We start from the raw sequence: 115,343 nt of genomic DNA, 5'->3' as shown, positions 1-115,343 counted from the left end.
ATCAAATCAATTAAGGATTTACGATGAAAAAGCTACTTATAATGATCACCGCATTTTTTACTCTTAACGTATCAGCTATTACGACTGCAGACGCAGCGGTAGGCTGTAAACGTGCTGGTGGCGTTCAATGTCAAGAGCATGGTCGTGTAGGTAAACCTGGCCAAGTTGTTAGAGCTCCAGCTAAAGTAATCAGAGCACCTAACTACCGAGCACCTATTTATCGTGGTCGACCTGTTGTTGTCGTAAATGGATACCAACGTCCATCTTGGTATCAAAATCCACTATTGATGGCAATTGGTGCAGCAATCATCATTGATGCTGTTAGTGGCGAGCCGAAAACTGAATCGGGCCAGAATGTAGTCATTCTTGGTGAAGGCGACGAACTATCAAAAGTATACGAAAAAGATGACACTGTTTATTTAGTGATGAAGTCATAGCCGTGGGATTAGCTATTTTGACTTAGATCGTTGAATCGAGCATAACCAGTTAACACAGGGTTTAGTCATCAATATAAAAGCCAGTCTACATATGTAGTACTGGCTTTTTAGTTTTTACTGCGTAATCGATTTGTTAGGCATAACTTAATTTGTCAGGCGTAAGTTAATTTGTACAGGAAAAATAAACCGCTTTATCACCAGCAGACCATTGCGGGTATTTATACATAATATCAGTAAATAATATTGAGCTTGTATGTCGGTTTAACCAAGCGCGTAATTTAGGGTAGGGGGCTTGCTCGAACCAGACTTTATCAACACTTGCAAATTGGCGGATGAAGGGAAAAATAGCAATGTCTGCGAGACTAATATCTTCATCAATAAGGTTATTATGTAATCTCAGTAGCAGTTCTAGCTGAGTCAGAAAATGGCTGCCTTGCTCGCGATATTGCGCTTCAGTAAATTCAGGGTGGCGGTCAGCGTATTTATACTTATCTAAAATAGCTTTGAATTCGTTATCATTCTCATCGATCAGTGAGCTGATCTGTTTTTGTAAATTGGACTGGTTTTGGCGGCACCAATCATTGCTGTCATTTTGTGCTAGCGCCCACTGCATAATGTCGCGGCTTTCATCAATGACCTTTTTATCTTGGGTGACTAAAACCGGTACAGTGCCTTTAGGTGAGTAAGCTAACAAGCTCGTTGGTTTATCTTTTAATACCACTTCTCTTAATTCAACTTCAACTTGGCTATAACAAACCGCGAGTCGTGCTCTCATTGCGTATGGGCAACGTCGAAACGAATAAAAAATAGCAGGGCGAATAGGTTGCATTAATAGACTCCAACATAAAACATTTAAGATATTGAGATTAAACTATCTAACGTTGTTTTACTGTATCAAATCATCGCGATATATACATTAAAATGATTATATTATTAGTCTTGTATATACCGCAGGTATGTTAGTATTCGCTCGAGTTAACTGAACAAGTTTAAGGTATTAGATTTTAATGAATGAAAAAATGGGCTTTTCATTACTGGAATTAACATTTGTTATTGTGGTTCTTTCCGTTCTAGCTATGTTTGCTATCCCCGAGTACACCAAAACACACCGTGAAGCGAAAGTCGCAGTGCTAACGGATCTGCGTGGCAAATTAACCAACGCGGTTGATACCTTGAAAACAGCCTCCAACATCGCATCGCGTAAGCAGATAATTAACGGTCAAACGTATGTCCAATATGACGTCAAACAGTACTATCTCGTTTCTGGGCAACTACTACATCCAACTGAAATCTGCCATATCCTCGGATTAACCTCTGGCCCCCTTGTTGAAGGCACCACTATTACTTCAAGTGATGGCATGTATACCTGTAAAAATGTAAGCCCGCAACAGAGTTGGATCAGAATGAATAAGCTGGAATCGACGGACTGCGCATTATCCTATACTGCGCATTATAATAATGAGTCTATCGCTAATGTTGAGATTAAATTGACAGGCGACTGTTTGGAGTGAATTGACACTTAATTTACGCTGTTTATTTATACACCTGTTAACATTTACTTAACCTTGTCTGCTTTCTAAACTTTCGATTATTTGTTTCATTCGAAAGTGATGTGCCGTTTGATTAGAAATACACTTTCAATCAAATACCTATTTGTGAGTATTTGGTGGATATATTGCTGAAACCATTTTAATTTTTGCTCATTTTGAGTGATAATGCCGCGCCTAGTCCGTTATCTATGCATCACGCAAACAGACTAGCGCCATATATTCTATATCTTTTCGATAAAATCTTTAGGAAATTAAACCATGGTAAAACCTGAGAATAACAGTATTGTCATTTTTGGTGCTTCGGGTGATTTAACAAAACGAAAGCTACTCCCCGCGCTTTTTCACCTTTATGTCAATGAGCTGTTACCTGAAGATTTTTCTATTTTGGGTGCGAGTAAAACTGCATTTACGGACGATTCATTCCGTGAAAAAGTAACTAATGATTTAATCCTAAGTGAAGGTATTACTCAGCAACAAGCTGAAGATTTCAGTAAGCATTTGTACTATATCTCAATGAATATGACAGATGCAGACAGTTATGTTGCTTTTAAAGAGCGCTTAGAAACGTTATCTGAAAAACATAATACGGTTGGTAATGCTATTTATTATATGGCTACACCACCCAGCTTATATGCAGCAATTTCTGCCAATTTAGCTAAACATAAATTAAACAAAGATCGTAATGGTTGGAAACGATTAATCGTTGAGAAACCGTTTGGTTATGATCTTGCTTCTGCAAACGAGTTAGATGAGCATCTACATACTTGTTTCCGCGAACGTCAGGTCTACCGTATTGATCATTACCTAGGTAAAGAAACAGTACAGAACTTATTGGTATATCGCTTCTCTAACGGCTTGTTTGAGCCGCTTTGGAACCGTAGTTTCATCGACTATGTTGAAATTACAGCGGCTGAAAGCTTAGGCGTTGAAGAACGTGGTGGTTATTACGACCATTCTGGCGCAGTACGCGATATGCTACAAAATCATTTACTTCAAGTGCTTGCTCTTGTAGCGATGGAGCCGCCTGCGGTAATCAACGCAGATGCGATGCGTAACGAAGTGGTTAAAGTGATCCAAAGCTTACGTCCACTTGAAGAACAAGATCTACGTGATAACCTAGTACTAGGCCAATACACCAAGAGTGTAGTAAACGGCAAAGAAATGCCTGGTTACCGTAGTGAAAAAGACGTTGATGAAGATTCACGTACTCCTACATATGTGGGTATGAAGATGATGATCGACAACTGGCGTTGGAACGGCGTACCTTTCTATGTTCGTACAGGTAAACGTATGCCAGAACGTTTGACTGAGATCGTGGTTCACTTTAAAAAGACACCACATCCAATCTTTGGTCAGAATGCGCCTGAAAATAAACTAATCTTGCGTATCCAACCAAACGAATCAATTCAAATGGATTTTGGTTTGAAAAAACCAGGTGCAGGTTTCACTGCTCAACAAGTATCAATGAGTTTTGACTATAATAGTTTAGAAGAAAATAACCTATTAACAGCTTATGAGCGTTTATTACTTGATTGTATGAAAGGCGACGCAACGTTATTTGCCCGTTCAGATGCAGTTAAAGCATGTTGGGAATTCGTGCAGCCAATCTTAGACTACAAAAAAGAAGCAAAATCTTTATTTGGTTATAAGTGTGGCAGTTGGGGTCCGAATAAAGCAGATGAAATGCTTGAGAAAGATGGCCGAGAATGGCGTTTTTCGAGTGAAGAAGTAATTAACTAATTCTTCACTAATTAACTCATAAACTAGGTTATTAACTTATAAATCAGGTTATTAACTTATAAATTAATAGTAGCGTGGGATCATGATGGATTATCGTACTTTTGAAACACCAGAACAAGTTGTTGAGTCACTAGCTTATTCACTTGTTGAATACAGCCAGCAAGATAAACCGGTACATATTTCGTTATCAGGTGGCAGTACGCCAAAGCTTTTATTTAAAGTTTTAGCACAAGCACCATTTGCAACGAGTATTAGCTGGGCTAATTTACATTTTTGGTGGGGCGACGAGCGTTGCGTAGCACCTGATGATGCTGAAAGTAATTTTGGTGAAGCTCAAACATTATTATTTTCTAAGGTAGCGCTACCGACAGAGAATATTCACCGTATTTTAGGTGAAAATACACCAGAACAAGAAGTCGTGCGTTTTGCCCAAGAGATGCAAGAGTGTATCCCTGCGCATAATGGTTTGCCTTGTTTTGATTGGATCTTACTTGGTATGGGTGGTGATGGTCATACAGCATCATTATTTCCTGGCCAAACTGATTACAATGATGAAAATATTGCCATCATTGCACAGCACCCAGAGTCTGGACAATACCGTATTTCTAAAACTGCACGTCTGTTAGCAAATGCAAAACGCATTAGCTATTTAGTGTTGGGCGAGAGCAAAGCTGAAGTAATTAAGCAGATCCATGATAATGCAGATGCTGCCCTTGCTTATCCAGCTGCACAAGTTAAAGCAAGCCAAGGAACCACTGAGTGGATCTTGGATGCAGCAGCGGCAAGATTAATTAATAACTAAGACATAGACCAAACGGTTTAATTCAATGTACTTAGCGTAAAAGACCTGTTAGTTAATACTAACAGGTCTTTTTTCGTTCACCTGCTTGTTTTTCATACGAGTTACAAATATTTAATTTCTCATAAAATAAACTTTAAAGCCCTATAAAGCGGTTATCATAAATTCAGCTAATATTAGTTTGAGTTACGCGCATAACTCTTCTTAAACGGCGTTTTAAGTACCTTCTCGACAGTGTTTTATTTACATTCTTTGTGTTTTTGTATTCAAGGAAGGTTTTTCAACTGGTTTAAAGCTGGGAATTAGCCATTTATGGTTATTTTGTAGCGCTGGATTTGAGATATATATGTGTGATTTCCTAATGTTATGTGTCATATTATGTCGAATGAAACGAAACGGTGGCAAAGCACCTTTAATAGCATTAAATATAATTATTGTTTAATTATTCTTTAATTTATAGTATTTGATAATACTGACATGTTTTCATTCTATAGTGGTGTAATGGATTAGCGTTGTTTTGTATTGAGCGACCATTTATAGATGAATATGTAAGTATAAGGACAAGCATGAACAACACACAAGATTCATTTTTATCTAGTTTCTTTAAACTAGAGTCAGCGGGTGGCATTACGTTAATGTTCTCTGCTGTATTGGCTATGATTTTAGCTAATAGCCCTGCACAAGGACTATATGCATTATTTTTAGATACACCAGTCGAGATTAAACTGGGTGGTTTAGAAATTGCGAAACCATTATTACTTTGGATTAATGATGGCTTAATGGCCGTCTTCTTCTTTTTAGTTGGACTAGAGCTAAAACGAGAGTTAGTCGAAGGTGAACTCTCTGATCCGCGTAATATTATCCTACCGGGTATTGGTGCTATCGGTGGTATGTTATTCCCTGCGCTTATTTATGTTTATTTCAACATCGATGATCCTGCAGCATTAAGTGGTTGGGCTATTCCTGCTGCAACAGATATTGCATTTGCATTAGGTATTTTGAGTTTGCTGGGCTCACGAGTACCAGTTAGTTTGAAAATATTCTTAACCTCACTCGCTATTTTTGATGATATCGGTGCGATTTTGATTATTGCTTTCTTCTATACATCGAAGATTTCAATAGCTGCACTTATCGTTGCGGCGCTTTGTATTCCTGTGCTAGCTTATTTAAATAAGCGTAATGTTGATTCGAAAGCACTGTATATCATCGTTGGTATTGTGATGTGGGTTGCCATGTTGAAATCTGGCGTACATGCAACATTGGCCGGTGTTATTCTTGCTTTGTTTATCCCAATGCAGTCAAAAGATAAATCATATTCACCGTTGAAGAAGATGGAACACGGACTACATTTTGTTGTTGCCTTTGTTATCTTACCTATCTTTGCGTTTGCAAACGCAGGTATTAACTTATCGGGTGTTGGTATAGAACAAATTTTACATCCAGTCCCTATGGGTATTGCGTTAGGCTTATTTATTGGTAAGCAAGTGGGTATCTTTGGTCTATGTTGGTTAGCAATTAAATGTAAAATTGCGCAAATGCCAAAAGGCATGGATTGGTGTTCTTTATATAGTACCGCCATCCTATGTGGTGTTGGTTTCACCATGAGCTTATTTGTTGGTTCACTCGCTTTCGAAGAGACTGGCACCAACTTATTATTTGATGAGCGCCTTGGTATTATCTTAGGTTCATTACTCTCTGGTGTGATTGGTTTCTTAATGCTGAGATCATGTCTATCTAAGCAAGAGAAATTAGCGAAATAATTTAACGCTAACATCATGATAAAAATATTAAAGCACCCTCGATTGGGTGCTTTCTTATATCTAACGTTTACAAGCTTATTCCCCCTATTATTTCACTCATAAGTCCAGTCGCTTATATCCAAAGATTACTTATTTATCAGTTGAATATCTTGATTAAACAAGCTACTTTAATAGTTCAAAATGTAGTTATCATAATTAGAGAGCGTAGTCTTGAGTACTATAAAATCGATATTTGAACGTAATCGCGCATGGTCAGAACAGATTAATGAACAGTTCCCAGACTTTTTTGAACAACTTTCCAAACAACAGTCTCCAGACTATTTGTGGATCGGTTGTTCCGATAGCCGCGTACCTGCAAATCAAATTATGGCCCTGCCCCCGGGGGAAGTATTTGTGCACAGAAATATTGCCAATGTTGTTGTACATACTGACTTAAATTGTTTGTCCGTGATCCAGTACGCCGTGGAAGTACTTAAAGTTAAACATATTATTGTCTGTGGTCACTATGGTTGTGGTGGCGTTAAAGCTGCTATGGAGGGCGGGCAGCATGGTCTGATTGATAACTGGCTTCGTCATATTAAAGACGTAGAACGCTTCCATATGGATGATTTAAAAGATGTACGTCCTGAAGATAAGATCGACCGTATGTGTGAATTAAATGTTGTTGAACAAGTTCGAAATGTTTGTAATACCACCGTCGTGAAGCGAGCTTGGCGTAAAGGTCGTGAGTTAACCGTGCATGGCTGGATCTTTAATATCAGTAACGGTGTATTGAAAAGCTTAACTGACAGCATTAACTCGAGAGAGAAGCAGCTAGAAGTGATCACCAAATAGTTAAGTAGCGTAGGTTAAGAGCCTTAGCTTAGGACCTTAGGTTAAGAACTTAATGTAGTATTAGGATAGGACTTTAGCGCTATAACACTATATAGTACGCATAAAAAAAGCCAATGAGATAACTCATTGGCTTTTTATTACCTAACTATAAATGCATCTAAGATGTCATAAATTTTAGGTAATAAAAAAGGTGAACTAAGTTCACCTTTTTTGATAACTGTTTAACCGATTAATAGTAAACTATTAAAGAGGTTTAACGTTCTCAGCTTGTGGACCTTTTTGGCCTTGGCCTACTGTGAACTCAACTTTTTGACCGTCAGTAAGTACTTTAAAGCCATCTACTAAGATAGAGCTGAAATGTACGAATACATCTGGGCCATTTTCTTGTTCGATGAAACCGAAGCCTTTAGCTTCGTTGAAGAATTTTACTTTACCGATTACTGTATTAGACATATTAAAAACCCTGTATATATATATTATTAAAAAAATTGTTAAAAAACCAGGGTGTAACTTATATAAACAATACAAAACAATAATCAATACAAGTATTAACTAAAGATTATTCTACCGATATAAACTAGCCTAATTTCTTAAGACGAATTATACATGGTTAAAGATTCATAGCAATACACTCGTACATTATTTTTGTAAAATTGTTGTTTTCATTAATAAAATCAACGTATCAAAGGCTTGTTTGCTGGCTTTTCAGCCGCCAAAACTGCTATTTTATTCAATCTTAGTTCATATAGCAGCCAATTCACATGATGATCTAGTTTTTGAATTTCGCTGAGTCTGTAATGATTGCTAAGTTAGCCTTTACTGTTAGTTTAGTGGTCTATTAACTATAGTAAGTAGATGTAAGGTTTTGATATTAAAGCTTTATGGTGGTGAATGGAATAAGTGTGATCGTACACTGGATGTAGTGTGTAGGGATATATAAGAGACATATTAAGGAACGATAATGAGTAAGAGTTTTCGTAGACAGTGGTTTTTCAACCAAAAAAAAGTAGTAAAGCATTTCATTAATAAATAATAGGCATGTAATTTAAAGTATATTTCTTATTGAGTAGACAGCGCCTTCCTAAATTGTCAGTAAATAGTACTATTTACTGACAACAGGTTACCGACAACAAGTCATTTAGCTAAATGCTTAAGCCGCATTTTCTTCTTCTACACGTGAAATGTATTTTTCCATCGCTTGATCTGAAGATAAGCCACGTAATTTATCCCATGCACTCCACTTAGCAAAACCAACCATATCAAAGATAGATGGCTTCTTCGCTGCTACATCACCTTCTGTTGCTTGCTTAAATAATGAATAAAACTCTAATTTTGTTTCTTGTGAAGGTTTTTTCTTTGCAGTGCCATTTTGAACTTGCTCTACTGTAGCGTCGAATTTAGCGCGTAGGTCTGTCATTGTATATTCCTTTATCTATCTAAATGGTTAAATCAAAAAGTACTTAAATATCATTACAACTAGCAATGTCGTAACGCACCTACTAATGAGTAGTTAAGCTAAAGTGAATCTTACCTTTATTTCCTGCTGAATACATCCTTTTATTTCAATTTTAGGTATGAATTTAAACAATAAAAACCCTTATTATTCAAACTAATAACTTTTAAATAAGTATGATTATTCTAAATTTACTCATCATCTCATCCGCGGATACTAAGGACCTTTATCTGAGTTAGATTGGCTTGTCACCCGAATGATTTTTGTGCCCAGTGCTTTGCTATCAATAATGTCGTGAACTAATAATAATTGATATGGCGCAGGAATAGTCGGAGTCTAGGATGAAAGTGGATAATTAAACTTGATATATACGTGAGAATATATATCATTACCCATTTGTAGTTACGACCTTTTGGGTGTTAATAACATGTATAGCGTTGACATCATCAATTCAGTAACACTAAACTCATTTTTCTAAGTAAGATATGATAGAACAACAATCGAAGAGACAAATATCATTATTCGAGGCCGTATTGAATAATTTTTCTATGCTACAACGCTGCTTGATGTTTATTTGCGTTATTTTAGTCGTAAGTGCATTAGTATTCACGGAACAAACAAACATCACCTCATTTTTGTTTTCTAATTTGCCGATGGGCATTGGGTTAACAAGCAACTTTATTGCCCCGTTAGTGGCGATTGTACTGCTAGCAATTTCTTGCTCTGCTTATTTTGGTATTGTTTGCACGGATAAGATGGCAGCATCATCGCGACAAGCGACAAACAGTGCTGGATTCTTATCGGAATTGCGACTAACGCTTGTATTCGGGGCTTGTTTCGGCTTATTGACGGCTATTTTATGTAGTTTAATTTTTGTTATTGCAGAACCGCATTTACCACAAGCGTTCCTTCAGTATCATCAAATATTTAACTCGTTAGACCTGATTCTAATTGGGTTGACAGCGGTGCTATCCAGTTCATTATATTTGTCAGTATTCATGTTACCGCTATCAAGTTTGTTATCAAAACTGATGATTTTTGAAAATAAGCCTTCAAAGTTTAAATTAACCACTAATACTATTGTTATTTCATCGATCATATTGTCATTGTTTATGGCTCTATCTGTGGCAGTGGTGACAGCTACTTTCTCAATAAATCTTATCATCTTTATTGTTGTTATATCTGCTATCACGTCCTCAACGCTAGGTTTGCTATATTGGTTTGTCGGGCTGGAAGCGAGTTTGATTGCAAACCTGGTTTATTGCTTACTGGTTTCTTACCTTGCACACATTTTCTTATAGTTGGGTTTGTTTCGACTTGAATAAATAGAAGTGAATAGCGCGATTTAGCGAGTCATCGCGCTAGTTTAATATCGTTATTTTGTGTGTGGGGTATTACATACCGAACAGGTCGGTAGTTTTGGTAATTTCATTGTTTGAAACGACAAGGTAAGTCCATCAACGAGCAACACTTTCCCCGTCATTGGCTGACCAAAATTGGCAACCACTTTAATCGCTTCCATAGCCTGCATCGCACCAATAATACCCACCATAGGTGCCATAATACCGGATTCTACACAGCTTAATGTTCCGCTGCCGAATAATTGGCTGAGGCATTGGTAGCAAGGTTCGTTATCAGCATAGGTAAATACACTAATTTGACCTTCCATTCGAATAGCTGCGCCGGATACTAAGGGTGTGCGTAACGCGAAACAAGCACGGTTTATCTGCTCTCTTGTATCGACGTTATCAGTACAATCAAGCACAATATCATGCAGATCTATCAGCTTAACCATCTCATCTTCAGACAGTTTTGTGGTAATAGCCTGTACTTCACAGTGTGGGTTTATCTGTTCTAGCTCATATTTCGCCGACAGTGATTTAAACTCACCAATGCGGCTATCACGGTGCAGTAATTGTCGTTGTAAGTTGGACAATTCAATATGGTCAAAATCGACTAATGTCATCTTACCGATACCGGCAGCGGCTAAGTACTGACTACTGGCACAACCTAGACCGCCTGCACCTATTATTAATACATTGGCTTGTTTTAAGGCTTCTTGGCCATCAAAATCAAAGTGGCGCAGCACTATTTGACGGTTATAGCGTAACTCTTCTTGCGAAGATAAAATATCTTCGCAAGCTAAGCTGCCATCAATAGATGGGTTTGGCATTAATTTAAGATCTCGTTAAATGGTTCAATAGTGACTGTTTCACCAATTTCTACGTTGCCGCGATCTTGCTCGATAATGGCATAACAATTCGAGTGGCTCAAGCTACTGAAAACGCCAGAACCTTGGCTGCCTGTTGATACCACTTCCAGTTGACCTTGCGCATTAACACTATAAATAGCGCGTTGAAAGTCCATGCGACCAGGTGCTTTTTTCAGTTTAGTTGCAGCAATGGCATTAAAACGTGGTGTCGGCGTATAAACTTGGTTGGTCATCTTCGCTAATGCGGGTACCACAAGTTGATGAAACGTCACTGTTGCAGAAACTGGGTTTCCGGGTAAACCAAAGAACTTGCTGTTTGGTAATGTACCGAACGCAAAGGGCTTACCTGGTTTAATTGCTAATTTCCAAAAACCAATTTCCCCTAGTTCTTCGAGTAATATTTTAGTGTAATCAGCTTCGCCAACAGATACGCCGCCTGATGTTATCACTGCATCTGCCACGGCATCGGCTTTGATAAACGTTTCGCGTAGTAGGTCTTCGTTATCAGGGACAATACCAAAATCAATAATATCTAAATTCAAACGAGATAACATGGCATTGATACTGTAACGGTTACTGTCGTAAATCTCACCATTGCCAAGTGGCTGACCTAAGCTTTTTAGCTCATCACCGGTTGAAAAAACAGCCACTTTCAGACGGCGGTAGACTGTTACTTTATCAATACCAATCGTTGCTAGCATGGGAATATCACGCGGGGTAAGGCGACGACCTTTGGTTAATACAGCTTGGCCGATAGCGATATCTTCAGCAGCATTACGAATGTTGTCATGCATTGGCGGTAAACTTTCGAAGGTAATAAGATCACCATCTACTTGTGTTCTTTCTTGCATGATAACGGCTTCGCAACCTGTTGGTACTGGTGCACCAGTCATAATACGGATACAAGTGCCGAGAGGCCATTCTCCATCAAACGGTTGGCCTGCAAAGGCTTTACCAGCAAGTGGTAGGGTCATTGATTGATTGAGGTCGGTGATGCGAACTGCATAACCATCCATTGCTGAGTTATCAAATGGCGGGACATTCATTGGCGAAGAAATGTCTTCAGCGAGAATATAATCGAGTGCTTCTGCTAAGTCTAATGTCAGTGTTTCTGTTACTGCATCAATATTGTCCAACATTTCTTGCATCGCTAAATCCAGTGGTTTTAGCCCTTGTACGTCACAACATCCCATCATATACCCTTGTGGTTATTTTTTAGTTATATCGTCAATTATGACAAACTCAACAGGTTGGTGAAAGGATCTATAACAATAAAATGCTTAATTATGGCTATTTAAGCTAATTTGTTTATCTTATCAATTGTTAGATGCTATTATGCGGCAATATTTTTAAGTCGATCCGTTTGTGGAGTAATTAATGACCTGCCTAAGTAAAGAAGCTTTATTAGTCCGTTCAGTCTTGGAAGAGCGAGGGTTAGAAACACCAATGATCGTAACTGGGCTATCAAGCGCAGAAAAAAAAGAACGCATTGAATCACATTTTACCGAAATTCTAAAATTATTAGAGCTTGATTTAAGTGATGATAGCTTAGCTGAAACGCCACACCGTATTGCCAAAATGTACGTGAATGAAATATTCTCAGGCTTGGATTATGCGTCGTTTCCTAAAATCACTTTAATTGATAATAAAATGCAAGTGGATGAAATGGTTAAGGTAAGTGATATTACCTTGACGAGTACTTGCGAACATCATTTTATTACTATCGATGGTAAAGCGACAATTGCGTATATTCCACGTAGTAAAGTGATCGGCTTATCAAAGATTAACCGTATTGTGCAATTCTTCTCACGCCGTCCGCAAGTACAAGAGCGCTTAACGCAACAAATCTTAGTTGCACTGCAAACCTTACTTGATTCGCAAGATGTTGCAGTGAGCATTACAGCGACACATTATTGTGTGAAAGCACGTGGTGTGATGGATGCGACAAGTGAAACAACCACGACATCGCTGGGTGGTATCTTTAAATCACGTCCAGAAACCAGAGCAGAGTTTTTACACTGTCGCTAGTTAATAGTTAGTACATGATTAAGTAAACCTAAACTGCAATTCTCGAGTGCGTCCACTCTGTAGTTTAGGTTTATTCATCTCTTCAATACCCAAACCTTTAATACCTAAAACCAAACCTTCAATATCTACATCATCTTTTTAAATGGCAAAATTAACCTCCACCCGCTCACGTAACTTATTTCGCATTGCCACATTTTGTCATAATTCATCTTTGTTCATCATTTTAGGGTAATTTAATCGCCACACTTGTTTGGTTTAATGGCTTCATTGATAACCAATGAGTAGCTGACATGAAGCCGATATTAAAACTAACCACACTATGGCGATTAAACTACCAGCACCAACAATTTGCCCAGCAGTTATTACTGTGTTTTTTTGCAGTTTGCTTAGTGGCAACAACCAGTTTTATCGTCACTAATGCCAATAGTAGTTACGCCCAAGATATGGCGTTATTGACTATTTATGATGACAACCCGACGCAAGGTTTAGTTAATGTGGATGGTATTTATGCTGACGCAATCAACATAGATCGTCAAGCGAGAGTGGATGTCGCATTGGTAAAAGAACAGCTCAAATATGAACAAACGTTAGCAGATTTAGGCTTTGTATTAGAACAATATCAAATGATGGAGTTACAAGCGTTTAAGTTTGTTATCGATGTACCAACACGAGAACAAGTCGCGACTGTGATGCTGATGCATTTACAAAAAATGTTGATTGAGTTTACCGCGTTAAATCCAGATATTAATGCTAGCTGGCGAATAGATCCAAATAATGCACTTAGACTAATTGTGCAATTACATACCGAGCGACAACGAAATTGGGGTAGGGCGGGGTTTATGATTTAACTAGGGCAAATGAACTTGCCCTAGTTAACGTACTATTAATAACGACGAATTAATGATTACTATTTATGCACAGTATTTGTCATTACTTTTTATTGTAAATCGTGATGCTGATTAACCGGCTATTTTTTCAACTGGTTTAGCAAGGATATTACGTTTTTCTTTGTTAACTTCAGCGATATTAACGTAGATAACGTCACCTAGGCTATATTCAACTTCATCTTTAATGCTGATTTGACCGGTTTCGACTAAGCATTTAACTTCTTTCTTATTATCATGTAATAAGCTAGCAGGGATAAATGCAACCGCACCATTTTCAAGTAAACGCACACGTAAACCACCACGGTTAACATCCATAATACTGGCTTCGAATGCTTGTTTGCTTTCTACTGCAGGTGTTAGGTAATCAACATATAACCAAGACGAGATATCACGTTCAGCCATTCTGTGCTGACGGCGACGTTCTGACATTAAGATAACTTCATCTTCTGTTGCAGAACGTGCAGTGCCTTTCGTTAATGTTGCTTTGATAAGACGGTGGTTAAGGATGTCACCATATTTACGAATTGGTGATGTCCATGTTGCATAACCCTCTAAGCCCATTGCGAAGTGACGTTCTGCACTTGCACTGATGATGCTGTAGCTTTGCATACGACGTAAACGGCTATCTAACGCTGGATTGGCTTTTTCAGCTAACGTACGTTGTAATTCAACATAACCAGGTAGAGATTGGATATGTTCTTTAGTGCATTCGATACCGTGTTCAGTCAGTAACTCAACAACCAAGTCAATCTTCTCTGGATCAAAACCAGCGTGGGTATTAAATACACCGACATCGCCATTTTGACGGAATAAACGTGCTGCGGTGATGTTCGCTGCAACCATCGTTTCTTCGATCATTTGGTTGGCAATACGGCGATGCTCAACGTGAATAGCAAGTACGTTGCCACTGTCGTCTAGCTCAAAGCTATAATCTGGTTGGTCAGGGAATACAATGGCATTGTTTTTACGCCATTGTTGACGATGACGAGCAAACGTAGCCAATGATTGTAATTGTTCAGCCAATTGCGCTTCAGGTTGCCATTCAGTTGATATTTCTTCAATCCAATCTGAGACTTGTGTGTAAGACAGTTTGTGCTGTGAGGTGATCCAGGCTGTAAAGAATTCAAATTCTTCTGCTAGTGCACCATCTTGGTTAATTGTATAAGTACAGCATAGTGTTGGGCGTTTTTCACCTGCAACTAATGAACAAACACTGTCACTTAATTCACGTGGCATCATCGGGATATTACGACCCGGTAGATACACAGTGAAAGCACGCTCTGCAGCAATCTTATTTAATTCTGAATCTGCTGGGATATATGATGTTGGATCGGCGATCGCAACCGTCACTTTTAAGTTACCCTCTGCTGTTTTTTCAACAAGCAGCGCATCGTCCATATCTTTAGTAGAAGCTGAATCGATTGTGAAGAATGCTTTATCGGTAAGATCAACACGCGCAGTGTCATCTTTAAATTCTACCGAATCAGGCATTGCAGGTACGTCTTTGGCTAGATCTTGGCGTGCTAATGTAACCCACCATGGTGCATTTGGATCGGTGTCAGTCGCAACGAAACTTGTTACTTCTGCTGCAAAGCTACCATCTTTTAGTGCGTGAGATTTAAGTTGTGCAACAACCCAATCACCATCACTCACTTTTTGCTCACCTAAACCAACTAATTTTGCTCTAATTGGCATGTTGATAACAGGGCTGTCAGCAACAATGGTTAGTTTGTTTTTAGCAATGCTAATACGCGCAATAAAACGCGTTAACTTAGCTTCAACTAAGGTATCTGGTTCTGCTGATGTTTTATCACCGTTGGTTTCGATATATGCTTTAATTCTATCGCCATGCATGATTTTTTTCATGTGCGGCGGAGCGATGAAATAGCTTTCGCCATCATCCGCTTCAAGGAAGCCAAAACCACGTTCAGTGCCTTTAACTGTGCCTTCTACACTCGGCGTGTTTTGGCGCATATTTTGTTTTAATTGAGATAGTAGTGGATTGTCGCGAAACATGTAAAGCCTTCCTATAATGAATTGCGCACACTATACGACAGAGGAGGGCGAAGTTCCACCCCTGATACGGGGGGATTGTTGTAAAAAACTACAAACTATTTGACTAAGTTATTGTTACTGCTAAATAGTTTGTATTATAACGATTGCTTTACAGCAGCTTCTCAATATCTTTTACCATGCCTTTTGGAGAGAGCGTAGGTGCAAAGCGATCGACTACATTACCGTCACGGTTAACCAAAAATTTAGTGAAGTTCCATTTAATGCCTTTACTGCCTAACAGACCTGTTGCTTCTGACTTGAGCCATTTATACAGGGGGTCGGCATTATCACCATTGACATCGATTTTGCTAAACATGTCAAAGGTAACACCAAAATTCAGCTGACAGAATGAGTTGATATCAGCATCTGAACCTTGTTCCTGCTGCTTAAACTGGTTGCAAGGGAAACCGAGAATAGCTAATCCTTTACTCGCATAGGTTTGCTGTAACTCTTCTAATTCGGCATATTGATTAGTGAAACCACATTTACTGGCGGTATTTACGATCAGTACTGCTTGGCCTTTATAATCACTGAGTTTTTTTTGTTCACCAGTGATTGTTGTTACTTCGAAATCATAAAGTTTCGTCATCGTAAGTCCCCTTTAAATAATAAATAAGTAGAAGTAAATAGCAGTGTAAATAAATACATTGTGCGCAATATAGTGATTGTTGTGATATTAATATGCAAGCATTTTCTAATTGAAAATGGCTTTTTTACATTGCTTTTTAAGTAGTTGCGTTTGCGCTCACAGATTAAAATTATTAGTTGCCCTTGAAAACACTGATAACAAACCCATCTATCTATTAACGAATAAATTCAGATAATTTGTAATCTGAATCACCCCATTAGAACAAAGGAACAAGTAATGACTGATACAGTTAATACTGAGACTCACGGCTTTCAAGCTGAAGTGAAACAACTGCTTAAATTAATGATCCATTCTTTATACTCAAATAAAGAAATCTTTTTACGTGAACTTGTCTCTAATGCGGCAGATGCAGCCGATAAATTACGTTTTAAAGCATTATCAGATAATAGCTTATATGAAGACGATGGCGAATTACGTGTACGTGTTACGCTTGATAAAACGGCCCGTACCATTACCATTGCTGATAACGGCATAGGTATGTCACGTGAAGATGTTATCTCGCACTTAGGTACGATTGCACGTTCTGGTACATCTGAATTCTTTAATAACCTATCTGGCGACCAAGCTAAAGATTCGCAATTGATCGGTCAGTTTGGTGTTGGTTTCTATTCTGGTTTCATCGTAGCAGATATGATGACAGTGAATACACGTGCAGCGGGCGCAGCAGCGGACCAAGCGGTACAGTGGGAATCTGAAGGTGAGGGCGACTACCGTCTAGCTGATATTACTAAAGAAAGCCGTGGTACTGAAATCATCTTGCACCTACGTGAAGGTGAAGATGACTTACTTGATGCATGGAAATTGCGTCAAATCGTTAACAAATATTCAGATCACATCAGCATTCCTGTTGAAATGTGGAAAGAAGAACAACCTGAATCAGATGGTCCTGACGGTGAAAAAACACCAGCAGTACCGGGTGAGTGGGAATCGATTACCCGTGCAAGCGCATTGTGGACATTATCGAAAAATGAACTAAAAGATGAAGAATATAATGAGTTCTATAAGCACATCGCTCACGATTTTGAAGATCCACTAACATGGAGCCATAACCGTGTAGAAGGTAAGCAAGAATATACCAGCCTACTTTATATCCCTGCACGTGCACCATTTGATATGTGGAACCGTGAAAAAGAACATGGCCTAAAACTGTATGTACGACGTGTATTCATTATGGATGACGCTGAACAGTTTATGCCAACTTACCTGCGTTTCGTGAAGGGTGTGTTAGATTCAAACGATTTGCCACTAAACGTCTCACGTGAAATATTACAAGATAATAAAATTACCACATCATTACGCACTGCTTGTACTAAGCGTGTATTGACTATGCTTGAACGTATGGCGAAGAATGATGATGAAAAGTACCTTAAATTCTGGAACGAATTTGGTCAAGCATTGAAAGAAGGCCCAGCTGAAGACATGGCGAATAAAGAGAAGATTGCTTCTTTATTACGTTTCTCTTCAACATCGGTTGGCGGTCCTGCACAAGAAGTTGGTTTCGGTAAATACATCGAAAACATGCCTGAAGGCCAAGATAAGATTTACTACATTACAGCAGATAACTACACCACGGCTGTAAACAGTGCTTACCTTGAAATTTTTAAGAAAAAAGGCATTGAAGTATTACTATTAACTGACCGTATTGATGAGTGGTTACTTTCACACTTAACAGACTTTGATGGCAAGCAACTTGTATCAGTAACTAAAGGTGATTTAGACCTTGGCGACCTTGATGATGAAGATGCAAAAAAAGCCAAAGAAGAAGCGACTGAAGAATTTGCAAGTTTCCTTGAGCGTGCAAAATCTACATTAGGCGACAAAGTAGCTGACGTACGTTTAACACATCGTCTTACTGCTACACCGTCTTGTGTGGTAACAAACGAAGATGGCATGAGCAGCCAAATGATCAAGTTGATGGAATCTGCTGGTCAAGCTGTACCACCACAGAAATACATTTTTGAGTTAAATCCAGAACATGAAATGATTAAACGTGTTGCTGATGAAGCGGATGAAACGGTATTTGCAGACTGGGTGCAACTGTTGTTAGAACAAGCACAATTGACTGAGCGTGGTAGCTTAGATGATCCTGCTGCATTCATTGCGCGTATGAATCGACTAATTAGTTAAGTACATTTAAACAAACTTAACAGTGTGAATACGTATCTTCATCGTATTACTCACAAAGTTGTATACAAACAGGTAACAATTAAGGGCCGTACTTGAACACATCGGATTTCCCGTGTAGTCTAGCGGTTCTGAAATTTAAGCAATTTACACAAGCTAAGTCAATTTAAGGGCAATTTATGCGTATTATTTTATTAGGTGCACCAGGTGCAGGTAAGGGAACTCAAGCACAGTTCATCATGGAAAACTATGGTGTTCCGCAAATCTCTACTGGTGATATGCTACGAGCTGCTATTAAAGAAGGTTCTGAGTTAGGTCAAAAAGTTAAAGCTGTTATGGATGGTGGCCTGCTAGTATCTGACGAACTAATCATCGAATTAGTTAAAGATCGTGTTAAGAAAGAAGATTGTGCGAAAGGTTTCCTACTAGACGGTTTCCCACGTACTATCCCACAAGCTGACGCGATGAAAGAAAACGGTATTGACGTTGATTTCGTATTTGAATTTGACGTGCCTGATGAAGAAATCGTTAAACGTATGAGCGGTCGTCGTGTTCACGCTGCTTCTGGCCGTGTTTACCATACTGTTTACAATCCGCCAAAAGTGGAAGGTAAAGATAACGAAACTGGTGAAGATCTATCAATCCGTGCGGATGATGTTGAAGCAACAGTGCGTAAACGTTTAGGTATCTACCACGATCAAACTGCACCACTTATTGCTTACTATGGCAAAGAAGCGGACGCTGGTAACAGCAAATATGTTACATTTGACGGCACACAAGCTGTTGACGCTGTTAGTAAGCAATTAGCTGAACTACTTGGTTAATTCTATAGATTAATAGAGAGGGGTAACCCTTCGATTAATCTTTATACGGCTATCAAACCTCGAGCGTGCTCGGGGTTTTTTTATAACTAAATCTCAACGAGTTATTGGATCCAAGTTACTTAATCGCATAGAATAGAGTCACTCGTTAAACGATATAGTGATTATGTGTAATATGACTAAGCAAAGTATTTTATTGGTTAACCTTGGTACGCCAGATTCAGCCACACCAGCCGGTGTTAAAGCCTTTTTAAGACCATTTCTGTCTGATCCCCGCGTTGTCAGTATTCCTCGATTATTTTGGTTACCGCTATTAAACGGTGTTATTTTACCTTTACGTTGTAAACGTGTAGCTAAAGCCTACCAGTCGATTTGGTTTGATGATGGCTCACCGCTATTACATTACAGTCTATTACAGCAAAAAGCGCTATCGGCGATATTTAACGATGCAGGGCAAGACGTACAGGTTGAGCTCGCTATGACGTATGGCGAACGCAGTATTAACAATGCGATAGCTAAGTTACAGCAAGCAGGTGCTGAACACATCGTGGTACTGCCGTTGTTTCCACAATACTCATCAACCACCACTGCACCCGTATTTGATCAAGTAGCTAACTATCTACAAGCAACTATCGATGTACCAAGCGTAAGCTTAGTAAAGCACTACCATAACAATGCTGCTTATATTGAAGCATTAGCGTTAAGCGTAGAACGCCATTGGGCTGACAAGGGCAGAGCTGAAAAACTACTACTGTCTTATCATGGTATTCCTAAGTTTCTGGTTGAAAAAGGCGATATCTATGCTGACCACTGCGTTGAAACAACCGCACTGCTATGTGCGCGTCTAGGATTAGCGGAAGATGAGGTTGTGCATTGCTATCAATCGCGTTTTGGTAAAGCTGAATGGCTACAACCGTATACTAATGAAACCTTAGTAAAGCTAGCTGCAAGTGGTACGAAATCACTCGATTTGATCGCGCCAGCGTTTGCAGTTGATTGTTTAGAAACACTCGAAGAAATGGCAATTGAAAACAAAGCTGTATTTGTCGACGCCGGTGGTGAAGATTACCGTTTCATTGCTTGTTTAAATGATGATGAAGCGCATGTACGTGCGCTACATGCTGTTGCGAGTGAATACTTACGTTAGTGGTTAGTGGTTAGTGGATAGCTAATAGTTGATGGCTAGTTAATAGCGAGTTGCTCGCTATTTAGCTCGGATCAAGCTGTGCTTAGCGTTCGCAAGTTTGATGCTAACTACTTCGGCACGCTTCATGTTATTTACATTTTCCAAATCAGTGACAGAATAGTGCCGCTTCAGCATCCAATCCATAGGTTGCTGAAAGTTGTCTTCATCAACGATAAATGATTGATTTTTTAGCCCGCCTTCATCTACTTGTACGATCCATAAGCGCTGTTTACTGTCTAGTTGCGCGAGTAACCGCTGACTGAAATGTTGAAATGCATGTTGTAAGACTCGTCGTAATGACATGTATTTGAACTCTTCCCAAGAATGAGGAGGGATTATAGCTCTAAATATTCGCTGTGTAGTAGTGGCTCGCGCACATTATGGCGAAGGTAAGTGTACCGAATTGTAACAGGCTGCTTTGTTTGTGGAAAAGAAAAGGCAGTAACAGATAGGTGATGCTCTGTGTTTCGGTTACTGCCAAATCTTATAAAGCCTTCATTAATATTTTTGAACGACGCTGCAAGTTATACAACTCTTGTTTTTCAACCGGTAATTGCTCAAGCTCCACCGGCTCGAAACCACGTTCTCTAAACCAATGAATACTGTGTGTTGTTAGTACAAACAAGTTATCCATGCCTTGTGACTTGGCTTGGCGTTCAATTTCCTTGACCAGTAAGTCACCGCGACTCAGGCGGCGATATTCAGGATGGGTGGCGACACTGGCCATTTCAGCAATATTGCCAGAAAAACAATACAGTGAGGCACAGCCAATAATGGTGCCATCACGTTCAACGACAGTGAAGTGCTCAATGTCTCGCACTAGCTGCTCCCTACTGCGCTGTACTAGCATTCCTTGGTCAACTAAAGGTTGCGTCAGTAACATGATCCCGGGTACATCTTCAATTTTAGCAGGGCGTGTTTGCTCGGCGCTTTGGCGTACTATTTGAGTACCGACACCATCACGTGAGAACAGCTCTTGTAACAATGAACCATCGGTTTTGTAACTGACTAAATGACAGCGGGGTACACCTGCTAAAGAAGCATTAATGGCAGCGCGTAAGTAAGACGCTGTGCCAGTATTTATGCCACCTTGTTCTTCAAGTTCGGCTAAGCGTTGCTGTGCTTGTTCAGGAAACATTTCAGAAATGAGGCTACCGTTATAATCCAATACACCTTGTGAAGAGCAAAAGTTGATGAGTTTATGGGCACTGAGTTTGATGGCTATCTTGGTGGCAACTTCCTCGGCACTGAGGTTAAAACTCTCACCGGTGACCGAATAGCCGAGTGGGGGAACTACGGTAATGGCATTTTGGGCGAGTTGATATTCCAATGCATCGGTATCAACACGGCGAACGCGGCCGGTATGACAAAAATCCACCCCCTCATCGACCCCAATTGGTTGCGCAGTAATGAAGTTACCACTGACGATATTGATTTTCACACCGTGCATTTGGGTATTGACCAAACTCATCGAGAATGCCGCGGTAATTTCATACTGCAGCTGACCAATAACTTGTTTAATGAACGGAAAGGCTTGCTCATCAGTGACGCGCTGGCATTTATGAAACTGACTCTCACAGTTATTATGCGCGAGTATGCTATTAATTTGTGGGCGCGCGCCAAAAACCAAGACAATGCGAATGCCGAGAATGTTTAATAAGGCAATGTCATTGACGATATTGATGAAATTAGTATGAGCTATGGCTTCACCGCTCAATGTCAGTACGATTGTTTTATCACGATGCGCATTGAGGTAAGGCGCTGATTGCCGAAACCAACGTACTAACTGGTTATCTTGTTGACTCAATTCCATCTCCTTGGATTTAACATCTTACTCTAAATACTTATTTTAAATAATAGCTCTAAAGCTAATATTCCTTAAATCGGAGATGAAATCAAGTCACAGTCTATTGATTATTCAGTTTTCCAAAGAATATGGATAAACTTATCGTTGGCTTTTTTCTTGACCAGTACGCGGCCAAAAATATCACTGAGTAAATCTTTGTCGTCAACGAGGCCGATGTGTAATTCACAATATTCATCGTCATTAACACCCATCGCCACACTTGCTGGCCAATCGCTACCAAGATCGACGATATCAACAGCACCAAGATCTTCGAATTGCATGGCAAATAAGATTTGATCTGCAGGTGATAATTGCGTTTGCGCATCCTCTAAAAAGGCGTCATAGGCGAAGTCAATTAATTCATCTTCAGTTTTTAATAGCATAGGATTTCCAAGTTTAGGGTATTTTCGCTGGATATTACCTTAATCTCGGTAAGATAAGAATATTTCTTACAATATCCACGGATTTTTTATGTGATTTATAATTGCTTCCGAGTGAAATAGACGTTACATTGAATGCGGACAATATCACATTAGAGTATGAATGCCTGAGGGCGAATAAAGGAATATTATTAGTATGCATTATCAAACAGACGACGTCAGAATCCGTGAAGTAAAAGAATTATTACCGCCAATTGCAGTGTTAGAAAAATACCCTGCTTCTGATGATGTGACTAAAACAGTATTTGAATCACGTAATAGTATTAGCCAAATTCTTAAACAAGAAGACGATCGCCTTTTAGTGATTGTTGGACCTTGTTCAATTCATGACACAGAAGCTGCGTTAGAATATGCAGAGCGACTAGTGGCATTACGTGAAAAATATAAAGATACTCTCGAAATTGTTATGCGTGTTTATTTTGAAAAACCACGTACAACTGTAGGTTGGAAAGGTTTAATCAATGACCCTTATCTTAACGACAGCTTCCAATTAAATGATGGTGTACGTATTGCACGTAAATTATTGCTTGATGTGAATGCGATGGGTCTACCAACTGCAGGTGAATTCCTTGATATGATCACACCACAATATGTTGGTGACCTAATGAGTTGGGGCGCAATTGGTGCACGTACTACAGAGTCACAAGTTCACCGTGAACTGGCTTCTGGTATGTCTTGCCCTGTTGGTTTCAAAAACGGCACCGACGGTACAATTAAAGTAGCGATTGATGCGATTGGTAGTGCTAACGCACCGCACCATTTCTTATCAGTAACTAAATTTGGTCACTCGGCAATAATCTCTACTGCAGGTAACCCTGATTGTCATATCATCCTACGTGGTGGTAATAAGTCGACCAACTATTCTGCTGATGATGTAGCGACAATTACAACTCAGTTAGAGTCTGCTAAGCAAGACGTTAACATCATGATTGATTTTAGCCACGCAAATAGTGAGAAGAAATTCCAGAAACAAATGGATGTTTCGACTGACGTTTCAGGCCAGATCAGCGCAGGTAATAGTGCAATCTTTGGTGTGATGGTGGAAAGTCATTTAGTTGAAGGTCGTCAAGATCTAATTGATGGTAAGGTAGAAACTTACGGTCAAAGTATCACAGATGCTTGCATCGGTTGGGCTGATACTGAAACTATGATGGCACAGCTATCTGATGCAGTTGCTACACGCCGCACCGTTAAATAAGCAAGCGGTCAGCTAACTTGCATTGCAACGCTGTTTAGGTATATAGTTCGAGATATTATATACTCAAGCTATAAAGCACAAACTTTGGTTTGTGCTTTTGTCATTAAAGAGCGGACAACAATGAAACGAATTATATTTTCTCTTGATGAAGTTTTGCCGATTGAAGCGGAAGCACTCGCTGCAAATACTTTTACCCCTACTTATGATGATCTTTGGGATGCAAGCAAGTTCAAAGGTTCTAAAGTTGTTGATGAACATGGCAACACTGAAGTTGAAGCATTAAGTAAGGGCCTTAACTTCTGGCCAGATGTTAATCAACTGAATCCTAAAAAGCTGACAGCGCAATTAACCTTGATGGCTGAGCACGGTGTGTTCATTATGAACAACGTCTCAAGTGATATCTCGCCAATTGAGCGTGGCACGTTGGCTTATGCTGTTGGTTGCCATCCAGAAAAAGATGCTGATTTTCAAATCAATCAAGACGAGATCTTTGACGGTGAAATGGGTTCTATAACTATTCCACTGGAATGGGTTAATCGTTCTGTAAAAGCAGATAAGCAACAATTCATTATTGAATTGGGCGATGACGATGATGTACGCTTAATTATTAAATAAATAGTTATTAAGTAAATAGTTATTAAATAATAATTAAGTAATCGTACTGCTGTGAATTGAAGATACAAAAAAGCCTCTGTTTCTGCACAGAGGCTTTTTACATTTAAACGGGATAGCAAATATAGGCGACAGTATTATATCGCCCAGATTGGATCAACGACGTCTTTTCTTTGGCTTACGCTTCTTAATCTTCTCGCCTTCAAGCGCTAATCGCTCGATAACAGCTTTTTTCTCTGCTTCAGCCATTGCTGGTGTTTCTAAGCTAAGACGGCAGATTTTAGCGGTACGTAATTCATTGATTAGAATCGCAGCTGCTTTGTTTAAATCAACAAAACCGCCTGGACCTAAACAACCACGACCACGGCCAATGTCTTCTAACAATTCGATGTCTGTCTTGTCTAGGTTATCTAGCTTGTAACGCTCACGCATTGCTTCTGGGTAAGTTTTACACATGTACTCAGCGGCATACATACCGATATCATCATATTCAATCGCAGTATCTTTAATTGCGCCTGTTGATGCTAAACGGTAGCCTGAAAGTGGATTTTGTACTTTCGGCCACAACATACCAGGGGTATCTGATAAGACGATACCGTTATCAAGTTTGATACGTTGCTGTTGCTTCGTTACCGCTGGCTCATTACCAGTCTTAGCAATAATACGGTTAGCAAGAATATTAATCGTGGTTGATTTACCCACGTTTGGAATACCCATGATCATCGCTTTAATTACTTTGTCGGCACCTTCTTTATTTGGTACTAATTTGCGTGCTAGGGCAGGGATCTTTTTGATCTCATGCACTTCTTGCGTAGTAAAGGCATAGGCTTTAACGCCTTCTTCTAATTCTAGATATTCTAACCATTGCGCAGTAACAATCGGGTCTGCAAGATCACTTTTATTGAGAATTTTAATACAAGGGGTATCACCACGTAGCTCTGAGATCATTGGATTCTCACTGCTGTAAGGAATACGCGCATCAAGCACTTCGATAATGAGGTCCATTTGCGGCATTACTTCCGCGATCTCTTTACGGGCTTTATGCATGTGCCCTGGGTACCACTGAATTGAACTTCTAGTCATTTGAAATATAAACCTTTTATTTTATCTTTCGGTCACATGAGGTACTTTGTGGGGTACTAAATGTGTTGGTCTGAAAGTTGGTTGCTAAAGCAGCGAGTAAACTTTTCCTGCGATAGTCTGATAATTGTCGCTAGTTTAACGTAATTAGTGATTTCGGTCACTAATGGTTGGTATATCTATGCAAGTAAATTTAACTAAGTGCTGTGAGTAAGGCGGATTTTAAGCTACGCCGTAATCTACAGTATGTACTTATAATGTAAAATGCCACCGGCCTTATCTTTTAATTTGGTAATAAGCAGTGCCTTTATTATAACTAAATAAACTCAAAGAGTTTTAAGGATATAGTGGGCATATTTATATCGAACTGGCATAATGCGCGAAATTAGATACCAATCACCAATGATTTAAATTTTCGTGTATATAACGTTATTGCTGAAAAAGACACACTGTATTTATTGCTATATATCAATATGAAATACAGTGTGATGTTGTGGTGTTTTAAATAGATAAAATGAATTATTAGAATTAATAAAGGTAATGATATGCGTTGTATTACGAGAAATTTATTGTGTTTGGCTATAGGCTCATTGCTAGCTGGTTGTGGTGGCGCTTCTGATTCCGATTCTAGCTCATCAGCTGGAGTCGCAACGACAATGTCAGGTAAGGTCATAGATGGCTACATCACAGGGGCGACTGTTTACCTTGACTTAAACTTTAATAATAAGCGTGATGAAAATGAACCTTTCACGGTGACCAAAAGTGAAGGTGATTTTGACTTAGCTGTACCTGCTAGCTACCAAAAATGTTCGCAATATGTTCCTGTCGTTGTTGATGTACCAGTTGGTGCGGTGGACAGTGATGCTCCCAACATCCCCATTGATGAAGCTTATTCGATGGTATTTCCACCGTCTTTTGCACTAAGTGCGGATAAAGATCTTCTCAACTTAACGCCATTAACAACAGTTTTGTGGAGTGAAGTTGAAAAAGAGTTATCAAAGTCACAATCATCAGCTTTAAGCTGTGAATCGATATTGGCCGATCAACAGCTTAGATATGATATTGGGCAGAAATTAACAGAGCAAAGCAAACGAGTGGCAAACCATTATAACGTCACTGTTGATGAACTATATAGTGACTATGTGGCTTCAGATGATGCTGCATTACATGTCTTTGCTAAAAAAATAGTCCCAGGTTTACAAAAATCATACGCTGAGACAGTCGAGTTAAATGAAGTTAATCCAAATGCCGAGCTTGCGTGGGTTGAGTACTATTTAGGTGAGTGGGATGTAACGTTAGAAGCGTATAACAAAAAATGGTATCGCCATCAAGTTATCCTGACCGCTGACGGTAGTTTAAACTCTAAAACTCATTTGGTTTCGGATGACTTACAAACCAAAGGTGCTTTAATTGCCCAAGGTGAAATGCTGACAACCGTTCGTTATGGTGTTGATATTACGAAAAGGACTAACTTATCGCTGAGCAGCGACAATGTTAAGTTCAAGTGTTATTTCGATGAAATATTAGCGACGCAGTCATCGGAAGTTATGAATTCCATTGATGTTGAGGTGGATAATTGGGATGAATGTAAAAATAAAATTATTGCTGGCACAGTTACACAAACGTTGAAGACAAAAGACTATCAAGACAATGTTTTGATTCGCGTTAGTGAATATCGTTATTTACCAGGAAATAATAGCAGTTTTAGTGATTTAATAGGCGTTGCTGACACTGTGACGAATGAGCAGATTAAAGAACGGATTAATGCTGTTCGTGATGTAATACTAGACACTGATTTTGATGGTAGCGAATTCTATGGGGCTGATGGATGGACGCATATTAAATATGCGATAGGCAATGCTCAAGATAAAAATGCACGAGTTGTAACCTATCGTCATAACTTAGATAATAAGTGGAAGTGGCAAAGAGTGACTTATTATGAAAATGGGAAGATTACTAATGAGTGTGGGGCTTCTGAAGCCGATATGTCCTTAGGTGGGTGCTCGTCGTAACAATCCGTTCTGCACGTTTCGTTACGAGAGTTGTGCTGTAACCTTCAGTCTAAGAACAAGGGGCAATATTAGATATATTATATAGCGAGCGTGTAAAGCGCTCTTATAAGCCAATGAACCATTTCTATTAACTGCTTTTTTCAGTGATTTTCCCAGATTTAATATCAGCTTTCCAATCTCCTCACAAATTTAATTCGGTTATGTTTATGCCCTGTTGGGCTTGTATTGTAGTGTTTAAAACTATCAACGTATTACTACGTTGCTGGCGTACAAAAAATTGTGTTGCGGAGCATTCGCTTCAACTATATCTGTTAGCTCAGTCTTGAGTTTACGAATATATTGCCCCCCTAGCATGACTTACCTTCATTAATCGCATTTCATTTTATTCTGATTGTTCACATTAACCGAATAGTGAATATTTATTTAACCCAATTATCAAATTAATACAAATGCTTATAATGGCGAAAAAAATAAGAGAGGGAATGGGCGATGAAACAGGAAAAAATAACTTACGTAATCATTGGCGGAACATTTTGATAATGATAGCAATATCGTTCACGTTGCAAGCCGTAAGACAGGGTTGGATATCAGTGATGAAAATGCGGTGCATAGCTACTTCGAATCTATCGGTACTATTGAGCATTTTGCTGACGAGATAAACGCACTAAACAAGTGAAAATCTATTCTTAACGAGTGAACAATTATGTCAAAAATAATTACTATTGGTGTAACCGATCTTTCTTTCCATCGTGTAACCGCTTCTTTGATTAGCCATGTATTAACAGATATGGGTTTTGAAGCGAAGCGTATTTACTCCCCACATCAAGAAAACTTCCAAAAACTTAAATCAGGTGAAGTCGATATACTCTCTTCTGCATGGCTACCATCAAGTCACGGTATCTATAAAGCTGATGTCGAAGAAGTAGCTCCATTGTTAGAGTTAGGCTTACACTATTCACCATATGCATTATGGGGCGTGCCAGATTATGTGCCAGAAGAAGCAGTTTCTCAAGTCGATGACTTACTCAAGCTTGATGTTATCGAACGTATGAATAAAGATATACAAGGTATTAACCCTGGTGCTGGTATTACTCGTTTCTCGATTGAAATGATGGAACAGTACCATTTGAGTGACGCAGGGTATCAATTCCACATAGGTACTGAAGAAGATTGTTTTACTGCTTATGAGCATGCGGTGGCGAATAACGAATGGCTAGTTGTGCCCCTGTGGAAACCACAGTTTTTGCACCACAAATTTACAATTCGAGAAATTATAGAACCAAAAGCTTTATTGGGGATCGTTGACCGAGCTGTACTTCTTCTTCGTCAAGATCGTGCTGAAAAATTCACGAGTGACCAACTTGCTCAATTAGATGAACTTCGTTTTTCAAATGAAATTATTGCTGAACTTGATTATAAAGTGTGTCGTGAAGGGCAAGCGTTAGATGTAGTCACCCGAAATTGGTTAGATAAGTAGAATTAAATTTGAGGTTGTCATTACTTTTATACGGTCGATTAAATGAACGCGTGACACCCAGGTGTCACGCGTTCCCTGCAGCTGAACGTATCATTAATGCGGGGGATTCTACTTGCGGAGTGATACTTTATCGTGTGGTTTTACGTTCTATAAAATGCGCAGGAAGCATGAGCTTAACTAAACTTGAATCTTTTTGGATAATTTGATCGACAATGATTTTTACTGATTCTCGTGCCAAACGCTTAAAATCCTGATTAAAGGTAGATAGTTGATAGTTTAACCATTCTGCTTGTGGGATATTATCAAATCCAATCACTTGTAAATCATCTGGAATTTTTAAACCAAACTCTAGACGAGCCACATCCATTAGCGCCATTGCAATATTATCGGTTGCACAAAATACGCCATCAGGTCTATTAACTTGGCTCAGCACTACTCTGATTGTATCTAGAGCCTCTGTGTAGTCAAAGCTGGCTTCAACAACATGTGCTTGTTTATTTGTCAGGCTTTCAAACTCACTACAAAAACCAGCCTTACGTTCATTATTAGTGAAAGTGGGTATATCACCCGTTAAGTAGATTGCTGATGTTACGCCATTTTTGTGAAAATGCTTTGCGGCTGTTTGGCCTGCTGCGTAGTTGTCACTCACCACATGACTACTTCTTGTACCTTCAACCACTCTTGCGAACTGAACAACAGGGATATTGAATTCGGCACATTCTTCATAAAGTGATTTGTTGAATGTCGCCGAAGCCGCGATCACACCATCGACTCGATACTGAAAAATATTGGGGATAGAGTGGAGTGCTTCATCGTCAACTTTCCATGGGATCAGTACCGCTGAATAACCTTCTTTTTGTAATTCGCTAGATATTAATTGCAGCGTTTTCATGTGTAAAGGGTAATCAGTATCTGGAAAAACTAAACCAATAAGTTTAGATTCATTGGTGGTTAGACTACGAGCAAAAGCATTGGGACGATAATTTAACGTTTTTGCAGCTGCAAATACTTTGTTTTTGGTTTTTTCACTGACAGAGCTGCCCGGCAAAAAAACACGAGATACCGTCGATTGAGATACGCCGGCTAATTTTGCAACATCTTTTGAAGTGGCGTTTGCTTTAGGTATATTCATGAGTGAGCTATTATTTTTAGTGAGGTGACTAAAACTAGAATAACATAATTAGGCAAGGTGTTCATAAGCCTGAGCTAATTTGCCCAGGCTTATTAACCCTAGAGAGTAGGGTTTACTATTTGTTGAGTACGTTCAAATACATCTAAGCCTTGCTGTTGTAACCAATAAGGTAGATCAATCAATACCCAGTTTTCAGACAATTTGTCACCGTCGCGATAATAAACATCGACTACTTGCATGTTTGCTTTCACTTCGCCACCTGGCATACCTAAAAAACCACCTGTCGGCGTATTTGAAAGGTTTGGCCAACCGAAGAAACAAGAGAAACTGCCTTCAGCAAAACGACAAACGTGACCATTAAATTTTTTGTCTTTTAAATTGTTACGGAACGGCAGTTGGTGCTGTTGTTGGTAACGAGGGATGGTATACGATGCGCCGATACCACAAGGCCCATACCATACCATGTCTTTTGACCAGCTTTTTGCAAGTACTTCTGGTGGACAGCCCATTGCACCGCTATCGTTAAGCGCTGATAGATCATCAACCATTTTGTTTACTAGCGCTAAGGTAGCAATGCCTTCGGCAGGATCTGCATCTTCAAATAGCAGACCATCGTGATTACGTGGACCTGGGTAGACAAAGTGCTTTCCGGTTGACGGGGGAAGTGGGTAGCAGCCTGCTTGATCCATCATACCGAGAAGGTCTAAGAACAAACCAGTCTTGGTGATTTTACCATTTTCTACGCAACTAAATTCAGCGTAGCGAACATTCATAATTTTGCCTGTTGGGCGCATACCAAGGAATTCAGCATCAAATAGCCCCATGAAATGTCCCATGCTCATTACCCAGGTTTCACCTGACGTTACTTCGTTTTCACCCGCGATGAAGATATCTTGACGACGTTGCATACGGGTCATCGATTTCATCATTGGTGACCAGAATATGTCAGCTGCTGCTTGTGCGCCTTGCTGTTCACGGAATGGGTACACACTACGCCATAGGTAATCTTCTGAAGTATGCGATTTTAGTACTTCTGCTACATTTTCGTGCGTGGCTTTTTCCATCGCATCGAAATAATTACGTACTATTTTTTTAGCTTCTTGATATTTAGACATTTTATCTCTCTTTTGCTGACGAGCCTGTTTCTAACGGGCTAGAAAAAATAAATCATATGACCGACAGGCGAAGTGCCTGCCGTTTAAATAAAGGTTGTTACTATGCGTTAGCTTGTTTCAGTGATTTTTCTTTGTAGAAAATACCGCCTTTCAATGTTTCAGGCAGAGAGAACCACAGTAGACCAGCAATGATCCAGATGATTGGAGAACCCCACATTGCCGTCTCTAGGTCTGAACGTTCTTGGATGTAAACCAATACCATTGGCGCCCACATGCCGATGATACGACCACCGTGGAATAAAGCCGCGCCAAAGTTACGCAGATGTGGAGGGAATAATTCTGAGAAATAACCACCCCATACTGCCGACGCAGATAAGCCAAAGTTGTATACAAGGCCGAGTATCGCTAACATATTTAAGCTACCAATCATGACGTCACTTGGTGCAACAAAGAATACTGAGGCCATGACACCAGCGATGATAAACCCTAGTGCGTTAATTTTACGGCCGTATTTGTCAGCAATAGCGCCCCATACCCATGCGCCGAATAATGAACCAAATGCAGATATAGAGAAAATGATACCGATGGTAGCCCCATCGAACTCTCGTACCTGTCTTAGATAGGTTGTTACGAACCCACTAAAGAATTGGTAACCATAGAAGTTAAGGCCAGCAAGTAATAGACATGAAAGCGTTAGCTTGCGGTAAGGTGCACTGAGCATTTCGCCCCAAGAACCTTTTTTCTTTTCTGCTCCAGCATTTTCTTGTTCAGCGGCCTCTTCTTCACCATATGCGATCACTTTTTTGTCGTTTGGTAAAAGGAAAATCATCAGCGCGGCTGCAACTAACGGTGGAATACCACCAACCCACATTAGGCTCTGCCAAGGTGCGTCAATGCTGGTGATAAATGCTGCGTAGGCACCCATAGCCATTAAGGCAACAGAGAACATACTTGATGCAAAAGCCGTTAATTTACCACGAACACTTGGGGTAAATAGGCCAATCATCATTGATACTGCGACGGTAAAGTAACCACCGAGTGAAATACCGATAATAAAGCGCATTAATGCCCACGTCGCGTAATCGGTAAACATCATATTGATAATGGTCGCACCACCATTTAGGGCGGTAATGACAATCAAGGTCGACTTTTTGCCAAAGTTAGATGCAACCCATGCACAACTTAATGCCCCTATAAGCGCACCAACCGACTGCCAAGTATAAAATTGAGCCGTATCCGCTAAGCTAATGCTGTCATATTCTTCAACAAGATATGGACGGACGTAATCAATAATTACAAAATTATAACAATAAAAAAAGTAACCCACCAAAATGGCAATGTACGCAGCAATACGCTGAATCATTGGCACTTCGCTCATATGTTTCCGTTCAATCATGACCGATAGACCTCTTTAATAGGGACAATTAATTATATTTAGGAAGAAAGTCGATGATCCGTTTTAACATCCACTTCTTTCGAATTCGGATGAATAATAGATTTTTAGGAAAAAAAGAACTGTGATCAACTTCAAAACTAAAATGATTACGTACCCATTTGTATTTTATTAGTCATTAATGATTTGTTTTAGTGATGAATATCGCAGTTATCCTGTGTTAATGTCCGTAAAACTCAAACTTTGTTAAGATGTAGTTACTGTTTATTGGCGTTGGTACTAAGAATATGGAAATGGTTACGTACTCAAGTCTTGCGATTGTGGTGTTTTATATTATTATTACCTTATTAATAAGTTACTTAGTTAACTTTCGTTATAATAAAGGTGATGATTTCGCTACAGGAGGGCAGCAATTTGGCTGGTTTACAGCTGGTGTTTCCATTTTGGCCACTTATATTAGTGCAATGACGTTTATTGGTATGCCAGGTTGGGTGTATAATTCGGGCATGGAAGCGATGAGTGTCCATTTAAACTATCCCATCGTCATATTCTTTACTGTTACTTTCTTTGTTCCGGTCTTTTACAAACTTAAATTAACATCAATTTATGAATATCTTGAACTGCGTTTTGGGATCTATGCTCGTACCATTAATTCGATCGTATTTCTTGTTGTTCAATGTATCTCTGCAGGCGTCATCTTATATGCGGTAGCACTCATACTTGTGCAAGTGATACCGATATCGATCTCTGAAGCCATTATTTATATCAGCTTATTTACAGCGCTATATACGTGTATTGGCGGCATATCGACGGTGATATGGACCGATATGCTGCAATCTATTGTGTTAGTGATCGGCAGTATTGCGATTTTTTGTATACTACTCATGGATATAAATACGAAGGAATACTTGTCGCCAGATAATCTGACTATTATCAATACCAGCTTTGATCTTGGAGTAGATACTACGTTATGGGCTGGCGTTGTTGCGGTGAGTTTCTTACATCTGAGTGTCTATGGTACTAACCAGTTAATTATACAAAGAACGTTAGCGACAAAAAACGTTGAACATGCGCAAAAATCAATGTTGTTGTGTGGCTATAGTGCTTTCTTTATATACCTATTTTTCTCTGTATTAGGTGTGTTGCTGAGTATTTATTATCAAAACCAACATTTTGATAATAGTAATGAAGTCATTCTTGATTTTGTTTTTAATCATACTAACCCAATTGTTATTGGGCTGGTTATTTCGGCATTAGCAGCGGCGGCAATGTCGACATTAGATTCAACTTATAATTCAATGGCAACTGTCGCTACCTTTGATATTTATAAACGCTTTGTGTGTAAAAATGGTTCACAGCGTCATTATGACTCTGTGGCAAGAAAAATGAGTCTCGTTGCCGCTGTGGCGGTTGTTGTCCCTGCATTATTCGCCATATCCAATGAATCGGTTCTGAAAACAATTGCAAGTTTGACGTCGATTTTTGTTGGTATTCGATTGGGTTCATTTGTTCTCGGGCTTTTCTTTCATAAGGCCAACGAAAAAGGGGTCATCGTCGGCAGTATTCTCAGTATCGTGGCAGTGCTCATTGCACGCTATGCCGATATATCGTGGCCATGGTTTGCCCCGATTGGCACCTTTGTATTCTTATTCTTTGGTGTGTTGACGAGTCGCTTCTATGGCTGTAATTCTATCGAGCAACAAGGTTTCATTAAAAATCAAACCGCACTTTTTTCTAAACCTAAAGCGAGTCATTATGGCCTATTTGTTTTTGGTGCAATGACCATCGTTGCCTGTATGTTTATACCCGATTGGCTCTTTGTTGTACTTTCATAGAATGAACAAAAATGTCTATAGCATGAACAAATGTCTATGGCATGTAGAAAGTGCCCTATGGTGTTAACTCAAATGCTGCATAGCATAATCGATAAATACTTTGAGCTTTGTAGGCATATATTTGGTTTGGGCATACTGTAGTGCAATGATCCCCTGATAATTACTCTTAACTGTCCAGCCGCAGAGAACTTCGGTCACATCGCCTTTGCGGATTGCTTCCTGCACGACGAAATCGGGGAAAATACCGATACCTAAGCCATTAATGACACCGTTTAAACGCATCTGAGAATGGTTGACTGCGTAACGGCCTGAGACGGTAACGGTATGGGATTCATCACCTTTGATTAAACCCCAGATGTGGTCGGTTTCATTCTCTGCTAAATAAAGGCAATCGTGTTGTGTTAATTGTTCGGGGTGAGAAGGGGTGCCTTTTTCTTTTAAATAATCTGGACTTGCACATAATACTAAGCAGGTTTTACCTATCTCTTTTAACACCAAGTTTTCATCTGGCTTATCCGTCAACAGAAAGGCGATATCGATACCGTGTGCAAAGATATCTATTGGCCCATCAATCGCCCGCAATTTAAGTTGGATCTGCGGATACTGCTTTAAAAACGGAATGACAAAAGGCTGTAACACCACATTCAAAAATGCCTCCGGTGCCGCAACCGTTATTGAACCTGCGGCTTGGGTATGTTCGACACTGGATATTTCTACCGCTTGCTTTGCCGCATTCACCATTGGAACACATTGATCGTAAATCTTCTGCCCCGCGTCGGTAATGATCAGCTTTCTGGTCGTGCGCTCAAATAGTTTAATCGATAAAGCTTGTTCAAGTCGGGTAATGGTTTTACTCAACGCTGAAGGCGTGACATTTATTTTTTTTGCCGCGGCCGTAAAACTGCCTTCTTGAACAACTAAAGTAAAACTCGCCAAGTCGGGTAATAAGGCGATTAATTTTTGAGATATCATCATTCTATTTGTGCCTGTGTTTCACTAATGTTTTTCCGTATAGAGGGATAATAGTCTTATCTGGGATCAATTAGAATAGTTTCATAGTATAAATTATTTCATGACTTGTTCGGCTTTTCTTAATAATAAGTAGCTAATAACAAGTTGTTTCAAATAAAGCTAAAAAGGAATATTTACATGACTTCTACATTCTACAATCAGATCAGTGAGCAAATCGAAGAAGTAAAAGCGGCAGGTCTGTATAAACAAGAACGCGTTATTACTTCAGCTCAAAAAGCGGCTGTGTCTATATCTACTGGTGAAGAAGTTTTAAACTTCTGTGCTAATAACTACTTAGGTTTAGCTAATCACCCTGCGCTTATTGAAGCTGCAAAATCGGGTATGGATACGCATGGCTTTGGTATGGCTTCTGTGCGTTTTATTTGTGGTACTCAAGATTCGCATAAAGAACTTGAGCAGAAGTTATCAACATTCTTAGGCATGGAAGACACGATCCTTTATACCTCATGTTTTGATGCTAATACCGGACTTTTTGAAACCATTCTTGGTAAAGAAGATGCGATTATTTCTGATGCATTAAACCATGCTTCAATTATTGATGGTGTGCGTCTTTGTAAAGCGATGCGCTTCCGTTATGCAAATAATAATATGCAAGAATTAGAAGCACAGCTGATCGCAGCGACTGAAGCAGGTGCCCGTCATAAGTTAATTGTTACTGATGGTGTGTTTTCAATGGATGGCGTTGTTGCCGATTTACCAGGTATTTGTGATTTAGCAGATAAATACGGTGCCTTGGTGATGGTAGATGATTCTCACGCTGTTGGCTTTATGGGCGCAAATGGCCGTGGTACCCATGAACATCATGATGTGATTGACCGTATCGATATCATTACCGGTACCTTGGGTAAAGCAATGGGCGGCGCTTCAGGTGGTTACACTGCGGGTAAAAAAGAAGTAATCGATTGGCTTCGTCAACGCTCTCGTCCTTATTTGTTCTCTAATTCAGTTGCGCCAGCTATTGTTTCTGCGTCTATTCGTGTGCTGGATTTGCTGGCAGAAAGTGATGGCTTGCGTGATACTTTATGGGCTAACTCGGCTCACTTCCGTCTACGTATGGAAGCCGCTGGTTTTACGATGGGCGGTGCTGATCACGCGATCATTCCAATCATGCTTGGCGATGCTAAAGTGGCGGCGGACTTTGCTGAACGCGCACTTGAAAAAGGCATTTATGTGGTTGGATTCTCTTTCCCAGTGGTACCAAACGGTAAAGCGAGAATTCGCACACAGATGTCTGCTGCACATAGCAGAGAAGAACTTGATAACGCGATAGATGTATTCATCCAAGTTGGCAAAGATATAGGTATTATATAATGAAAATTAAAGCGCTTGCTAAATTGAAACCAGAACAAGGCATTTGGATGACTGAGGTTGATAAACCTGAAGTCGGCCATAATGACATTCTGATTAAAATCAAAAAAACAGCTATTTGTGGTACCGACGTGCACATCTTTAATTGGGATGAATGGGCACAGAAAACGATCCCAGTACCTATGGTTGTTGGCCATGAGTATGTGGGTGAAATTGTTGGTATGGGTCAAGAAGTACGTGGCTTTGAAATCGGTGACCGAGTGTCTGGTGAAGGTCATATCACGTGTGGTCATTGTCGAAATTGCCGTGCTGGTCGTACTCATTTATGCCGTAATACCACAGGTGTTGGTGTTAACCGTGAAGGTGCATTTGCTGAATACTTAGTTATTCCTGCCTTCAATGCATTCAAATTACCGGATGATATTTCTGATGACATGGCGGCAATCTTTGACCCGTTTGGTAACGCTGTACACACCGCATTATCATTCGATGTTGTTGGTGAAGATGTATTAATCACCGGTGCTGGTCCAATTGGTATTATGGCCGCTGCTGTATGTAAGCACGTTGGTGCACGTAATGTTGTTATCACGGATGTTAACGAATACCGTCTCGACTTAGCGCGTCAAATGGGCGTAACACGTGCTGTTAACGTAGCAACTGAGTCACTTAAAGATGTGATGGACGAGCTTAAAATGACAGAAGGCTTCGATGTTGGTCTTGAAATGTCAGGCGTACCATCAGCATTTAGCGATATGCTAGACAAGATGAACCATGGTGGGAAAGTTGCGATGTTGGGTATTCCACCAAGTGACATGAGCATTGAGTGGGGTAATGTTATCTTTAAAGGTTTAGTCATTAAAGGTATCTATGGCCGTGAAATGTTTGAAACCTGGTACAAAATGGCTGCATTAATTCAGTCAGGCTTAGACCTAACGCCAATCATCACGCACCATTTCCCAATTGATCAATTCCAAGAAGGTTTTGATATTATGCGTTCAGGCATGTCAGGTAAAGTGATCCTTGATTGGGAATGCTAAAAAGATAAGATTTATTGAGGGGCGTTAGGCCCCTTTTTTGGTTGTCCAGCCTCCCTACGGTAATCAGATCATTTATTAACTTGATACACATCACATTTTTCTGCTATAAGTATACTTTTCTATACCAAAAACCATCTGATTAATATGGTTAATACAAATGATTATCGGATGATCTCAGGTAATTTAGAATATAAATTAACTCATTTTCTACTCTGCTATTAAGGTAGTGCTTACTTAGGATAAACATAATCATGAGCTGGATAGACGTCTTTGTCACTTACCTTTTTTCGCTAAAATATCTTGTTTATGGGCTCGCCATTATTCTATTAATAAGTGGCATTGATGACTTTTTTATCGATATTTGTCATTGGACTCGCCACTTTTATCGTAAATTTTTTGTTTATGACAAACATAAATTTCACGATTATGAAGGTTTGTATGACGCGCCGGAAAAACCGTTAGCCATTATGGTGCCAGCGTGGCAAGAGCATGGAGTTGTCGGCCCGATGGCTGAATTGGCCGCTAAAACATTAGATTATGAAAATTATCATATTTTTGTCGGTACTTATCCTAATGATCCGCAAACCCAAGAAGAAGTCGACCAAGTTTGTGCTCGCTTCCCTAATGTCCATAAAGTGGTCTGCGCGCGTCCGGGCCCAACGAGTAAAGCGGATTGTTTGAATAACATAGCAGCAGCTATATTCCTTTTTGAAGCGCAGGCTAAGTTTGAATTTGCTGGTTTCATTCTCCATGATTCTGAAGATGTCGTGAGTACCATGGAGTTGCGGCTTTATAACCACCTAGTGAACAGAAAAGATCTTATCCAGCTGCCAGTCTACCCATATACACGTAAATGGACCGACTTTACTAGTGGTCACTACATTGATGAATTTGCAGAGCTGCACGGCAAAGACGTTCCTGTTCGAGAAGCTATCGCCGGACAGGTACCAAGTGCAGGTGTCGGCACCTGTTTTAGCCGCAGAGCCATCAGTATGCTGCTCCGAGAAGGTGATGGTATTGCGTTTGATATTCAAAGCTTAACCGAAGATTACGATATTGGTATCCGTATTAAAGAGCACGGAATGGAAGAGATCTTTGTGCGTTACCCGGTTGTGACTCCTGAGCACGAAAAAGCGCATTCGGTCTGGTCAGGTAAAAACTTACGAGAAAGCAGTGTTATATGTATACGTGAGTATTTTCCTGATACTTTCAATACTGCAGTCAGACAAAAATCTCGCTGGATTGTCGGCATCGTATTCCAAGGCATGAAAAATCATGCCTTGAGTAAATCATGGTCGATGAACTATTTCTTATGTCGAGATCGTAAAGGTGGTATTACCAACTTGGTCGGCTTTATTGCTGTGCTGGTATTCACTCAGTTAGGAATCATCTGGTTAGTGCAAAGCCTTAGTGATGACCCCTACCATTTCCTTTCTATTTATGGCGATGAACCATGGCTAAGTATTCTGCTGAAAATTAATGCATTTTTCCTTATCAACAGGATTGTTCAACGCTTTATTTTTGTTAAAGCTTATTACGGTTGGATGCAGGGATTCTTATCAATGCCACGTATGGTATGGGGTAATATTGTTAACTTTTTTGCTAATATTCGCGCATTACGTCAAGTCATTGAGATGGGAGACGCACGTCGTGTCGCTTGGGATAAAACCACTCATGACTTTCCACATTTAGATGATGAACGTAGCGCGCGTAAAGCAATCGGCCAAATCTTAATTGATTTGGGCGCAATAACAGAAATACAGTTAGATAAAGCCTTAAAAGACAAACCACAAGGCCAGCGCCTAGGACGTTACTTGTTAAATAACCAACTTGTGACATCTGAGAGTCTAGTCAAAGCCGTAGCAGAGCAAGCAGAAGTTGATTATCAAAATATTGAACCTCTAAATATATCGGGTGGTCTTATTACGCTAATCAGCAAAGGTCTGGCGTGGCGTTACGGCATCGTGGCGATTAATTATAAGTCGGAACAAGGGGTCATGCTGGCAAGTGAAGAATACTTATCCCCCGTTAGCCTAGCAGCCATTAGTCGCCAATTAAAATGCCAAGTTAGCTATATCATTGCTTACCCGGGTCAGGTGCAAATAGCACTTAAAGCCTATTATAACGGTGAAAGGTTTGCCGATCCTACAGCCGGAGTGGAGCGCTTCGAGCAACTGGACAAAAATATGCAGCAACAAGTCTGGCATCAATATGTTGAAGGTCAGTGGTCGCTGTTAGAGATATTATCCGAGTATTGTAATATTTCACCCCAGGTGATGAATCAAATATTAATTGGCTATGAAAAAAGTGCTCTTACGTTAAATGATTACTTACTGGATAAAGAAGTCATCAGTATAGAACAACTGGATACGGCTATTGCCTTACAGGTAAAACGAGAACCAAATTTGGCACATCTGGTCACCGGAGCACTAAACGCATGAATTTTAAATGTTTGATTTTGTTATTATTAATTGTCTGTAGCCCTGCCCAGGCAAAAGACAGTTTTCCTGCAGGTGAAGGCTTATCTGACTACACACAATTTCGCTTATTTCCGCATGTAAATAAAGCGTATCGTCTGACAGAGCAAAGCAGATATACCGAAGCTGTACCTATTTGGAAAGATGCTCTAAACGTTTCTCCTTATAATAGCGTAGTTACAAAAGAGCTGGTCGCCGCTTACCTTGAACTAAAAGAGTTTCAAAACGCGGAGCGTTTAATCGAACAGTTTCTGACAATAAATAGTGCAGATGAAGAATTTCAGTCACTACAGATAGAGGTGTTAATCGAAGCTATTGAGCATGGAGATGGTGAGGCGTTAGAGCGGGCAATAGAAAAGCTTAAAGATGACCGAATTGATAAAAAACAACGATTGCATTTACTCTATGTGGTGAGTAATTATAACTATCAACATGGCCAAAAAGATGACGCCTTAAATTTAATTAAGACGCATTTATTTCTGGAAAATACAGACTTTGTGGTCCATGAAGCCTTTGCCAATATACTGTTAAAAGAGCAGCGATTAGAGGATGTTGAGCTGTTACTCAAAGATAACCAATTCTCTCATTCAAATGCCGGCAAACAAACAAGAGAAGCGCTGTTACAAGCTTATATTGGTAATGGTAATGGTAAAGAGACTCAGGCTTTACAGCAATTTTCTATTCTCAACGACCAGCACTCATTAACAAAGGGGGAAATTGATCAATGGACTGTGTTATTAATAAAACGAAATGAGATAACTAAAGCAGATCAGTTACTGGCACTGCAGACCGACAACTTTGATGCGCAATTAAAGCGGGCTTATATAAATCTAAAGGCCGGTAGAGATCAGCAAACAAAGGCCCCCCTCAATAACGCTATTAAGTTGATTAAAACGGCAGACCAGGAAAGACAGGTACTTACTTTAGCGGCAGAACTGGTTAGTAAGCAAAAGCAACTGTCACCTTATTATTATGAGCATAAAGTTAAATTCAGTGAGAATACCCAGCTGTGGCGCGCTAACGCGGTTAACATAGCAGAGCAACAAGACGATTATCTACAGGCAATAAAACTCCTGTCTGCTAAAAAAAATCGGACTAAACAAGATCGTCAAACAATAGCGGAATTGTATCAAAAGCAGGGTAATAGCAGCAAATCTAAACTTATATACCAGCAGCTTAACCAAGATTATCCAACGGACTGGAAAATACTCGCAAACTACAGTTACCTGTTGATAGAAAGCGGCCAGCAGAATGTTGCCTACGAGCATTTAATCAAAAGTTACCCTTTTAAAGGTGCGACTACCGTAGAAGCTGAAACATTAAAAAGTTATATGTTTGAACTGGCTTCAGGGCTTGATAATAATGAATTGGAAAGACAGTTACTGATACTTCCAAATACCAGCTTTAACAAAAGTGAGCGCCAACAGTTAGCCGTGCTTTGGCTTCAAGTTGGATATTGTGATAAAGCCCAGAACTTATACAGCAAACCCTATAGCCGTAAAAATATGTTGAATCTAGGACACTGCTTCAAACAAAGCGGTTCGGTTTATGCGTACGATTACTTTATCCAAGCAGACCAGCTTAGAAGCGGTTCAGATACGCAAATTGAACTGGCTTATATTGAAGCTGAATCAGGTCAGTCGCAGAAGGCTTTTAACCGCTGGTTGATGTTAACTACTGGCGCTTTAGACAATAAACATTACCTACAAGCCGCGCAAACAGCACTCTCAGTTGAGGACATCACTAAGGCCAAGCTTTGGCTTAATCAGTATGAAAATAATAACGGTGAGAAAAAATTAGCGTACTGGAATTTAAAAGCGCAGCTAAGCAAAAAAACAGGGGATAACAACAGTGCTTTAATGAGTCTGCAGCAGGCGCAAAATATAGAACCTACAGCACAGAGACTGATTCAGATAGCGGCTTTGCAGTCGCCGGAACAAGCGGCTATCTCTCGTAATCAAGCTGAGGTTTTACTACGTTCGGCGTTACGCGCAGATCCTGAAAACAGCCGTTTATCTCAAGAACTTGGTTATTTACTGCTGAGTCAGCAGAAACCACAGGAAGCCATTCTACATTTTGAAAACAGCCTTAAAGGTATGCCTGATAATTACCCTATGTATCAGCAGATATCTTATCTCTATCTGCAAAACAACGATAAGGCAATGGCGCGGGTCTGGTCAGATAAAGCCACTGACAATATGGACTATTACATCACCGAACCGGTTAACGGCGTCAGTGTAGAGCAGCTTAAATTTAATAAAAGACGCTATAACGAACAGTTAAACAGAGAGTACAATCTAAATTTTGATCTCTGGTATGGCAAAAATAGTGTGGCAGCTTACCTGCCCGTGGCCGCCGACAACAAAGAAGATAATTATGCTAACTACTGGCTGTTATCTCTAGAAAGTAACCCTGATAAATATCAAACAGCATTGGGCGACGTAGCTGTGTATGGACGTTTATTTGGACAAAACTCATCTAATCAACGTGTTGGTAGTCCGGGTGGGGTTGATATGTTCGGGCTTGGTGCTCGCTTAGCACCTTTTGAAAACCAAAGTTTTTATCTTTACCTTGAACCGCAATATCATTTGAATTTAGATCAGGCGGATCTTATGGTGAGGGCTACCGCGTCTTTCTTCTCAACTGGGAAATACTCCAGTGAGTGGCATAGTGACGGTAACGGCTGGACAGAGCAGGAGCTTTATGTTGATGCTGCTTACTGGAGTAAGGATGGCGATCATGCTGTCACATCTAAATACAGTATCGGTCATAACTTTAAATTATCGAGCTCTTTTGACCAGGCATGGACAATAAAACCTTATGCACTGCTACAGGCTTCTGGGAATGATTTAGGCGGGGTTTCTAGCGTTGGGGCAGGCCTTGAATTTAGTTTATGGAGTAACGGCAGTGAAACAATGGCCTACAGCAGAAAAAGTACGGTTAAATTAGAGTTTACTGAAGCGTTCAAGACTTATCTTGATGATGATCATGGTATTGGTTTAACAGTGAGGCTTGCATGGTAAAAGGTATTTTGAGCAGTCTACTGCTGCTTTTTTCTATTAATGCGGCGGCAGTCGTAAAAGACAGTTGGGTATTTTACCAGCCGCAACTTCGTGATAGCTCGGTAACGACTGCGCAATGGCAAGGATTGCTGTCTGAGCTTAAACAGTCTGGCGCTAAAGGTATTGTCTTACAATGGACTGCATACGGAGAGCGTGGTGATTTAAGTGTCAAGCAAAATAGGCAGCTTGAGCAAGTGTTTATATTAGCAGAGCAGATGCACCTAAAAGTTATTATCGGTTTATATTCAGATCCGGATTTTTTCTCCAGTATTAAACAACCAGCTGCATCGTTAAAATATTATCTGCATAAACAAAAGGTATTATCTTTAAAACAGGTCCAACAATGGCTTAAATACGTTAACTCGACAGCATTTTCAGGTTGGTATCTAACTGAAGAGATTGATGACTATCATTGGCAGGACGAAGATAAAAAATCATTGTTAATTAAACACCTGACATCGATAAAAGATGAGATATTAAAATTAACGCCAGAACAGCCTATTTATATTTCCGCCTATATAGGTGGTTATCAGTCTGCGAGCCATGTCAGTGATTTGTTTTCTGCCATTTCACTGCAGGGGCAGCTTAATGTTTTACTCCAAGACGGATTTGGTACACAGGCATTAACCGCGGAGCAAAAAAAATATTACTTTTCATCATTACTAAGCTGTGACAATTCCACCGTTTCTGGGACCGTCTTCGAATATTTCAGGCAACAGAAGGATACTGAGGTTTTCAAAGCAAATCCGCCTTCACAGGCGCAGTGGCAGCGGCAGTTAAACTCAATGAGTACTTATTGTCACGGTGAGAAAGTTATATTCTCATTACGTTATCTGCCTTATGCACAAGGGATCCTAGATTCAAAATCTGATTAACGGAACTAGCGACTTACAACACACTGAAAAATGTATTCAGTGTGTTGCTGGGTTACTGACTATTAGCTAATTGTTCAACGATTCGGCTGCAGGCTAAACCGTCACCGTAAGGATTATGTGATTTTGCCATTTTTTCATATAACTGTTGATCACAGAGCAGTGCTAAGGTGGCATCAGTAATTTTGTCAATATCAGTACCGACCAGCTTAACTGTTCCCGCTTCTACTGCTTCCGGGCGTTCCGTTGTATCACGCATGACTAAAACCGGTTTACCCAGCGACGGGGCCTCTTCTTGTACTCCGCCGGAATCGGTAATAATTAAATAACAACGGTTCATTAAATACACGAAAGGTAGGTAATCTTGCGGCTCAATTAGAAAGACGTTGTCCAGCCCAGATAAAATTCGATTTACCGGTTCGCGTACATTGGGGTTCATATGCATCGGGTATAATATTTGTACATCTGGTCGCGTTTTAGCAATCCTTGCCAGTGCTTCACAAATGCGTTCAAAACCGCCGCCAAAACTTTCTCGTCTATGCCCTGTGACTAAAATTAACTTTTTCTGATTATCTAAAAATGAAAATTTATTGTTAAGTTCAGCCGTTACCGGTAAATCACGCTGCAGTTTATCTTTAACCCATAAAAGTGCATCAATAACAGTATTGCCTGTTACCGTGATCCGCGAATCAGGCACTTGTTCCTTAATTAAGTTATCTTTCGATCCTTTAGTCGGCGCAAAGTGATGATGAGCTAGTACCCCGGTTAATTTTCTATTGGCTTCTTCAGGCCAGGGGGAATAAAGGTTCCCAGTTCGCAGTCCTGCTTCAACATGTGCTATTTTTATTTGTTTATAAAATGCGGCTAAAGAGGCTGAAAAAGTAGTCGTAGTATCACCATGTACTAGCACAATGTCTGGCTCAAAATCATCTAATACTTCTTTTAAACCAGCGAGGATATTACCGGTGACATCAAACAAGTCCTGCCCGGGTTGCATTATGTTTAAGTCATAATCGGGTGTGATTTCAAATAAATTTAATACCTGATCTAGCATCTCTCGGTGCTGCGCTGTTACGCAGACTCTGCTTATTAAATTATGTTGATCCGCTAACTTATGCACCAATGGCGCCATTTTAATGGCCTCAGGGCGAGTACCAAATACAGTTAAAACTTTTTTCATATATCCCCCAGAAAATTGATCTTAAATTTATAGAATATGTGTTTAATTTTAATGTTCAGAAATTAAAACATATAATACAAGTCATTACACTATCACAATAAATTTAAACAGCGGGGAAAACGTAAGTGTTCAGATACTCGCTAAGACTTTGTGTTTTTATTGAATACAAATCGTAATGCATTTCTAATCATGTAAAGCTACCAAGCTGGATATTTGTTCTGGATAAATAATGTTAATTGCATCTGTAACAGGACTTGGTCACTTTAGACTATCGAGTAAATCACAAATTTAAAAACGTGACCTGTGCCGTAGATCAAATTTAAGCAAACAAAATAGTCGAATAAGTAACTATTTTTGTAACATAGGTTTGCATTCATTAACAACTCAGCTTACACTTGTGCGCTATTATTAATGAAACTACTTCATCAGGCTTTAGAGATAGTATTATGAAAAAACCACCGATAATTTGGTTAAACGTGTTAATTTTTGCTTCAACCTTCCTTCTGGCTATAACTGCTGTGCCTTGGTATGGCTATGTTTATGGTTTTGAAACGTTCGAAGTCGTTGCTATGATCATTGGTATCTTCGTCTGCGGTTTATCTATTACAGGTGGTTACCACAGACTTTGGTCTCACCGCACTTACAAGGCCCATTGGTCAGTACGTCTGGTGTTTGCATTAGGCGGTGCGTTTGCATTACAAAACAGCATCATCCATTGGAGTTCCGATCACCGTCGTCATCACAAACATGTTGATCACGATGAAAAAGACCCTTACTCAGCAAGTCACGGTTTCTGGTATTCGCACATGGGTTGGATGTTACGTGAGTATCATGCAATGATTTATAGTGACTACAGCAATGTTCGCGACTTACAAAAAGATGGTATCGCGGTATGGCAACATAAGTACTACGCGGTACTAGCATTAGTAATGAACGTAGGCGTGCCTATTTTAGTTGGCCTGTTATACGGCGATGTGTGGGCGAGTATGTTATTGCTGGGTGTATTACGTTTAGTATTAAGCCATCACTTCACATTCTTCATCAATTCATGGGCGCACATGTGGGGTACACAGCCTTATACAGACCGTAATACCGCGCGTGATAATGCACTGTTAGCGATCTTTACCCATGGTGAAGGCTACCATAACTACCACCATATTTTTGAAACTGATTACCGTAACGGGATTAAATGGTATCAATACGATCCAACTAAATGGTTAATCAACATTTTAGCCTGGTGTAATCTAGCCAGTGATTTACGTACTGTACCAGAAGCCCGTATCGAGCAGGCTAAATTGAAAATGGAATTGAAACGCCGCCACGATAAAGTGCAGCATTTACCTAATGCTGACGAAGTTATCTTACGGTTGAATCAAGAATACGATGTGTTATGTGAGAAGCTTAACGCTTTTTATAAAGCCAAAATCGTATTATTTGAATCGAAGAAAAAGTCACTAAATGAAAAATTTGATAAAATTCAAATTGAGCAGCAAATTCGTGATACTAAATTGCAGCTAAACCAACTTAAAGAAGCGTTCCACGAGCAACGTAAGGTATGGAATAACATGCAGCTTAGTTTTGCTCACTAGGTTCGCTCGTTACTTAAATAGAAATAGTAAGTAAAGATAAAAAAGAGACTGTAATCTTAATACAGTCTCTTTAATGCCAAGGATGGCATAACATAATCAGGGAGGATATTTTGATAACACATAAAGATATGCGTAAGTATTTACTCGCACATGATTTACCCACCAATAATTTCGGTAACGCCACTTTTTTCGCCTTTGTTGAATATGTCAGTCCATTACGTAAATGTAATGTAGAGACACTCGTCAGCTTTGTGCTTGCTGGTTATTGCGAAGGCACTATTCGTCTTGATCCAAGTGATGACCTTAACCAAATCGATTATATGATGAACTTCACGTGTGCCTGGCATGAGTGCAGATTTGACTTTATAACCAGTCATTTTGTTATTAAAGGACGTGATCCGCATAAAATGGGTGGTGATTTTATCGTTAGGATCAGGCAGGCTTAAGCTTATTTTGCCATTTATTTTGATTAAATCTACGTGATCGACCAGAATATGGTTAATAATTGGATCATTAATTTGGTTTTGCTGGTATTTCAGAACTAGACTGGTAAAATCAGCCCCCTTTTATTCTCTCATGCTGGTTCAAATATGAAATTTCCCGGTCAACGTAAGTCTAAGCATTACTTTCCTGTTAATACAGGTAATGCATTTGTCAAACCAGCAAACATTGCAAATGTAGCTCAACCTGTATTATGCGGTATTGATCAGACACTCGTTGATATTGAAGCACATGTCGAAGATGCTTTTTTAACGCGTTTTGGGTTAAGAAAAGGTGAGTCACTGATGATCAGTGATGAGATCGCCGAACAAATTTATACTGAACTAAAGCAAAATAACCTTATCGTCAGCGAATTTGCTGGCGGTACAGTTGCTAATACCTTACATAATTACGCGATCTTGTCAGAATCACAGTCACTGCTATTTGGTACTATGTGTGACCAAATTAAAATTGGCAGTTATGCATACCAATATTTGTGTAATACCAGCAGTAAAGTAAACCTTAATTATCTGCAACCAGTAAATGGCCCAATTGGTCGTTGCTTTACCTTTATTTCTGCTGATGGTGATCGTAGTTTTGGTATTAATGCTGGCTTAATGAATAAATTAACCAAAGACCATTTACCCGTTGATCAGCTGCAGAAAAGCTCTGGTTTACTTATCTCTGCTTATTTATTACGTTGCGCAGATGATGATCCAATCAAAGAAGCGGCGATGCACATGGTTGAGCAGGCTAAGCTGCTTAACATTCCGATTATTCTTACGTTAGGCACGCGTTTCATTATTGAAGGTAATGAAAAGTGGTGGCAGAATTTTATTAACGAATATGTCACTGTTATTGCCATGAATGAAGATGAAGGTGAAGCGTTAACAGGCTTTAAAGATCCACTACTAGCCGCTGATGCAGCGTTAGAATGGTGTGACCTTGTACTTTGTACTGCGGGTGCTGAAGGCCTGTATATGGCTGGTTACACGGATGAGAAATATAAACGTGAAACAAGTGGCCAATTACTTCCGGGTGCGATCGCTGAATTTAACCGTTACGAATATAGCCGCCCAATGCGTTTAGTTGATGCAAATGAACCTGTAAAAATGTATTCACACATTGCACCGTACCTAGGCGGCCCAATGGAAATTAAAAATACCAATGGTGCCGGTGATGGCGCATTATCGGCAATCTTGCATGATATGTTAGCTAACTCTTATCACCGAGATATCGTGCCTAATTCGGATAAACACACTGCGAATTGCTTAGCTTACTCATCACTTTCACAGTTATGTAAATACGCAAACCGTGTTAGTTATGAAGTGTTGGCACAGCACTCTCCACGTTTGTTAAAAGGCTTGCCTGAGCGTGAAGATTCGTTGGATGAAGGTTATTGGTCTAGTTAATAACTTTATTAATCGACTCTAGCGTGATCCGTTCGGCTAATTAGCCTGCGGACTTATAAACTTATAAATAGTAAATGGCGAGCAACTAAACAGATAATAAGTTTAGTTGCTCGCCATTTTTTTAGTCGATGTTAATGCTTAGTCACAATAGTATTAAAAAATGCGGCCAGATATTGCGTTAACGGTGAGGCTTGTCTCGGTTTATCGGCATCGCGTGGTAGCGGGTTGTAACCACTAACCATGAGTACAAATGGCACTTTGTGGTTGTTCTGGGTTTTTACAATGCCAACCAGATTAGATAAACCTTTCAATGAGCCCGTTTTTGCGACAATGTTTCCAGTTAGCTGCTTACTCAACAATCCTCGACGATATTGTAATGTGCCATCCACACCAGCTATTGGCATAGTGGCTAATAGCTGTAATTTGTCATCATGTTTGATGGTATATTCAAGCACACTGAACATAGTTTCAGCTGATACTAAGTTATGGCGTGATAATCCTGAGCCATCAGCAATGACACTCGAGGTGAGTGAGATGCCTTTATCAGCCAGAATTTCACGCATCGCTTTCGCACCATTACGATAATTACCTGCTTGTTGAAAGTACTCCGCGCCAATGGTTTTAAATAAAATGTCGGCAATTAAGTTGTCAGACTCTTTCATCATTTCGGAAATAATCTCAGCCAGTTTCACGGATTGATGATTGATCACCATCGCTGGTTTTACTGGCTGTTGGTTTGCAACAATATTACCGGTAAATTTAATCTTGGCTTGGGTTAGCTCAGCCTTCAGTACTTCGGCAAAATAAGTTGCAGGCTCTGAAATGGCGAAGGACAAAGGCAGATTACGTTTAGAAGGGGTTATACAGCCGAATAACGTGTAATTATTACCTGGATGACGTGTTACCTCTAAATCACAGAACTGTGCCTGCTGCTGCTCTTTGGTCATGATATCAACTTGACTGATTAAGTTTAACGGCTCGTAATCGGGAATGTAGATAGTGGCTTTTTTAAGATCCGCAGAACGTTTTAAATTACCCAATACACAATTGCCGTTGATGACTAAGGCCGACGCTTGAGCTGCATAGCAAACTGCTTGGTCGTTCCAGACTTGGCCATTGCCCCAATTGTATCCATTAAAACGGCTTTGATTGAGACTGATATCACCACTGATGCGAGAGACTCCTTTGGCTTTAAGTTGTTTAAGCATGCGACGTAGATCATCTCTGGTAAAGGTCGGATCCCCAGTAAAATTGAATTCAGTATGACTAATGCTTTGTTTGTTTATATTGCCATGTAAACTGGTATTAAACGTATACTCATCGGTGAGATAAAGTTTAGCCGTCAATGCGGTAAGCAGTTTTTGCGTTGATGCTGGCGTTAATAATAACTCGGTATTCTGCTGGCTAATGACGTCATCGGTTATTTCGTTTGTTGCACTAAAAGGCTGACCAATCATATAAGCAACGTTGGTTCCTGAAGGCAGAAGTGCTTGTAAAGACGCTAGTTCATCGGCATGAACAGTCATGCTAATAAAGTAGAGAGTAAGGCTATAAAGGTAAATTCGTAACATATTATTTTTTAATCTTCAAAGCTATTTGGATGATTATTCTAGCGGACATTGTGCTCTAATAGAATGCGAATCATTAAATAACACTAAAATATTCGATATCAACACGGGTATGATGTACTTGTTCTGTTCTTATAAATAGTAATAGTAATAGTAATAGTAATAGTAATAGTAATAGTAATAGTGAGGTTGTGATGTGATTAAAGCAGAAGCGAGTTTATGGATTGTTTATCTTATTGAAACGGATGCGGGTTTATATTGCGGTATTACCACAGACATGGACAGGCGTTACAAACAGCATTGTAATGGTACAGGCGCTAAATTTTTCCGCCGTGCCAAGCCCATTCGTATCGCTTATACAGAAATTCAACCTGATAGAAGCAGGGCAAGTAAACGTGAGTACGCGATTAAACAGTTACCACGTAAACAAAAGCTCGCATTAATTAATTCAGCGAGCCTTTGTCTGTAGTTTTGTCTATATCATTCGCAGTGATTCACTATTGATCCACTGCGGACTCATCGATGATTAGTCGTGAGTCAGCACCCCGTTACACTGCTTTGGCTAAAATCTCTGGTACACCCGCCGTTTGCAGTGCTGAAGGATTTCCATCGAGCGCAGCTGAGAAATTGACCGGTTTAATCTTAGCGGCTTTGTCTGCATCAAATACTGGAATTTGTGCCATTGCATGTTCAGTCAACGCCAAGATAGTCAGTGATGGGTTCACGCCTAAGTTACCAGCGATAATAGAACCATCAAGAATACGCAGATTTTTATAACCATACGTTTGCCCTGAATCATCGAGTACTGCTGTTGCTGGATCTTTACCCATACGAGCACCACCCATCATATGCGCCGTAATAGGGGTGCCTGCGATAACCTCTAAAGCGAGATTACCTGCGTCACCGCCTGAATGTTTAATGTAATGTTCCGCCACTTTCTGCGCGATCGGGAAGTAATTTCTGAGCTTCTCGTCATCTTTGTGTTGTACTGGTAGCCATGTTGGAGTGAAAGGCGAGTGCCAAGCGCGTTTACTCTCAAGGTGGATATTATTTTGCGCCGTTTGCATGACTAACAAAATGATGGTGTCTTTGGCTTTACCAACCGGGTTTAGCATTTTTAGGGTTTTAATCGGTTGCTTGGCAATGTTCATCAGCATACTCACAGAGCGGGGGATACCGGACTGCTTTGATGTTAGTGGCACCGACATGCCGCCGGTGAAGGCCGCATCACTGCCTTTTGCATAACGAACAATCTCAACTTTGGTTTCATCATCAGGTGAGAAAATCGAGGTTATGGCCGTGCCGTTCCAAACTTCTTCTTTTTGTTCTTGCTGAGTTAAACGATTATGGGAAACGGTTAATAGTGTTTCCGAATTGGTTAATACATTCTGGCCAAGGTTTGGGCTTAAGTTGGGTAATGTCTTTTCGACATCGCGCATTCTCAGTAATAACGGCATGGTGCCAAAGACACCACCTGAAACAACCACTCCTCGTGTGGTTAGGGTATATTTTTTCTTATTAAACAGTCCCAGACCTTCAGTAATATGAATGGTATAACCTGCGCTACCATCTTTAACGCCATGCTCATCGGCAATCGGTTCAATCTTGGTTACATTTGATTCAGGGCGGATCTCCGCGCCATTACGCTCTGCAAAATACAGGTAGTTTTTATCCAGACTATTTTTAGCATTATGGCGGCAACCTGACATACAGTTACCACAATAGGTGCAACTATTACGCTTGGGGCCATCACCATTAAAATAGGGGTCGCCACGGTCTTCACCTAAGCGTTCTACATCGATATTTTGTGAAACTTTATCTTCACCTTTTGGATAGAGTAGGCCGCTGTATACAGTTTTAAATGTATCTTCACGTCCCATATCGGTTGCGACGTCTTTTAAAATAAGATCGGCAGGGCCAAAGTAACGATTTTTTTGTACGCCAATCATGCGTTGTGCTAATGCGTAATAAGGCGACAGACGTGTGTGCCAATCGTCGTGCATTCCAGTCCAAGACGGGTCGGAAAATGTATTAGCTTCTGGAATAAGATGGGTATTACCGTAAACGAGTGAACCACCGCCAACCGCACTGCCGTGAACAAGGCTGATTTTACGTGTCACAGTGAAGGTAAATGGCCCTGTTAAACCCAATTGTGGTAGCCACATAAAACGTTTTAAATTCCAACTGCTAGGCGAAAATTCTTTGGTGGTTATACGTTTGCCGCGTTCCAATACTAATACGCGAAATCCTTTTTCTGTTAAACGCAATGCGCTGGCTGAACCACCAAAACCAGATCCGATAATAATCTGGTCAAAATCAAAGTTAGTACTCGACATGTATTACCCCTACTGCTAATCCGTTATTTCACATCAAGACTGTGCTTCAAGCACTACATTTATTTTAGAGTATCAGTGATGTGTCCATTAGGTTAATTAATGCTAACGCCTTAAATATGTTATCAAAATGTTTCCGCGGTTGTATGTACCATACTCTAGGTATCTCGCGGAATATTTGTTTAATTATTTGTTAATTATCTATTAACCTTAAGTTAAATAATACTCGTAAAATTACTAGGCTGTTATGTTTAGCGAGGCTTTCATCAATTAAACCGCGTTGGCGTTGACTTATCCGAGTATTAACGTGAAGGCTATCGCAAAAATAAAATATTGTCGAATATGTCTAATGAGGTAGAAAATGCGAATACATAAAGAGATAGCAATGAATCATAAAGGTCAGGATTTCTTTGTGGGCGATATTCATGGTGAATATGATTTATTATTGGCTACATTAGCACAGTGTCAGTTTAATTTTGAGGGTGACCGTTTGTTTTCAGTCGGTGATCTGGTTGATCGCGGTTCGAACTCCATGGCATGCCTAGAATTATTACAAAAGCCTTGGTTTTTCGCCGTACGTGGTAATCATGAAGAGATGTTGTTTGCCGATGAAGATAGTGAATTGGCACGTATTCATCGCCATGCCGGTGGTGAGTGGTTTTTTCAGTGTTCGGTACAAGAGCAGGACAGAGCTAAGGCCTTGGTCGACGAGTATTGCTCTGTGGCGCTGACGGTCGCATCTAAATTTGGCCCTATTGGTGTTTGTCATGCCAATGCACCGCGTAATTGGTCTGAATTACAACATGCGGATCTTGATAGTGTTGAGTTAATAAAAGACTGTACTTGGTCAAAGGCGCAGTACCAAGAAGTGAAAAAAGGCAATATGTTTCACATTAACGAGGTTAAATTTGTCATTCATGGACATGTGAATTGTGCGCGGGTAACGACAAACTTAAATCAACTTTGGATAGATACATTAATGCGAACAAGACGATTAACTGTCTTGTCCGCACAGCAAGCCTATATGGTGATTGCTTGACGTTTAATTTTGAGTTTGTGCTGGCGCCGCTTTATAAAAATAATTTAATTCAGTCAGGATCTGATTAAACTTAGCTTCGTGCATGACGGTGCGTGAGGTCGATTTATAATCACTGCGGTTGCGTACATCATGATTGCCTTGGCGACTGAATAGACCTTGATAAGAGAACAAGGTAATCGTGTCTTGCTGCAGGATCACAAAGTTATTCTTATCACCGAGTAGCTGCCATGTTTTAAACTCACCAGCAAATAAATCAATCCCGTTACTGTAATCTGAAATCGGATTGTTGACTGCGTTTAGATTGGCCAAAATTGTCGGCACTATATCAGTATGATTGGTATCTTGTTCTATCACCTTTGGCGTTTTACCTGGCCAGACGATAAATAGGGGCACTTGAGTTTGATAGATTGAGTAATTACTACCATAACCCCACGAGTGATCTTCTGAATCATTAAACTCATTACCGTGATTAGCAGTAAAAACAATGACGGTATTAGCGTATTGTCCTGATTGTTTTAACTGATAAACAATTTTAGCTACGGCCTTATCAACATAACTAACACTGTTACGATAACTGTTAAATAGGGCAATTTGTCGATTGCTTGCTTGGCTATTTAAGTCTTGGATATTAGGGTAGAACATCGCTGGGAAACCAGCTGGCGTTTCCATGTTTTGTACTGACGTTAAGCTTACGTAGGCAAACCAAGGCGTTGAAGTATCTTGTTGTTTTATCCAGTTGCGTGTTTGTCTTACTGTATCAGTATCATTTTCCGTGCCTTCAACAATAGTCGTTTGTGGACGATGCAAATTGATGAAGGTCGTTTGCTGTTGTTTGTGTGTTGTTAACTCTTCGGTATTAAATATACCAAGATTATAGTCAGCTTGAACAAAGTAGTCGAGCATAACAGGGGGGGTTGCTGATGTTTCGATATCATCCCAATATTGCGGTGCAAGACCATACATGATGCCAAAATTACCTAACATGTCATTATTGCTGGTACTAAAATGCTGGTTAAATCGTTGGCCTTGACGCGATAATTTCGACATTTCAGGCATCACGCTTTCATTGAGCATATCAGCTCTAAGCGTACTGATATTAATCAACAATACATTTAGTTTTTGATTTTCTTCGTTCACGACCAAAGGATGTTTAGGGTAGTCGAGACGCGAATCTGATTGTGTTGATGTATCAGTAATACGTTTTTCAAATGCTTTTTTATCTAACCAACCGTATTTAACCAAGAAGGTTCTTGCTGTCATTGGGTATGCGAGTGGGAAATTAGCTTTTTGTGCAGTAATAGGACGGTATACCGCTGCATCTGCCCACATGTGGAGTAGATGACCCGTTAAGAAGCAACAGAAAAAGAAAATGGCGATAATAGGGCCAAGTTTAAAACGGCTTAACGGTCGTAGTCTATGCCATAACAAGCTGGAAATAAGTAACTCAAGTAAAAACAAAAACGGCACGAAAACAAAGAAGGAGTGCCAATCTGAGTTTAATGTTTGTTCATTTTCGCCAAGCAGTATCTCAAAGATAATCGGGTTGATATGTAAATTATAGAGCTTAAATATCTCTGTATCGATAATTAACAGCGATAAACCCACAGTGGCAAAGATAACGGTTAAAAATCGTAACGCCCGTGGAAAAGGTATTAGGAAACTAATAGGGAAGATCACCACCAGATACAATATAAAAATAATAAAGCTGAAGTGGCCTAGCAGACTTATAAGAGAATAAACTTGACCGAGCATAGTTTCAGGCCATTCGGCGATGAAAATATAACGTGATGCAAGTAAGATAGCCAGTAAGATGTTGGCTAAGCTAAACCAATGACCCCAACTGATAATCTTGGAGACTTGATCGCGATAATGATGTCCTGTTTCTAGCATAAGTTAAACTGCAGTCTCTATTAGTGCTTTGATAGTGTAATGGGTAAAAATAAATGACAAGGCATCCTTGCCTATCATTTAATTAATGTGATGTATCTTTTGATTTTACTGACGCAACAAGCGCTTTAGCAAATTTTTCAGCAACCGCTTGGCGCTGTTTTGGTGATAAAGACGCGTTGATGATGTTCGCAGCTGCATTACCAAGAACCATTAAGCCAAGGTCTAAGGGTGCATCGTGTTTTTCTAGTACATCGATAACTTCATCAATCACTTTTTCAACTTTATCACTTTTGTATTTAGAAACTATAGGCATAATTTAATCTTTTAATGTATGAATGGGCAAAGATGATTATAATACCTCACAGAATTCATTAACTCTAATACTTTAAATATATGCAGCTAAAATTAAATAACATTATTCTACATTCATTAGCCTTTAATACCGAAGGTGAGCTTAAATGCTACCCACGCAGTGAAGAACTGGTTACTTCACAGCCTGTTGAAGAACTTGCGAGTGAATTACACCGCATTTATAACGCCAAGCCTGCGAAAGGTTTTGGTTACTTTAAATGCGCAGAAGAAGACAATAGTCGTTTACCTTTTGAAATTGAATTGCGTAAATTCATCGATGAAGAAAGTAATTTTGTTGATTTTTCCAGCGCAGCATCAAGTTTGTTAGTTGGCGAATTATTAAAATATGACTTTGTGAGCCAAGGTATTCTGTCATTTGTACATTATAACTGGATGGCTTCAGACTATCTCATCGTGGCTTTATTAGAAAATAAAGACAGTGTGATGGTGACTGAGCAGCTAGATTTGAGCAGTACGCATTATCTTGAATTGTCCAAAGTGCAATTGGCCGCTAAAATCGATCTGACGGAATGGCGTCAAAATAGTGATTCAAAACGCTATTTATCTTTTATCAAAGGACGTGCAGGCCGAAAAGTCTCTGATTTCTTCCTGGATTTCTTAGGTTGTACAGAAGGCATGGATGCAAAAATACAAAATGCTGGCTTAATGCGCGCTGTAGATGAGTTTTGTCATGTTGCTGAGCTAGATGCTGACGAGTCAATTCAAGCGCGTGAGCAAGTTGCGCAATACTGTAATGAGCAAATTAAAGAAGGTAACGAGATTGAAGTTAAAGATCTATCAGATCATTTAGCGGATGTATCATCGCGTGACTTCTATCAGTATGCGTCAGAAGCATATCAGCTTGAAGATAGCTTCCCTGCTGATCGTGGTGCGGTACGTAAACTGACTAAATATGTCGGACAGGGTGGTGGTTTAAGTGTTAGCTTTGATCAGAAATTAATGGGAGAACGTATTAGTTATAATGCCCAAACTGATACGCTAACAATTGTTGGTATCCCACCGAACTTACGCGAGCAGCTAACGCGTCGCAGTAATTCAGATGACGATAACGAATAATACTTAATTGGTTATGAGTGATTAGTTATTTTTTATTAATAGTTAATCACTATTTCCATCAGGTTTTGCTGAGCGTTATCAATTGGCGCATTGTTAGCTTAATTTGTTTTCGATAGACCTTGCCTGTTTGAGTCCCCATTCCCCTTTTATAGCCACTTTTAGCATCATATCTAAGAATATATGTAAGCCGTTATTATCGAGGTCAAGGCAAATGCCATGGTTTTCTCGAGAATAAATATATAAGGCGACCAGATTATCAGGCTTTTTATCTAAAGATATACGTGTCGTGAGCAGAGCCTCTGGTTGTGCTGGTGTTGATTTTTTCTGTATTTCGGTTCTGCCTGCTGCGTCATGTAATGCTTGCTGGTGTTTATCTGCAAATGAGGCTTCTTGGTCGGTTTTATTGTTTTTGTAACAAGATTGAATTTTATCTAACTCATATTGCAGGGTTAACTCGGCATTCAGCATTTCTAATAATTTTTTGCACATGTGCCGAGTGAGCCACCATTGAGGATGATTTATATTATTTGAAACGATAAGTAACATGCGATCTTCAACAGGGTTATAAGTTAAGCTAACTTGGCTCATTCTTAGTCCTTACTGGGTTAATACGTGGTATTGATATTACTTAATAGTAGTTTTTACATTGTAAAGTGCAAATGGAAATGAGAAACAGTTCTAGGTAATTTTGATGCGATTTTAGCGAGTATAGGCTAAGTGGTAATAGAGGCGGAAGGGTAGGGAATAAGGGGGGCAGAGCTCCCCTTGAATCGATTATGCAGTCATCATATTATGCATCAAAGTATTATTATGCTTCAGCAGTTGCTTTTACTGGTGCTTTAATTACTTTTTGTACTTTAGCTGGTTCAGTTTTTAATTCACTGATCATAGTAGCAAGTAGGTCAATTTTACTTTCTACTTCATTCAATTTTTGACCTTGAGCACCAGTAAAGCGGCTAGTGATGCTTTGTGCTTTAGTTTCAATTGATTCTAAAGAGATTTTTTTACCTAAAAGTGCAGCAACTTGTTCTTTTACTTGAGGTTCAACTTGCGTACCGCGCTCAACTAGAGATTCAAAAAGTTTAGTTGCTTTATCTGATGACTTTGATGCTTCATCAATGATTGTGCCATAAACACCAAAACCTGCAGTGATAGATGTTTTTGCTGTTTCTTTTGCGACATTGTAGATAGTTTCTACTTGGTTTAGTAAGTTAGCCATGATTATCACTCCTAGTGAAAGTATTTAAATTAAGTTTCTTTTCAGTTGAGTTAATCATATTGGTTTTATTTAGAAATCACATTCCAGAGCTAAATAAAAATGAAAAATTTTAAATAAAAATGTATTGCCTTCGATAATGCCTGTCTGGACTCGTATAAATAGAAGACAGGTGTAAGGTTAATTTGTGATGTTCGCATGACAATTTTGTGAAATATTGATATTCATCCAGCTAAATGGGTTTTTTAAAGTTATACTTTTGCTTCTTCAAATGCCCACTTTATTTGGATGAGATGAATAATTTGGGTGAATAATTCGTTTGTTAAAAAGGATAGAACAATCATGGCGTTCAAACATATCGTAATGTGGACTTTGCTCGACACGGCTAATGGTAATGATAAAAGCACAAATGCTAAATTAGCCAAAGAAGCACTTGAAGCGCTTAATGGTCAGATCCCTGGGTTACAACGTTTGGAAGTGGGTATTGATTCTCTGCAAGGCGCAGGCTCTTACGACTTAGTATTGATTGCTGATCTAGATTCTCGTGCAGCGTTAGATGTATACCAAGATCACCCTGCACATCAAGCTGTGTTACCTATGATGAAAAGTATTACTAGTCAGCGCGCAGCGGTAGATTACTAATATTTATAATACTGGATATGTAAGAAAGGAGAGCGCTTGCTCTCCTTTTTGCATTTTATAGTGTAGCGCAATAGTTTAACGTTATTACTTAAGCCTTGTGCGAAAAGGTATCGCGTAAGTTATGCGCTGCGGTGACCATGTTCTGCAATGCTGCTTCTGTTTCTTGCCAACCACGGGTTTTAAGACCGCAATCTGGGTTAACCCACAAGCGTGCTACATCTATGTATTCACTGGCGTTAGTGATCAACTGGGTCATCCATTCAACACTTGGTACGTTCGGTGAGTGAATGTCATAAACACCTGGTCCAATGTCATTCGGATAACTAAAATCAGTAAACGCAGATAATAGTTCCATGTTAGAGCGTGATGTTTCAATAGTGATCACATCCGCATCTAATGCCGCGATTGAAGGCATAATGTCGTTAAACTCGCAGTAACACATGTGTGTATGGATCTGAGTACTGTCTCTTACACCTGACGCGCTAATACGGAATGCTTTTGTTGACCAATCTAAATAAGCTTGTTGTTCACTGTTACGTAGCGGTAGCCCTTCACGCAGTGCAGGTTCATCAATCTGAATGACTTTAATACCAGCCTGTTCTAAATCAACAACTTCATCGCGGATCGCCAATGCAATTTGGTTAGTTTGCTCTTCACGGCTAATATCATCACGGGTAAACGACCAGCACAAAATAGTTACTGGACCTGTCAGCATACCTTTCATTAGTTTGTTGGTTTGTGCTTGTGCATATTCACTCCAAGCTACTGTCATTGGTGCTGGGCGAGAAATGTCACCAAAGATGATTGGTGGTTTAACGCAACGGGTACCATAGCTTTGTACCCAACCGTTTTTAGAAAATGCAAAGCCATCAAGTAATTCACCAAAGTATTCAACCATGTCATTACGCTCTGGTTCACCGTGCACTAACACATCAAGGCCGAGTGCTTCTTGGCGCGCAACCACATCTTTTATTTCAGCTTGCATCTTGGTGATGTATTGGTCTTGGCTAATCACATTTTGTTTAAATTGATTACGGGTCTGACGAATATCACTGGTCTGTGGGAACGAACCTATGGTGGTTGTTGGGAACAGGGGCAAGTTTAACTCTTGTTGTTGGTTCACTATACGTTTAGTAAAGCCACTATGACGCTGTGCATCTTTGTCGGTAATCGCAGCAACACGCGCTTTAACTGCGGCGTTGTGAATTCGAGATGATGCCGCACGAGATAATACCACCGCCGCGGACTCGTTTAGTTGCGTTGTTAGTACTGTCGAATGGTCACCGCTTAACAGTGAATTGATGGTGCTAATCTCTGTTAATTTCTGCGTTGCATAGGCTAACCAAGATTTCAGTTCGCTATCAAGTTTGGTTTCGTTATCCAGATCAACCGGGCTATGCTGCAATGAACATGATGACGCTACCCACAAACGATCAGCTAACTGTGCTTTAGCTTGCTGTAATGCAGCCACTGATTGGGTTAGATCATTACGCCAAATATTACGACCGTTAACGATACCGGCAGACAAAATAGCTGTATCAGGCAGTAAGGCTAATGCGGTTTCAAGCTGCTCAGGTGCTCGAGATAAATCAATATGGAAACCATCAACCGGTAGTGAGAATGCTAACTCGGCATTATCGCCTAGCGCACCAAAGTAACTGGTGAGCAATAGCTTGTTATTACCTTTAGCTAATTCGGCATAACTTGCTGTAAATGCTTGTTGCCATTCACTCGTTAGATCTTGAACTAGAATTGGCTCTTCGATTTGCAGCCATTCAATGCCTTCACCGGCGATATTAGCCAGCAGTTGCTTATAGGTAGCAACAAGTTGTGGTAGTAGGGTAAGTTTATCAAAATCACCGTTGGTTTTACTCAATGATAAGTAGCTTACCGGCCCTAATAAATTGGCTTTAATTGGGAAGCCAAGTGCTTTTGCTTCTTGGATCTCTTCAATTAATTGGTTGTAGCTTAATGCGAACTGCTGATCTTCGTTTAGTTCCGGTACCAGATAGTGATAGTTAGTATCAAACCATTTGGTCATTTCACATGCCGCAGCTTGTTGACCACAGCAAGGGCTAGAGCCACGGGCCATATTAAATAGCGTATCTAGGGTGATTTTTTCTTCTTGATGACGTGCAGGGATAACACCTAAGGTCGCTGATAATGCGAGTACTTGATCGTACCAAGCAAAGTCACCCACAGTGATGAAGTCTAAACCAGCATCAATTTGTTGTTGCCAGTGTTTAGCGCGCAGTTGTTTACCAACGGCTTCTAGCTCAACTTTGCTGATATCATTTTTCCAATATGACTCAATTGCTTTTTTCAACTCGCGGTCTGCACCGATACGTGGGAAACCTAATATGTGTGATTTAGCCATTTGCAACTCCATTTGATTTTTGTGAACACTCATAAACGTAAAGCCGTTTAGATGGCTAAAGTATTGACCATTATTTAATGTGAATCAAATTCATATTTTTACTGATTAAGTTGAAATTAATTGAAGTTGGCATTATGCTAAATTTAGTCATCAGTTTGAAAGGGAATTAACGATGCTCGAAGTTAAGCATTTGAAAACGATTATCGCATTAGAAAAAACAGGCTCGTTAGTGGAAGCATCTGAAAGTCTTTATATGACACAGTCAGCGTTATCGCATCAGATTAAAGATCTTGAAGAGCGTTTAAATACGTCGTTATTTATTCGTAAAACCAGACCATTGCGATTTACCGTTGCAGGGGAGAGGGTACTTAAACTAGCGAAATCAGTACTGCCTATGTTTGCCAATACTGAACGCGATATCAGTCGGTTATTGTCGGGAAATGCCGGGCGCTTGCACATGGCGATTGAATGTCACAGTTGTTTTCAATGGTTAATGCCGGCGATAGATGTGTTTCGTGATCAGTGGCCAGAGGTCGAGCTTGATTTAGCGTCTGGTTTTAGTTTCGCGCCTTTACCCGCCCTTCAACGCGGTGATGTCGATTTAGTTGTCACGTCCGATCCACAAGTATTATCCGGTATTCATTACGAACCGTTGTTTAGCTATCAGCCGATGTTAGCGGTAAGTCGCCATCATGCGCTGGCGGATAAGCCTTATATTGAGCCAGAAGATCTAGCGACAGAAACCTTAATTACCTATCCTGTTGAGCAACAACGTCTTGATATATTCAATTTATTTCTAGACCCGGCGGGTGTATCACCACATGCTATTCGCCATGCGGAATTGACCATTATGATGTTACAGCTGGTGGCGAGTGGCCGCGGTGTGGCAGCATTGCCGAATTGGGCGTTAACAGAGTATTTAGAGAAAGATTATATTGTCGCGAAGCCGCTAGGTGAAGAAAGTTGTTGGACTACGCTCTATGCTGCAATCCGTGTTGAACAACTGGAAATGCCTTACATGAGTGAGTTTTTAAAAGATGCCAAAGCCAGCTCTTTTCAGCAGCTGAAAGGGATTAAAATAGCGAGTTAATAACTAGTCAAGTATTAAAAAGGGAAACGCTCACCGTGAGTCTATTTCCCTTTTTATTTACTGTTTATGCTTGTTAGTTTATCGACAGAATAAGTACTTATATCGCTATAATAATGTCTCAATACTCGTCACTTTTTTCTTCATGACTGCTTATTAATCTTCTTCGTTTAACAACTGCTTAACAAGCATTCTTACCGTATCAATATCAAATGGTTTATCGCATAGCGCAGAGACGCCAGCTTGCTTGACTGCCGATAATTGGGCGCTGCCTTCTTCAGACGTTACCATTATAATCGGTAGGTTAGCTAATTCCGGATTCAATCTGATTTTTTCAACTAATTCCTTACCGTCCATTTCAGGCATATTGTAGTCGGTAACGATCAAATCGAAGGTGTTTTGTGCCAAATACTCTAGCGCTTCGACGCCATTTTCGGCAGTCGTAACACCGACAATACCCATACTGTTTAATACCCGGCAAATGTGTTTTCTTGCGGTTAAGCTATCATCAACAACCAAGATGCTTAATGCTGTTACATCGTATAAATCTAATTCCATTTCTTCTGGTTCGATATAGCTAAGCGTGGCATTTAACGCGCGTTGCAAATCAACAAACTTAAATGGTTTAGGTAAAATAGCCACCGCGCCAGCTTGTTTTACTTTATCTAACACTGAGAAACGTTGTTCGCTGGAGATGAGCATAAAGGCGATATTTTCAGTGAGTTGATTTGATTTAACTAATTCGGCTAACTCAGCGCCTGAGCCATCTTCAAAATACATCGCGCTAATGATTAAATCGGGAATAAACCCCGTTAAACTCTGCTTTGCCTGCTCAAGAGAGACAACACTTTCGATGTTATCAACACCAGCATCCTGCAATTGTGTAGTGATAAATCTACGTTGTGTACTAGAAGGCTCAATTAATAAAATAGACAGATCACGAACTTCAAGACTCATATTATTCCTTGTTATATAATTTTATATTACTACTAATTAACTAATGCCATGATGAATATCGCCAATTAACCTGATATAAAATATCCTGACTTGGCACAAGAGTCTAGTTTTACTGTGATGAAAAGAGACCTTGATTGCCGATATTTATTGTTATGGTGATATTCTTTATTCTACAGCCTATATGAATAAAACTCTGAGCTGGTTAACTATTTAGGGCGTAGTTTACGAGGATGATTTATAGGGCTTAATAGGGTTCTAATTTTATTTGATTGAGATCGATTATTTAGCCATATCCATTTGTAATGGATGATAAACTTGATAGTGTTGATTGTAATTAAAATCCAAGACATAAACGCAATAGATCGAACGCCAATACGGATTAGCAAATAATATCATTATTCAGGGAATTAAAGGACGAAACTATGGACGAGACCGCGTTACAACAAGAGTTCGAACAACTACAGAGTGTGTACACCATGCTCACTGAGTTTGTGGTGCAATACAGTTTCCAGATTTTAGGGGCGATGATTATCTTTATCATCGGCTTGTGGCTGGCCAGTAAAGTGCAACGCTTTATTGCTGCCCTGTGTGTAAAGCATGATGTTGATGTCACGCTGAGCGGGTTTATTTCCAACGTTGTGCGCATACTCGTCATTGTGATGGTCGCGGTTATCGCGTTGGGCAAACTTGGGATCAGTGTAGCGCCGTTTATTGCTGCAGTCGGTGCCTTGGCATTGGGTGCTGGTTTGGCCCTACAGGGGATGCTGTCAAACTATGCTGCTGGGGTTACCATTATTCTAACTCGTCCGTTTGTGGTCGGTAATACCGTCAAAATCCAGGGTGTCATTGGTGTGACGAAGGAGATCACCCTCGGGATGACCATCCTTACGAATGAAGAGGGTGAAGAGATCAGGATCCCTAACAAGCACATCGTTGGTGAAATTTTGCATAACTCCTTTGAGTATATGTTGGTGGAATCCTCGATTGGCATTAGCTACAGCGACGATCCAGAACAGGCAATTGCCACGTTGCGAACTGCGCTGGATCGCATAGATGCAGTAGCCAAAGAGCCCGCTGCGCAAATTGGCATTGAAGCCTTTGGCGATAGCTCAATCAATTTGGGTGTACGTTTCTGGGTGCCGACACAAAACTATTATGAAGTGAAATACAGCGCGAACCTAAAGATGTTTCAGGCATTGAAACAAGACGGAATAACCATACCGTTTCCACAACGTGAAGTACGGTTATTGTCAGAAACGGCTTAAGCACAGCAGCATACTGTGGCCTAGCTAATGGGATCATTATTTATTTAAACGCATATCAATGTGTGGGATACCGTCTTCCATATACACTTCTGAAATAGGTTTAAATCCGTGGTTTTGGTAGAAGGTTTGTAAGTATTCTTGTGCTCCAATATCAATAGTTTTACCTGGCCAATGCTGTTCACATTGTTTCAATGCTTCTATAATCAGTTGATGGCCAAGACCATTTCCGCGAGCTGTTTCTTTCGTAGCAACGCGCCCTAAGCTGACATTTTCATAAGATATGCCAGCAGGGAGTAACCTTGCACATGCAATAATCTCGTCGTTTTGTGATCCTACAAGGTGATATACATCGTCAATGATATCTTTGTCATCTAACTCTGGATAAGGGCAGGTCTGTTCTACAACAAAAATATTTATTCTTAGCTTGATAAGCTCATGAAACTGTAATGTGGAGAGTTTATTAAAAGGAAGCGTTTGCCAAATAATCATTTATTTATCCTAAGTGTTGAGTATTTGGATAAAATTTAGCAACTCAGGCTGGTATTATCGTTAACTTATGTTAATTATTATCTTTTATTCTAGTTTTAATACGACTTAAGCTGACATGAGTGATCCCAAGATAAGCTGCAATCTGGTAATCATTTAGTCGTGTGAGTAGCAGAGGGAAGTCTCGACAGAATATTTCGTATCGCTCTTTGGGCGTATGTAGCATGAAGCGCTCTTTATTTTCTTTATACATCAGTTGTGTTTCTAGTAACTTAATATATAAAGGATGTGACTTATTTCGCCACTCCTGAACAGAGGAAATGGGTAAACAAAGTAGTACTGTTGCAGTTAAAGTTTCCACCAAATATGGCGAAGGAAGCCCCTTTACGAGGGATTCAAAGCCAATTATCCAATCCTGTTCCCAATAGAATTCTTTACTAAATTGCTTACCTTGCTCAGTAATATAACAAGCATGGCAGGTACCTTCTAAAATGAAATAAAACGAGTCAGAAACTTCGCCTTGGTTCAACAATACATGTTGAGCGGGAAGTACTAATGGTTTTGCAACACGAGTTAATATATCAATATCTAAGGCCGTGAATTCATTTTGTTCTAATTGCTTAATGAAGGTCGGGTTCATGAGATCCTTTAAGTTAGAAGGTACCAAAGCTTAATCAATTTAGGTTTGGCACTATAATAAAATGAACTCGCTGCTGTTGTCTATTTCCATTGCGAAATAGGTTAACGTGTTTACAGGTACATCTTCAGCTGCAACATTGATAATGCTCTAAACTTCTGCAGCCTAGCCAATAGCGACTAAGCTGCAGCTCTATTTATAACGTAGGGTTATAGCGTTGGGTTTGTTGGCAAGATAAAGCTAAATGTAGTGCCTTGGCTTAATACACTCGATACCGAAATATTAGCATGGTGCAAGGACAGTAGTTTCGCCACGATAGCTAGTCCTAACCCTGAATTCCCTTGTTGGCCATTGACGGTATTTTTCGCTCTAAAATGCGCATCAAAAATATGGTCAACATCTTCTTTAGGGATCCCAACACCAGAATCCGTGATACTAATGATAAGTTGATTATCTTTAGGCTGCAGTTGGATCTTAATACTGTCGCCTGACTGGCAATGCCTTAGCGCATTATCAACTAAGTTAGTTAGTACCCGCTCCAACTTGGCGATATCGGCAATGGCTTGCAGGCTAGGGTCTTTAGGCTCTACAGACAGAGTGATATTTTTTTGCTGTGCTTGCAGCTGAAATTTACTCAATACGTCCTGCGCCAGTTCTGCGACCGCCACTGGCTCCTGATATAAGCTAACGGTATTACTGTCTAACTGAGCGAGCTCAATGATCTGCTCGACAAGGCGTTGTAACTGATTGGCATTCTTCTGTGCCACTTGGATAAAGTCACTGCCTGCAGCTTCTGGATATTGTAATAACCAGGTTTCCAGATAACCTTTCAATGACGCCAGTGGCGTTTTCAAATCATGGGAGATATGTGACAGCATTTCCCGACGCAGTTGTTCGGTTGATTTTATCTGTGTCAGTTGTTTATTGATCTTACTTTCTAATGAGCCAAAATTGTTATGCAGATTGATAATTTCATTGGCGGCATATTGATCGGGTGTCGAATTAGAGAGCGTAGTGAAGTCACTATTCACGAAGCTGGTCATATCTTTGTCTAGCTGACTGATAGGGCGAACCAGTCGTGCAAAAATAAACACCAATAGCGCAAAAGCGAGGGCAAAGAATATAATCAAAGCAGCAAGGATCTTATACATGTCGCTGTCGAATGCTAAGTTCTTGACAATACTGTCGTACTTATCACCGCCGAGGATCACAAACACATAACCAATTTGCTGGCTATTTTTGAATATCGGTGCGGATGAAAATAGTTTCTGTTTATCAGGGCTTCTTGGGTTATCCGCATAAAGAGGGTAATTAGCGCCTTTAATAAAACGTTCTAGCGGTTTTACGTCAATGATATTACGTTTTATCTTATTGGGTTCAGCTGCATACACTAATAGCTGGCCGCGGTTATCCGTGATGTATATTTCATAACTGGGACCAAGCAGCATCAAGCTGTGAAAGGCGGGTTTGAGTGCCGAACGGCTGATTTCACCTTGCTGTAAATCATCTGAATAATGAATGATTTGCTGGGCTAAATTTTTATGCAGTGTTTGTTCTACACGCGCCGAGTTGGTATCGGTGATCGCGCAGTAAATAACAAACAAACCCGTCGCCATCATCACAAACAAAATAATTAACGGGAAGGTTATCTGCCCTAATAAAGACCTATGTGACATCGCTGACCTCCAGTTTATAACCAACGCCCCACACTGTTTTGATGTAAGTAGGTTGTGCTGGATTTGGCTCAATTTTGTTTCTTAGTCTATTCATATGTGAGTTAACGGTATGCTCATAACAGTCGTGATGGTAATCCCATACTTCTGCTAGCAACTGCTCTCTGCTATAGACTCGACCGGGCGATTTAGCTAAAAACAACAATAACGAAAACTCAGTACTGGTGAGGGTAATTAACGTGTCGTTTCTACGTACGCTGTGTGTTGCTTGATCTATGATGAGGTCAGCAATCTTGATGCGTTCTGGCGCGATATTACTTGCGGCTTGCACATTGCTGCGACGCAGTAGGGCTTTAACGCGGGCTTGTAATTCTAAAACACTAAAGGGTTTAGCGAGGTAATCATCTGCGCCAGCTTCCAGACCCTGTACGCGGTCGAGCTCTTCAGTACGTGCAGTTAACATCATGATCGGCACAATAGCGTCAGTCGCGCGTATTTTTTTGCAGATATCGAGTCCATCCATATCAGGTAGATTGAGATCTAATAAGATAAGTTGGAAGGTCTGTTCGCTTAGCTGTTGAAAAGCATCCTTGGCGTTGTGACAACAAATGACCTTGTTGCCTATCATCTCTAGGTTGATGCGAATTAAATTAGCGATATCCTGCTGGTCTTCGACCACCAATACATGTGTATCCATTGTATCCTTACCTCTTTATACTATTCGATATTTAGTTATTGTATTTTGTGTTTTTAGCTATTTTTGTATTAGGTTGTATAGCAACTGCGAAGGCGAAGCATTTCAGCCTCATTTAGTGCGATCTACGTTGGGTTTCTTATAACCGTTTGTATCCATATCATACATCTGCCACTTAATTCATGCATTTTATTTTATCTTGGCTACCGTTAAATTATACCCCACGGATAGAGTGTAACAGCATGCTTGGTCAGATAACTGAAACGGATAAATTAATTTTGTTATATCAACTTGAAACACAAGGCGAACTGGAGTCTGAATCCGTGCTGGATATCTCTGATGAAGAAGCACGCTTTATTCGTACCTCGGGTGAATATGTGTTGTGGGAATCAGGTAAGCGTGACTTTGACTACCCTGAAGTGGCGAACTCGCATTGGCTAGAAACAACTTACCGTGGTCAAGCGGCTAAATTAGATTGTTTACAAACGCGTGATGCGGTTTTATGCCCATTAATGCAGGGAGATCAATTCAAAGGTGAGTGGCATATTCACAATGGTTTTTTACGGATGAATATCGCGTCTTCTCATCATCATATCGAATTGTTCTCTGTCGCCAACTATGACAGTAATATTCATTCATTATTACTGTTTCAGGACAAACAGCTAAAAGGGTCGGCAAATATCACCTTAATGGTGTGAAAACACTGATGAGGTAACACCTTTGGAACCGCCGTTTGATATGTAAAACCATTTGATTTGATAGTCACAGCTGATTAATCATCATTAAAACGACCGTTTAATTATCGAATCCATATTTTAAAGGCATTAATATTTAACCTATAGCGGTGTAAAATTAGCCATCAATTACTAACAAAATCGCTAGAATGTGAAAAAAGGACACTTTATAATAAAAAGTAACAACATATGTCTTTTTATTTCATAGCATTATTTCTTCATTTTGCCACCTTTCGATATCCACTCTCATTTCAAACGAAACCCGCTTTGCTCGGTCATGTAAATCATTGAAGATTAAACTAATTTAACCTTGTCAATCACGCTTCAAAGATGCTCTAATTCGAGCTGCATAATAATTTATTTTACTTTTAATCCACATTTTAGATTCTATATTCAATTTGAAATGCGGTAAGGTTAAATAAATTGTTGTTGCGTTAAGTCACATTTTTGTGAACAATCGTTAGTGACAAATAACCCATTTCATTTTTATTATGAATGGGTTGAATCCGATACTTTGTACTTATGCTTCTCCGTACCTCATGCTAAATGAGATACACATGGAACGTAGTATTTTATCTTTGATGTTGAAACAGACAGGAACAGATGATGCAAATAGGTATACCAAGAGAGAGCCTCAAAGGTGAAACTCGAGTTGCTGCTACACCAGCAACTGTTGAGCAGTTACAGAAATTAGGTTTTTCTGTGTTGGTTGAAAGCAATGCAGGCCAACTATCTAGTTTTAGTGACGCTACTTTTGAAGCGGCTGGAGCAACAATTTCGGCAGATACCAAAGAAGTTTGGGCTGCAGATATTGTACTTAAAGTTAATGCGCCAGCAAATGACAAAGAAATTAAGTTATTACAAAAAGGCACTTCATTAATTAGTTTCATTTGGCCAGCCCAAAATGAAGAACTTCTAGAGAAGCTTGCAAAACGTGAAATTAACGTTTTAGCAATGGACTCTGTGCCTCGTATCTCACGTTCACAGTCACTTGATGCATTAAGCTCAATGGCTAATATCGCCGGTTACCGTGCGGTAATTGAATCTGCAAATGAATTTGGTCGTTTCTTTACCGGTCAAATCACTGCGGCTGGTAAAGTACCACCTGCCAAAGTACTTATTCTTGGTGCTGGTGTTGCTGGTCTTGCTGCTGTAGGCGCTGCTGGTAGCCTAGGTGCGATTGTTCGCGCTTACGATACTCGCCCTGAAGTGAAAGAACAGATCACTAGTTTGGGTGCTGAATTCTTAACGGTTGATTTTGAAGAATCTGCTGGTTCAGGTGATGGTTACGCGAAAGTAATGAGTGACGACTATAAAGTTCAAGAGCAGAAAATGCTGGCTGAACAAGTTGCTGATGCTGATATCGTTATTACGACTGCATTAATTCCAGGTCGTCCAGCGCCACGTCTTGTTAGCCAAGAAATGGTTGATGCGATGAAAGCGGGTAGTGTGATTGTCGATTTAGCTGCCGTAAATGGCGGTAACGTTGAACCAAGTGTTGTTGATCAAGTTATTACTACCGCTGGTGGCGTTAAAGTTATCGGTTATAACGAGATGGCTCGTCGTTTACCTGCACAAGCATCTCAGCTTTACGGTACCAACTTAGTTAACTTGCTTAAACTATTAACACCAGAGAAAGACGGTGAAATGAGCATCAATTTTGATGATGTTGTTCAACGTGGTGTGACGGTCGTTAAAGACGGTGAAATTACTTGGCCTGCGCCACCGATTCAAGTTTCAGCTGCGCCTCAAGCAGCGAAAAAAGAAGAAGTGAAAGCAGCGCCTGCGAAACCTGAAAAGAAAAAAACCGGTATCTATAAAGCGATCCTAGCGGGTGGCGGTATCTGGGCTTATTCAGCGTTAGCAAGTTATGTTCCAGCGGAATTCTTAAATCACTTAATGGTATTTGCACTGGCTTGTGTGATTGGTTATTACCTGATTTGGGACGTTGCATCGTCATTGCATACACCGCTTATGAGTGTAACTAATGCTATTTCAGGTATTGTTATCCTTGGTGCTTTCTTCCAAATGGGCGCAGAGAGCGGTCTTGTTACCTTCCTCGCATTCCTCGGCACATTTATTGCCACTATCAACATCGCCGGTGGTTTTGCCGTTACTGAGCGTATGCTGAAAATGTTCCGTAAATAAGGATTTTTATAATGTCTCAAGAATCAATTGATGCTGCACAAACTGCGATTAACGCAGCGCAAGTAGCAGTAGATGCAGCAACCCAAGCTGCGCAAGTGGCACAATCAGCTGTTGTAGAGCAAGCGCCAGCTGTTGTTCAAGTTGTACAAGATGTTGTTGTTGCAACAAATGGTAAAGGTATTTTGGAAGCGGCTTATATCGCTGCTGCGGTACTATTCGTACTTGCTCTTGCTGCACTATCAAAGCAAGAAACTGCACAGCAAGGTATTTTCGTTGGTATTCTAGGTATGATTGTAGCGGTTGTTGCAACATTATTTAGCAGCGACGTAACAAACATCGGCTATATCATTGCCGCTATGCTTGCTGGTGGTGCATTTGGTGTACGCTGGGCAAACAAAGTTGCGATGACTGAAATGCCTGAAATGGTTGCTATCCTAAACAGCTTCGGTGGTTTAGCGGCAGTATTCATCGGCTACAACAGTTATATCGAACACAGTATTACTGAACCAGTAATGTTAAGTATTCACTTAACGTTGATCTTCCTAGGCGTATTTATTGGTATCGTTACATTTGTTGGTTCATTAGTTGCTTGGGGTAAATTAAACGGTCGTGTTAAATCGAGCGCATTAATGTTACCACACCGCCATAAAATGAACTTAGCAGCATTGCTTGTTATCGTTTACCTTATGTTCTCGTTTGTTGGTGCTGGTCTTGACGGCGACACTGCGGCGTTAGTCATCATGAGTATTATTGCCATTGTATTTGGTGCGCATTTAGTACTATCAATTGGTGGCGCAGATATGCCAGTTGTTGTATCTATGCTTAACTCTTATTCTGGTTGGGCTGGTGCGGCTACAGGTCTTATCTTAGGAAATGATCTGTTAATCGTAACGGGTGCGCTAGTAGGTTCTTCAGGTGCAATCTTAAGTTATGTAATGTGTAAAGCGATGAACCGTTCGTTTATCTCTGTTATTGCTGGTGGCTTTGGTAACGATGTTATCGCACCTACAGGTGATGAAGAGCAAGGTGTTCACGTTGAAACATCTGCAGCTGAAGTTGCTGAAATGTTGATGAACTCTAAGCGTGTAATTATCACTCCTGGTTATGGTATGGCTGTTGCTCAAGCACAGTATCCTGTATTCGCAATCACTAAGAAATTACGTGATGCCGGTATTGATGTACGTTTTGGTATTCACCCTGTAGCGGGTCGTTTACCTGGTCACATGAACGTATTACTTGCTGAAGCAAAAGTACCTTACGATATCGTATTAGAAATGGATGAAATCAATGATGACTTCCATACTACTGATACTGTACTTGTAATCGGTGCCAATGATACGGTCAACCCTGCAGCGAAAGAAGAAAACTCGCCAATCTCAGGTATGCCAGTACTCGAAGTTTGGAACGCAACGAACGTTGTGGTATTCAAGCGTAGTATGGCAACAGGTTATGCTGGTGTTCAAAACCCATTATTCTTCAAAGAGAATACAACTATGCTGTTTGGCGATGCTAAAGAAAGCGTAGAAGAGATCTTCAAAGCAATGTAATTGCACTGTCAGTATCGGTTAAATGATACAAGATATTTTGAAGATAGAAGGAGCCGAAAGGCTCCTTTTTTTGTTTTGAAATAAGGGATAATTCGTCGTCGTATTTATTTCTTATATCTCTGTGATTTTTTCGTCACATTACTATTAATTTAGGGATTGTGATGGTATAAATAAGTGGAATCTTAGTTTTAATACGTAGTTTAATTACAAACAGATAGGGAATACCATGTTTGAGAAAATCGTTACAGCAGCAGCAGATCCAATTTTAGGTTTAACTGAAGCATTCGCTAAAGATCCACGCGCCGAAAAAATTAACTTAGGTGTAGGTATTTATAAAGATGAAACAGGTCAAACTCCTATCCTAAAATCCGTTAAATTAGCAGAACAAAAGCTAATTGATGAAGAGAAAAGCAAAAGCTATTTAAGTATTGAAGGCTATAAAGCGTATGCGTCTGCAGTACAAAAATTATTATTTGGTGCCGATAGCGATGTGGTTACTCAGCAACGTGCAATTACAGCACAAGCGCCGGGTGGTACTGGTGCACTACGTACAGCTGCCGATTTTATCAAAAGTCATTTAACCAGTGATCGTATTTGGGTAAGTAACCCAACATGGGCGAATCACGGTAATGTATTTAGTACCGCTGGCCTTGAAGTTGAACAGTATGCTTACTACGATGCAGAAACGCGCGGGTTAGATTTTAATGCCATGTTAGCGTCTTTAGCTGAAGCTGAAGCGGGTGATGTAGTACTTTTCCACGGTTGCTGTCATAACCCAACTGGTATCGATCCAACGCTTGAGCAGTGGACTACGCTAGCGCAACTGTGTGCGAACAAAAAACTATTACCTTTATTTGATTTTGCATACCAAGGTTTTGCTACGGGTGTAGAAGAAGATGCGGCTGGTCTGCGTGTATTCGCCGAGCACTGTGAAGAACTATTAGTCGCTAACTCATTCTCTAAGAACTTTGGTCTTTACAACGAACGTGTTGGTGGTTTAACGCTAGTAGCAAAAGATCCAACTGTTGCAGTTGCTGCATTTAGCCAAATCAAATCTGGTATTCGTGCAAACTATTCGAATCCACCGGCACATGGTGCTGCTATTGTTGCGCTTATTCTTGATGATGAAGTATTACGTAATCAATGGATTGCAGAAGTAGCTGAGATGCGTGTACGTATTAACGAAATGCGCGAGCTATTTGTAGCAACTCTGGCTGAGATGGGTGTGACTGGCGACTATAGCTTTATTACTCGTCAAAACGGCATGTTCTCATTCTCTGGTCTAACAAAAGAGCAAGTTGCTACGTTGAAAGATGAGCATGCTGTTTACATCGTTGGTTCTGGCCGTATCAGTGTTGCTGGTATGACTAAAAACAACATGCAGCCACTATGTAAAGCGATTGCAGCTGTGCTTTAACTATTACTATTAACTACGACTTACTTAACGACTACTTATTTTTAATAAATAGGAACAGTGATAAGTTAAGAGCTAGCAATAGATAATTGTTGATATAATGAATGATTAAATGAGTGCTTCGGCGCTCATTTTGCGTTTAAGGCGTTCCGTAAAATAACCATAAAATCATTTTTAATAACGTGACGATATAAAATAGCGTCACGTTATTGCAAATTGATATTAAGAATGTCTAATTATCACTCTATAAGTAATTTATTCTTTACATTTAGTTAATGTACAGCTGCTTATTCCAATATATTCAGTATATTTTAAATTAAAAGTTGTACCTAGATCACAAAACGTGTAAATTGCCGAAATCTTTGTAATCTTGAGGCAAAAATGAGTAATAAACCACTTCAAATCCTATTAGCTGGTATCGGCATAAACTTAACAATTGGTATCTTATACGCATGGGGTGTTTTCACTGTACCGCTAGCTGAAGCGTTGAACGTGACTGCTACAGATGTAAAATCACCATATAAAATTGCAGTTTTCACATTTGCTACTTGTTTACTTATTGCTGGTATTTTACAAGACAAGATTGGTCCTAAAAAAGTGACTATGCTTGGTGTAACACTAGTTGGTCTTGGTCTTATTGCTTCAGGTTATACTACAACGTTAACTGAACTTGAATTTACCTTTGGTGGTATTGTTGGTGCCGGTATCGGTTTCGCATACGCATGTATTAGCCCTAGTGCTATGAAATGGTGGCCAAAAGGTAAGAAAGGGCTAGTAAGTGGTTTAACTGCTGGTGGTTTCGGACTTGCTTCTGTTTACCTAGCGCCACTATCTACAAGCCTAATTGAAAGCTATGGTATCTACGATACCTTCAAAATCTTAGGTGCTGGTCTTTTAGCTATCGCAATTCCATTAGCATCACTGCTTGTAGCGCCACCTGCTGGTTATGTTGCTGATGCATCTGAAGCGCAAGCGACAGCGTCAAGTGATGACATCAATCTGACTTGGCAACAAATGCTGAAAACACGTCAATTTTACCAGTTATGGGTAATGTTCATGGTTTCAGCTGCTGCAGGTATCATGCTTATTGGTTCTGTTGGTAACATCAGTCAATCAATTGGTCTAACACCTGAGCAAATCGCATTCAGTGTTGTACTACTTGCAATTTTCAACACCGGTGGTCGTGTTGTTGGTGGTTTAGTTTCTGATAAGATTGGTCGTGTTAATACCCTTGCTTTAGTATTCATGCTACAAGCTGGTAACATGGCATTCTTTACGACAATTACAACGCAAATCCCACTAATGTTTGCAATTGCAATCGGTGCGATGTCGTACGGTGCACTATTAAGTGTATTCCCAACGATCACTGCTGATAACTACGGTCTAAAAACTTACGGCACTAACTTCGGTATCCTTTATTCTTCATGGGGTGTGTCTGGTTTCTTCGGTGGTTTCTTAGCAACGGTTGCAGGTTCAACTAACAACACTTATTTTGCTTTCTCAGCATTATTAGTTTTAGTTACTGTTATCGCATTCTTTACTAAGCCAGTGGATAAAGCAGCTGTATTAGCAAAAGAAGAAGGCAAATTGAAAGCTGCTAAAGCTTAATCATTAGCGCTTAATAATTTGTGTCAAAGGGATAGCTCAAGCAATTGACTATCCCTTTTTGTTAGAAATGTACATTACCGCCGATAGTGAAATACTTCAAATCAGCTTGGATAACGGTATAACCCGCTTCGATACTAAATGCATCTCCCAGTTCCATACCAAATTGAATACCACCAGAAAACCCATCTTCTTCCCATTTATTTATATCTGATTTTAATGTCTCTTCTAAATAGCCTGCTCTTAATCTTGCATAGTATTTACCAGGTGTACGATAGGTGCCGTAGATAGCGTAAGACTCATATTCCAAATCAACATCGTTCTCATCCATATCGACAAAAGTACCTTCAAATTCTAAACCGAAACCACTTTTTTGAATACCGACCATAAAAGTAGCAGGGATCTTAGGGTCTAGTTCATCAAAGGCGGTATAGATATAACCTGTTTTAGCACCGAGATAAAAGTCGATATCACCCGATGTTTTATCCTTGGCGATGGCGGGTGTTACTGCTATTGCACTGAGTGATAAAATGAGCGGAATTAATTTATTCATCGTTGATCCTTAATTTATGTGAACTCTGACGTGTTTTTTTAATCATAGTCTTAACAGCTGATTTCGCTATAATATGAACTAATTATCATTCTGATATCTAAGTAATAGCGCTAATTTAGTGCTATTTAGGTTATAGCAATTAACTGTGTTTAGTGTAGGTGAGCAGATCTCGTAATGAAGATCGTTGGTTTTGCCATATAACCCTTGGTGTTTTCATTTGAAAGTGGTTGAAGTGGCATTAATCGTATTTCTTATCTGATTTTTTAGCTGAAATTATTTTATAAATATGACTTTTAAATACTGGTTTCAAAGTATTGTTTTGTATTTTATGAAATCAGCATGCGTTGCAGTCTAATATCGTTTGGCGTTTATTTACTGTGGTATTATCCGTATTGACTAATAGATTAAATAAGTTGTTGTTTAACGGATAAATGACAATGAGAGGTGCTTGTGAGTAAAAAAGTAAAAGGCGATAACACTAAAAGTCGTAAAGGTTTATGGTGGAAATTATTGCTGATCCCTGTGTTTATTGGCATTGCGGTAATGGTTTATTTAGATGTGATAATTCGCTCTACTTTTGATGAAAATCAGTGGGCGGTCCCATCGACGGTTTACGCGCGTCCGCTTGAATTATATGAAGGTGCTGCGTTAACGGTTGCAGACTTGAAAACTGAACTGGGCTTGTTAGGTTACAAATTTGTGGGATACCCAACAAAACCAGGGCAAGTCAATATAGAAGGCGAGCAGGTTCATATCTATACACCTGGTTTTCAATTTAGCGATGATCTCGAACCACCACGTAACATTTTACTGACAGTGAAAAATGGCTTAGTGGCGAAGCTTGATACCGATGATAATGCCGCGTTATTACGCTTAGAGCCTGTGGTTATTGGTGGCATCTATCCTGCGCATAATGAAGACCGCCTATTAGTACAACTCTCTGAAGTGCCGGAATCGTTACAAGCTATGCTGGTGGCGGTTGAAGATGACAGCTTTTATGAGCATTTTGGTATTTCAGTGCGCGGTATTGCCCGTGCATTAGTGGCGAATATCAAACAAGGTGGTATTTCTCAAGGCGCGTCAACGCTGACTCAACAGCTGGTGAAGAATTATTACCTGAGTTCAGAACGTACTTTTAGCCGTAAAGCGCAAGAAGCCTTAATGGCGATCCTGCTAGAGTTGCACTTTACCAAGGCTGATATCCTAGAAGGTTATATTAACGAAATTTACCTCGGTCAAGACGGGCCTCGTGCTATTCATGGTTTTGGTTTAGCTAGCCAGTATTACTTCAAAACATCACTCGCCGAGTTATCACTTGATAAACAAGCGTTATTGGTCGCATTAGTGCGTGGCGCAAGTTATTACAATCCATGGCGTAATCCAGAACGTGCTCTGAAGCGTCGAGATTTAGTGCTGGATATAGCGGTACGTGAAGGACGTTTGGATGCGGAATTAGCGGCGACAGCAAAAGCACAACCATTAGGTATGGGTGAACAAACAGCTAGTAGCACTAAGCGATTCCCTGCTTATCTTGATTTGGTGCGCCGTCAATTACAGCGTGATTATAAAGTTGAAGATTTAAGTGAAAATGGCTTATCAATCTTCACCCATTTTGATCCTCTGGTGCAAAGCAGTGCGGAATTAAGTTTAACTAAAGCTATTGCGAGACATAAACGTGATGGATTGAGTGCTAAACTTGAAGGTGCGGTTGTTATCACCCGACCAAATACCGGCGCGGTGATTGCTATCGTCGGTGGCGCTAATACACGTTTTGCTGGTTTTAATCGCGCTATTGATGCAAGACGTCAAGTGGGGTCGTTAATCAAGCCTGCAGTGTATTTAACCGCATTAGAACAGCCAGAACAGTATAATCTGGCCACTGTGATTAGTGATGACGAATATAATCTGTCTTTACCCAATGGTGATATTTGGTCACCGAAAAATTATGATAAAAAAGATCACGGTGAGGTACTGTTATATACCGCGCTAGCTAAGTCTTACAATCAATCGACCGCACGTTTAGGCAATGAACTTGGCTTAGCTAAAATTGTAGATACACTCGGACGCTTAGGCGTAGAGCAAAAAGTACCTGAGCTACCCGCTATTACCTTAGGTGCTGTAGATATGTCGCCAATTTCGGTGGCGCAAATGTACCAGACCTTATCTGCAGATGGCTTCTATACACCGTTACTGGCGATTAGTGCGGTTGTTGATCCTAAGGGGGATGTACTTAAAAGTTATCCGTTAGCGGTTGATAAACGCTTTGATGCGGGTTCGGTTTATATGCTGCGCCATGCCATGCAAGCGGTGACGCATGAAGGCTCGGGCAGAGCACTCGAATGGCTATTACCTGATTTTGAAGTTGCAGGTAAAACCGGCACCACGAACAACTTAAGAGACAGTTGGTTTGCCGGATTCTCTGGTGACATGATGGCGGTGGTATGGATGGGTCGTGATGATAATGCCTCGACTGGCCTTACTGGTTCAAGTGGTGCGTTACGTGTTTGGGCTGATATTTTTCGCCAACGTTCAACGCTACCAATCCAGAACCTACCACCACAAAATATTACCGTCGGCTGGGTAGACAAAGATACTGGGCAAGGCAGTCAAGGCAGTTGTCTTAACTCTATTCCGTTACCCTTTATAAGTGGGTATGAACCGGAAATTGAGTTACGTTGTAACCAAGGTGTTAAACGGGTAATTGAGTGGTTCCGAGACTTGGTCGAATAATGGCTGAATAATATTTGTTAATTAAGCAAATATTATTCATCGAAGATTTAGCAAATAGTGGTCATGTAAAATGTAAAATGTAAAATGGAAGTAAAATGAGAATAATTAAACGCTTATGCCTCTTGGCCTTACCTTGGTTACTGACTGCTTGTGGCACAATTCCAACGTATAATTCCAATGGGACTGAAGTACAAGGTTCGACGGACACCAGCATAGATAACGCGAATACAGATAAACCAAGCAAGCCTGCGTCAACCGTTAAGCCAAAACAAGCACCTATAGACGATACGGCTCAAGCACCTGCAGCGGTATTATCGCTAATGAAGCGTGCAGAAGAGCAGGTGAGTAGTGGCGATAACCGCGGCGCTATAGCGTCATTAGAGCGCGCGATCCGTATCGCACCGCGTTATCCTGAAACTTATTACCGTTTAGGTGAGCGCTATTTTTATCAAGGTAATTATAAACAAGCCCGTTCATTGGCTGAAAAATCGATAACCTTGGGTGCAGATTGGCTGTTACGCCGACAAGCTGAGTCTTTAATTGAACGTGCATCGGCATATCAATAAATTACATATAGAGTAAAGAATGGAAATCGAATTACTAGAAATTAAAAATTTCATAAGCCAGTATCAACCTTTCGATCAGTTGCCAGAAGAAGCATTGGTCGAAGTCGTCAAAAGCATTGAGATCTCGTACTACCGTGCGGACTCAATGATCATTGAATATGGTCACAAGATCCATGATCTGTATTTTATTCGCAGTGGTGTGGTGGAAATATACCGCCGTAAAGGTGAATTGTACAATCGTCTAGACCAAGGCGAAGTATTTGGTCAGATGGGCTTAATCGCCAATAATAAAGTGCGACTACCTGCTAAAGCGGTTAAAGACACGCTGCTTTATTGTATTCCAGAATCAATCTTCCATGATTTTTGCGAGCGCTATGAAGCGTTTGCAGATTTCTCTGAAGTTGAAGGTACTATTCGCTTAAAACAAGCGGTTGAAGATAATAATGATGATGCCAATTCACTCACCACGTCAAAAGTGAAAACATTATTAAGTAGAGATTTAGTCATGTTGAAAAATACCACTTCCATTCAGGATGTGGCTAAAGTGATGGCGGTCGAAAGTGTCACTGCTGCGCTGATTAATGATCCCACGATTACCGACGAAGATGGTAATAATTTTGTCGGTATTATCACTCAACATGATCTGTGTGCCAAAGTTATCGCGATGGGCATGAGCGTTGACAACCCCGTTTCAGATGTCATGTCGACAGAACTGATGTCACTCGATCATAATGCCTATATATCAGAAGCTATGCTGATGATGCTGCGCTATAACGTCCATCACTTACCGATCCTAAAGAACAAGCAACCTATCGGCCTTATTGAAGTGGCAGATATTATTCGTTATGAATCACAAAATAGTTTGTTGTTGTCAGGTAGTATTTTTCAGCAACAAAATATTGAAGATCTGGTATTACTGTCAAAACAACTTAAAGATTGTTTTGTGCGTATGGTTAATGAAGATGCCAACTCACACATGATTGGTAGTGCGATGTCAGAAATTGGTCGCAGCTTTAAACAACGATTACTTGAACTTGCTGAAGAAGAGTTAGGTCAGCCGCCAGTGCCTTATTGTTTCTTAGCATTAGGTTCGATGGCGCGTGATGAACAATTGATAGTAACAGACCAAGATAACGGTATTATTTTAGATAATAGCTATGACGAAGCTCTGCATGGCGAGTATTTTGAAAAATTATCCAAGTTTGTCTGTGATGGATTAGCGGCTTGCGGCTATACCTATTGTACTGGCGATATTATGGCAACTAATCCAGAACATCGTAAAACCCAAACGCAATGGGAAGAATGTTTTGCTGACTGGATTGATAATCCGAACCCACAAGCGCTATTAAACTGTTCTATCTTCTTTGATTTAACTGGTGTTTATGGTCGCGTTAAATGGGCTGAACAATTAAACGCCTTTATTCTACGTCGTGCCAAGAAAAATAACCGATTCTTAGCGTGTTTAGCACGTAACGCCTTAAACCGTACACCACCGTTGGGTTTCTTCAAAACCTTCGTGATGGAGAACGATGGCCGCCATAACAATTCAATTAACTTGAAACGTCGTGGTACAGCACCACTTGCAGATTTGATCCGCGTGCATGGATTAGCCATTGGTTCACAATCTCAAAACTCATTCGAACGTTTGGAAGATATTATTGAAGCAGGGATCTTACCGTCATCGAAAGGCCAGGACTTACAACATGCTATGGAATTGATTTCCTTAGTTCGTTTACGTCATCAAGCGTTAGATGTGGAGTCGGGTATTGAGCCGGATAATAATATCGAACCAGAAAATATGTCGGAATTTGAGCGCCGTAACCTTAAAGATGCATTTTTGGTGTTAAGTAACGCGCAGAACTTTTTAAAGTATCGTTATACAGCCAATAAAATGTAGGGATCATTAATGCATAATTTTATTAATAAAGAGATTTTAAACTGGAGCGCGTTCTATAAAGTCAAAGTAGAACAGAGCAAGGATGAGCGTTTAAAGTCTTTTTATCGCGTTGGTATGTATCATGATGAAACGAAATTAAGTGATATTGATTTTGTCGCGTTAGACTTTGAAACCACAGGATTGGATTCTGAACAAAACAGTATTATCAGTATTGGTTTGGTGCCGTTCAATTTAAAGCGTATTTTTTGTCGTCAAGCGCAGCACTGGTATATTGAACCTGAAGATAAACTGAAAGAAAATTCCATTATTATTCATGGGATCACCCATACAGACTTGAACGGTGCACCGGATTTATTACATATTCTAGAACCGGTATTAGAGGCATTAGCAGGCAAAGTCGTCGTGGTACATTATCGTCGTATTGAGCGTGACTTTTTTGATAATCATCTACGCAGTTTAATTAATGAAGGTATTGTGTTTCCAGTTGTCGATACCATGCAGATAGAAGCGGACCTACAAGATTCACAAAAAAAGGGCTTTTTTAGCCTGTTTAAACCCAAGAAACGTCAAGAGTCGATTCGTTTGGGTAATAGCCGTGCGCGTTACAATTTGCCAGCCTATCCACCGCATGATGCATTAACCGATGCGATTGCCACGGCTGAGTTATTACAAGCGCAGATCCATTATCACTTTTCACCGGATATGCCGATTAAAAAGTTATGGATGTAATTAAAAATTGAAATGAATTCGGTTTAACAAAACAGCCCGTTAATATTTGATACTTGAATTGAAGTATTAACGGACTGGTATTGGTTATTTTCTGTTAACTATTTAGCGTTACTTATCAGCATCAAGCCCTTGCTGCCAAAATGCAATTTCCATGCGTGTTGCGGTTTTAAATACATGCATAAGATGTCGGCCGCGTTGGCTGTTGACGTCAATTTCAGCTAACAATTCATCAATATGCGCAGTACCTTGTGCCACCCCTTGCTGAAATTCATCCCCGCTATAAAGCTCGATCCAACTCGAAAATGGATTGCCGGCTAACTTGGTGTTGCCATCTGCCGCAAGATTACGGCCAATTTCGGCGTAACCAACCGAACAGGGTGCTAAGGCAGCATAAAGATCTACAATATCGCCAGCCATACCGGCATCGAGTACATAACGTGTGTAAGCGACTGTGCTAAAGTCTTCAGGCTCTGCTTCTAAATCAGATTCGGTTAAACCCCAGTTGGCACAGTAAGTGATATGGTGACCAATTTCAGAATCTAACAGAGCATGTACGCTGGGTAGTGCTTTACGCATATCGGCTAAAGTACGGGCTTTGTAAATCGCTAACGCGTAAGCGCGGGCATATTGTTTTAGGAACAAGAAATCTTGCTTAAGGTAATGCAAGTAACTCGGCTGTGCTAATGTCCCTTGCGCTAATTGTTGTACAAACGCATGTTGGGTATATGCGTCCCAGTCTTCACGACAGGCATTGATCAGGTCTTGATGGTTCATAATGTTCTCTGTTATTTTTACAGCGACAATGGTGATTAAAGTGTCGGTACGTAGTCTTGTGCTTTCGGTAATGTCTGAATGATCTTGTGCGAATACATGAACTCGGCATAATCGTCATAACGTTTTAAATCAACCGCAGCAGGACGCAGTGCGAAACGAGTCAGGGTATCGTTCCAAGCGCGTTTATTTAATTCGTTGTTTAACGTGTCAGGAGCATAAGCAACAAACTCTTTCCATGCTGCTTGTGGGTGATTAACTATGTAGACTGTTGCTTTCTCTAGGGCTTTATTGAAGGCTGTGATAGCCACTTTGTCGTAGGTATTAGCGTTGGCAACAAAGATCAGTTCGTCATACGCTGGTACACCGTGCTCTTCAGGGAAGAATGCTTTGGCTTTAAAACCTTCAAGTTCGAGTTGATTAGTTTCGAAATTACGTAAACCACCCCATATTGCATCTACTTTACCTGATGCGAGTGATGATGATAGCGCCCAACCGACATTAATGATCTGTACATCTTCATAGTTAACACCACCTGTTTGTAACATGGTGCCGATAGTTGCTTCTTCGTTACCAGCGATGGCGATACCAATTTTTTTACCTTTTAAATCAGCAATGTTATTGATTTTGTCGTTGTCGAGTACCATCAGGGTATTGAGTGGTGTGGCGATCAAGGTTGCTGTGCGGATAAGCGGTAAACCTGCTGCCACGTCGATAGTGAGATTGGGCTGGTAAGTGATAGCTAAATCGACTTTATTAGCCGCGACCAGCTTTGGTGGCATGCTTGGGTCTGCTGGTTCTTGGATCACCACATTCACACCTTGCTCGGCAAAGTAACCACGTTCTTTTGCTATAACGATAGGGCCGTGATTGGGGTTAACAAACCAATCTAACATCAGCGTTAGGGTCTTAGTTTCTGCTTGTGCGCTTGTCGATAGCATCGCTGTCGTCAATATAGCGGCTTTTAGTAAGATGTTGTTTTTCATAAATATCCTTTTATATATTGGTATATGTTGATATGTGCTATTAAAATTATTTGTCCCAAGGTATGAGCCTTTTCAATGCTTTGTCAGTGACAAAATAAAGTAAGATCGATAGAGCAGATAAGATCAGTAATGCGGCAAACATTTCATCAATCATCATTCGGGCATTAGCTTGCAGCATGAGGTAACCGAGTCCAGCACTTGAGCCGACCCATTCACCAGCAACGGCACCGATTGGCGCAATGACCACCGCGACGCGAATACCGGATGCGAGTGTCGGCAATGAGGCGGGCTGTTGAATATGACGCAGCAGCTGCCATTTAGTTGCGCCCATGGTTTTCGCCAAATCCAAATAACCTGTGGGGGTATTACGTAAGCCGTCGTAACAGCAGGTGGTTACGGGGAAGAAGATGATTAATGCTGCCATTACTATCTTGGACGCCATGCCATAACCTAGCCAAAGCATCAGCACTGGCGCAATGGCGAATACCGGAATTGCTTGGCTGGCAATTAAGAGTGGTAATAGCCAATGCTTAACGGGTTTGAATAGCAGCATCTGCAAAGCAAAAAATAATCCCATCAATAGACCAAGTAACAAGCCAAAGACAATTTCTTGTGCGGTGACTAATGTGTGTTTAAACAAGACTTCATGGCGCTCTATCAAGCGTTCAAATACCGCCAATGGCGCGGGTAGAATGAAAGAGGGCATGGCAAAAATAACCACAATACTTTGCCATATGCCAATAATGACAAGCACGCTAATGATCATGCGTAACAAAGGATTAATACTGATCTGTTGCTTGCTATGCTGGTTGGCATGAATGCTGTCTTGGTTCGATTGCAGCGCTGCGGGCTTAGGATTAGCCGGCTTAAGATTGATGTACTCACTCATATCCGACACCACTCTCATCCCGATACTCTTTTGCCAAACAAGACATTATTTGTTGTTGCAGTTGCGCACACTCAGCATCGAATTGACGCGGTGTAGCAGATGTAGGTACGGATAAATGCTCAGCGCTAGCAGGCGTGCCTTGCATAATATAGATATGGTCGGCGAGACGGATCGCTTCTTGGGGATCGTGGGTGATTAACACTACAGTTTTATCTGCTAATAATTCACAAGCAAGATCTTGTAATCGATAACGAGTCACGGCATCTAAGGCTGAAAACGGTTCATCCATTAATACCACGGGTTTGTCTTGCATTAACGTTCTTGCCAATGCCACACGTTGACGCATGCCGCCAGATAGTTGTTGTGGAAAATGATGAGCGTTGTCAACAAGTCCAACTTTAGCAAGTAGACTTAAGGCTTTATCATTATTGGCTTGTGATGTCTCGGTACCAAATTTATTACTTAAGGTGACATTGTCGAGCACGGATAACCAAGGTAGCAGTAAGTCTTGTTGCGCCATGTAGGCAACTTGATCGGTTAAATCTGGTAATAGTTGATGATTCGCGTCAATTGAGCATTCACCTGACCAAGTCACTTGCTGATCTAACAAGCCAGCAAGATAACGCAGCAGCGAGGTTTTTCCGCAGCCGCTGCGACCTAAGATACATGTCCACTGTTTTGCGGGCATCGTCATATTAAATTGGCTTAGCACTGGTTCGATACTGTCGTGGTAGTGTAAATAACCGTTCTTAATCGCTATGTTAACCGCAAGGTTGTCTTTAAGATCAAGGCTTGTCTGCGAGGGACTAGGCATCAGCGTGACCAGCAAAGAAATGATTTACCGGGCCATGACCACTGCCTATATCTAATTCATCGGCATGGGCAATCGCGTTGGATATGTATTTTTTACCCAATTTTACCGCTTGAAGTAGATCATGTCCTTGCGCTAAATAAGATGCGATGGCAGAAGATAACGTACAGCCAGTACCATGGGTATTGTGGGTATTAACCCGTTTTACGGTTAACAGTTCTACGTGATCTTGAAAGATAAGCAGGTCGTTACTGTTTTCATCTTGTTCTAAGTGACCGCCCTTTAATAACACCGCGTTGACGTTAAGTTGGCGTAATGCGTTGATCATATCGCCCATATCATCCTCACAAATTGGCTGCGGTGAACCTGTTAAAGCGGCACCTTCAGGTAAGTTAGGGGTGATCAAATCGGCAAGCGGTAATAACTCAGATTTAAGGGTGTTGATGGCTGATTCTTTTAACAGTAAATCGCCGCTGGTGGCTACCATGACAGGATCAACGACTAAGAATCGGGGCTTGTATTGCTTAATTTTAGCGGCGACAACCTTGATGATATCGCAGTCTGCCAGCATGCCGACTTTAACGGCTACGATATTTAAATCGCTAAAGACAGCATCGAGTTGATTGTCGATATGCTCTAGTGGGATGGGGAATATAGCCGATACGCCAAGGGTATTTTGCGCGGTAATAGCTGTGATCACCGAACAAGCATAACTGCCTGTTGCGGATATTGCTTTGATATCGGCTTGAATACCCGCGCCGCCACCACTATCAGATCCTGCGATCGTTAATACTATCGGTGTTGATGGGCTGTTTTTTAGTGGACTTTTTATTGATGAAAGTGGTGTTAATGAAACTGGTGTTGATGTGTTTTTTGTGACCTTTCGCATAAATATCCCTAGTACAGACGTATAGGAACTTTATCGAGCCAAAGATTGAGAGACGTAACAGGTCAAATCAGGAGAAGCAAGACTGATAGTTCCCTACGTCAGTGTTAACTGAATCAGGTTCAACGGGTCTCGCAATGTGCGCTCTCAGCCTTTTAGGCCCCCCGACTATATATGCGTCAATACTAACAAGTTTTGTTAAAAGCGCAATAGCTCGTTAATAACTTCAGTGTTAATAGAAATAACCTATTTACATTTAAGTACCTTCATAAGCGTTAGTAAATGTTTAGTCCTTAATGGATGCATTGTTAGAAAAAAGCGGCCATTGCATAGGCTGTTTTTTCAAACATTAGCGGTTGTGCTTCAGGTAATTCCAAGTTGGCTTTATTAGCTGTAGTAACGACACGAGTACGATACTCTTTTTGTGTTGTAGCTTCAGAGTAGGTTTGTGTCGTGGCCCCATCATCTGAAATTTTAGTGTTTACTTTAGAGTCTCGACGAACAATCACACCATTACCAGCACGTTCTTTTATTTGAATATCAGCAACTAAAAGATACATAACATCCTGAACAAAGGCGTTAGCGGCAGTAGATAAAAGACCTCCTATTAAACCTGCACCGGCGGCATCTTCAAGAGAACCCCCAGCTGCATAACCCGCTGCAGCACCTATTCCTACACCTTGATAACCTGCACTTAATGCTGTTTTAGCATCATTTGGCGTGGTTTTTTCAAGGTTACGAACGAAAACACTCATTGAATATTGTGCTTTTCCAGGGGAATCTGTCAACGTATAGCCATTACCACTATTAACCAATTGACTCTCTAATGATTTTCGAAAAGAATTACGGTCAAACTCCATAACACCACTTCTAACTTCTAAATATATCTTACGTTTCTCAGCTGGAACGGGATCGACAAAAATGGATGTACTAATTTTTGTTTGTACATCCAAATCACTTTTTGAAATGGATGTATGCAGGGCTGAACAGCTAGATAGGACAGTAATAAAAAGTCCAATCGTAATAATTTTGATTTTGGCATTCATTTTAATATCCTCATATATATTTGAAATTATTAATAATAATAACGCCCATAATAGCGATAATAATATTTACAATTGCGGTATTGAGTCCAGTTATAACGAAGTAGATCATGGCAGGTATATCCTGGGCGCCAGTATGCGCCGTGATATTCTGGTGGCGTTACATTTTTTTCTAGCATACTTTTAATATATGCATCTACTTCCTTTGGTTTCTCAGCCAAGAATGGTTTGGATAGCACTTCTGAATTCATTTGGGCCTGAGCTCTAGCTAACGCATCTTCTTCAGACCTTTCCGCAGCAATGACAGATTGTGACCCTATGAATTGAAAACAAATAATGGCAAAGGTAACCAAGCCTTTAAAGTGATTAATGTTGATATTCATATCTAAACCTCATTTAAACTAAGACAAGACACTGGTTAACTCTTAAATAACAGTCGTTCTAAGTAAACTTATTATAGCCACATATCGGATATTATCTGAGCTACATTACGTCTTCTAACTAGTTCAATAAACAGCATTAAACTACCAAAAATACCAGATGAGCCGCCAGATGAGTCGCCAGATGAGTCGCCTGGTGGATTTCCATCTGGTGGTTCATCAGCACAAGCCTCTCCGCTAGGGGGGGCAGGTGTACTATCTTCTTGTCCAGGGTTTTGGACCGTCGGACAATTATCCTCATCGTCCGGAACTCCATCAGAGTCTGAATCGATGCCAATGCCGCGGTCGTAGACAAAGATATCTGTGTAACCACTGTTATTATCAGTAACTAAGTTATTAGCGTCAGAGGAGAATGCTACATAGCGGCCGTTTGCACTGATGGAGTGGAAGTAACTTGAATCGTTAGCTTGAGTTCCATTACTGGCAACACTTACCCGCTCAGTCTTATTCTTGTTACGGTCGTGAACAAGAATATTGAGAGGACAAATATTGAAAATACAGATATCGGTAGTATCGTTAGCAACCAGATTCACAGCGAAAGATGTAAAAGCCACATAACGACCGTCCGCACTAATGCTGGCAAAAGTGCTGGTAGAATCCCCTTGGGAACCGTCATCTGCCACGCTTACTCGCTCGGTATTTTTATCGCTACGGTCGTGAATAAAGACATCGCGGGCTCCATTGGTATCGCTTGTAACAAGATTATTGGCGATAGAGTCAAATGCCACATAACGACCGTCGGCGCTTATGGAAGGGTAAGCACTATCGTCATTAGCTTGACTACCGTTATTGGCGACATTAACTAGCTCAATAGTATTGCTATTGCGGTCGTAAACAAAGATATCGATAGCGCCGTTGATATCCTTAGTAACAAGATTAGTGGCTAGGGAGTGGAATACTACATAGCGACCGTCAGAACTAATGGAGGGATGCTGACTATTAGCTTCGCCCTGGATGCTATCACTGCTTATACTGACCCTTTCAGTAATTCCGCTGTTGCGGTCTTGAACAAAAATATCGAAAGAATCGTTGGTATCGTTAACAACGAGGTTGTTGGCTAAAGAATGAAATGCTACATAGCGCCCGTCAGCGCTGATGGACGGGTGTTGACTGTCAGCTCCGCCCTGGATGTTTTCACTGGTTACACTGAGCCTCTCTGTAGTACCGTTGTTGCGGTCGTGAACAAAAATATCAAATGAACCATTTGTATCGTTAGCAACCAGGTTGTTGGCTAGGGAGTGAAAGGCCACATAACGACCGTCAGCACTGATTGAAGGGTGCCCACTATTAGAATTTGCTTGAGTGTTATTACTGCTTATGCTAACCCTTTCAGTAGTACTATTGTTACGATCATAGATAAAGATATCGTACTGACCATTAGTATCATCTGCAACCAAGTTATTGGCGTTGGATTGAAATGCCACATAGCGGCCATTGGCACTGATAGCTACAGTTAGGCTTGCTCCGTTACTTTCGGAGCCGTCACTGGCCATGCTGACCAATTCTGTGGTACCAACTAGTGCACTCGAAGCATAGATACTCAATAGTAATGATCCCAAGTGAATAGCTGTTCGTATTGTGCTTTTCATCATCGACCTCTCTATCGACCTGAAAACGTCATAAATTGTAAATTTAGTTTATTACTTTTCATTGTAGGTTGTTTTCGGTATTTCATACTGTCAAATCTGACAGTGGTGTGTTTACTGACTATAGTTACGTTGAATTTTAATCAAGAGCTGAAGTAAACATGGACATCGAACTAATCGAAAAAATACTGTCTTGTAATTCTGAAGAAGAGCTAATAATTCAATTTAAAATAATTATAAACAGAATTGGAATTCAACATTTTGCATACATGCATATTCCTCATTGCCAAGATGTTGAAACTAAAGTAATAAGTGATTATAACGTTAATTGGATTTCTCATTACGTTGAAAATGAATATCAACATATAGATTCGACAGTTGCATTATGTAATGTTGCAACTGAGCCTTTCACATGGGAGTTTTCAAGAAAGCTCATACAGCAAACGGCAATGCAGAACAATTATTGGCATGAGGCTAATGAGTTTCATTTAAAGGATGGTGTATCGATAGCCATTCCCAGTAGTGACAGTACCACTGGTTTTGGTTTTGCACTGCAAGAAGGTGAGAATTCCAATATATGGCTCCAGATCCACAGAGATACGTTAAAAGTGCTTGCTACGGTATTCTATCGCCAATTAAATTATTTGATTGAGTCATCAAGGGGGACCATCTTAACCACGGATATGTCTGCTCGAGAGTTGGAATGCGCACAATGGATTAGTCTTGGTCTCACCGCCATTCAAGTCGCAGAAAAAATGAAAATAACTGAAAGAACAGTTCGTTTCCACTTAAACCAATTAAAATTAAAACTTAATGTTAAAACTAAAGAGCAAGTTATTGTCATGCTGGCATATCACAGATTAATTCAAGTCTAATATGTTCGTTTAGTGCACAGTCTTAGGCTACGAACATATATAGGCCATAGACCACTTACAAGAGCAAGTATTAGCTGTGAGAATTGAAGAACGTAGAAAAAGATTGGCAGCCGATCAAGCGAGGGTATTACGGTGAGAAATTTGTCTGTTAAGTCGTATTATTGCGAGGGATAAAATAAGCTGCCAGTAAATTCTGACAGCTTGTATTTTAAAGTTTTAAAACCAACTTAACGTTTATTATGTTGCTCAGTTCTTAAACCCATTATCAAGCTCACACACATAACCAATAAGATCACTGTGAATGGCAGTGCTGTGGAAATGGCACCTGCTTGTAATGCTTCAATTGCTTGTGTACCGCCAACCCAAAGTAGTGCTGCAGCGATTGCACCTTCGGTGAATGCCCAGAATACACGTTGTGGTATTGGCGCATCAACTTTACCACCAGCAGTGATGCTGTCGATAACCAACGAACCAGAGTCAGAAGAAGTAATGAAGAATACTAATACTAACAATACCGCGAGCATTGATAACACGTCACCCATAGGTAAAGCATCAAACATTTGGAACATAGCTAAAGGTACTTCTTTTAGACCTTCAGTACCTAAAGTACCAACTTTATTCACTACCTGATCGATAGCTACGCCACCAAATACAGACATCCATAAAACCGTTACACTTGTAGGAATGAGTAATACAGCTGTGATGAATTCACGAATAGTACGACCACGTGAAATACGCGCGATGAACATACCTACGAATGGTGACCATGAAATCCACCATGCCCAATAGAATACAGTCCAACCGTGCATCCAAGCTTCGTCTTCACGACCAATTGGATTACTTAATGGAATGATATTTTTAACATAACCCATAATAGTCGTCGGGATCGTGCCCATAGATACCGCAAATGTGACTAACGCAACGAATACTAATAGCACTAACGCGAGTAGCATGTTGATGTTACTAATTACTTTTACGCCGCCGTCAATACCACGTATAACCGATACTACAGCCAGCAAGGTTACGATAAAGATGATTGAAATTTGTAAAAATAGATCGTTATCAATACCTAACACATGATGGAAACCACTTGCTGCTTGTTGCGCGCCCAAACCAAGTGATGTCGCTAAACCAAATAGGGTCGCGATTACAGCTAAGATATCAACAATGTGACCAGCCCAACCCCACGTTCTATCACCTAAGATCGGGTAGAATACAGAACGCATTGAAAGTGGTAGGCCTTTGTTATAAGAGAAGAAAGCCAGTGATAGTGCAACTACACCATAAATTGCCCATGGGTGTAACCCCCAGTGGAACATAGTCGCGCCTAATGCCAGTTGTGCTGCTTCAGGCGTGTTTGCTGCTACGTTAAGCGGTGTTTCATACCAACCTGTGTAATAAGCAACAGGTTCTGCAACCCCCCAGAACATAAGGCCAATACCCATGCCGGCAGCAAATAGCATGGCAATCCAAGACATGCGGCTGTAATCAGCTTTAGCATCATCGCCACCTAAACGGATTTTACCGTATGGCGAGACAATTAAACCTAGGCAGAAAATAACAAAGATGTTTGCAGACCACATGAAGAGGCTATCAAAGGTGCCTATAATTTGCCATTTGATGCCATCTAGAAATGATTTTGATGTTTCTGGATCAACTAATAAAATTGCCAGCAAGAATAAGCCGATTAGCGATGCACTGATACCGAATACCGGGTTGTGAACATCAAACCCCCATTTCTGCACGTTATCTTGTCCGACTGTGTAATCAGTATTATCAATACTGTATTTATCCCTATTAATACTCATTAGTCCTCAGTTAGAACAGTCCTGCTCTATTTTATGTATTTATTTCGAGTTAGAACAGTGTAGCAAATTTAGCCGTGAAATTCAGTGGAATATCAATTTAGAACGCTTTTAACCCTTAAAAAATAATGGGTATTGGCTATATAACTGAGGGATAAGTGATGGCTGCATGTAATTTAATGCGGAGTATAGAAGTGTGAAAAGCGCGTCGAGAATTAGCTATTACAGGGTTCTGCTTCTTTCCCGTTGGCCACGTTTTAAGCCCAGAAACTGACGTGGTTGCTATATCCACTCCACCTCTTAGGTCTGTCAGTAGATAAAACGCTTTTCAATATCAAGTATAGATCACCTTGAATAACTGTCCAGTTCTCACCATTAAGAATTGGGATTATTACTTTATCTTTACTGCTATCAAGATCTGCCAATAATTAGGTTGCTTAATAAGTGAAAAGTATGGGAATTGGGATGGACATTCTCGATTTATTGATCTTTATGTTTCGGTTTTGATGTGTAAGTGTTGACAATATGTAAAAATCAAATAATATTGAGCTAAACCTAAACATTGTCGACAATCTTATGCCTTTAGATGATCCAACTAAAATAGTCGCTGTGACCACAGCAGATAAAGTTTTTGAACAAATGCAGCGTGCCATTGTTGATGGTGACATACTTGCGGGCAGTAAGATCAGTGAACCCGAGCTAGCAAAACGTTACCAAATTAGTCGTTCTACCCTGCGTGAAGCATTAAATCGATTAGAAAAATGTCATTTAATTGAGCGTAAAGCCAATATCGGTTCACGGGTAGTGCAATGTACAACGCAAGGTTTACTCGACTTGTACTTTGTGCGTGAAGCGTTAGAAGGTATGGCATGCAGACAAGCGGCAGAAAACATGACTGATGCCGAAATTGTCGACATGAAAGCTATGCTTAGCCAACACGCATCGGCGCAAGCACTTAAAGATGGTGTCGCTTACTATCAAGAAGAAGGTGATTTAGACTTTCATTATAAAGTTATCTTAGGCAGCCATAATGCCCAACTTATACATTTGATATGTGGCCAGCTCTATCACTTAGTTCGCATGTACCGTTGCCAGTTTGGTATGCATAGCCCCAGAGCCAGTCGCGCTTTTTCAGAACACGCCCAAATTATCGAAGCCATTAGTGATCGGGATGGGGAATTAGCCGAAATGCTAATGCGTCGTCATATCGCAGCTTCACGTAAAAACATTGAAACTAAAATTGCACATCAACTAGCCACAGAATCAAAGACAGAAACAGAATCTACACCAATTCAAGGAGATCAATAATATGTCTACACCATCATCGTCTCAACGTTTATCCCCCGGCGCAAAATTCCGTTTAGCACTGGCTAACAATAAACCCTTACAAGTGGTCGGTACGATTAATGCGTATTGCGCCATAATGGCGGAGCAGTTAGGCCATCAAGCTATTTATTTGTCTGGTGGTGGTGTGGCGAATGCATCTTATGGTTTGCCAGATCTCGGCATGACGTCATTGAATGATGTGCTTGTCGACGTGCAGCGTATTACAGCCGCATCGAGTTTACCTTTACTGGTGGATATCGATACCGGTTGGGGTGGGGCATTTAACATTGCTAAAACCATTCGTGATATGGAAAAAGCCGGTGCAGCAGCAGTGCATCTTGAAGACCAAGTGGCACAGAAGCGTTGTGGTCATCGCCCAAATAAAGAAATTGTGTCGACAGCAGAGATGGTTGATCGCATTAAAGCCGCGGTTGATGCGCGTACAGATCCTGATTTCTTCATCATGGCGCGTACCGATTCATTCGCACAAGAAGGCTTAGAGGCCGCTATTGCCCGAGCACAGGCCTATGTTGCTGCAGGTGCAGACGGTATTTTTGCTGAAGCAGTGAAAACTGAAGTCCATTATCGTGCCTTTTCTGCGGCATTGGATGTACCGATTCTCGCTAATATTACCGAATTTGGTCAAACCGAGTTATGGAATAAAGACCAGCTGGGTGAATGGGGTTGCGCCATGGTGCTATACCCATTATCGGCATTCCGCGCGATGAATAAAGCCGCGGAACAGGTTTATAAAACCTTATTAACCGACGGTGACCAAAAAGCTGTGGTTGGTAATATGCAAACACGGATGGATTTATATGATTACCTTGGTTATCACGACTATGAGCAAAAATTAGATAGTCTGTTCTCCGAAGGTAAGAATAAGTAGCCAACAAATAGGCCTGATTGCTACTTGCGATCATCGACTAAGATTATTTATATAGAGATGACTACACCGGAATAAACTATACCGAAATAAAAAGTAAGTACTAAACAATCAAGCGAACAATAGCAAACAGGATGTTGCAGAGTGAGCCCGTTGCAGTAACCGCAATGGCGACTGTAGAGTTGCTATGAGCCGTTTAAATTAGCTGTTCAGTATTAAAGTATTAATACAAATTAAGGGAATAATGATGACAGACAAAAAATTATCAGGCGCAGGTTTACGTGGCCAAAGCGCTGGTGACACTGCACTTTGTACCGTCGGTAAATCAGGTAGCGGCTTAACCTATTGTGGCTATGACGTTGCCGACTTGGCTGAAAACGCAACATTTGAAGAAGTGGCGTATTTATTATTTAACGGCGAATTGCCGACACTTGATCAGCTGGAAACGTATAAAGCGCAATTACATACCCTACGCGATTTACCGCAATCGTTAAAAGAAGTATTACAGCATATTCCTGCAGACGCGCATCCAATGGATGTCATGCGTACCGGTTGTTCATTTTTAGGCAACATTGAACCTGAAACTGATTTTTCAGAGCAAAACAAAGCGGCTAATCGCTTACTAGCGGCGTTCCCTGCAATCATGTGTTACTGGTATCGTTATTCTCATGATGGCGTGGAGATTGACTGTACAACTGATGAAGATTCATTGGCTGGTCATTTCCTTAAACTACTGCGTGGAGAAACACCGTCAGCGCAACATCGCCGAGTGATGGATGTATCACTGATCTTATATGCAGAGCATGAGTTTAATGCATCTACCTTTAGTGCGCGTGTTTGTGCATCGACATTGTCAGATATGTTCTCGTGTGTAACGGGGGCTATTGGTACCTTGCGTGGACCATTGCACGGTGGTGCCAATGAAGCGGCAATGGATATGATCCAAAAATTCACTTCACCAACAGATGCCAAAATACAAATGGCTGCCATGTTAGAACGTAAAGAAAAAATCATGGGCTTTGGCCATGCGATTTACAGCACTTCTGATCCGCGTAATGTCATCATTAAAAAATGGTCTGAAAAACTGGCGCATGAACATGGTGATACGGCGTTATACGATATCTCTGTCGCATGTGAAGAGTTTATGTGGGATAGCAAAAAACTATTCTGTAACGCCGACTTCTTCCATGCTTCTGCGTACCATTTTATGGGCATCCCAACCAAATTATTTACCCCTATTTTTGTTTGTTCGCGTCTAACAGGCTGGGCTGCGCATGTGATGGAACAGCGTAGCAACAACCGTATTATTCGCCCAAGTGCAGATTATATTGGTGCAGAGCCAAGAGTTGTAACACCAATTTCAGAGAGATAATGGATGATGAATACTAACTATCGTAAAGCGTTACCTGGCAGTGAACTGGATTATTTTGATACTCGCGCTGCTGTTGATGACATTCAAGCTGGCGCGTATGCAACTTTGCCTTATACATCCCGAGTATTTGCCGAGAACTTGGTGCGTCGCTGTGAACCTGCAGCATTAACCGCGTCTTTAAAACAACTTATCGAGCGCAAGCGTGACCTAGATTTCCCTTGGTTTCCGGCGCGTGTTGTTTGTCATGATATTTTAGGTCAAACCGCCTTAGTTGATTTGGCCGGTCTGCGTGATGCGATAGCCGCGAAAGGTGGCGATCCATCCAAGGTCAATCCAGTGGTGCCAACGCAATTGATTGTCGATCATTCATTGGCGGTTGAGCACGCGGGCTTCGACCCTGATGCGTTTGCAAAGAACCGCGCCATTGAAGATCGTCGTAACGATGACCGTTTCCATTTCATTAACTGGACCAAAACAGCCTTTAAGAATATCGATGTTATTCCACCGGGTAATGGTATTCTGCATCAGATTAACTTAGAGCGTATGTCACCCGTGATCCAATCCCTTCATGGCGTGGCGTTTCCTGATACCTTAGTGGGTACAGATAGTCACACGCCAATGGTTGATGCCTTGGGCGTCATTGCCATTGGTGTCGGTGGACTAGAAGCTGAAAGCGTGATGCTAGGTCGTGCGTCATATATGCGTTTACCGGACATTATTGGCGTTGAGCTAACGGGCAAACCACCAGCAGGGATGACGGCAACAGATACCGTGTTGGCATTGACGGAATTCCTTCGTGCGCAGAAAGTAGTTTCAAGTTATCTCGAATTTTATGGTGAAGGTGTTCCCCATCTGACCTTGGGTGATCGCGCCACTATTTCTAACATGACCCCTGAATATGGTGCGACGGCGGCATTATTCTCCATTGATGAGCAGACCATTGATTACCTTAAATTAACCGGTCGTGAAGACGATCAAGTTAAGCTGGTGGAAACTTACGCTAAACACACAGGCCTATGGGCTGATGACTTGGCTAATGTTGAGTATGAACGTGTATTAACATTCGATTTATCGACGGTGTGCCGTAATATTGCTGGTCCATCAAATCCGCATAATCGTGTACCAACCTCTGAATTAGCCAAACGTGGTATCAGTGGTAAAGTTGAAAATGAACCAGGTAAAATGCCAGATGGGGCAGTGATCATAGCTGCTATCACCAGTTGTACGAATACCAGTAATCCACGCAACATGATTGCCGCAGGTTTGATTGCCCGTAATGCCAATGCACTTGGCTTAACCCGTAAACCTTGGGTTAAAACATCACTAGCACCGGGGTCAAAAGCGGTGCAACTCTACCTTGAAGAAGCGACATTATTACCCGAGCTCGAGCAACTTGGTTTTGGCATTGTGGCGTTTGCCTGTACGTCATGTAATGGCATGAGTGGGGCGCTGGATCCGGTTATTCAGCAAGAGATCTTAGAGCGAGATTTATATACGACAGCGGTGTTATCGGGAAACCGTAACTTTGACGGCCGTATTCATCCTCATGCCAATGAAGCCTTCATTGCCTCACCACCGTTAGTCGTCGCCTATGCCATTGCCGGTACTATTCGTTTTGATATTGAACGTGATGCGCTTGGGTTCGATCAAGCTGGTAATGCCATCACCCTAAAAGACATTTGGCCTAGCGATGAAGAAATTGATGAAGTGCTTAAAGCGAGCGTTAAACCTGAGCAATTCCGTCAAGTTTACAACCCGATGTTTGGCTCTGATATCGGCTCTGATATAGAGTGTAGTGTTGATTATGGCGACAAAAACGACCCGCTGTATGATTGGCGTGAAATGAGTACTTATATTCGCCGTCCACCTTATTGGGAAGGGGCATTAGCGGGGGAACGTACTCTTAAAGGTATGCGTCCTCTTGCGGTGTTGGGCGACAACATTACCACTGACCATTTATCGCCTTCTAACGCCATTATGCTTGATAGCGCGGCGGGTGCGTATTTAGATAAAATGGGTTTGCCGGAAGTCGATTTTAATTCCTATGCGACTCACCGTGGCGATCACTTAACGGCGCAGCGTGCGACCTTTGCTAATCCGAAATTAAACAATGAAATGGTGTTAGAAAACGGCAAGGTTAAGCAAGGCTCACTAGCACGAATAGAACCGGAAGGCACGGTAACCCGTATGTGGGAAGCGATTGAAACCTACATGGAGTGTAAACAACCACTGATTATTGTCGCGGGTGCAGATTATGGTCAAGGGTCTTCTCGTGATTGGGCGGCTAAAGGTGTTCGTTTAGCGGGTGTTGAAGCGATTGTTGCTGAAGGGTTTGAACGTATTCACCGCACTAACTTGGTTGGTATGGGGGTATTACCGCTGGAATTTAAACTCGGGGAAAGCCGCCTAACCTATGCGATTGATGGTAGTGAAACCTTTGACGTTATCGGTGAACCAACCCCTCGAAGTACACTGACGCTGATCATTAATCGTAAAAACGGTGAGATTGTAGAAGTGCCAGTTATCTGTCGTTTAGATACCGCGGAAGAAGTCTCTATCTATGAAGCTGGTGGTGTATTGCAACGCTTTGCACAGGACTTCCTTGAATCGAGTGAAGCTTAATGAGGAATCGCATGACCTATTTACCACAGCTTAAGATCCCCGCCACTTATATGCGTGGCGGCACCAGTAAAGGGGTGTTCTTTAACCTGCAGGACTTACCCAAGGCTGCGCAAGTAGCGGGGCTTGCACGGGATGCGTTATTGTTGCGTGTTATCGGCAGTCCTGATCCTTACGGGAAGCAAACTGATGGTATGGGCGGAGCAACATCGAGTACCAGCAAAACGGTGATCGTGTCGGCAACGGATAAACCCGACCATGATGTCGATTATTTGTTTGGTCAGGTATCGATTGATAAACCGTTCGTGGATTGGAGTGGCAACTGTGGCAATTTATCCGCCGCGGTTGGTTCTTTTGCGATAACCAGTGGTTTGATTGATGTGAGCCGCATTCCAGAAAACGGTATTGCTATTGTACGTATTTGGCAAGCTAATATTGGCAAAACCATTATTGCCCATGTGCCGATGACAAATGGCTTGGTGCAAGAAAGCGGTGACTTTGAGTTGGATGGCGTGACATTTCCAGCCGCAGAAGTGCTGGTAGAATTTATGCATCCAGCAGATGGTGAAGGAGCTATGTTCCCGACCGGTAATCTGGTGGATGATTTGGTTGTCCCTGAATCTGTGGTTGCTGGTGGACAGTTAAAAGTGACGATGATTAACGCCGGTATACCGACTATTTTTATTAATGCCGAGGCTGTGGGTTATACAGGTTCAGAGTTGCAAGAGGCGATTAATAACGATATTAAAGCGCTGGCTATGTTTGAAGCTATCCGTGCATATGGCGCGGTTAAAATGGGCTTAATTACTGATATTTCAGAAGCTGAACAGCGCCTGCATACACCTAAAGTCGCGTTTGTGGCTAAGCCTGCGGACTATATATCCTCAAGTGATAAGTGTATTGCCGCGAGCGATATTGATTTATCAGTACGAGCATTATCGATGGGGAAATTACATCACGCCATGATGGGCACTGCTGCGGTTGCTATTGGTGCTGCCGCTGCGATCCCTGGTACGTTAGTTAATTTAGCGGCTGGCGGTGGGATCCGTGATTCGGTGAATTTTGGTCATCCATCGGGGACATTACGGGTTGGTGCGCAGGCTAGTCAAGTTGACGGTAAATGGACTGTCACTAAAGCGAGTATGAGTCGCAGTGCGCGGATTCTAATGGAAGGTTGGGTGCGTATTCCAGTTGAATAACATTTAGTCATAAACGCCAAACTAATCAAACCAGTTGCTGGAATTATTGGATTAATATTAAGATATCGTTATATTGTCAGCTTATTCACATCTAGGCTGACTTTATAATGCTAAAGGTAATTACATTTTTAATCATGAGCGTCTGTAGTTTTACGGCGATGGCGACCTCGGTAGACTGCGAGAAAGCGTTTAATACATTAGAAATAAATTACTGTGCGAAGATTGAATTAGATAAAGCTGAAGCTGAAATGCAACGTTATCTCGATAAGAGTCTTGCTCAATATATTGCAGATACGAGCGTTGTCGAGTCGATTAATATTGCCCAATCAGCTTGGCAGTCTTATAGTAAATCACAGTGTGACTCGGTGTTTACTATGTTCAGAGACGGAACCATGCGGGTGGTGATGACGCTAAGTTGTCGAACTAAACTTACCCAACAACGAACCCATGAACTGTGGTCACAGTACCTAACCTATATGGACAGTGCTGAGCCAGTATTACCTGAGCCTGCGGTATTCGATATAAGCTAGGCTACTCTACTCTTATCTGATAGGGCAATCCAATAGGGTTATCAATGACATCCTCGATAGCCCTGTCTCTTCTTGTTATTCTGTTCTCTATCTTTAGTATGGTGTTGACGTGAACGTCTTTGCATTACGCATATTGCAATGACACGTCGCTATATGCGTTGCATTTTGCAAATGAGATCACTCAAATTACCCTGTCTATGGGTTACTGAGTCCATGTCCCATAAATTACTTTTGTCTTAACTCCCAACGTAAATCTCTATTTTTGTTATTAAACAATTACTTATTTTGTTAACGGCTTCAATCCTAACATCTAACGCCTGCATTTTTGCAGTTGGCGCAAACATTGCAACTTTGTAAGTTAAAAGTGTAATGAAAGGTTGGTTTGCGTGACGTTATACATGCTGTACTTACCTCACACCCAGTCAAATTTGCCAAGAGGATTGAGCGCAATGGGTAATCTAAGTCGATTGATAATACAGGGTAGTGCAGTCTTATTACTAATGACCTCTATAGGCTGTTCTGAGCAAGGTGGTTCACCGAGTCCGTCTGGTTCATCTAGTGGGGTCTCCCCAGATGTAGAACCAGATCCGCCGCTTAAGCTAGCTAGCACATTTGACGAACTTGTTATTGAAGATGGCTTTAAGTTTGATATGCAAAGAACGGTGAATATTGATATTTCTTTTAGTCAGAAACAAGGCTTCACGGAAATTTCAATTTTTTCAGCAATAGATCCAAATAGCAATATGCCGATCAATTTGTTAGAGAAAGCTGAACTCTACAATGCGCTGAAATTCTCGACGTCATTGCCAGTCCCCAGTTATACCGGATCCATGGTCGTAGTTATTAATGGCGATAGTTATGCCGAGCTTGACCTGCCTATAGATGACTCTAATCGTATTCACTATCTAGTTGAGTAAACGCTTATGCCTAATTTAACAAAATATTCAGACGTGCTGTTATTCATCTTGTTGGTAGTAACTAGCTTATGCTCAGTTCCTGTCAATGCGGCACCTATACTGCAGAGTCAGCTTGCTAATGGCTCGACTAAATCCGTTGCCAATTTTGGTACTGCAGTGGCCGTGACGGATTCTTTTACTCTTGTTGGCAGCCCTGGAAAACAGAGTGATCATGGTGAAGCTTGTTTCTTTTTTCGTCAGCAATCAACTTGGACGATGACGCATTGTCTAACGCCTGTCTCGGATACGCAGTCAACAATCAAACAGTTTGGTCGTGCTGTTGCAGCATCAGATCAAAGTGCCATTATTGCTGCTAGGCATCAAGGTGGGCAGACGGGGGCTGTGTATATTTTCAATTACGACAATGGCGTCTGGAGTCAGCAGTTAGAATTGACAAAACCAGGGGTTGCGATTAACAATTTTTTTGGTCAATCAGTGAGTATATCAGGCGATCTTGCCGCCATTGGTTCCCCAGGCGGTGCCAATGATGATGGCGCTGTTTATGTTTACAAACGAACAGGTGCAAATTGGATATTAAACACCACCATCACACCTGATTCTGAGGTTAGAAGTAAAAAGTTTGGGTCCGCAGTGAGTATATCTGAAGGTTACTTGATCATTGGCGATGGTGAGTCTGGTAAAACCAAAGAAGGATCTGCTTATATTTATAAATATGATGATACTTGGACTAAACAGGCAACACTCAAAGGCGGTTTAGTTACGCGCAGTGCCAAGTACGCCTCTTCAGTGGCTATTTCTAAGGATTACGCTATTGTTGGCGCGCCGTTAGAAAATGATCCACATGTGAGCAACGCGACTACAAAAGGCGCTGTGTACGTATATAAACGCAAAGATAATGTATGGATTAACCAAGCCAAATTGACCGCTGTAAATGGTCTTACGGGTGATCAATTTGGCAGTTCTATCGCGATTGTTGGTGCACATCTTGCCGTGGGCGCTGAAAATGCTAATTCATCATCAGGTAAAGCGATGTTGTTCAAGCTGGTTGATGATGTGTGGCTAGAGCAATTTGAATTTACAGCTGTTGACGGTGTGTCACAGGACAATTTTGGTCATGCAGTAGGCATTTCTGCAAGCTATGTCACCGTTGGCGCTTATAATAAAAAAATTAAAAAAAGTGTACCAGGTGAGGTTTATGTCTATGCATTGAATGTGCAAACTCAAGCCACGCAAGCTGAAATAGATTTAGAAAATACCTTAGCAACATTGGATAACCCAGTAGCTGAAGCGATTGTAAATCCCAATGATATTGATGGTGATGGCTTAACGAATAGTGATGAAACGGATATTTTAAATACATCACCGAATAACCCTGACAGTGATGGTGACGGGTTAACTGATTTTGAAGAAGTGACTATTTACCAATCTGATCCGCTGCTAAGTGATACCGACCAAGATACCTTAACTGATTTAGAAGAAGTTATCTTTTATAATTCAGACCCGACTTTATCAGATACTGATGGTGATGGCTTTACTGATGAAATGGAAGTAAACATCCTTAAAACAGACCCAGGATTAGTTGATACCGATGGCGATGGATTATCTGATGAAATTGAAGTGAATGAGTTAGCCACCAACCCGTCACTGGCTGATACCGATGGTGATGGTTTGACAGATAATGAAGAACTTAATCTACATCTTACCGATCCACTTGATGCAGACAGTGATAATGATACCTTTAGTGATGGTCTTGAGGTTAATCAATATGATACAGCGCCGTTAGAAGTCACTGATGTACCAGAACCATTAGTCGCCAGTACTGCTTATTCACCTGCTGATAATCAAATGGGCACAATGGCGTTTGAAGACTTTTGGCCTAACAAAGGTGACTATGATTTTAATGATGTGGTGATTAACTATAATGCGACAGAAACAAAAGTGGATGGGCAAATAACTAAAATCATTCTCAAACTACAACCTGTCGCGAGGGGCGCGTCTTATAAAAATGCACTTCAGGTAAGTTTTAATACCCCCATTACTAATATCGCATCGGCAACCATGGGGCTAAATTCTCATGCCGTGGCATTAACACCGATTGCAGATGGTAACCAGACCATGTTTGTTATTATCGAGGATATTGAATCGGCGTTACCGTCGCCAAAAGGATTTAAATTTGCTAATACCGAGTCTAATAGCCCTAAAGTCACCGGCGCTATGTTCACGCTGACCATTAACTTAAAAAACCCTGTGGATGAAAATACATTTGGTTCAGCACCTTACAATACCTTTATTTCACGCAAGTTGGGTAATGGTGAAGTCATTGAGGTGCACTTCCCGGGTTATCGACCGACTAAGTATGCATCTAAAAGGAAGTTTGGCACAGGTCATGATGATACCAATAAAGGCACGGACAAGTATTATCAAACGGAAAATAACTTGCCTTGGGCGATGATTATTCCGCAAATATGGGAACATCCAAAAGAGAAAGTCGATTTATCTCAGGATTACCCCGAAATATTAGATTGGGCTTCAAGCCGTGGTAAGCAGAAAAAAGATTGGTATAAGAATAAAAAAGGTAAGGGTAACGGTAAATAACGTCAGCGTTCTGAACTAATAGCGTTAAACTAAATCAGGGTATCCAAGCATATTGGGTACCCTGATTTTTATTTAAATAATATCGCGTTCTTCGCGCTTGGCTTCTGCCATATCTTTAAAAAAAGCGCGGACTATCACGAACAGCACTGCAGCTGAAATGACTGGCCATATCAAAATATAGAGTGATAACATCATATTGTGCTCCTAGCTGTAAATTATTAAATGGTTATTAATCATCAAAGTGTTGAATACGTTCATGGATCAACGCAAAGTCAAAGCGTTCGTTGCTCGTTAAGCTAACCGCAGTACAGATTAGGGTACTTGCACCGTAGGCAACTAAAGAGCCAAGTAATACCGTGTAGTCACGTAAGAAATCATGGAAATAGTAAGCGCATAACATTCCTACAATCGACCCCGCAATAAGTGCTACGTTGCGATTTGTAAAACCAAAGAACATTAAGCCAATCACAGTACCACCACCGACCGCGGCAATGAACTCTAGGCTTGACGCCCATGCACCAATAAGTGCTATCCATTCAAAACGAACCAGACAAAATAAGGTTAAACCACCGAGTACAGCACTTAAGAAAGCGCGGTTGGTGACTCTGTCCCAGTAACAGCTAGCAATTACTGGAAATACTAGTGTGCCCCATAATGCCCCGACAAATACCAGCATTACTAGAATGTCGAGTGAGAAACTCGCTAGAATCAACCCCAGCGCTGTCGCGATAATCATGGTTATACGGCCTAACAGCAGCATCTTCTTATTGTCGATTTTACCTTTTGCTAAGTTCTTCGCATATATATCTGTCATGACAATGGCAGAAAGTGCCGACAGATCTGAATCAGCCGTAGATGAAAGAGAGCCAATCACTAAGATAAATAGCATACCTATAGCAACAGGTGGTAGATAAGTTGAAGCGACTTGTGGGATGAGATTGTTTAGATCGCCCTCATACGGCGTCATGCCCATAAACAGTGCCATCATACCGAGCATACCTAAACCGATGACGATTGAACCGTAACCGAGTGTAGCGGTAATAAATGACGATTTAATGAGGTCTTGGCGTACCGCGAACAGTCGCTGGGCAATGGTCTGATTACCAATACCGTAGGCAAGAACCGCGACAAAGAATGGTGCACCTTGTTCTAACATTGCTTTAGTCGAGAAGAAATCGGCCTGCTCAGCTGTGATTATATCGAAGCCTTGTGAGAGTGCTTCTGAACCGCCCATGCTGAAATAGATCCAAGGGATTAATACAATAGCGACAACCATCATGGCAACTACTTGAGCGAAATCAGTTAATATCGATGCTCTAAAACCGGACCACAAAGTATAAGATAAAACGCCAACACCAGCGATTAATACGCCAACTTCGAAAGACAGTGGGGTTAATACCGAAACTAACGCGCCTGCAGCGGTGAAGTTAACCATTAGGCTGATGATGCTGCCAACTAAGTTTGAAACCGCTAAGATAAGCTGGCTTGAAGTTCCGTGCCTTGCTTGCATTATTTCTGCTAAGGTACGTGCTCTAGGGGCTAGTTCACGGAAGCGTTGGCCGTAGGGATAGATAAACAATATCATCAAGGCTCCCCAGAATCCGTAGTGTAAAGAGCCGGATAAACCGTATTGGTAGCCTGAACTTGCCGCGCCGTAAAAAGAGGCTGCCCAAATCCACGTCGCTGTCATGCTTGCTGCTGCTATGCCGAATCCGACTGCGCCATTAGCAACCATATAACCATCGACACTGTCGGATTTTTTTGAAGCTAGCGTTGAGAAGAGAAATGTAAGGCCGTAAAAGCCAACTAAGAGTATAAGAGTTGTACTTGTTGAAAATTGATAAAACACAGGGTCTAACATAGGTCTCCTTGGGGTTATTGTTGTGGCGATAATCTTAATGCGCGGGATAAGAGCAATTGCATGCCCTATTTATTGACTCTGCACTTTGCTATTCGCATTAGAGATAGTCGCCGCGCGCCACTATACATGATCCTCAGTATAAAAGGAGAACCACTGAAAATGAGATCTAGTTCATAGTTTTAATACCTACGGCTTAGTATAAATTCGGGTATATTTCACCGTTTTACTACAGCTTATAAAACAGTGTAAGTGTCTACAATGCGATATAGATAAGGAAATTTAAATGAACATTAGCCAATTCTCTGCGGATACAGGCTTGTCGGCTCATACTCTAAGGTATTACGAAAAAATTGGCTTGTTAGCGCCTGTGTATCGGAATCAAAGCGGTCATCGTGATTACGCTAAGAAAGATCTCGAATGGATCGCATTTATCATTAGACTTAAAGAAACGGCTATGCCATTAAAGCAGATATTGCACTATGCGCACTTGCGTGAAGAAGGAAGCGAAACTGCCAGCGAGAGACAAGCTTTATTGGTGCTTCATTCTGAAATGCTTGAAGCGAGAATAACAACAGAACTTGAGCACCTTGAAGCCTTGAAGAAAAAAATTAAATATTACGACAACCATGTTTAGCTGTTGACTTAGAGTTAACTCTAAGCGCTATGGTAACTCTAGTTTTTATCAGCTGGAGTAGAACATGGAAAATCAAAGATACATAAAAGGTCTAGATAAGCTAAATGAAATTGATGGTGACGCCGGTCTAAATGTAATTAGCAGTTTGGAGGACATATGTCCTGATTTAGCTAAGTACATTATTGAGTATCCTTTTGGTGATATCTATCAGCGCAATGGTTTAGATTTAAGGATCAGAGAACTAGCAACTGTTGCAGCATTAACAGCGCTAGGTAATTGCCAGCCGCAATTGAATGTTCATATCAATGGTGCATTGAATGTTGGTTGCACGCCAAATGAAGTGACTGAGGTTATTCTACAAATGTCAGTTTACGCCGGTTTTCCTGCATCACTCAATGATATGTTTGTCGCCAAGGACGTTTTTAAATCTCGCGATATATTGTAGATACGTTAGATCAGAATAGATCCTTTGTAGCAGAGTCTTGTTACTTCTGAACCCTGCGCTGTTTTAGTTATCTAAAGTAGCGTTTTTATTCGAATATAATGCCTACTACTTATATCACTTTAGTTATGCTCGGTATTGTCGATCACCCCTTTGTAATATATATTATTTCTTATCGTTAGCACTTTAGGTCATTGAATGGACGTTAAATTTCAAGAGGCGAGATTACAGTGATAATCATTCGGAACTACATTGAAAGTGATGCTAAAGTGCTATGGGACATATTTTTTAATACTGTTCGTCATATCAATACCCGCGACTACTCTCAAGCGCAGGTTGAAGCATGGGCACCTGATTCATTTGACTTTGAATTCTGGAAAACTAGAATGACGAGCTTATCACCATTTGTTGCTGAAATGGATGGCGTTATCGTTGGGTATACAGACCTGCAAGATGATGGGTTGATCGATCATTTCTTTTGCCATTTCGAGTATCAAGGCCAAGGTATTGGCAGGGCGTTAATGAATCACGTTTTTTCTATTGGCCTGAAGAAGGGAATAACCCGATACTATTCTGAAGTGAGTGTGACCGCTCGCCCATTCTATGAACACCTCGGGTTTACTTTATTTAAAGAGCAACTAGTAGAAGTCAGAGGGCAAAAGTTAATAAATTTTGTCATGGAAAAATTAATTTAGCAGCCCTGTATAACAGGCTGCAGTGTCTGTAAGGAAGCATCATGGAAGAATTAATAGCGCAATATACCGATGCTAATGAAGATAGTCGTCTTACTCGGCAGTTCATTGCGCAAATGGAATTTGATACAACAATGCATGTATTGAAAGAATACCTTGCTCCAAAAATAAAAGTCATTGAACTCGGTGCAGCTACAGGGCGTTATTCGCTCAAATTTGCCAACATGGGTTGTGATACAACAGCCGTTGAGCTAGCTCCAGATCAAGTTAATATTCTGCAGCGTAAAGCCAAAGAACAAAATATAACACTTTCAATTCATGAGGGTAATGCATGCTCTATTCCTTTTATTGAGAGTAACTCATATGATCTTTGCGTTATTCTCGGACCTCTCTATCACTTACAGACTCAAGAGCTGCGTGAGCAGGCTATCTCGGAAGCTTATCGGATCCTAAAACCGGGTGGTGTGTTAGCGGTTGCTTACATTTCGCGTTATTTCGTTGCTGGCATGTTTGCTCAGCAATATCCGGAGCTAATTACACCTGAGATTCTATCCACACTTTTAGAATCAGGTTTGGTTCCAAGTCAGTTTGCTGATAGCTTTTTTAACGTGGGGTACTTTGCCACACCCGCAGAAATGGAAAGCCTTGTCAGTGAACATGGTTTTACTAAATTACGGCATGTAGCTACTGATGGCTTTAATCGATATATCTCATCTGGCGTTAATCACTTTACGCCAGAGCAATATAAGACATGGTTGAATTATCATCTTAAGATATGCGATGAGCCGTCTCTGTTAGGGTCAAGTAATCATGGACTATTACTCGCTAAAAAATCAGTTGATAGAGGACAATATGGATATTAAATACAGAGCCTTAATACCTGATGACAGCCTGCAGTATCGTCACGTGCGCTTGGAAAGTTTAAAGTTACACCCTGACTGCTTTGGTTCAAAGTACCTAGAGCAAGTTAATTTTCAGACTCTGTATTTTGAAAGACTGATTGAAGAAGGCTGCCAAAATAATATTATGCTAGGTGCATTTCATGGCACTAAGTTAGTTGGTTTATGCGGTGTAACCCCACAATCGACTGACAGCGCAAATATTACTCAAATGTATGTTGAGTCCAGCTATCGTGGTAACAGTATTGGCATAAGCTTACTTTCATTAGCGAAAAAGTACGCTTCCACAGAGCTTGACGTCGCTACTCTTAAGCTTGATGTTTATCCAGATAATAAAAGCGCGATCAGATCTTACGAGAAGTCTGGTTTTAAAATAGAGGATTCGATGGCTGATTTGATTGGAAATGAGATTTCTATGGTGTTCGAGGTTGAAAAGTAAAAATAGATCATCGTTATTATATCATTGAAATTCACGTTATACGGTATTCCATTTAATGAGCGGTTAGTTGCTAACAACGTTAAACAAGGAAATGAATAATCATGAGAATCGCAGTATTTTGTGGCTCAAGCAGTGGTGATAATCCAGAATTTATTAAAGCTACGGTTATGTTAGGAAAGTTCTTTGCCAACAATGGCATTGATGTGGTTTACGGTGGTAGTAAAGTAGGTCTGATGGGAGTGATTGCTGATTCTGTCCTTGCTCATGGTGGGAAAGTTTACGGTGTAATTCCAGAACATCTTAAAAACAAGGAAATCGCACATCAAAATCTAACTGAGCTTAAAGTTGTTTCCGATATGCACGAAAGAAAAGCGATAATGGCTGAGATGGCTGATGCTTTCGTTGCACTTCCTGGCGGAGTCGGCACGCTAGAAGAAATATTTGAAGCATTAACGTCGGCACAATTAGGGCTCCATACCAAACCATGTGCATTTTATAATGTGCTTGGATTTTATGATCAGCTGATGAACATGGTTGATCATATGTCGTACTCTGGTTTTTTGACACGCGAATATGCCGAAATGATCATCAACACAGATAACCCAGAAACGTTGTTATCCTCTATTCAGTCATATAAGCCACCAGCACCAAAGTGGACTTGATAAGAAAGTGTAATAAATCGGGTATTTAATCACTGTAATCTTATTCTCATTTTAAAGGACTAATTATGATCCAACTTCGGCCAATGACAGCAAGTGAATACCCCGCTTATTGTGATTATTTCATTGATGATTACAGTCACGAAATAGCTCAGAATTATGGTCACTCAATGGAAAGGGCTATCGAATTAGCCAAACAAGATCTTCTTCGTTGCTTTCCGGGTGGGTTGGAAACCGATGAACATGAACTATTGTGCATTGAGTCAGAGTCTAACCTTGTCGGTTATCTGTGGCATTCGATTAAGGTAAGTGAAAAATCGACATTCATTTATGATTTTTTCATTTTCTCGAATAGCCGTAATAATGGTTATGGGAAATTAGCTATTCAAGCACTTGAATCTCGATTGCAATCAGCTGGGATTGAGCAAATAAAGTTAAGAGTGGCTTACCATAATCAAAGAGCGTTAAAGTTGTATCAAGAAGTTGGTTTCGCTATTACTGGCTACAATATGTCAAAGAAAATAGTAAGTTAACTTCTAGGTAAATCCGGCAGAAGATCTGATCGCAGATCATGCCATATCACAGACAATTAAATCAGTAATTAAAGTATTTCATTCCAAATCTACCAACGTAAACCGAATAACTTAACAATGTGTGCTTTATGAAATATTATGGTTTTCTATTAATGGAGAACTTAATTGTGAATGACATATTAGCGTTTAGCTTAATCGCACTACTTTTAGTGATATCGCCAGGACCAAATGGGGTATTGATTTTAAAAACGGCATCAGCACAAGGGAAGCACGCTTCAATCCTTAATATTTGGGGGTTAACGGTGGCTACGTTTTTTCATGGTGCACTTTCAATTTTTGGTTTTTCAGCCTTATTGATGCAATCTGCCGATCTATATTTCATCGTGAAAATATTGGGTGCTGGGTATTTGTTCTATATTGGGGTTAAGGCAATCATTAACTCTTATAAAACCACCAATAACGATAAAGAAACGAAAAACATAACTAGCACTGAAAGAAAGGGGCTTAGTTATTTTAATGAAGGGTTTATAACTCAAATATTAAATCCCAAGGTATCTATGTTCTACTTAGCAGCCTTTCCTCAATTTATATCACCTGACAACTTCTCATATTTGAATGCATTTTCTTTAGTTTCAATTCATGCGAGCATTATATTTTTTTGGTTCACAGGCGTTACTTTCGCAATTGACAGAATAAAATCATCAGCCAAAAATTCTAAAATCGGTAATTGGGTTCAAAGGTTGTCTGGCTCAGCAATGATATATTTTAGTTCACTGATTCTTAAGCAAAAATAAAGAGTTGGGTGCATTTTTACACAGGGAGGTCGGTATTATGAGTAAAAGCACAATTCAGTATTGGAATACATTAGCATCGACGAGTAAAAGCCAATGGGATGCGATTGAGGGTTCAAATGGTGACCTTGAGCAGCTAACGTTATCTATGGACCCTGTCACGGGAGATTACACTCGTTTAACTCGATTCAAAGCGGGTGCTGATACTTCAATGTTTGGTGGTAAGTCTCATGAATATCCAGAAGAAATATACATCGTATCTGGTCGTCTCTTTGATGTAGCTTTTGATGTTTGGCTAGAAGCAGGGGATTACGCTAGTCGCCCACCGAGTGAAGTTCATGGGCCGTTTATTTGTGAACAAGAATGTGTGGTATTAGAAATATCATTTCCAAGTCAAACTATGACCTAGGAGGAATATAGGTACTTTTTATTTGCTCTGTATTTGATGGAATAATTCGTGGTAAGGTATTGAAAATATAGGAAGGAAACAGATTAGTTATATTGGTATAAGAACTGATTTCAAGGAGAGATAATGCATATCCCAGGGAAGTTTAAACAAACAGATTACGATAAGTTAAAAGACTTAATTGTGAACTATCCTTTAGCGACATTAATCAGTCATTCAGACTCGGGTTTAGAAGCCAATCACATCCCATTTATATTCGACACCTCTCAGGGTTTGGATGTATTGCAAGGGCATGTTGCCAAAGCCAATCCAGTATGGAAAATATTAAACGATAATGCGGAAGTATTACTTGTTTTTCATGGATCAAATGGCTATATCTCGCCAAACCATTATCCAACTAAGCAAAAAACGGGCAGAGCAGTGCCGACATGGAATTATGTTGCCGTGCATGTAAAAGGTTCGATGAAGTGTATTCATGATGATACCTGGATCTTAAAGCACATTACTAAGCTCAGTGATCAACATGAAGCTGGTCAGTCAAACCCTTGGTCTGTTAACGATGCACCGCCTGAATATATACAAAGAATGTTACCTGCTATTGTCGGGTTGGAACTTAAAATTGTATCAATAACGGGTCAATGGAAGGTAAGCCAAAATCAACCTCATGAAAATCAATTAGGGGTTATTGCTGGGCTGGTGGCAGAGGGCGGTTTTGAATCGTTAGAAATGGCTGATTTAGTGAGTCAGCATTTATAGAAGATTAATTATGCCAGTAAGAATTTAGCTGTAACGGAGTAGCATGACATGGAAGAAATTAAAGTAAGACACTCAGAACCCGAAGATGCATTGGCTATTCGAGATATTTACGCCTGCAAAAATGCTTACAGTGGCACGCTGCAATTACCAAATCCATCCGCTAAAAGGTGGGCTGACCGTATGGCTAACGTACCTGCCAACTTCTATTCCTTTGTCGCCGAAATAAATGGTGAGATTGTTGGGGATTTAGGCTTTGAAGTGTGTAGCAATATGCGCCGGCGCCATGTTGGTTCGTTTGGTATGGGTGTTAAAGGTCATTATCAAGGCAAAGGGGTTGGTAGTGCCTTACTAACCAACCTGATTGAGTTAACGGACAACTGGCTTAATATCATGCGTATTGAACTAACGGTCTATACTGATAATCACCCTGCTATTGCACTGTATGAAAAATTTGGTTTTGTTATTGAAGGTGAGTCAAAAGCATTTGCGTTTCGGGATGGCCAATATGTGAATGTTTATCACATGGCGCGGTTTAATCTAAAAGGGTCGTATAGTGGCTAAGATTTATCTGTTTGACTGGGGTGGAACCTTGATGGTTAATACACCTGAAATGAAAGGTAAAATGTGCAACTGGGAACATGTTGAAGCCATCACTGGCGCACATGATATGCTTGCGTTGTTGTCACAGCAGGGCTGTAAAATTTACGTAGCCACAGGTGCTGCGGATTCAAGTGAAGAAGATATTAAAGCGGCGTTTGAAAGAGTTGGGCTTGCCGAATATATATTGGCATTCTTTTGCAAATCAAACCTTGGTATAGGTAAAGGAAGCGCTGGGTATTATCAAGCGGTAGTACAAGCACTTGGCGTTGATGCCTGTGACGTTACCATGGTCGGCGATATGCTACATCGTGATATTATACCTGCTATTGAAGCTGGTTTAAATGCGATTTGGTATACACCTGAAGCTTCACCGGAAGAGGTTAGTGGTGATTATCAGCAAATTCTACATCTCAGTGAGCTATGCCTTCAGTGAACTGCCTACTGCAATCTGAGGGGAAATCCCATCTTTTAAAGCTAGAGCGTCGTATTGTTTCTAAGTGACAAGAAGAGGATGCCATTATTATCCAGGGCATCCGCTATGATTATTTACAAGGTCAATTATTTAACGACGACTTTCTTGATAACAATCGCTTCACTGGGTACGTCTTCATGGCCTTTTACGGTGGCGGTTCTAGAAAAGGCGATCATGTTCACCACGTCCATGCCTGCTGTCACTTTACCAAACGCTGTGTAGCCCCAACCTGCGTTTGTAGTGGCTGTGTGATCTAAAAAGTCATTATCATCTAAGTTAATGAAAAACTGAGCCGTTGCTGAGTGTGGAGAATCAGTGCGCGCCATAGCAATACTACCAATCACATTTTTAAGACCACGATTGGCCTCGTTAGCAATAGCTTGACGCGTCGGTTTCTCTTGCATATTTTCAGTAAAACCACCACCTTGGATCATGAAGTCTTTAATCACGCGATGGAAAATAGTGCCTTCATAAAAGCCTTCTTTACAATAGCGGATGAAGTTTCTCGATGTGACAGGCGTTTTCTCCATATTGAGTTCAATTTCAATGTCACCTAAGTTTGTGGTAAAAATAATCATTTTGTTGCACCATCTTTGTATTAATGTAGTTGTTAGTGTAGGTATAAGTTTAATCGCTGCAGTATACGGTGTTTTTCATGACAGTTGGCACTAAACTGTAGTTTTGATAAAGGACGTTATTATGATGAAAGTAGTAAAGTTAATCGTTATTGCATCACTGAGTGCTGTTGTAATCGGATGTTCGGGGTCAGATAAGAGTGTGACGGCTAGTGCTACAGGGGTCATTGACGATGTTAAACCGCAATCCTGTACGAATGACTGGTATGCTAAAATAGATCGTCAATTAGTGACTGGTGATGGCCAAGGACATGGACCTGATTTAGGCTCATTGGAGTGGCGCTCAGTGATTGAATTCAAGTTAGGTATTCGCGGTGATTCAAGGGTGCCGCAGCGTAATTCTGAGCAATGGTGTGACTACATTAATACAGTCAATACATCTAGCTAACTATTGCAAACTGCTTTCATTTAGATGATTAGTCTTATAGGATCATAATTTCTAATCATCTAAAGTTAACCACTCATTATGCCTATTCAATTTATACACAATATCCCTGTTGGCGTAAGGTTCATGCTGATGTCAGCATTGGCTTTTGCGATTATGACTGCCTGCGTTAAATTAGTCAGTACTCATGGTATTCCCGTTTTCGAAATTGTCGCTGCTAGAGCTATCGTGTCATTGATTATTAGCTATGTCGATGTGCGTCGAAAACGGTTATCAGTTTGGGGTAATAATAAAAAACTACTGATAGCACGAGGTGCTGTGGGCTCATTAGCGCTAATATGCGTTTACTTCGCTGTGACCACATTACCCTTAGCCGAGGCTACGCTGTTACAATATCTACACCCCGTATTTACCGCTATACTTGCCTTAATCTTTCTGAAAGAACGTATTCAACGCTCGACTATCGTCTGCATTATTTTTTGTATCATTGGATTACTGTTTATTGTTAGCCCAAGCATGGTATTTTCAGGGGCGGCTGAGTTACCTTTATTTAGCGTTGTTGTTGCACTATTGGGGGCTTTAGGCAGTGCGATTGCTTATGTGATCGTCAAGCGTCTTAGCGGTACTGAAGATAGCTCGGTGATTATATTTTATTTCCCACTCATGGCATTACCTTTGTCTGTGTTTTTGTTAGGTAATGACTTTGTGATGCCGGATGCAGAAGCTTTGCTATTACTTATATTGATTGGTATTTTCACTCAAATAGGTCAGGTCGGATTAACTAAGGCGATGCAAACAGAAGTAGCAAGTAAAGCAACAGCCTACTCTTATGTACAAGTGGTGTTCTCAATTATATTTGGTTGGCTATTGTTTAGTGAAATACCATCATTGTGGACTTGGGTTGGCGGTGGATTAATTATTCTCGGTGCTTTAATTAATGTGCTTGGTAGCTTTAATTTTAACGCATTAAAACCCACTGACGTAGTAAGAGATTAGAGTTGAAAGTAGGTAGTAGGTAATTTTTACTGAACACAGATTGGAACCATAATGAGGTAACAAGATGCAAAAAGTATTTGATGATGTGAGCGCTTTGGATAAGAGATGCTGCAATGAGTTTGGGTTAAGCGACGATTTACTTATGGAACATGCCGCTGTTTCAATGATGCAGCATATACATAGCAATTGTTTAAATAATGCCAAGATACTAATTGTCTGCGGTGCCGGTAACAATGGCGCTGATGGCATCGCCCTCGCCAGACTTTTA

Annotated in this window: 106 protein-coding genes and 1 riboswitch (1 of these 107 running past the window's edge); of the genes, 65 read left to right on the top strand and 41 right to left on the bottom strand. The window is 40.5% G+C overall.

All coding sequences use genetic code 11. The features are described from left to right. The first annotated feature begins 23 nt into the window (after window positions 1-23). Window positions 24-437 (top strand): hypothetical protein, encoded by a 414-nt coding sequence (locus CXF93_RS13950; RefSeq protein WP_101063087.1) that lies wholly within the window; start codon window positions 24-26, stop codon window positions 435-437. A gap of 163 nt (window positions 438-600) precedes the next feature. Here the strand turns inward: CXF93_RS13950 and CXF93_RS13945 are convergent, their stop codons facing one another. Next, window positions 601-1,266 carry a glutathione S-transferase gene (locus tag CXF93_RS13945; RefSeq protein WP_101063086.1) on the bottom strand — a complete coding sequence of 222 codons (666 nt, stop codon included), beginning with the start codon at window positions 1,264-1,266 and terminating at the stop codon, window positions 601-603. Between the two features lie 178 nt (window positions 1,267-1,444). On the opposite strand from CXF93_RS13945, the gene CXF93_RS13940 reads away from it, so the two are divergent. The 5 genes from CXF93_RS13940 to can all read left to right on the top strand — a co-directional run bounded on the left by CXF93_RS13940 (window position 1,445) and on the right by can (window position 7,120). Beyond that, a complete protein-coding gene (locus tag CXF93_RS13940) occupies window positions 1,445-1,948 on the top strand; it encodes a Tfp pilus assembly protein FimT/FimU (RefSeq protein WP_101063085.1) in 504 nt (167 codons plus the stop codon). Between the two features lie 297 nt (window positions 1,949-2,245). After that, window positions 2,246-3,727, top strand: a complete 1,482-nt coding sequence (gene zwf, locus CXF93_RS13935) for a glucose-6-phosphate dehydrogenase (RefSeq protein WP_101063084.1) — start codon at window positions 2,246-2,248, stop codon at window positions 3,725-3,727. Between the two features lie 82 nt (window positions 3,728-3,809). Next, window positions 3,810-4,529 (top strand): 6-phosphogluconolactonase, encoded by a 720-nt coding sequence (gene pgl / locus CXF93_RS13930; protein ID WP_232784216.1) that lies wholly within the window; start codon window positions 3,810-3,812, stop codon window positions 4,527-4,529. A gap of 563 nt (window positions 4,530-5,092) precedes the next feature. Further along, a complete protein-coding gene (nhaA, locus tag CXF93_RS13925; RefSeq protein ID WP_101063082.1) occupies window positions 5,093-6,286 on the top strand; it encodes a Na+/H+ antiporter NhaA in 1,194 nt (397 codons plus the stop codon). A gap of 210 nt (window positions 6,287-6,496) precedes the next feature. Beyond that, window positions 6,497-7,120: a carbonate dehydratase gene (gene can, locus CXF93_RS13920; protein ID WP_101063081.1), complete on the top strand. Its 624-nt coding sequence runs from the start codon at window positions 6,497-6,499 to the stop codon at window positions 7,118-7,120. Window positions 7,121-7,363: 243 nt separating this feature from the next. Here the strand turns inward: can and CXF93_RS13915 are convergent, their stop codons facing one another. Both CXF93_RS13915 and CXF93_RS13910 read right to left on the bottom strand, forming a co-directional pair. Further along, window positions 7,364-7,573, bottom strand: coding sequence for a cold-shock protein (locus CXF93_RS13915; RefSeq protein WP_006030497.1), 210 nt, complete (start codon window positions 7,571-7,573; stop codon window positions 7,364-7,366). Window positions 7,574-8,270: 697 nt separating this feature from the next. After that, entirely contained in the window at window positions 8,271-8,537 is a 267-nt protein-coding gene (locus tag CXF93_RS13910; protein WP_101063080.1) for an acyl-CoA-binding protein, read from the bottom strand. 521 nt (window positions 8,538-9,058) lie between these two features. On the opposite strand from CXF93_RS13910, the gene CXF93_RS13905 reads away from it, so the two are divergent. Continuing rightward, window positions 9,059-9,874, top strand: a complete 816-nt coding sequence (locus CXF93_RS13905) for a hypothetical protein (protein WP_101063079.1) — start codon at window positions 9,059-9,061, stop codon at window positions 9,872-9,874. A gap of 74 nt (window positions 9,875-9,948) precedes the next feature. Here the strand turns inward: CXF93_RS13905 and moeB are convergent, their stop codons facing one another. Further along, complete coding sequence (moeB, locus tag CXF93_RS13900; protein ID WP_101063078.1) at window positions 9,949-10,746, bottom strand: molybdopterin-synthase adenylyltransferase MoeB; 798 nt, start codon at window positions 10,744-10,746, stop codon at window positions 9,949-9,951. Beyond that, window positions 10,746-11,978, bottom strand: a complete 1,233-nt coding sequence (moeA, locus tag CXF93_RS13895) for a molybdopterin molybdotransferase MoeA (RefSeq protein ID WP_101063077.1) — start codon at window positions 11,976-11,978, stop codon at window positions 10,746-10,748. Before moeA ends, moeB begins: the two co-directional genes overlap by 1 nt. A gap of 184 nt (window positions 11,979-12,162) precedes the next feature. Between moeA and folE the strand changes: the two genes are divergently transcribed. Together folE and CXF93_RS13885 are read left to right on the top strand one after the other, a co-directional pair. Beyond that, a complete protein-coding gene (gene folE / locus CXF93_RS13890; protein ID WP_101063076.1) occupies window positions 12,163-12,813 on the top strand; it encodes a GTP cyclohydrolase I FolE in 651 nt (216 codons plus the stop codon). A gap of 290 nt (window positions 12,814-13,103) precedes the next feature. Then, window positions 13,104-13,661: a GTP cyclohydrolase gene (locus CXF93_RS13885; protein WP_101063075.1), complete on the top strand. Its 558-nt coding sequence runs from the start codon at window positions 13,104-13,106 to the stop codon at window positions 13,659-13,661. 111 nt (window positions 13,662-13,772) lie between these two features. Here the strand turns inward: CXF93_RS13885 and CXF93_RS13880 are convergent, their stop codons facing one another. Continuing rightward, window positions 13,773-15,716, bottom strand: coding sequence for an exoribonuclease II (locus tag CXF93_RS13880; RefSeq protein WP_101063074.1), 1,944 nt, complete (start codon window positions 15,714-15,716; stop codon window positions 13,773-13,775). Between the two features lie 148 nt (window positions 15,717-15,864). Further along, window positions 15,865-16,344 carry a glutathione peroxidase gene (locus CXF93_RS13875; protein WP_101063073.1) on the bottom strand — a complete coding sequence of 160 codons (480 nt, stop codon included), beginning with the start codon at window positions 16,342-16,344 and terminating at the stop codon, window positions 15,865-15,867. A 276-nt stretch (window positions 16,345-16,620) separates the two neighbouring features. Between CXF93_RS13875 and htpG the strand changes: the two genes are divergently transcribed. The 3 genes from htpG to hemH all read left to right on the top strand — a co-directional run bounded on the left by htpG (window position 16,621) and on the right by hemH (window position 20,496). Beyond that, window positions 16,621-18,531, top strand: coding sequence for a molecular chaperone HtpG (gene htpG / locus CXF93_RS13870; RefSeq protein ID WP_101063072.1), 1,911 nt, complete (start codon window positions 16,621-16,623; stop codon window positions 18,529-18,531). Between the two features lie 176 nt (window positions 18,532-18,707). Further along, the gene (adk, locus tag CXF93_RS13865; RefSeq protein WP_101063071.1) at window positions 18,708-19,352 is read left to right on the top strand and encodes an adenylate kinase; all 645 of its coding nucleotides are present in this window, start codon (window positions 18,708-18,710) and stop codon (window positions 19,350-19,352) included. 163 nt (window positions 19,353-19,515) lie between these two features. Then, a complete protein-coding gene (gene hemH, locus CXF93_RS13860) occupies window positions 19,516-20,496 on the top strand; it encodes a ferrochelatase (protein WP_101063070.1) in 981 nt (326 codons plus the stop codon). 57 nt (window positions 20,497-20,553) lie between these two features. Here hemH and CXF93_RS13855 read toward each other — a convergent pair whose 3' ends face one another. The 3 genes from CXF93_RS13855 to CXF93_RS13845 all read right to left on the bottom strand — a co-directional run bounded on the left by CXF93_RS13855 (window position 20,554) and on the right by CXF93_RS13845 (window position 22,764). Beyond that, window positions 20,554-20,838 carry a hypothetical protein gene (locus tag CXF93_RS13855; protein ID WP_101063069.1) on the bottom strand — a complete coding sequence of 95 codons (285 nt, stop codon included), beginning with the start codon at window positions 20,836-20,838 and terminating at the stop codon, window positions 20,554-20,556. A gap of 181 nt (window positions 20,839-21,019) precedes the next feature. Next, complete coding sequence (argA, locus tag CXF93_RS13850) at window positions 21,020-22,348, bottom strand: amino-acid N-acetyltransferase (RefSeq protein ID WP_101063068.1); 1,329 nt, start codon at window positions 22,346-22,348, stop codon at window positions 21,020-21,022. Between the two features lie 101 nt (window positions 22,349-22,449). Beyond that, window positions 22,450-22,764 carry an HI1450 family dsDNA-mimic protein gene (locus tag CXF93_RS13845; protein WP_101063067.1) on the bottom strand — a complete coding sequence of 105 codons (315 nt, stop codon included), beginning with the start codon at window positions 22,762-22,764 and terminating at the stop codon, window positions 22,450-22,452. Between the two features lie 193 nt (window positions 22,765-22,957). On the opposite strand from CXF93_RS13845, the gene aroG reads away from it, so the two are divergent. After that, window positions 22,958-24,019 carry a 3-deoxy-7-phosphoheptulonate synthase AroG gene (gene aroG, locus CXF93_RS13840; RefSeq protein ID WP_101063066.1) on the top strand — a complete coding sequence of 354 codons (1,062 nt, stop codon included), beginning with the start codon at window positions 22,958-22,960 and terminating at the stop codon, window positions 24,017-24,019. Between the two features lie 120 nt (window positions 24,020-24,139). Beyond that, complete coding sequence (locus tag CXF93_RS13835; RefSeq protein ID WP_101063065.1) at window positions 24,140-24,634, top strand: DUF3085 domain-containing protein; 495 nt, start codon at window positions 24,140-24,142, stop codon at window positions 24,632-24,634. Between the two features lie 153 nt (window positions 24,635-24,787). Here the strand turns inward: CXF93_RS13835 and ylqF are convergent, their stop codons facing one another. After that, complete coding sequence (gene ylqF, locus CXF93_RS13830; RefSeq protein ID WP_101063064.1) at window positions 24,788-25,714, bottom strand: ribosome biogenesis GTPase YlqF; 927 nt, start codon at window positions 25,712-25,714, stop codon at window positions 24,788-24,790. Window positions 25,715-26,256: 542 nt separating this feature from the next. Here ylqF and CXF93_RS13825 point away from each other — a divergent pair. From CXF93_RS13825 to CXF93_RS13815, 3 genes are all read left to right on the top strand, one after another. Then, window positions 26,257-27,723: a hypothetical protein gene (locus tag CXF93_RS13825; protein WP_101063063.1), complete on the top strand. Its 1,467-nt coding sequence runs from the start codon at window positions 26,257-26,259 to the stop codon at window positions 27,721-27,723. Between the two features lie 520 nt (window positions 27,724-28,243). Then, window positions 28,244-28,399: a hypothetical protein gene (locus CXF93_RS13820; protein ID WP_198551660.1), complete on the top strand. Its 156-nt coding sequence runs from the start codon at window positions 28,244-28,246 to the stop codon at window positions 28,397-28,399. Between the two features lie 27 nt (window positions 28,400-28,426). After that, a complete protein-coding gene (locus CXF93_RS13815; RefSeq protein ID WP_101063062.1) occupies window positions 28,427-29,200 on the top strand; it encodes a glycine betaine ABC transporter substrate-binding protein in 774 nt (257 codons plus the stop codon). A 127-nt stretch (window positions 29,201-29,327) separates the two neighbouring features. Here the strand turns inward: CXF93_RS13815 and CXF93_RS13810 are convergent, their stop codons facing one another. The 3 genes from CXF93_RS13810 to CXF93_RS13800 all read right to left on the bottom strand — a co-directional run bounded on the left by CXF93_RS13810 (window position 29,328) and on the right by CXF93_RS13800 (window position 32,843). Next, complete coding sequence (locus tag CXF93_RS13810) at window positions 29,328-30,332, bottom strand: LacI family DNA-binding transcriptional regulator (protein ID WP_101063061.1); 1,005 nt, start codon at window positions 30,330-30,332, stop codon at window positions 29,328-29,330. A 98-nt stretch (window positions 30,333-30,430) separates the two neighbouring features. Beyond that, a complete protein-coding gene (locus tag CXF93_RS13805) occupies window positions 30,431-31,447 on the bottom strand; it encodes an ester cyclase (protein WP_101063060.1) in 1,017 nt (338 codons plus the stop codon). A gap of 100 nt (window positions 31,448-31,547) precedes the next feature. Continuing rightward, the gene (locus tag CXF93_RS13800) at window positions 31,548-32,843 is read right to left on the bottom strand and encodes an MFS transporter (RefSeq protein ID WP_101063059.1); all 1,296 of its coding nucleotides are present in this window, start codon (window positions 32,841-32,843) and stop codon (window positions 31,548-31,550) included. 284 nt (window positions 32,844-33,127) lie between these two features. Between CXF93_RS13800 and CXF93_RS13795 the strand changes: the two genes are divergently transcribed. Next, window positions 33,128-34,675 (top strand): sodium/solute symporter, encoded by a 1,548-nt coding sequence (locus tag CXF93_RS13795; protein ID WP_232784215.1) that lies wholly within the window; start codon window positions 33,128-33,130, stop codon window positions 34,673-34,675. 63 nt (window positions 34,676-34,738) lie between these two features. On the opposite strand, the gene CXF93_RS13790 is transcribed toward CXF93_RS13795, so the two are convergent. Next, a complete protein-coding gene (locus tag CXF93_RS13790; RefSeq protein WP_017222934.1) occupies window positions 34,739-35,650 on the bottom strand; it encodes a LysR family transcriptional regulator in 912 nt (303 codons plus the stop codon). 174 nt (window positions 35,651-35,824) lie between these two features. Here CXF93_RS13790 and CXF93_RS13785 point away from each other — a divergent pair, with 174 nt between their 5' ends. The 5 genes from CXF93_RS13785 (at window position 35,825) to CXF93_RS13765 (ending at window position 44,466) form a co-directional block, all read left to right on the top strand. Beyond that, a complete protein-coding gene (locus tag CXF93_RS13785) occupies window positions 35,825-37,018 on the top strand; it encodes a glycine C-acetyltransferase (RefSeq protein WP_017222935.1) in 1,194 nt (397 codons plus the stop codon). Further along, window positions 37,018-38,052 (top strand): L-threonine 3-dehydrogenase, encoded by a 1,035-nt coding sequence (tdh, locus tag CXF93_RS13780; protein WP_101063058.1) that lies wholly within the window; start codon window positions 37,018-37,020, stop codon window positions 38,050-38,052. Before CXF93_RS13785 ends, tdh begins: the two co-directional genes overlap by 1 nt. A 251-nt stretch (window positions 38,053-38,303) precedes the next feature. Beyond that, window positions 38,304-40,493 (top strand): glycosyl transferase family protein, encoded by a 2,190-nt coding sequence (locus CXF93_RS13775; RefSeq protein ID WP_101063057.1) that lies wholly within the window; start codon window positions 38,304-38,306, stop codon window positions 40,491-40,493. Beyond that, window positions 40,490-43,552, top strand: coding sequence for a hypothetical protein (locus tag CXF93_RS13770; RefSeq protein ID WP_101063056.1), 3,063 nt, complete (start codon window positions 40,490-40,492; stop codon window positions 43,550-43,552). The genes CXF93_RS13775 and CXF93_RS13770 overlap by 4 nt, the downstream gene beginning before the upstream one ends. Then, window positions 43,546-44,466, top strand: coding sequence for a DUF4434 domain-containing protein (locus CXF93_RS13765; RefSeq protein WP_101063055.1), 921 nt, complete (start codon window positions 43,546-43,548; stop codon window positions 44,464-44,466). Before CXF93_RS13770 ends, CXF93_RS13765 begins: the two co-directional genes overlap by 7 nt. 52 nt (window positions 44,467-44,518) lie before the next feature. Here the strand turns inward: CXF93_RS13765 and wecB are convergent, their stop codons facing one another. Beyond that, complete coding sequence (wecB, locus tag CXF93_RS13760; protein WP_101063054.1) at window positions 44,519-45,643, bottom strand: non-hydrolyzing UDP-N-acetylglucosamine 2-epimerase; 1,125 nt, start codon at window positions 45,641-45,643, stop codon at window positions 44,519-44,521. A 446-nt stretch (window positions 45,644-46,089) separates the two neighbouring features. Between wecB and CXF93_RS13755 the strand changes: the two genes are divergently transcribed. From CXF93_RS13755 to CXF93_RS13745, 3 genes are all read left to right on the top strand, one after another. Beyond that, the gene (locus tag CXF93_RS13755) at window positions 46,090-47,232 is read left to right on the top strand and encodes a fatty acid desaturase (RefSeq protein WP_101063053.1); all 1,143 of its coding nucleotides are present in this window, start codon (window positions 46,090-46,092) and stop codon (window positions 47,230-47,232) included. 110 nt (window positions 47,233-47,342) lie between these two features. Next, the gene (locus CXF93_RS13750; RefSeq protein ID WP_101063052.1) at window positions 47,343-47,678 is read left to right on the top strand and encodes a hypothetical protein; all 336 of its coding nucleotides are present in this window, start codon (window positions 47,343-47,345) and stop codon (window positions 47,676-47,678) included. Window positions 47,679-47,822: 144 nt separating this feature from the next. Further along, complete coding sequence (locus tag CXF93_RS13745) at window positions 47,823-49,124, top strand: inosine/guanosine kinase (RefSeq protein WP_101063051.1); 1,302 nt, start codon at window positions 47,823-47,825, stop codon at window positions 49,122-49,124. A 131-nt stretch (window positions 49,125-49,255) separates the two neighbouring features. Here CXF93_RS13745 and dacB read toward each other — a convergent pair whose 3' ends face one another. Continuing rightward, complete coding sequence (gene dacB / locus CXF93_RS13740; RefSeq protein WP_232784214.1) at window positions 49,256-50,695, bottom strand: D-alanyl-D-alanine carboxypeptidase/D-alanyl-D-alanine-endopeptidase; 1,440 nt, start codon at window positions 50,693-50,695, stop codon at window positions 49,256-49,258. A gap of 193 nt (window positions 50,696-50,888) precedes the next feature. Here dacB and CXF93_RS13735 point away from each other — a divergent pair, with 193 nt between their 5' ends. Next, the gene (locus CXF93_RS13735; protein WP_101063049.1) at window positions 50,889-51,161 is read left to right on the top strand and encodes a GIY-YIG nuclease family protein; all 273 of its coding nucleotides are present in this window, start codon (window positions 50,889-50,891) and stop codon (window positions 51,159-51,161) included. 79 nt (window positions 51,162-51,240) lie between these two features. Here the strand turns inward: CXF93_RS13735 and CXF93_RS13730 are convergent, their stop codons facing one another. After that, window positions 51,241-53,028 carry a GMC oxidoreductase gene (locus tag CXF93_RS13730; protein ID WP_101063048.1) on the bottom strand — a complete coding sequence of 596 codons (1,788 nt, stop codon included), beginning with the start codon at window positions 53,026-53,028 and terminating at the stop codon, window positions 51,241-51,243. 382 nt (window positions 53,029-53,410) lie between these two features. Here CXF93_RS13730 and CXF93_RS13725 point away from each other — a divergent pair, with 382 nt between their 5' ends. Further along, complete coding sequence (locus CXF93_RS13725) at window positions 53,411-54,064, top strand: metallophosphoesterase (RefSeq protein WP_232784213.1); 654 nt, start codon at window positions 53,411-53,413, stop codon at window positions 54,062-54,064. Window positions 54,065-54,067: 3 nt separating this feature from the next. Here the strand turns inward: CXF93_RS13725 and CXF93_RS13720 are convergent, their stop codons facing one another. Together CXF93_RS13720 and CXF93_RS13715 are read right to left on the bottom strand one after the other, a co-directional pair. After that, entirely contained in the window at window positions 54,068-55,954 is a 1,887-nt protein-coding gene (locus CXF93_RS13720) for a DUF3413 domain-containing protein (RefSeq protein WP_232784212.1), read from the bottom strand. 82 nt (window positions 55,955-56,036) lie between these two features. Beyond that, window positions 56,037-56,267, bottom strand: coding sequence for a DUF1414 domain-containing protein (locus tag CXF93_RS13715; RefSeq protein ID WP_019442879.1), 231 nt, complete (start codon window positions 56,265-56,267; stop codon window positions 56,037-56,039). An 80-nt stretch (window positions 56,268-56,347) separates the two neighbouring features. Between CXF93_RS13715 and yejK the strand changes: the two genes are divergently transcribed. Continuing rightward, the gene (gene yejK / locus CXF93_RS13710) at window positions 56,348-57,382 is read left to right on the top strand and encodes a nucleoid-associated protein YejK (RefSeq protein ID WP_101063046.1); all 1,035 of its coding nucleotides are present in this window, start codon (window positions 56,348-56,350) and stop codon (window positions 57,380-57,382) included. A 93-nt stretch (window positions 57,383-57,475) separates the two neighbouring features. Here yejK and CXF93_RS13705 read toward each other — a convergent pair whose 3' ends face one another. Both CXF93_RS13705 and CXF93_RS13700 read right to left on the bottom strand, forming a co-directional pair. Further along, window positions 57,476-57,970 (bottom strand): hypothetical protein, encoded by a 495-nt coding sequence (locus CXF93_RS13705; RefSeq protein ID WP_101063045.1) that lies wholly within the window; start codon window positions 57,968-57,970, stop codon window positions 57,476-57,478. A 220-nt stretch (window positions 57,971-58,190) separates the two neighbouring features. Then, entirely contained in the window at window positions 58,191-58,601 is a 411-nt protein-coding gene (locus tag CXF93_RS13700; RefSeq protein ID WP_101063044.1) for a hypothetical protein, read from the bottom strand. Between the two features lie 339 nt (window positions 58,602-58,940). Here CXF93_RS13700 and CXF93_RS13695 point away from each other — a divergent pair, with 339 nt between their 5' ends. Then, window positions 58,941-59,240, top strand: coding sequence for a Dabb family protein (locus CXF93_RS13695; protein WP_101063043.1), 300 nt, complete (start codon window positions 58,941-58,943; stop codon window positions 59,238-59,240). Between the two features lie 88 nt (window positions 59,241-59,328). On the opposite strand, the gene metE is transcribed toward CXF93_RS13695, so the two are convergent. Beyond that, the gene (gene metE, locus CXF93_RS13690) at window positions 59,329-61,617 is read right to left on the bottom strand and encodes a 5-methyltetrahydropteroyltriglutamate--homocysteine S-methyltransferase (RefSeq protein ID WP_101063042.1); all 2,289 of its coding nucleotides are present in this window, start codon (window positions 61,615-61,617) and stop codon (window positions 59,329-59,331) included. Between the two features lie 172 nt (window positions 61,618-61,789). Between metE and CXF93_RS13685 the strand changes: the two genes are divergently transcribed. Then, window positions 61,790-62,707: a LysR family transcriptional regulator gene (locus CXF93_RS13685; protein ID WP_101063041.1), complete on the top strand. Its 918-nt coding sequence runs from the start codon at window positions 61,790-61,792 to the stop codon at window positions 62,705-62,707. Between the two features lie 153 nt (window positions 62,708-62,860). Here the strand turns inward: CXF93_RS13685 and CXF93_RS13680 are convergent, their stop codons facing one another. Then, the gene (locus CXF93_RS13680; protein ID WP_101063040.1) at window positions 62,861-63,661 is read right to left on the bottom strand and encodes a response regulator; all 801 of its coding nucleotides are present in this window, start codon (window positions 63,659-63,661) and stop codon (window positions 62,861-62,863) included. Window positions 63,662-64,083: 422 nt separating this feature from the next. Between CXF93_RS13680 and CXF93_RS13675 the strand changes: the two genes are divergently transcribed. Further along, window positions 64,084-64,926 (top strand): mechanosensitive ion channel family protein, encoded by an 843-nt coding sequence (locus CXF93_RS13675; protein WP_101063039.1) that lies wholly within the window; start codon window positions 64,084-64,086, stop codon window positions 64,924-64,926. Window positions 64,927-64,962: 36 nt separating this feature from the next. On the opposite strand, the gene CXF93_RS13670 is transcribed toward CXF93_RS13675, so the two are convergent. The 4 genes from CXF93_RS13670 to CXF93_RS13655 all read right to left on the bottom strand — a co-directional run bounded on the left by CXF93_RS13670 (window position 64,963) and on the right by CXF93_RS13655 (window position 68,419). Then, window positions 64,963-65,415, bottom strand: a complete 453-nt coding sequence (locus CXF93_RS13670; RefSeq protein WP_101063038.1) for a GNAT family N-acetyltransferase — start codon at window positions 65,413-65,415, stop codon at window positions 64,963-64,965. A gap of 70 nt (window positions 65,416-65,485) precedes the next feature. Further along, window positions 65,486-66,052 carry a Crp/Fnr family transcriptional regulator gene (locus CXF93_RS13665; RefSeq protein WP_101063037.1) on the bottom strand — a complete coding sequence of 189 codons (567 nt, stop codon included), beginning with the start codon at window positions 66,050-66,052 and terminating at the stop codon, window positions 65,486-65,488. A gap of 206 nt (window positions 66,053-66,258) precedes the next feature. Then, window positions 66,259-67,725, bottom strand: a complete 1,467-nt coding sequence (locus tag CXF93_RS13660) for a cell wall metabolism sensor histidine kinase WalK (RefSeq protein WP_232784211.1) — start codon at window positions 67,723-67,725, stop codon at window positions 66,259-66,261. Continuing rightward, window positions 67,715-68,419, bottom strand: coding sequence for a response regulator transcription factor (locus CXF93_RS13655; RefSeq protein WP_101063036.1), 705 nt, complete (start codon window positions 68,417-68,419; stop codon window positions 67,715-67,717). The genes CXF93_RS13660 and CXF93_RS13655 overlap by 11 nt, the downstream gene beginning before the upstream one ends. 239 nt (window positions 68,420-68,658) lie before the next feature. Between CXF93_RS13655 and CXF93_RS13650 the strand changes: the two genes are divergently transcribed. From CXF93_RS13650 to CXF93_RS13630, 5 genes are all read left to right on the top strand, one after another. Further along, on the top strand, window positions 68,659-69,114 hold the full coding sequence (locus CXF93_RS13650; RefSeq protein ID WP_101063035.1) for a hypothetical protein: 456 nt from the start codon (window positions 68,659-68,661) through the stop codon (window positions 69,112-69,114). A gap of 642 nt (window positions 69,115-69,756) precedes the next feature. After that, the gene (locus tag CXF93_RS13645) at window positions 69,757-71,298 is read left to right on the top strand and encodes a Re/Si-specific NAD(P)(+) transhydrogenase subunit alpha (protein ID WP_101063034.1); all 1,542 of its coding nucleotides are present in this window, start codon (window positions 69,757-69,759) and stop codon (window positions 71,296-71,298) included. A gap of 11 nt (window positions 71,299-71,309) precedes the next feature. Beyond that, window positions 71,310-72,845: a Re/Si-specific NAD(P)(+) transhydrogenase subunit beta gene (pntB, locus tag CXF93_RS13640; protein WP_101063033.1), complete on the top strand. Its 1,536-nt coding sequence runs from the start codon at window positions 71,310-71,312 to the stop codon at window positions 72,843-72,845. Between the two features lie 226 nt (window positions 72,846-73,071). Beyond that, window positions 73,072-74,262, top strand: coding sequence for an amino acid aminotransferase (locus tag CXF93_RS13635; protein WP_101063032.1), 1,191 nt, complete (start codon window positions 73,072-73,074; stop codon window positions 74,260-74,262). A 378-nt stretch (window positions 74,263-74,640) separates the two neighbouring features. Continuing rightward, window positions 74,641-75,867: an OFA family MFS transporter gene (locus CXF93_RS13630; RefSeq protein WP_101063031.1), complete on the top strand. Its 1,227-nt coding sequence runs from the start codon at window positions 74,641-74,643 to the stop codon at window positions 75,865-75,867. 61 nt (window positions 75,868-75,928) lie between these two features. Here the strand turns inward: CXF93_RS13630 and CXF93_RS13625 are convergent, their stop codons facing one another. Beyond that, a complete protein-coding gene (locus tag CXF93_RS13625; protein ID WP_101063030.1) occupies window positions 75,929-76,417 on the bottom strand; it encodes a hypothetical protein in 489 nt (162 codons plus the stop codon). 450 nt (window positions 76,418-76,867) lie between these two features. Between CXF93_RS13625 and mrcB the strand changes: the two genes are divergently transcribed. The 4 genes from mrcB to CXF93_RS13605 all read left to right on the top strand — a co-directional run bounded on the left by mrcB (window position 76,868) and on the right by CXF93_RS13605 (window position 82,339). Further along, entirely contained in the window at window positions 76,868-79,147 is a 2,280-nt protein-coding gene (mrcB, locus tag CXF93_RS13620; protein WP_101063029.1) for a penicillin-binding protein 1B, read from the top strand. Window positions 79,148-79,242: 95 nt separating this feature from the next. Continuing rightward, window positions 79,243-79,713, top strand: a complete 471-nt coding sequence (locus tag CXF93_RS13615) for a tetratricopeptide repeat protein (RefSeq protein WP_101063028.1) — start codon at window positions 79,243-79,245, stop codon at window positions 79,711-79,713. Window positions 79,714-79,732: 19 nt separating this feature from the next. Further along, on the top strand, window positions 79,733-81,610 hold the full coding sequence (locus CXF93_RS13610; protein WP_101063027.1) for a DUF294 nucleotidyltransferase-like domain-containing protein: 1,878 nt from the start codon (window positions 79,733-79,735) through the stop codon (window positions 81,608-81,610). A 9-nt stretch (window positions 81,611-81,619) separates the two neighbouring features. Continuing rightward, on the top strand, window positions 81,620-82,339 hold the full coding sequence (locus CXF93_RS13605) for a 3'-5' exonuclease (RefSeq protein ID WP_101063026.1): 720 nt from the start codon (window positions 81,620-81,622) through the stop codon (window positions 82,337-82,339). Between the two features lie 108 nt (window positions 82,340-82,447). Here CXF93_RS13605 and tenA read toward each other — a convergent pair whose 3' ends face one another. The 8 genes from tenA to CXF93_RS13565 all read right to left on the bottom strand — a co-directional run bounded on the left by tenA (window position 82,448) and on the right by CXF93_RS13565 (window position 89,757). Beyond that, window positions 82,448-83,113 carry a thiaminase II gene (gene tenA / locus CXF93_RS13600; RefSeq protein ID WP_101063025.1) on the bottom strand — a complete coding sequence of 222 codons (666 nt, stop codon included), beginning with the start codon at window positions 83,111-83,113 and terminating at the stop codon, window positions 82,448-82,450. A gap of 35 nt (window positions 83,114-83,148) precedes the next feature. After that, window positions 83,149-84,096 carry an ABC transporter substrate-binding protein gene (locus CXF93_RS13595; protein WP_101063024.1) on the bottom strand — a complete coding sequence of 316 codons (948 nt, stop codon included), beginning with the start codon at window positions 84,094-84,096 and terminating at the stop codon, window positions 83,149-83,151. Window positions 84,097-84,142: 46 nt separating this feature from the next. Beyond that, complete coding sequence (locus CXF93_RS13590) at window positions 84,143-84,985, bottom strand: ABC transporter permease (protein WP_232784210.1); 843 nt, start codon at window positions 84,983-84,985, stop codon at window positions 84,143-84,145. After that, window positions 84,978-85,799 carry an ABC transporter ATP-binding protein gene (locus CXF93_RS13585; protein ID WP_101063023.1) on the bottom strand — a complete coding sequence of 274 codons (822 nt, stop codon included), beginning with the start codon at window positions 85,797-85,799 and terminating at the stop codon, window positions 84,978-84,980. The genes CXF93_RS13590 and CXF93_RS13585 overlap by 8 nt, the downstream gene beginning before the upstream one ends. Then, the gene (gene thiD, locus CXF93_RS13580) at window positions 85,792-86,685 is read right to left on the bottom strand and encodes a bifunctional hydroxymethylpyrimidine kinase/phosphomethylpyrimidine kinase (protein WP_101063022.1); all 894 of its coding nucleotides are present in this window, start codon (window positions 86,683-86,685) and stop codon (window positions 85,792-85,794) included. The genes CXF93_RS13585 and thiD overlap by 8 nt, the downstream gene beginning before the upstream one ends. 73 nt (window positions 86,686-86,758) lie before the next feature. Continuing rightward, window positions 86,759-86,859: riboswitch (TPP riboswitch) on the bottom strand. Window positions 86,860-86,990: 131 nt separating this feature from the next. Next, window positions 86,991-87,728 carry a complement resistance protein TraT gene (locus CXF93_RS13575; protein WP_101063021.1) on the bottom strand — a complete coding sequence of 246 codons (738 nt, stop codon included), beginning with the start codon at window positions 87,726-87,728 and terminating at the stop codon, window positions 86,991-86,993. A gap of 29 nt (window positions 87,729-87,757) precedes the next feature. After that, window positions 87,758-88,108, bottom strand: coding sequence for a hypothetical protein (locus tag CXF93_RS13570; RefSeq protein ID WP_232784209.1), 351 nt, complete (start codon window positions 88,106-88,108; stop codon window positions 87,758-87,760). Between the two features lie 71 nt (window positions 88,109-88,179). Next, on the bottom strand, window positions 88,180-89,757 hold the full coding sequence (locus CXF93_RS13565; protein ID WP_157824451.1) for a TolB family protein: 1,578 nt from the start codon (window positions 89,755-89,757) through the stop codon (window positions 88,180-88,182). A 155-nt stretch (window positions 89,758-89,912) separates the two neighbouring features. On the opposite strand from CXF93_RS13565, the gene CXF93_RS13560 reads away from it, so the two are divergent. Beyond that, window positions 89,913-90,626, top strand: a complete 714-nt coding sequence (locus CXF93_RS13560) for a LuxR family transcriptional regulator (RefSeq protein WP_101063019.1) — start codon at window positions 89,913-89,915, stop codon at window positions 90,624-90,626. Window positions 90,627-90,853: 227 nt separating this feature from the next. On the opposite strand, the gene CXF93_RS13555 is transcribed toward CXF93_RS13560, so the two are convergent. Further along, window positions 90,854-92,434: a BCCT family transporter gene (locus CXF93_RS13555; protein ID WP_101063018.1), complete on the bottom strand. Its 1,581-nt coding sequence runs from the start codon at window positions 92,432-92,434 to the stop codon at window positions 90,854-90,856. Window positions 92,435-93,007: 573 nt separating this feature from the next. Between CXF93_RS13555 and CXF93_RS13550 the strand changes: the two genes are divergently transcribed. The 8 genes from CXF93_RS13550 (at window position 93,008) to CXF93_RS13515 (ending at window position 103,875) form a co-directional block, all read left to right on the top strand. After that, the gene (locus tag CXF93_RS13550; RefSeq protein WP_101063017.1) at window positions 93,008-93,739 is read left to right on the top strand and encodes a GntR family transcriptional regulator; all 732 of its coding nucleotides are present in this window, start codon (window positions 93,008-93,010) and stop codon (window positions 93,737-93,739) included. Window position 93,740: 1 nt separating this feature from the next. Continuing rightward, entirely contained in the window at window positions 93,741-94,646 is a 906-nt protein-coding gene (gene prpB, locus CXF93_RS13545) for a methylisocitrate lyase (protein ID WP_101063016.1), read from the top strand. Window positions 94,647-94,890: 244 nt separating this feature from the next. Continuing rightward, window positions 94,891-96,015: a 2-methylcitrate synthase gene (gene prpC / locus CXF93_RS13540; RefSeq protein ID WP_101063015.1), complete on the top strand. Its 1,125-nt coding sequence runs from the start codon at window positions 94,891-94,893 to the stop codon at window positions 96,013-96,015. 6 nt (window positions 96,016-96,021) lie between these two features. Beyond that, window positions 96,022-98,637, top strand: coding sequence for a Fe/S-dependent 2-methylisocitrate dehydratase AcnD (acnD, locus tag CXF93_RS13535; protein WP_101063359.1), 2,616 nt, complete (start codon window positions 96,022-96,024; stop codon window positions 98,635-98,637). 11 nt (window positions 98,638-98,648) lie between these two features. Next, the gene (gene prpF, locus CXF93_RS13530; protein ID WP_101063014.1) at window positions 98,649-99,833 is read left to right on the top strand and encodes a 2-methylaconitate cis-trans isomerase PrpF; all 1,185 of its coding nucleotides are present in this window, start codon (window positions 98,649-98,651) and stop codon (window positions 99,831-99,833) included. Window positions 99,834-99,940: 107 nt separating this feature from the next. Further along, the gene (locus CXF93_RS13525; protein ID WP_101063013.1) at window positions 99,941-100,363 is read left to right on the top strand and encodes a lysozyme inhibitor LprI family protein; all 423 of its coding nucleotides are present in this window, start codon (window positions 99,941-99,943) and stop codon (window positions 100,361-100,363) included. A gap of 449 nt (window positions 100,364-100,812) precedes the next feature. Further along, on the top strand, window positions 100,813-101,280 hold the full coding sequence (locus CXF93_RS13520; protein WP_101063012.1) for a hypothetical protein: 468 nt from the start codon (window positions 100,813-100,815) through the stop codon (window positions 101,278-101,280). Between the two features lie 6 nt (window positions 101,281-101,286). Next, the gene (locus CXF93_RS13515) at window positions 101,287-103,875 is read left to right on the top strand and encodes an LruC domain-containing protein (RefSeq protein WP_101063011.1); all 2,589 of its coding nucleotides are present in this window, start codon (window positions 101,287-101,289) and stop codon (window positions 103,873-103,875) included. Between the two features lie 72 nt (window positions 103,876-103,947). Here CXF93_RS13515 and CXF93_RS22295 read toward each other — a convergent pair whose 3' ends face one another. Further along, window positions 103,948-104,070 carry a putative transporter small subunit gene (locus tag CXF93_RS22295; RefSeq protein WP_017219625.1) on the bottom strand — a complete coding sequence of 41 codons (123 nt, stop codon included), beginning with the start codon at window positions 104,068-104,070 and terminating at the stop codon, window positions 103,948-103,950. A gap of 34 nt (window positions 104,071-104,104) precedes the next feature. Further along, window positions 104,105-105,736 (bottom strand): sodium:solute symporter family protein, encoded by a 1,632-nt coding sequence (locus tag CXF93_RS13510; RefSeq protein WP_101063010.1) that lies wholly within the window; start codon window positions 105,734-105,736, stop codon window positions 104,105-104,107. 283 nt (window positions 105,737-106,019) lie between these two features. Between CXF93_RS13510 and CXF93_RS13505 the strand changes: the two genes are divergently transcribed. From CXF93_RS13505 to CXF93_RS13450, 12 genes are all read left to right on the top strand, one after another. Further along, the gene (locus CXF93_RS13505) at window positions 106,020-106,370 is read left to right on the top strand and encodes a MerR family transcriptional regulator (protein WP_101063009.1); all 351 of its coding nucleotides are present in this window, start codon (window positions 106,020-106,022) and stop codon (window positions 106,368-106,370) included. 64 nt (window positions 106,371-106,434) lie between these two features. Then, on the top strand, window positions 106,435-106,815 hold the full coding sequence (locus tag CXF93_RS13500) for a carboxymuconolactone decarboxylase family protein (protein WP_101063008.1): 381 nt from the start codon (window positions 106,435-106,437) through the stop codon (window positions 106,813-106,815). A 227-nt stretch (window positions 106,816-107,042) separates the two neighbouring features. After that, window positions 107,043-107,507, top strand: a complete 465-nt coding sequence (locus CXF93_RS13495; protein ID WP_101063007.1) for a GNAT family N-acetyltransferase — start codon at window positions 107,043-107,045, stop codon at window positions 107,505-107,507. A gap of 41 nt (window positions 107,508-107,548) precedes the next feature. Continuing rightward, window positions 107,549-108,367 (top strand): class I SAM-dependent methyltransferase, encoded by an 819-nt coding sequence (locus CXF93_RS13490; protein WP_101063006.1) that lies wholly within the window; start codon window positions 107,549-107,551, stop codon window positions 108,365-108,367. Then, complete coding sequence (locus tag CXF93_RS13485; protein ID WP_101063005.1) at window positions 108,357-108,842, top strand: GNAT family N-acetyltransferase; 486 nt, start codon at window positions 108,357-108,359, stop codon at window positions 108,840-108,842. The genes CXF93_RS13490 and CXF93_RS13485 overlap by 11 nt, the downstream gene beginning before the upstream one ends. Before the next feature lie 101 nt (window positions 108,843-108,943). Next, complete coding sequence (locus CXF93_RS13480; protein ID WP_101063004.1) at window positions 108,944-109,504, top strand: TIGR00730 family Rossman fold protein; 561 nt, start codon at window positions 108,944-108,946, stop codon at window positions 109,502-109,504. A gap of 65 nt (window positions 109,505-109,569) precedes the next feature. Continuing rightward, window positions 109,570-110,034 (top strand): N-acetyltransferase, encoded by a 465-nt coding sequence (locus CXF93_RS13475; RefSeq protein ID WP_101063003.1) that lies wholly within the window; start codon window positions 109,570-109,572, stop codon window positions 110,032-110,034. Between the two features lie 167 nt (window positions 110,035-110,201). Beyond that, a complete protein-coding gene (locus CXF93_RS13470) occupies window positions 110,202-110,828 on the top strand; it encodes a LysE family translocator (RefSeq protein WP_232784208.1) in 627 nt (208 codons plus the stop codon). Between the two features lie 37 nt (window positions 110,829-110,865). After that, window positions 110,866-111,234, top strand: coding sequence for a cupin domain-containing protein (locus tag CXF93_RS13465; protein ID WP_101063001.1), 369 nt, complete (start codon window positions 110,866-110,868; stop codon window positions 111,232-111,234). A gap of 123 nt (window positions 111,235-111,357) precedes the next feature. After that, window positions 111,358-111,987, top strand: a complete 630-nt coding sequence (locus tag CXF93_RS13460) for an FMN-binding negative transcriptional regulator (RefSeq protein WP_101063000.1) — start codon at window positions 111,358-111,360, stop codon at window positions 111,985-111,987. A 48-nt stretch (window positions 111,988-112,035) separates the two neighbouring features. Continuing rightward, window positions 112,036-112,548, top strand: coding sequence for a GNAT family N-acetyltransferase (locus tag CXF93_RS13455; protein ID WP_101062999.1), 513 nt, complete (start codon window positions 112,036-112,038; stop codon window positions 112,546-112,548). Next, window positions 112,541-113,020 carry an HAD family hydrolase gene (locus tag CXF93_RS13450; RefSeq protein ID WP_101062998.1) on the top strand — a complete coding sequence of 160 codons (480 nt, stop codon included), beginning with the start codon at window positions 112,541-112,543 and terminating at the stop codon, window positions 113,018-113,020. Before CXF93_RS13455 ends, CXF93_RS13450 begins: the two co-directional genes overlap by 8 nt. A gap of 125 nt (window positions 113,021-113,145) precedes the next feature. Here CXF93_RS13450 and CXF93_RS13445 read toward each other — a convergent pair whose 3' ends face one another. After that, window positions 113,146-113,637: a peptidylprolyl isomerase gene (locus tag CXF93_RS13445; protein WP_101062997.1), complete on the bottom strand. Its 492-nt coding sequence runs from the start codon at window positions 113,635-113,637 to the stop codon at window positions 113,146-113,148. A 121-nt stretch (window positions 113,638-113,758) separates the two neighbouring features. On the opposite strand from CXF93_RS13445, the gene CXF93_RS13440 reads away from it, so the two are divergent. From CXF93_RS13440 to CXF93_RS13430, 3 genes are all read left to right on the top strand, one after another. Beyond that, window positions 113,759-114,082, top strand: a complete 324-nt coding sequence (locus CXF93_RS13440; RefSeq protein WP_101062996.1) for a hypothetical protein — start codon at window positions 113,759-113,761, stop codon at window positions 114,080-114,082. A 129-nt stretch (window positions 114,083-114,211) separates the two neighbouring features. Next, window positions 114,212-115,075: a DMT family transporter gene (locus CXF93_RS13435; RefSeq protein ID WP_232784207.1), complete on the top strand. Its 864-nt coding sequence runs from the start codon at window positions 114,212-114,214 to the stop codon at window positions 115,073-115,075. A gap of 64 nt (window positions 115,076-115,139) precedes the next feature. Further along, window positions 115,140-115,343 carry the 5' portion of an NAD(P)H-hydrate dehydratase gene (locus CXF93_RS13430; protein ID WP_101062994.1) on the top strand. It continues 1,203 nt past the right edge of the window, so the window shows 204 of its 1,407 coding nt (coding positions 1-204); it begins with the start codon at window positions 115,140-115,142; its stop codon lies off the right edge, out of view.

Origin of the sequence: Moritella sp. Urea-trap-13 (assembly GCF_002836355.1) — a bacterium.
Classification (GTDB): Bacteria; Pseudomonadota; Gammaproteobacteria; order Enterobacterales; family Moritellaceae; genus Moritella.
This window is presented reverse-complemented; position numbering and strand designations above follow the sequence as displayed.

What these genes read in the sequence shown, in the direction of transcription:
- CXF93_RS13845 (WP_101063067.1), bottom strand. Translation starts at nt 22,764, where the DNA reads ATGCTATTAAAAACTGAAGATGAATTAATTGACTTCGCCTATGACGCC.
- CXF93_RS13715 (WP_019442879.1), bottom strand. Translation starts at nt 56,267, where the DNA reads ATGCCTATAGTTTCTAAATACAAAAGTGATAAAGTTGAAAAAGTGATT.
- CXF93_RS13585 (WP_101063023.1), bottom strand. Translation starts at nt 85,799, where the DNA reads ATGCCTAGTCCCTCGCAGACAAGCCTTGATCTTAAAGACAACCTTGCG.
- CXF93_RS13445 (WP_101062997.1), bottom strand. Translation starts at nt 113,637, where the DNA reads ATGATTATTTTTACCACAAACTTAGGTGACATTGAAATTGAACTCAAT.
- folE (WP_101063076.1), top strand. Translation starts at nt 12,163, where the DNA reads ATGACCTGCCTAAGTAAAGAAGCTTTATTAGTCCGTTCAGTCTTGGAA.
- CXF93_RS13475 (WP_101063003.1), top strand. Translation starts at nt 109,570, where the DNA reads ATGATCCAACTTCGGCCAATGACAGCAAGTGAATACCCCGCTTATTGT.
- moeB (WP_101063078.1), bottom strand. Translation starts at nt 10,746, where the DNA reads ATGCCAAACCCATCTATTGATGGCAGCTTAGCTTGCGAAGATATTTTA.
- tdh (WP_101063058.1), top strand. Translation starts at nt 37,018, where the DNA reads ATGAAAATTAAAGCGCTTGCTAAATTGAAACCAGAACAAGGCATTTGG.
- CXF93_RS13700 (WP_101063044.1), bottom strand. Translation starts at nt 58,601, where the DNA reads ATGGCTAACTTACTAAACCAAGTAGAAACTATCTACAATGTCGCAAAA.
- CXF93_RS13730 (WP_101063048.1), bottom strand. Translation starts at nt 53,028, where the DNA reads ATGTCGAGTACTAACTTTGATTTTGACCAGATTATTATCGGATCTGGT.
- CXF93_RS13680 (WP_101063040.1), bottom strand. Translation starts at nt 63,661, where the DNA reads ATGAGTCTTGAAGTTCGTGATCTGTCTATTTTATTAATTGAGCCTTCT.
- CXF93_RS13805 (WP_101063060.1), bottom strand. Translation starts at nt 31,447, where the DNA reads ATGTCTAAATATCAAGAAGCTAAAAAAATAGTACGTAATTATTTCGAT.
- CXF93_RS13800 (WP_101063059.1), bottom strand. Translation starts at nt 32,843, where the DNA reads ATGATTGAACGGAAACATATGAGCGAAGTGCCAATGATTCAGCGTATT.
- CXF93_RS13565 (WP_157824451.1), bottom strand. Translation starts at nt 89,757, where the DNA reads ATGATGAAAAGCACAATACGAACAGCTATTCACTTGGGATCATTACTA.
- CXF93_RS13905 (WP_101063079.1), top strand. Translation starts at nt 9,059, where the DNA reads ATGATAGAACAACAATCGAAGAGACAAATATCATTATTCGAGGCCGTA.
- yejK (WP_101063046.1), top strand. Translation starts at nt 56,348, where the DNA reads ATGCAGCTAAAATTAAATAACATTATTCTACATTCATTAGCCTTTAAT.
- CXF93_RS13755 (WP_101063053.1), top strand. Translation starts at nt 46,090, where the DNA reads ATGAAAAAACCACCGATAATTTGGTTAAACGTGTTAATTTTTGCTTCA.
- CXF93_RS13630 (WP_101063031.1), top strand. Translation starts at nt 74,641, where the DNA reads ATGAGTAATAAACCACTTCAAATCCTATTAGCTGGTATCGGCATAAAC.
- metE (WP_101063042.1), bottom strand. Translation starts at nt 61,617, where the DNA reads ATGGCTAAATCACACATATTAGGTTTCCCACGTATCGGTGCAGACCGC.
- CXF93_RS13485 (WP_101063005.1), top strand. Translation starts at nt 108,357, where the DNA reads ATGGATATTAAATACAGAGCCTTAATACCTGATGACAGCCTGCAGTAT.
- CXF93_RS13770 (WP_101063056.1), top strand. Translation starts at nt 40,490, where the DNA reads ATGAATTTTAAATGTTTGATTTTGTTATTATTAATTGTCTGTAGCCCT.
- adk (WP_101063071.1), top strand. Translation starts at nt 18,708, where the DNA reads ATGCGTATTATTTTATTAGGTGCACCAGGTGCAGGTAAGGGAACTCAA.
- CXF93_RS13765 (WP_101063055.1), top strand. Translation starts at nt 43,546, where the DNA reads ATGGTAAAAGGTATTTTGAGCAGTCTACTGCTGCTTTTTTCTATTAAT.
- tenA (WP_101063025.1), bottom strand. Translation starts at nt 83,113, where the DNA reads ATGAACCATCAAGACCTGATCAATGCCTGTCGTGAAGACTGGGACGCA.
- CXF93_RS13570 (WP_232784209.1), bottom strand. Translation starts at nt 88,108, where the DNA reads ATGAATATCAACATTAATCACTTTAAAGGCTTGGTTACCTTTGCCATT.
- CXF93_RS13525 (WP_101063013.1), top strand. Translation starts at nt 99,941, where the DNA reads ATGCTAAAGGTAATTACATTTTTAATCATGAGCGTCTGTAGTTTTACG.
- nhaA (WP_101063082.1), top strand. Translation starts at nt 5,093, where the DNA reads ATGAACAACACACAAGATTCATTTTTATCTAGTTTCTTTAAACTAGAG.
- CXF93_RS13670 (WP_101063038.1), bottom strand. Translation starts at nt 65,415, where the DNA reads ATGATTATTTGGCAAACGCTTCCTTTTAATAAACTCTCCACATTACAG.
- CXF93_RS13795 (WP_232784215.1), top strand. Translation starts at nt 33,128, where the DNA reads ATGGAAATGGTTACGTACTCAAGTCTTGCGATTGTGGTGTTTTATATT.
- htpG (WP_101063072.1), top strand. Translation starts at nt 16,621, where the DNA reads ATGACTGATACAGTTAATACTGAGACTCACGGCTTTCAAGCTGAAGTG.
- CXF93_RS13835 (WP_101063065.1), top strand. Translation starts at nt 24,140, where the DNA reads ATGAAACGAATTATATTTTCTCTTGATGAAGTTTTGCCGATTGAAGCG.
- CXF93_RS13940 (WP_101063085.1), top strand. Translation starts at nt 1,445, where the DNA reads ATGAATGAAAAAATGGGCTTTTCATTACTGGAATTAACATTTGTTATT.
- CXF93_RS13610 (WP_101063027.1), top strand. Translation starts at nt 79,733, where the DNA reads ATGGAAATCGAATTACTAGAAATTAAAAATTTCATAAGCCAGTATCAA.
- CXF93_RS13510 (WP_101063010.1), bottom strand. Translation starts at nt 105,736, where the DNA reads ATGTTAGACCCTGTGTTTTATCAATTTTCAACAAGTACAACTCTTATA.
- CXF93_RS13550 (WP_101063017.1), top strand. Translation starts at nt 93,008, where the DNA reads ATGCCTTTAGATGATCCAACTAAAATAGTCGCTGTGACCACAGCAGAT.
- CXF93_RS13460 (WP_101063000.1), top strand. Translation starts at nt 111,358, where the DNA reads ATGCATATCCCAGGGAAGTTTAAACAAACAGATTACGATAAGTTAAAA.
- ylqF (WP_101063064.1), bottom strand. Translation starts at nt 25,714, where the DNA reads ATGACTAGAAGTTCAATTCAGTGGTACCCAGGGCACATGCATAAAGCC.
- CXF93_RS13650 (WP_101063035.1), top strand. Translation starts at nt 68,659, where the DNA reads ATGCTTGGTCAGATAACTGAAACGGATAAATTAATTTTGTTATATCAA.
- CXF93_RS13500 (WP_101063008.1), top strand. Translation starts at nt 106,435, where the DNA reads ATGGAAAATCAAAGATACATAAAAGGTCTAGATAAGCTAAATGAAATT.
- dacB (WP_232784214.1), bottom strand. Translation starts at nt 50,695, where the DNA reads ATGTTACGAATTTACCTTTATAGCCTTACTCTCTACTTTATTAGCATG.
- moeA (WP_101063077.1), bottom strand. Translation starts at nt 11,978, where the DNA reads ATGGGATGTTGTGACGTACAAGGGCTAAAACCACTGGATTTAGCGATG.
- CXF93_RS13635 (WP_101063032.1), top strand. Translation starts at nt 73,072, where the DNA reads ATGTTTGAGAAAATCGTTACAGCAGCAGCAGATCCAATTTTAGGTTTA.
- CXF93_RS13745 (WP_101063051.1), top strand. Translation starts at nt 47,823, where the DNA reads ATGAAATTTCCCGGTCAACGTAAGTCTAAGCATTACTTTCCTGTTAAT.
- zwf (WP_101063084.1), top strand. Translation starts at nt 2,246, where the DNA reads ATGGTAAAACCTGAGAATAACAGTATTGTCATTTTTGGTGCTTCGGGT.
- CXF93_RS13655 (WP_101063036.1), bottom strand. Translation starts at nt 68,419, where the DNA reads ATGGATACACATGTATTGGTGGTCGAAGACCAGCAGGATATCGCTAAT.
- CXF93_RS13885 (WP_101063075.1), top strand. Translation starts at nt 13,104, where the DNA reads ATGAAGCCGATATTAAAACTAACCACACTATGGCGATTAAACTACCAG.
- wecB (WP_101063054.1), bottom strand. Translation starts at nt 45,643, where the DNA reads ATGAAAAAAGTTTTAACTGTATTTGGTACTCGCCCTGAGGCCATTAAA.
- CXF93_RS13790 (WP_017222934.1), bottom strand. Translation starts at nt 35,650, where the DNA reads ATGATGATATCTCAAAAATTAATCGCCTTATTACCCGACTTGGCGAGT.
- CXF93_RS13725 (WP_232784213.1), top strand. Translation starts at nt 53,411, where the DNA reads ATGAATCATAAAGGTCAGGATTTCTTTGTGGGCGATATTCATGGTGAA.
- CXF93_RS13455 (WP_101062999.1), top strand. Translation starts at nt 112,036, where the DNA reads ATGGAAGAAATTAAAGTAAGACACTCAGAACCCGAAGATGCATTGGCT.
- prpB (WP_101063016.1), top strand. Translation starts at nt 93,741, where the DNA reads ATGTCTACACCATCATCGTCTCAACGTTTATCCCCCGGCGCAAAATTC.
- CXF93_RS13945 (WP_101063086.1), bottom strand. Translation starts at nt 1,266, where the DNA reads ATGCAACCTATTCGCCCTGCTATTTTTTATTCGTTTCGACGTTGCCCA.
- prpF (WP_101063014.1), top strand. Translation starts at nt 98,649, where the DNA reads ATGACCTATTTACCACAGCTTAAGATCCCCGCCACTTATATGCGTGGC.
- CXF93_RS13675 (WP_101063039.1), top strand. Translation starts at nt 64,084, where the DNA reads ATGGACGAGACCGCGTTACAACAAGAGTTCGAACAACTACAGAGTGTG.
- CXF93_RS13520 (WP_101063012.1), top strand. Translation starts at nt 100,813, where the DNA reads ATGGGTAATCTAAGTCGATTGATAATACAGGGTAGTGCAGTCTTATTA.
- CXF93_RS13575 (WP_101063021.1), bottom strand. Translation starts at nt 87,728, where the DNA reads ATGAATGCCAAAATCAAAATTATTACGATTGGACTTTTTATTACTGTC.
- CXF93_RS13555 (WP_101063018.1), bottom strand. Translation starts at nt 92,434, where the DNA reads ATGAGTATTAATAGGGATAAATACAGTATTGATAATACTGATTACACA.
- CXF93_RS13440 (WP_101062996.1), top strand. Translation starts at nt 113,759, where the DNA reads ATGATGAAAGTAGTAAAGTTAATCGTTATTGCATCACTGAGTGCTGTT.
- CXF93_RS13505 (WP_101063009.1), top strand. Translation starts at nt 106,020, where the DNA reads ATGAACATTAGCCAATTCTCTGCGGATACAGGCTTGTCGGCTCATACT.
- CXF93_RS13660 (WP_232784211.1), bottom strand. Translation starts at nt 67,725, where the DNA reads ATGTCACATAGGTCTTTATTAGGGCAGATAACCTTCCCGTTAATTATT.
- CXF93_RS13590 (WP_232784210.1), bottom strand. Translation starts at nt 84,985, where the DNA reads ATGAGTGAGTACATCAATCTTAAGCCGGCTAATCCTAAGCCCGCAGCG.
- CXF93_RS13720 (WP_232784212.1), bottom strand. Translation starts at nt 55,954, where the DNA reads ATGCTAGAAACAGGACATCATTATCGCGATCAAGTCTCCAAGATTATC.
- CXF93_RS13855 (WP_101063069.1), bottom strand. Translation starts at nt 20,838, where the DNA reads ATGTCATTACGACGAGTCTTACAACATGCATTTCAACATTTCAGTCAG.
- CXF93_RS13915 (WP_006030497.1), bottom strand. Translation starts at nt 7,573, where the DNA reads ATGTCTAATACAGTAATCGGTAAAGTAAAATTCTTCAACGAAGCTAAA.
- prpC (WP_101063015.1), top strand. Translation starts at nt 94,891, where the DNA reads ATGACAGACAAAAAATTATCAGGCGCAGGTTTACGTGGCCAAAGCGCT.
- CXF93_RS13515 (WP_101063011.1), top strand. Translation starts at nt 101,287, where the DNA reads ATGCCTAATTTAACAAAATATTCAGACGTGCTGTTATTCATCTTGTTG.
- CXF93_RS13605 (WP_101063026.1), top strand. Translation starts at nt 81,620, where the DNA reads ATGCATAATTTTATTAATAAAGAGATTTTAAACTGGAGCGCGTTCTAT.
- CXF93_RS13615 (WP_101063028.1), top strand. Translation starts at nt 79,243, where the DNA reads ATGAGAATAATTAAACGCTTATGCCTCTTGGCCTTACCTTGGTTACTG.
- CXF93_RS13645 (WP_101063034.1), top strand. Translation starts at nt 69,757, where the DNA reads ATGCAAATAGGTATACCAAGAGAGAGCCTCAAAGGTGAAACTCGAGTT.
- argA (WP_101063068.1), bottom strand. Translation starts at nt 22,348, where the DNA reads ATGGAATTGAGTCAACAAGATAACCAGTTAGTACGTTGGTTTCGGCAA.
- thiD (WP_101063022.1), bottom strand. Translation starts at nt 86,685, where the DNA reads ATGCGAAAGGTCACAAAAAACACATCAACACCAGTTTCATTAACACCA.
- CXF93_RS13490 (WP_101063006.1), top strand. Translation starts at nt 107,549, where the DNA reads ATGGAAGAATTAATAGCGCAATATACCGATGCTAATGAAGATAGTCGT.
- CXF93_RS13910 (WP_101063080.1), bottom strand. Translation starts at nt 8,537, where the DNA reads ATGACAGACCTACGCGCTAAATTCGACGCTACAGTAGAGCAAGTTCAA.
- CXF93_RS13705 (WP_101063045.1), bottom strand. Translation starts at nt 57,970, where the DNA reads ATGAGCCAAGTTAGCTTAACTTATAACCCTGTTGAAGATCGCATGTTA.
- CXF93_RS13775 (WP_101063057.1), top strand. Translation starts at nt 38,304, where the DNA reads ATGAGCTGGATAGACGTCTTTGTCACTTACCTTTTTTCGCTAAAATAT.
- CXF93_RS22295 (WP_017219625.1), bottom strand. Translation starts at nt 104,070, where the DNA reads ATGATGTTATCACTCTATATTTTGATATGGCCAGTCATTTCAGCTGCA.
- CXF93_RS13435 (WP_232784207.1), top strand. Translation starts at nt 114,212, where the DNA reads ATGTCAGCATTGGCTTTTGCGATTATGACTGCCTGCGTTAAATTAGTC.
- CXF93_RS13810 (WP_101063061.1), bottom strand. Translation starts at nt 30,332, where the DNA reads ATGAATATACCTAAAGCAAACGCCACTTCAAAAGATGTTGCAAAATTA.
- CXF93_RS13785 (WP_017222935.1), top strand. Translation starts at nt 35,825, where the DNA reads ATGACTTCTACATTCTACAATCAGATCAGTGAGCAAATCGAAGAAGTA.
- pntB (WP_101063033.1), top strand. Translation starts at nt 71,310, where the DNA reads ATGTCTCAAGAATCAATTGATGCTGCACAAACTGCGATTAACGCAGCG.
- aroG (WP_101063066.1), top strand. Translation starts at nt 22,958, where the DNA reads ATGCATTATCAAACAGACGACGTCAGAATCCGTGAAGTAAAAGAATTA.
- CXF93_RS13665 (WP_101063037.1), bottom strand. Translation starts at nt 66,052, where the DNA reads ATGAACCCGACCTTCATTAAGCAATTAGAACAAAATGAATTCACGGCC.
- CXF93_RS13695 (WP_101063043.1), top strand. Translation starts at nt 58,941, where the DNA reads ATGGCGTTCAAACATATCGTAATGTGGACTTTGCTCGACACGGCTAAT.
- acnD (WP_101063359.1), top strand. Translation starts at nt 96,022, where the DNA reads ATGAATACTAACTATCGTAAAGCGTTACCTGGCAGTGAACTGGATTAT.
- CXF93_RS13950 (WP_101063087.1), top strand. Translation starts at nt 24, where the DNA reads ATGAAAAAGCTACTTATAATGATCACCGCATTTTTTACTCTTAACGTA.
- CXF93_RS13685 (WP_101063041.1), top strand. Translation starts at nt 61,790, where the DNA reads ATGCTCGAAGTTAAGCATTTGAAAACGATTATCGCATTAGAAAAAACA.
- CXF93_RS13595 (WP_101063024.1), bottom strand. Translation starts at nt 84,096, where the DNA reads ATGAAAAACAACATCTTACTAAAAGCCGCTATATTGACGACAGCGATG.
- CXF93_RS13625 (WP_101063030.1), bottom strand. Translation starts at nt 76,417, where the DNA reads ATGAATAAATTAATTCCGCTCATTTTATCACTCAGTGCAATAGCAGTA.
- CXF93_RS13875 (WP_101063073.1), bottom strand. Translation starts at nt 16,344, where the DNA reads ATGACGAAACTTTATGATTTCGAAGTAACAACAATCACTGGTGAACAA.
- CXF93_RS13465 (WP_101063001.1), top strand. Translation starts at nt 110,866, where the DNA reads ATGAGTAAAAGCACAATTCAGTATTGGAATACATTAGCATCGACGAGT.
- CXF93_RS13480 (WP_101063004.1), top strand. Translation starts at nt 108,944, where the DNA reads ATGAGAATCGCAGTATTTTGTGGCTCAAGCAGTGGTGATAATCCAGAA.
- CXF93_RS13880 (WP_101063074.1), bottom strand. Translation starts at nt 15,716, where the DNA reads ATGTTTCGCGACAATCCACTACTATCTCAATTAAAACAAAATATGCGC.
- pgl (WP_232784216.1), top strand. Translation starts at nt 3,810, where the DNA reads ATGATGGATTATCGTACTTTTGAAACACCAGAACAAGTTGTTGAGTCA.
- CXF93_RS13560 (WP_101063019.1), top strand. Translation starts at nt 89,913, where the DNA reads ATGGACATCGAACTAATCGAAAAAATACTGTCTTGTAATTCTGAAGAA.
- hemH (WP_101063070.1), top strand. Translation starts at nt 19,516, where the DNA reads ATGTGTAATATGACTAAGCAAAGTATTTTATTGGTTAACCTTGGTACG.
- CXF93_RS13815 (WP_101063062.1), top strand. Translation starts at nt 28,427, where the DNA reads ATGTCAAAAATAATTACTATTGGTGTAACCGATCTTTCTTTCCATCGT.
- CXF93_RS13825 (WP_101063063.1), top strand. Translation starts at nt 26,257, where the DNA reads ATGCGTTGTATTACGAGAAATTTATTGTGTTTGGCTATAGGCTCATTG.